Source organism: Ureibacillus chungkukjangi (assembly GCF_003217295.1).
Lineage (GTDB): Bacteria > Bacillota > Bacilli > Bacillales_A > Planococcaceae > Ureibacillus > Ureibacillus chungkukjangi.
This window is the reverse complement of record NZ_QJTJ01000013.1, coordinates 1-97,319: the sequence shown is the minus strand read 5'-3', so window position 1 is coordinate 97,319 and position 97,319 is coordinate 1. Positions and strand designations below refer to the sequence as shown.

95 protein-coding genes, 1 tRNA gene, 1 other RNA gene and 1 other annotated feature are annotated in these 97,319 nt (G+C 37.9%); of the genes, 74 read left to right on the top strand and 23 right to left on the bottom strand.

The features are described 5' to 3' along the window. Window positions 1-320: 320 nt before the first annotated feature. The 3 genes from BJ095_RS11080 (at window position 321) to BJ095_RS11070 (ending at window position 3,382) form a co-directional block, all read left to right on the top strand. Window positions 321-1,730, top strand: coding sequence for a tetratricopeptide repeat-containing diguanylate cyclase (locus BJ095_RS11080; RefSeq protein ID WP_107933773.1), 1,410 nt, complete (start codon window positions 321-323; stop codon window positions 1,728-1,730). 112 nt (window positions 1,731-1,842) lie between these two features. Then, window positions 1,843-3,144 (top strand): MBL fold metallo-hydrolase, encoded by a 1,302-nt coding sequence (locus tag BJ095_RS11075; RefSeq protein ID WP_107933771.1) that lies wholly within the window; start codon window positions 1,843-1,845, stop codon window positions 3,142-3,144. Further along, on the top strand, window positions 3,134-3,382 hold the full coding sequence (locus BJ095_RS11070; protein ID WP_107933769.1) for a DUF3006 domain-containing protein: 249 nt from the start codon (window positions 3,134-3,136) through the stop codon (window positions 3,380-3,382). Before BJ095_RS11075 ends, BJ095_RS11070 begins: the two co-directional genes overlap by 11 nt. Window positions 3,383-3,436: 54 nt before the next feature. Here BJ095_RS11070 and BJ095_RS11065 read toward each other — a convergent pair whose 3' ends face one another. Continuing rightward, on the bottom strand, window positions 3,437-4,051 hold the full coding sequence (locus tag BJ095_RS11065) for a PH domain-containing protein (protein ID WP_107933793.1): 615 nt from the start codon (window positions 4,049-4,051) through the stop codon (window positions 3,437-3,439). 223 nt (window positions 4,052-4,274) lie between these two features. Here BJ095_RS11065 and BJ095_RS11060 point away from each other — a divergent pair, with 223 nt between their 5' ends. Continuing rightward, window positions 4,275-5,066 carry an HAD family hydrolase gene (locus BJ095_RS11060; protein ID WP_107933767.1) on the top strand — a complete coding sequence of 264 codons (792 nt, stop codon included), beginning with the start codon at window positions 4,275-4,277 and terminating at the stop codon, window positions 5,064-5,066. Window positions 5,067-5,370: 304 nt separating this feature from the next. Here BJ095_RS11060 and serA read toward each other — a convergent pair whose 3' ends face one another. Then, window positions 5,371-6,990, bottom strand: a complete 1,620-nt coding sequence (serA, locus tag BJ095_RS11055) for a phosphoglycerate dehydrogenase (protein ID WP_107933765.1) — start codon at window positions 6,988-6,990, stop codon at window positions 5,371-5,373. 121 nt (window positions 6,991-7,111) lie between these two features. Beyond that, window positions 7,112-7,351 (bottom strand) — a binding site (T-box leader). Between the two features lie 388 nt (window positions 7,352-7,739). Here serA and BJ095_RS11050 point away from each other — a divergent pair. Both BJ095_RS11050 and BJ095_RS11045 read left to right on the top strand, forming a co-directional pair. Continuing rightward, entirely contained in the window at window positions 7,740-9,386 is a 1,647-nt protein-coding gene (locus BJ095_RS11050; protein WP_107933763.1) for an FAD-binding dehydrogenase, read from the top strand. Window positions 9,387-9,456: 70 nt separating this feature from the next. Beyond that, a complete protein-coding gene (locus BJ095_RS11045; protein WP_107933761.1) occupies window positions 9,457-10,239 on the top strand; it encodes an enoyl-CoA hydratase in 783 nt (260 codons plus the stop codon). A gap of 51 nt (window positions 10,240-10,290) precedes the next feature. Here the strand turns inward: BJ095_RS11045 and BJ095_RS11040 are convergent, their stop codons facing one another. Next, window positions 10,291-10,476, bottom strand: coding sequence for a YhzD family protein (locus BJ095_RS11040; RefSeq protein WP_107933759.1), 186 nt, complete (start codon window positions 10,474-10,476; stop codon window positions 10,291-10,293). A gap of 216 nt (window positions 10,477-10,692) precedes the next feature. Between BJ095_RS11040 and yhaM the strand changes: the two genes are divergently transcribed. After that, window positions 10,693-11,631, top strand: coding sequence for a 3'-5' exoribonuclease YhaM (yhaM, locus tag BJ095_RS11035; protein ID WP_107933757.1), 939 nt, complete (start codon window positions 10,693-10,695; stop codon window positions 11,629-11,631). A gap of 127 nt (window positions 11,632-11,758) precedes the next feature. Here the strand turns inward: yhaM and BJ095_RS11030 are convergent, their stop codons facing one another. Then, the gene (locus tag BJ095_RS11030; RefSeq protein ID WP_107933755.1) at window positions 11,759-12,343 is read right to left on the bottom strand and encodes an SCO family protein; all 585 of its coding nucleotides are present in this window, start codon (window positions 12,341-12,343) and stop codon (window positions 11,759-11,761) included. A gap of 161 nt (window positions 12,344-12,504) precedes the next feature. Here BJ095_RS11030 and BJ095_RS11025 point away from each other — a divergent pair, with 161 nt between their 5' ends. Continuing rightward, window positions 12,505-12,840, top strand: a complete 336-nt coding sequence (locus BJ095_RS11025; protein WP_107933753.1) for a zinc ribbon domain-containing protein YjdM — start codon at window positions 12,505-12,507, stop codon at window positions 12,838-12,840. Window positions 12,841-12,950: 110 nt separating this feature from the next. On the opposite strand, the gene BJ095_RS11020 is transcribed toward BJ095_RS11025, so the two are convergent. Continuing rightward, on the bottom strand, window positions 12,951-13,853 hold the full coding sequence (locus BJ095_RS11020) for a peptidylprolyl isomerase (protein ID WP_107933751.1): 903 nt from the start codon (window positions 13,851-13,853) through the stop codon (window positions 12,951-12,953). 140 nt (window positions 13,854-13,993) lie between these two features. Here BJ095_RS11020 and BJ095_RS11015 point away from each other — a divergent pair, with 140 nt between their 5' ends. Next, window positions 13,994-14,092, top strand: a complete 99-nt coding sequence (locus BJ095_RS11015; protein WP_107933750.1) for a YjcZ family sporulation protein — start codon at window positions 13,994-13,996, stop codon at window positions 14,090-14,092. Window positions 14,093-14,277: 185 nt separating this feature from the next. On the opposite strand, the gene BJ095_RS11010 is transcribed toward BJ095_RS11015, so the two are convergent. From BJ095_RS11010 to BJ095_RS10985, 6 genes are all read right to left on the bottom strand, one after another. Then, complete coding sequence (locus tag BJ095_RS11010; RefSeq protein WP_107933748.1) at window positions 14,278-14,463, bottom strand: hypothetical protein; 186 nt, start codon at window positions 14,461-14,463, stop codon at window positions 14,278-14,280. A gap of 90 nt (window positions 14,464-14,553) precedes the next feature. After that, window positions 14,554-15,096 (bottom strand): DUF3267 domain-containing protein, encoded by a 543-nt coding sequence (locus BJ095_RS11005; RefSeq protein WP_107933746.1) that lies wholly within the window; start codon window positions 15,094-15,096, stop codon window positions 14,554-14,556. Window positions 15,097-15,341: 245 nt separating this feature from the next. Continuing rightward, a complete protein-coding gene (locus BJ095_RS11000) occupies window positions 15,342-15,899 on the bottom strand; it encodes an HTH-type transcriptional regulator Hpr (protein ID WP_107933744.1) in 558 nt (185 codons plus the stop codon). Window positions 15,900-16,065: 166 nt separating this feature from the next. Beyond that, window positions 16,066-16,455 carry a YtxH domain-containing protein gene (locus tag BJ095_RS10995; protein WP_107933742.1) on the bottom strand — a complete coding sequence of 130 codons (390 nt, stop codon included), beginning with the start codon at window positions 16,453-16,455 and terminating at the stop codon, window positions 16,066-16,068. A 164-nt stretch (window positions 16,456-16,619) separates the two neighbouring features. Further along, window positions 16,620-17,153 (bottom strand): tryptophan transporter, encoded by a 534-nt coding sequence (locus BJ095_RS10990; RefSeq protein WP_107933740.1) that lies wholly within the window; start codon window positions 17,151-17,153, stop codon window positions 16,620-16,622. A gap of 145 nt (window positions 17,154-17,298) precedes the next feature. Further along, a complete protein-coding gene (locus BJ095_RS10985; RefSeq protein ID WP_107933739.1) occupies window positions 17,299-17,724 on the bottom strand; it encodes an HIT family protein in 426 nt (141 codons plus the stop codon). Between the two features lie 117 nt (window positions 17,725-17,841). On the opposite strand from BJ095_RS10985, the gene BJ095_RS10980 reads away from it, so the two are divergent. Together BJ095_RS10980 and BJ095_RS10975 are read left to right on the top strand one after the other, a co-directional pair. Next, the gene (locus tag BJ095_RS10980; RefSeq protein WP_107933737.1) at window positions 17,842-18,582 is read left to right on the top strand and encodes an ABC transporter ATP-binding protein; all 741 of its coding nucleotides are present in this window, start codon (window positions 17,842-17,844) and stop codon (window positions 18,580-18,582) included. Then, window positions 18,575-19,774, top strand: coding sequence for an ABC transporter permease (locus BJ095_RS10975; protein ID WP_107933735.1), 1,200 nt, complete (start codon window positions 18,575-18,577; stop codon window positions 19,772-19,774). Before BJ095_RS10980 ends, BJ095_RS10975 begins: the two co-directional genes overlap by 8 nt. A gap of 50 nt (window positions 19,775-19,824) precedes the next feature. Here BJ095_RS10975 and BJ095_RS10970 read toward each other — a convergent pair whose 3' ends face one another. Then, window positions 19,825-20,325, bottom strand: a complete 501-nt coding sequence (locus BJ095_RS10970; RefSeq protein ID WP_107933733.1) for a helix-turn-helix domain-containing protein — start codon at window positions 20,323-20,325, stop codon at window positions 19,825-19,827. 204 nt (window positions 20,326-20,529) lie between these two features. Here BJ095_RS10970 and BJ095_RS10965 point away from each other — a divergent pair, with 204 nt between their 5' ends. Both BJ095_RS10965 and BJ095_RS10960 read left to right on the top strand, forming a co-directional pair. Next, window positions 20,530-21,876, top strand: a complete 1,347-nt coding sequence (locus BJ095_RS10965) for an MFS transporter (protein ID WP_107933731.1) — start codon at window positions 20,530-20,532, stop codon at window positions 21,874-21,876. Window positions 21,877-21,908: 32 nt separating this feature from the next. Then, the gene (locus tag BJ095_RS10960) at window positions 21,909-22,892 is read left to right on the top strand and encodes an ornithine cyclodeaminase family protein (RefSeq protein WP_107933730.1); all 984 of its coding nucleotides are present in this window, start codon (window positions 21,909-21,911) and stop codon (window positions 22,890-22,892) included. Between the two features lie 147 nt (window positions 22,893-23,039). On the opposite strand, the gene BJ095_RS10955 is transcribed toward BJ095_RS10960, so the two are convergent. After that, window positions 23,040-23,555 (bottom strand): antibiotic biosynthesis monooxygenase family protein, encoded by a 516-nt coding sequence (locus BJ095_RS10955; protein WP_107933728.1) that lies wholly within the window; start codon window positions 23,553-23,555, stop codon window positions 23,040-23,042. A gap of 434 nt (window positions 23,556-23,989) precedes the next feature. On the opposite strand from BJ095_RS10955, the gene hemE reads away from it, so the two are divergent. The 4 genes from hemE to BJ095_RS10935 all read left to right on the top strand — a co-directional run bounded on the left by hemE (window position 23,990) and on the right by BJ095_RS10935 (window position 28,278). After that, window positions 23,990-25,039, top strand: a complete 1,050-nt coding sequence (gene hemE / locus BJ095_RS10950) for a uroporphyrinogen decarboxylase (protein WP_107933726.1) — start codon at window positions 23,990-23,992, stop codon at window positions 25,037-25,039. A 99-nt stretch (window positions 25,040-25,138) separates the two neighbouring features. Next, entirely contained in the window at window positions 25,139-26,071 is a 933-nt protein-coding gene (gene hemH / locus BJ095_RS10945; RefSeq protein WP_107933724.1) for a ferrochelatase, read from the top strand. A 1-nt stretch (window position 26,072) separates the two neighbouring features. Next, window positions 26,073-27,509 (top strand): protoporphyrinogen oxidase, encoded by a 1,437-nt coding sequence (gene hemY / locus BJ095_RS10940; protein WP_235867642.1) that lies wholly within the window; start codon window positions 26,073-26,075, stop codon window positions 27,507-27,509. A gap of 220 nt (window positions 27,510-27,729) precedes the next feature. Beyond that, window positions 27,730-28,278, top strand: coding sequence for a FixH family protein (locus tag BJ095_RS10935; protein WP_107933722.1), 549 nt, complete (start codon window positions 27,730-27,732; stop codon window positions 28,276-28,278). Between the two features lie 477 nt (window positions 28,279-28,755). Here the strand turns inward: BJ095_RS10935 and yhfH are convergent, their stop codons facing one another. Then, window positions 28,756-28,881 carry a protein YhfH gene (gene yhfH / locus BJ095_RS10930; protein WP_107933720.1) on the bottom strand — a complete coding sequence of 42 codons (126 nt, stop codon included), beginning with the start codon at window positions 28,879-28,881 and terminating at the stop codon, window positions 28,756-28,758. 249 nt (window positions 28,882-29,130) lie between these two features. Between yhfH and BJ095_RS10925 the strand changes: the two genes are divergently transcribed. The 38 genes from BJ095_RS10925 to BJ095_RS10740 all read left to right on the top strand — a co-directional run bounded on the left by BJ095_RS10925 (window position 29,131) and on the right by BJ095_RS10740 (window position 67,620). Next, window positions 29,131-30,123, top strand: coding sequence for a lipoate--protein ligase (locus BJ095_RS10925; RefSeq protein WP_107933719.1), 993 nt, complete (start codon window positions 29,131-29,133; stop codon window positions 30,121-30,123). A gap of 213 nt (window positions 30,124-30,336) precedes the next feature. Further along, window positions 30,337-31,041 carry a response regulator transcription factor gene (locus BJ095_RS10920; RefSeq protein WP_107933717.1) on the top strand — a complete coding sequence of 235 codons (705 nt, stop codon included), beginning with the start codon at window positions 30,337-30,339 and terminating at the stop codon, window positions 31,039-31,041. Continuing rightward, entirely contained in the window at window positions 31,041-32,021 is a 981-nt protein-coding gene (locus BJ095_RS10915) for a sensor histidine kinase (protein WP_107933715.1), read from the top strand. Before BJ095_RS10920 ends, BJ095_RS10915 begins: the two co-directional genes overlap by 1 nt. A gap of 50 nt (window positions 32,022-32,071) precedes the next feature. Next, complete coding sequence (locus tag BJ095_RS10910) at window positions 32,072-32,848, top strand: ABC transporter ATP-binding protein (protein WP_107933714.1); 777 nt, start codon at window positions 32,072-32,074, stop codon at window positions 32,846-32,848. Continuing rightward, a complete protein-coding gene (locus tag BJ095_RS10905) occupies window positions 32,820-34,751 on the top strand; it encodes an ABC transporter permease (protein WP_110561296.1) in 1,932 nt (643 codons plus the stop codon). Before BJ095_RS10910 ends, BJ095_RS10905 begins: the two co-directional genes overlap by 29 nt. A gap of 185 nt (window positions 34,752-34,936) precedes the next feature. Further along, on the top strand, window positions 34,937-36,487 hold the full coding sequence (locus tag BJ095_RS10900; protein WP_107933710.1) for a fatty acid--CoA ligase family protein: 1,551 nt from the start codon (window positions 34,937-34,939) through the stop codon (window positions 36,485-36,487). A gap of 222 nt (window positions 36,488-36,709) precedes the next feature. After that, window positions 36,710-38,716 (top strand): S9 family peptidase, encoded by a 2,007-nt coding sequence (locus BJ095_RS10895; RefSeq protein ID WP_235867641.1) that lies wholly within the window; start codon window positions 36,710-36,712, stop codon window positions 38,714-38,716. Window positions 38,717-38,834: 118 nt separating this feature from the next. Beyond that, window positions 38,835-39,302: an S-ribosylhomocysteine lyase gene (locus BJ095_RS10890; RefSeq protein WP_107933706.1), complete on the top strand. Its 468-nt coding sequence runs from the start codon at window positions 38,835-38,837 to the stop codon at window positions 39,300-39,302. 175 nt (window positions 39,303-39,477) lie between these two features. Continuing rightward, entirely contained in the window at window positions 39,478-40,344 is an 867-nt protein-coding gene (locus tag BJ095_RS10885) for a YitT family protein (protein ID WP_107933704.1), read from the top strand. Window positions 40,345-40,405: 61 nt separating this feature from the next. Continuing rightward, window positions 40,406-40,777: a cytochrome c551 gene (cccB, locus tag BJ095_RS10880; protein WP_107933702.1), complete on the top strand. Its 372-nt coding sequence runs from the start codon at window positions 40,406-40,408 to the stop codon at window positions 40,775-40,777. Between the two features lie 265 nt (window positions 40,778-41,042). Next, the gene (locus tag BJ095_RS10875) at window positions 41,043-41,750 is read left to right on the top strand and encodes a CoA transferase subunit A (protein WP_107933700.1); all 708 of its coding nucleotides are present in this window, start codon (window positions 41,043-41,045) and stop codon (window positions 41,748-41,750) included. Continuing rightward, window positions 41,747-42,400 carry a CoA transferase subunit B gene (locus BJ095_RS10870; protein WP_107933698.1) on the top strand — a complete coding sequence of 218 codons (654 nt, stop codon included), beginning with the start codon at window positions 41,747-41,749 and terminating at the stop codon, window positions 42,398-42,400. Before BJ095_RS10875 ends, BJ095_RS10870 begins: the two co-directional genes overlap by 4 nt. 168 nt (window positions 42,401-42,568) lie before the next feature. After that, window positions 42,569-43,186 carry a TetR/AcrR family transcriptional regulator gene (locus tag BJ095_RS10865; RefSeq protein WP_107933695.1) on the top strand — a complete coding sequence of 206 codons (618 nt, stop codon included), beginning with the start codon at window positions 42,569-42,571 and terminating at the stop codon, window positions 43,184-43,186. 106 nt (window positions 43,187-43,292) lie between these two features. Further along, window positions 43,293-44,435, top strand: coding sequence for an acyl-CoA dehydrogenase family protein (locus BJ095_RS10860; protein ID WP_107933693.1), 1,143 nt, complete (start codon window positions 43,293-43,295; stop codon window positions 44,433-44,435). A 124-nt stretch (window positions 44,436-44,559) separates the two neighbouring features. Further along, window positions 44,560-46,203, top strand: coding sequence for an AMP-binding protein (locus BJ095_RS10855; RefSeq protein WP_181418047.1), 1,644 nt, complete (start codon window positions 44,560-44,562; stop codon window positions 46,201-46,203). Between the two features lie 12 nt (window positions 46,204-46,215). Next, on the top strand, window positions 46,216-47,577 hold the full coding sequence (locus BJ095_RS10850) for an acetyl-CoA carboxylase biotin carboxylase subunit (protein WP_107933691.1): 1,362 nt from the start codon (window positions 46,216-46,218) through the stop codon (window positions 47,575-47,577). Between the two features lie 93 nt (window positions 47,578-47,670). After that, window positions 47,671-47,883: an acetyl-CoA carboxylase biotin carboxyl carrier protein subunit gene (locus BJ095_RS10845; RefSeq protein WP_107933689.1), complete on the top strand. Its 213-nt coding sequence runs from the start codon at window positions 47,671-47,673 to the stop codon at window positions 47,881-47,883. Window positions 47,884-47,896: 13 nt separating this feature from the next. Next, a complete protein-coding gene (locus BJ095_RS10840) occupies window positions 47,897-48,805 on the top strand; it encodes a hydroxymethylglutaryl-CoA lyase (protein WP_107933688.1) in 909 nt (302 codons plus the stop codon). Beyond that, entirely contained in the window at window positions 48,802-49,581 is a 780-nt protein-coding gene (locus BJ095_RS10835; protein WP_107933686.1) for an enoyl-CoA hydratase, read from the top strand. Before BJ095_RS10840 ends, BJ095_RS10835 begins: the two co-directional genes overlap by 4 nt. 16 nt (window positions 49,582-49,597) lie before the next feature. Continuing rightward, window positions 49,598-51,136, top strand: coding sequence for an acyl-CoA carboxylase subunit beta (locus BJ095_RS10830; RefSeq protein ID WP_408056961.1), 1,539 nt, complete (start codon window positions 49,598-49,600; stop codon window positions 51,134-51,136). 221 nt (window positions 51,137-51,357) lie between these two features. Then, a complete protein-coding gene (hprK, locus tag BJ095_RS10825) occupies window positions 51,358-52,299 on the top strand; it encodes an HPr(Ser) kinase/phosphatase (RefSeq protein WP_107933682.1) in 942 nt (313 codons plus the stop codon). A gap of 44 nt (window positions 52,300-52,343) precedes the next feature. Continuing rightward, window positions 52,344-53,234: a prolipoprotein diacylglyceryl transferase gene (gene lgt, locus BJ095_RS10820; protein ID WP_107933681.1), complete on the top strand. Its 891-nt coding sequence runs from the start codon at window positions 52,344-52,346 to the stop codon at window positions 53,232-53,234. A gap of 41 nt (window positions 53,235-53,275) precedes the next feature. After that, window positions 53,276-53,917, top strand: coding sequence for a pyrophosphatase PpaX (gene ppaX, locus BJ095_RS10815; protein WP_107933787.1), 642 nt, complete (start codon window positions 53,276-53,278; stop codon window positions 53,915-53,917). Between the two features lie 4 nt (window positions 53,918-53,921). After that, complete coding sequence (locus tag BJ095_RS10810; RefSeq protein ID WP_107933679.1) at window positions 53,922-54,431, top strand: acyltransferase; 510 nt, start codon at window positions 53,922-53,924, stop codon at window positions 54,429-54,431. 537 nt (window positions 54,432-54,968) lie between these two features. Next, window positions 54,969-56,138, top strand: coding sequence for an ATP phosphoribosyltransferase regulatory subunit (locus tag BJ095_RS10805; RefSeq protein ID WP_107933678.1), 1,170 nt, complete (start codon window positions 54,969-54,971; stop codon window positions 56,136-56,138). Continuing rightward, complete coding sequence (gene hisG, locus BJ095_RS10800) at window positions 56,135-56,758, top strand: ATP phosphoribosyltransferase (RefSeq protein ID WP_107933676.1); 624 nt, start codon at window positions 56,135-56,137, stop codon at window positions 56,756-56,758. The genes BJ095_RS10805 and hisG overlap by 4 nt, the downstream gene beginning before the upstream one ends. A 15-nt stretch (window positions 56,759-56,773) precedes the next feature. Continuing rightward, complete coding sequence (gene hisD, locus BJ095_RS10795; RefSeq protein ID WP_107933674.1) at window positions 56,774-58,054, top strand: histidinol dehydrogenase; 1,281 nt, start codon at window positions 56,774-56,776, stop codon at window positions 58,052-58,054. Window position 58,055: 1 nt separating this feature from the next. Beyond that, window positions 58,056-58,661: an imidazoleglycerol-phosphate dehydratase HisB gene (gene hisB, locus BJ095_RS10790; RefSeq protein ID WP_107933672.1), complete on the top strand. Its 606-nt coding sequence runs from the start codon at window positions 58,056-58,058 to the stop codon at window positions 58,659-58,661. Further along, the gene (hisH, locus tag BJ095_RS10785; protein ID WP_107933670.1) at window positions 58,658-59,305 is read left to right on the top strand and encodes an imidazole glycerol phosphate synthase subunit HisH; all 648 of its coding nucleotides are present in this window, start codon (window positions 58,658-58,660) and stop codon (window positions 59,303-59,305) included. Before hisB ends, hisH begins: the two co-directional genes overlap by 4 nt. Continuing rightward, complete coding sequence (hisF, locus tag BJ095_RS10780) at window positions 59,299-60,057, top strand: imidazole glycerol phosphate synthase subunit HisF (protein ID WP_107933668.1); 759 nt, start codon at window positions 59,299-59,301, stop codon at window positions 60,055-60,057. Before hisH ends, hisF begins: the two co-directional genes overlap by 7 nt. After that, a complete protein-coding gene (gene hisIE, locus BJ095_RS10775) occupies window positions 60,054-60,695 on the top strand; it encodes a bifunctional phosphoribosyl-AMP cyclohydrolase/phosphoribosyl-ATP diphosphatase HisIE (protein WP_107933666.1) in 642 nt (213 codons plus the stop codon). Before hisF ends, hisIE begins: the two co-directional genes overlap by 4 nt. Before the next feature lie 210 nt (window positions 60,696-60,905). Further along, the gene (locus BJ095_RS10770; RefSeq protein ID WP_107933664.1) at window positions 60,906-62,429 is read left to right on the top strand and encodes a tetratricopeptide repeat protein; all 1,524 of its coding nucleotides are present in this window, start codon (window positions 60,906-60,908) and stop codon (window positions 62,427-62,429) included. A 134-nt stretch (window positions 62,430-62,563) separates the two neighbouring features. After that, window positions 62,564-63,511 (top strand): thioredoxin-disulfide reductase, encoded by a 948-nt coding sequence (gene trxB / locus BJ095_RS10765; protein ID WP_107933663.1) that lies wholly within the window; start codon window positions 62,564-62,566, stop codon window positions 63,509-63,511. Window positions 63,512-63,864: 353 nt separating this feature from the next. Beyond that, the gene (locus tag BJ095_RS10760) at window positions 63,865-64,332 is read left to right on the top strand and encodes an 8-oxo-dGTP diphosphatase (protein WP_107933661.1); all 468 of its coding nucleotides are present in this window, start codon (window positions 63,865-63,867) and stop codon (window positions 64,330-64,332) included. Between the two features lie 18 nt (window positions 64,333-64,350). After that, complete coding sequence (gene rapZ, locus BJ095_RS10755) at window positions 64,351-65,235, top strand: RNase adapter RapZ (RefSeq protein ID WP_107933659.1); 885 nt, start codon at window positions 64,351-64,353, stop codon at window positions 65,233-65,235. Window positions 65,236-65,239: 4 nt separating this feature from the next. Continuing rightward, window positions 65,240-66,202 carry a gluconeogenesis factor YvcK family protein gene (locus tag BJ095_RS10750; protein WP_107933657.1) on the top strand — a complete coding sequence of 321 codons (963 nt, stop codon included), beginning with the start codon at window positions 65,240-65,242 and terminating at the stop codon, window positions 66,200-66,202. Window positions 66,203-66,274: 72 nt separating this feature from the next. Then, on the top strand, window positions 66,275-67,219 hold the full coding sequence (gene whiA, locus BJ095_RS10745; protein ID WP_107933655.1) for a DNA-binding protein WhiA: 945 nt from the start codon (window positions 66,275-66,277) through the stop codon (window positions 67,217-67,219). A 143-nt stretch (window positions 67,220-67,362) separates the two neighbouring features. Continuing rightward, a complete protein-coding gene (locus BJ095_RS10740; RefSeq protein WP_107933653.1) occupies window positions 67,363-67,620 on the top strand; it encodes an HPr family phosphocarrier protein in 258 nt (85 codons plus the stop codon). A 477-nt stretch (window positions 67,621-68,097) separates the two neighbouring features. Here BJ095_RS10740 and clpP read toward each other — a convergent pair whose 3' ends face one another. Then, the gene (clpP, locus tag BJ095_RS10735) at window positions 68,098-68,688 is read right to left on the bottom strand and encodes an ATP-dependent Clp endopeptidase proteolytic subunit ClpP (protein ID WP_107933651.1); all 591 of its coding nucleotides are present in this window, start codon (window positions 68,686-68,688) and stop codon (window positions 68,098-68,100) included. Between the two features lie 420 nt (window positions 68,689-69,108). Between clpP and BJ095_RS10730 the strand changes: the two genes are divergently transcribed. The 4 genes from BJ095_RS10730 (at window position 69,109) to BJ095_RS10715 (ending at window position 71,931) form a co-directional block, all read left to right on the top strand. Beyond that, window positions 69,109-69,183 (top strand) — tRNA-Arg (locus BJ095_RS10730). Between the two features lie 508 nt (window positions 69,184-69,691). Then, entirely contained in the window at window positions 69,692-70,486 is a 795-nt protein-coding gene (locus BJ095_RS10725) for a basic amino acid ABC transporter substrate-binding protein (protein ID WP_107933785.1), read from the top strand. A gap of 18 nt (window positions 70,487-70,504) precedes the next feature. Further along, the gene (locus BJ095_RS10720; RefSeq protein ID WP_107933649.1) at window positions 70,505-71,212 is read left to right on the top strand and encodes an amino acid ABC transporter permease; all 708 of its coding nucleotides are present in this window, start codon (window positions 70,505-70,507) and stop codon (window positions 71,210-71,212) included. Then, window positions 71,209-71,931 (top strand): amino acid ABC transporter ATP-binding protein, encoded by a 723-nt coding sequence (locus tag BJ095_RS10715; protein WP_107933647.1) that lies wholly within the window; start codon window positions 71,209-71,211, stop codon window positions 71,929-71,931. The genes BJ095_RS10720 and BJ095_RS10715 overlap by 4 nt, the downstream gene beginning before the upstream one ends. A gap of 62 nt (window positions 71,932-71,993) precedes the next feature. Here BJ095_RS10715 and BJ095_RS10710 read toward each other — a convergent pair whose 3' ends face one another. Continuing rightward, window positions 71,994-72,614, bottom strand: a complete 621-nt coding sequence (locus BJ095_RS10710) for a spore coat protein (RefSeq protein ID WP_181418046.1) — start codon at window positions 72,612-72,614, stop codon at window positions 71,994-71,996. A gap of 127 nt (window positions 72,615-72,741) precedes the next feature. Between BJ095_RS10710 and BJ095_RS10705 the strand changes: the two genes are divergently transcribed. The 9 genes from BJ095_RS10705 (at window position 72,742) to BJ095_RS10665 (ending at window position 82,721) form a co-directional block, all read left to right on the top strand. Continuing rightward, window positions 72,742-72,975 carry a glutaredoxin family protein gene (locus BJ095_RS10705; protein ID WP_107933645.1) on the top strand — a complete coding sequence of 78 codons (234 nt, stop codon included), beginning with the start codon at window positions 72,742-72,744 and terminating at the stop codon, window positions 72,973-72,975. Window positions 72,976-73,126: 151 nt separating this feature from the next. Next, window positions 73,127-74,158, top strand: a complete 1,032-nt coding sequence (locus tag BJ095_RS10700) for a sugar-binding transcriptional regulator (RefSeq protein ID WP_235867640.1) — start codon at window positions 73,127-73,129, stop codon at window positions 74,156-74,158. Window positions 74,159-74,277: 119 nt separating this feature from the next. Continuing rightward, window positions 74,278-75,282, top strand: coding sequence for a type I glyceraldehyde-3-phosphate dehydrogenase (gene gap / locus BJ095_RS10695; RefSeq protein ID WP_107933644.1), 1,005 nt, complete (start codon window positions 74,278-74,280; stop codon window positions 75,280-75,282). Between the two features lie 294 nt (window positions 75,283-75,576). Continuing rightward, on the top strand, window positions 75,577-76,761 hold the full coding sequence (locus BJ095_RS10690) for a phosphoglycerate kinase (protein WP_107933642.1): 1,185 nt from the start codon (window positions 75,577-75,579) through the stop codon (window positions 76,759-76,761). Between the two features lie 14 nt (window positions 76,762-76,775). Further along, the gene (gene tpiA, locus BJ095_RS10685) at window positions 76,776-77,531 is read left to right on the top strand and encodes a triose-phosphate isomerase (RefSeq protein ID WP_107933640.1); all 756 of its coding nucleotides are present in this window, start codon (window positions 76,776-76,778) and stop codon (window positions 77,529-77,531) included. Window positions 77,532-77,600: 69 nt separating this feature from the next. Further along, window positions 77,601-79,133, top strand: coding sequence for a 2,3-bisphosphoglycerate-independent phosphoglycerate mutase (gpmI, locus tag BJ095_RS10680; RefSeq protein ID WP_107933638.1), 1,533 nt, complete (start codon window positions 77,601-77,603; stop codon window positions 79,131-79,133). 91 nt (window positions 79,134-79,224) lie between these two features. Further along, window positions 79,225-80,517 (top strand): phosphopyruvate hydratase, encoded by a 1,293-nt coding sequence (gene eno, locus BJ095_RS10675; protein ID WP_107933636.1) that lies wholly within the window; start codon window positions 79,225-79,227, stop codon window positions 80,515-80,517. Between the two features lie 580 nt (window positions 80,518-81,097). Further along, window positions 81,098-81,733 carry a LysE family translocator gene (locus tag BJ095_RS10670; protein WP_107933634.1) on the top strand — a complete coding sequence of 212 codons (636 nt, stop codon included), beginning with the start codon at window positions 81,098-81,100 and terminating at the stop codon, window positions 81,731-81,733. Between the two features lie 67 nt (window positions 81,734-81,800). Next, window positions 81,801-82,721, top strand: coding sequence for a DMT family transporter (locus BJ095_RS10665; protein ID WP_235867644.1), 921 nt, complete (start codon window positions 81,801-81,803; stop codon window positions 82,719-82,721). A 57-nt stretch (window positions 82,722-82,778) separates the two neighbouring features. Here BJ095_RS10665 and BJ095_RS10660 read toward each other — a convergent pair whose 3' ends face one another. Both BJ095_RS10660 and BJ095_RS10655 read right to left on the bottom strand, forming a co-directional pair. Continuing rightward, on the bottom strand, window positions 82,779-84,425 hold the full coding sequence (locus tag BJ095_RS10660; protein WP_107933630.1) for an alkaline phosphatase: 1,647 nt from the start codon (window positions 84,423-84,425) through the stop codon (window positions 82,779-82,781). Between the two features lie 189 nt (window positions 84,426-84,614). Continuing rightward, the gene (locus tag BJ095_RS10655) at window positions 84,615-85,592 is read right to left on the bottom strand and encodes a bile acid:sodium symporter family protein (RefSeq protein ID WP_107933628.1); all 978 of its coding nucleotides are present in this window, start codon (window positions 85,590-85,592) and stop codon (window positions 84,615-84,617) included. Window positions 85,593-86,045: 453 nt separating this feature from the next. On the opposite strand from BJ095_RS10655, the gene secG reads away from it, so the two are divergent. The 5 genes from secG (at window position 86,046) to ssrA (ending at window position 91,521) form a co-directional block, all read left to right on the top strand. Beyond that, a complete protein-coding gene (gene secG, locus BJ095_RS10650) occupies window positions 86,046-86,273 on the top strand; it encodes a preprotein translocase subunit SecG (protein WP_107933626.1) in 228 nt (75 codons plus the stop codon). Window positions 86,274-86,846: 573 nt separating this feature from the next. Next, complete coding sequence (locus tag BJ095_RS10645) at window positions 86,847-87,596, top strand: alpha/beta hydrolase (protein ID WP_107933624.1); 750 nt, start codon at window positions 86,847-86,849, stop codon at window positions 87,594-87,596. Between the two features lie 44 nt (window positions 87,597-87,640). After that, window positions 87,641-90,085, top strand: coding sequence for a ribonuclease R (gene rnr, locus BJ095_RS10640; protein ID WP_107933622.1), 2,445 nt, complete (start codon window positions 87,641-87,643; stop codon window positions 90,083-90,085). 306 nt (window positions 90,086-90,391) lie between these two features. Next, window positions 90,392-90,859, top strand: coding sequence for an SsrA-binding protein SmpB (smpB, locus tag BJ095_RS10635; RefSeq protein ID WP_107933620.1), 468 nt, complete (start codon window positions 90,392-90,394; stop codon window positions 90,857-90,859). 306 nt (window positions 90,860-91,165) lie between these two features. After that, window positions 91,166-91,521, top strand: a transfer-messenger RNA (tmRNA) gene (gene ssrA / locus BJ095_RS10630). A 146-nt stretch (window positions 91,522-91,667) separates the two neighbouring features. Here the strand turns inward: ssrA and BJ095_RS10625 are convergent. From BJ095_RS10625 to BJ095_RS19060, 4 genes are all read right to left on the bottom strand, one after another. Continuing rightward, the gene (locus tag BJ095_RS10625) at window positions 91,668-92,834 is read right to left on the bottom strand and encodes a site-specific integrase (protein ID WP_107933618.1); all 1,167 of its coding nucleotides are present in this window, start codon (window positions 92,832-92,834) and stop codon (window positions 91,668-91,670) included. A gap of 194 nt (window positions 92,835-93,028) precedes the next feature. After that, complete coding sequence (locus tag BJ095_RS10620) at window positions 93,029-94,207, bottom strand: tyrosine-type recombinase/integrase (RefSeq protein WP_107933616.1); 1,179 nt, start codon at window positions 94,205-94,207, stop codon at window positions 93,029-93,031. A gap of 24 nt (window positions 94,208-94,231) precedes the next feature. Further along, the gene (locus BJ095_RS10615; RefSeq protein WP_107933614.1) at window positions 94,232-94,444 is read right to left on the bottom strand and encodes a MerR family transcriptional regulator; all 213 of its coding nucleotides are present in this window, start codon (window positions 94,442-94,444) and stop codon (window positions 94,232-94,234) included. 832 nt (window positions 94,445-95,276) lie between these two features. Beyond that, window positions 95,277-95,441: a hypothetical protein gene (locus BJ095_RS19060; RefSeq protein WP_181418044.1), complete on the bottom strand. Its 165-nt coding sequence runs from the start codon at window positions 95,439-95,441 to the stop codon at window positions 95,277-95,279. 430 nt (window positions 95,442-95,871) lie between these two features. On the opposite strand from BJ095_RS19060, the gene BJ095_RS10610 reads away from it, so the two are divergent. Next, window positions 95,872-96,276, top strand: a complete 405-nt coding sequence (locus BJ095_RS10610; protein WP_146223215.1) for a hypothetical protein — start codon at window positions 95,872-95,874, stop codon at window positions 96,274-96,276. 275 nt (window positions 96,277-96,551) lie between these two features. On the opposite strand, the gene BJ095_RS10605 is transcribed toward BJ095_RS10610, so the two are convergent. After that, entirely contained in the window at window positions 96,552-97,133 is a 582-nt protein-coding gene (locus BJ095_RS10605) for a hypothetical protein (RefSeq protein WP_107933610.1), read from the bottom strand. Between the last annotated feature and the right edge of the window lie 186 nt (window positions 97,134-97,319).

Genomic DNA, 97,319 nt, shown 5'->3' with positions numbered 1-97,319 from the left:
CTAATTCCGCTCCAACATCTTTTTTCTCATTATAAACAAAAGTACCCTACAAGAAGGACTTTTTTTAAAGTGTCCATCTTATAGGGTACATTTTAATTTTTGGGGGCCTTTTTATAATGGCTTAAAGGTGTATTTTATAGTAATTAACTCATTTTGTTATTTCAAAAAAAAAGTTGAAATGATATAGTGTTTAAAAAGACTGAATTTTCATTTTTGCAAGATTTTTAGATTACATTTATTGTAAATGATTCGTAAATCATGTATAAATAGATTATGATTATTATGAGAAAAGTAATGGGGATTGGTTAGGGAGTGATGAGTTGCAAGAACTAGAAGAATTGAAAATTACCATGGAAGCTCTAGTTAGAGAAGACCGCTTTAACGAATTTTTAAACTTATTTGAACCAACAGCAAGTCTTGCATTACAAGAAAAAAACTATAATTTATTAATAGATTTATATATAAAAAGAAGCAAAATATATTTTATTCTTGGGGATATCCAGAGCTGTATTGGTGATTTAAAGAAGGTTACAGAGTGGATTGACGAGCATGGGGCAGATGGACAAAAAACAATTTATTTAAATATGTATGCTACAGTCTGTGGTGAGCTTGGAAATCAGAAGAAGAATTTCGAATATTTAAATAAGGCGAAAGCTCTTGCAACGAAATTAGATGATATTCTCACTCTATGTAAGATATACAATAATTTAGGTGTTTACTACTTAGTTGAAGAAGAACCAGCAAACGCAGTAGAGCATCTTCAAAAAGGTCTTGATTTATCAAAGAAGCTGGATGATTCAAATGAAGAAGAGCTGATAGTGCTGCTGAAGCTAAATTTAGCCAAGGCTTATACAAACCTAGGAGAATTCATAAAAGCAGAAGAGCTTTTTGATTTTTTATTTGACTATATAGATGGTAAGCAATGGATGAAAACGTCTATTTACGTCTTGCAATATAAGGGGCTGTGGTTTAAAGCACAACAACGTTTTGAAGAAGCAAATGAGATTTTAGTGAAAGCCAAGGACTTTGCTTCGAAAAATAATGATTTAATTTTATTAGAAGAGATTAATAATATTTTGTTAGAGGTGGTCACGGAGTTGAACGATAAGGATCTTCTGATCGCCATACAAAGGGACTATATTAATATCCTTTTGAAGATAAAAGAGATTAATATAAATCAGAATTTACTACAAATCGAAATGACTCAAAATGAAAAACAATTTGAATCGATTTCAACTAAGGATCCCCTAACAACCTGCTACAATCGCCGTTACTTTGAAAAAAATATTAAAAAGTGGTTAAAAGAAGCGAATATGACTGCACAATTAATCGGCTTCTTTATCCTTGATGTCGATTATTTTAAACAAATAAATGATCAATTTGGCCATCTTGTAGGGGATGATGTATTAAAATCTGTTGCCAATATGGCAGCGGAGTATTTATCGGCATATGATAGTATTTTTGCACGCTATGGTGGGGATGAATTTGTTGCAATGGTTAAAGTTTCATCTAAGGATGAGCTGATAGAAATTGTTGATAATCTTTATAATCACATATCAGACACAATTATTGAACTCGATGAAGAAAAGATATCGATTAGTATAAGTTTAGGTGTTAGTACTAATGTGAATGGGATGCTAACGGATTATAAGGAAATCTTTAAATTAGCAGATGATGCTCTTTACGAGTCAAAACGTAATGGACGTAATCAATATACAGTGAATACTTAAAAGGAATAGCGAATAATGCTATTCCTTTTATTTTGCGAAAAAAAGGGTATCTAAAGATTAAATGCATTTACACTATGTATAATGTAAATTGTGAAGGAAAGGAAAAGACATTATGCGAAAAATTTTAGTTATAGTTAGCTGTATATTATTTCTAGTTGGTTGCTCGAGCAATACGGATAGTACGTCGAGTAATCCAGCAACCAAAAATCAAAATGAACAGATTGAAGATGAGGCTGCCGATTCAACGATGGTAGTCAATGATTTATTGAGAGTGCATTTTATAGATGTGGGTCAGGGCGATTCCATTTTGATTGAGTCTCCAAACAAGCACAATATGCTTATCGATGCAGGAACAAAAGGGGCAGGTCAGGAGGTTGTTAACTATTTGAGCAGTCTTGGTATTGAAAAATTAGACTATGTTGTTGCAACCCACCCCGATGCAGATCATATTGGCGGCTTAATTGAAGTGATAAATACACTTAAAATTGATAACTTTATTGATTCGGGCAAAGTACATACATCGGCAACTTATGAAGAAGTATTATCGCTTATTGAAACTAACAATATTCCATTTCAGGTGGCAAGTATAAATGAGGATGTATTACTTGATGATAAACTCCAAATTTCAGTTTTAAGTGCAGATCATGATGCAAAGGATAACAATGACGCATCAATTGTTTTAAAGCTAGTCTATGACGAGATTTCGTTTTTATTAACAGGTGATGCGGGAATTGAGTTAGAAGAAGAAATGATGGCTAAGTTTGATATGCGTGCAACGATTTTAAAGGCAGGCCATCATGGTTCAAATACAAGCAGTTCTTTACAGTTTATAGAAGCAGTCCATCCAGAAACGACAATATTGAGCTATGGACAAGATAATTCTTATGGACATCCCCATTATGAGGTTATTCAAAATCTCCAGCAGGTTGGAAGTAAAATTTACGGTACAGCTGAAGCGGGAACTATCGTAGTTGAAACAGATGGAGAAGAGTATGACGTTCTAGCTGATGAATGGACAGGAATCGGGGCAACAAGCTCAATAGCGCCATCGAGTAACGGTGAAGGCGAGAGCGACCCAAACACTAATAGTAATAAGGATAAGAAGAACATTCAAACAACTGGAGATATAGTGATTGATAACTTAGATTTAGAAGGCGAAGTTGTAGCGATTAAAAATAATGGTACAGAAGATGTAAACCTAGCTGATTGGCAGCTCTATTCAGTAGAAGGCAATCAAATGTTTACTTTCCCAAAGCTTACATTATCCTCGGGACAAATAATTTTTGTTACTAGTGGTCCTGATGCAAAGGATGGGGATGGTTATATAAAATGGACAGGTCGTCAAGTGTGGTTAAATAGTGGTGATACTGCCCAACTACTAAATCCGAAAGGGGAAATTGTTAGTGAACAATAACGCTTATACATTAGATCGTTTCGAAGGGGATTATGCGATATTCCTAAAACGACCTGACGAAACGGATCAATTATTAATCCATCGTGCAAAGATTGATGTTCCAGTAAATGAAGGGGATATAGTGCAAATCCTCGATGATGGAGAAAATTATCAAATTACAGTTTTGCAAGAGCAAACGGAGGCGCAAAAAGAAAAAGTTCAAAATTTATTGGACCGATTGAAAAATCAGAAAAACTAGCATTATGATGAATAAACCCGTACTCGTAGTAGGAAGAGTACGGGTTTTTATCATTTAATTTCTTATAAACAGATCAAATACATCACTATAATCTTCTTTTGTGTAGTTTCGGCTACTTTCCTGTAACCATTGATTTGTAAATTCAGCGATGGATTTAAAGGATTCAGAAGGAGAAGCTTGGCCATGTCCTGAAGAAGCAAGGCTCCTCGTGGCATATTCTAAGCTATCGAACATATAGTTTCGATGCTTTTCATTTTCACGCATGATTCGCTCCATTGTGACTAAGCATTTATACAGGTCTTTTGCTTTCTCAGAAAATTTTTTATGAATCTCAATGTTAAAAGCAGTTTCACCAATCGTGAATTTTATTTCATTATCTAAATCCATTGTTCCGATTGTTTCGAAGGATACTTGACGTAATGTATTAAATTTATAGTCATACCGTTTTAATGTACGTTTTTTACTAACAGCTGAATCACCGTACACATGAATTAATGCTAAATTAGTAAAGCAATATTCATCTGTCTTGGTTTTAACAAGAAAGTAAATATGCTCTCCCATTTCGTAAAGAAGATAATCATCCGATTCCGTTTTATCATAATCAAAGGGTTCAAACATTTTCCCAATATCCGATAGTCCTAGAGCGTCAGATGCAAACTTTTTAATCATCATCTCTCTCCCTCTTCTGGTAGCTAATTGGTGTTTAAATGAACATATGCTGTTGCCAGAGCTTGTATAACTTCAATTAGGTGACCAGATTTTATTTGGTAAAAGGACAAATAAGCTGGAAATCTATTATCCTAATAATTCTGAAAATATGATAAAATTATTAGTGAAAACATAGTTGTTACGCCGAATAGATAGCAAATCGAATGATATGGGAGATAGGGACATGCCAATAAAAACAATTATTTTTGATTTAGACGATACCTTACTGTGGGATAAGCATAGTGTGAAAACTGCTTTTGAAAAAACCTGTGAGTATGCACAGCAAATATGCTATATTGATGCAGCTGAGCTTGAAGAAGCTGTAAAAATCGAAGCCCGAAAGTTGTATGAAGCCTACGAAACTTACGATTATACTGTTCTAATTGGCATTAATCCCTTTGAGGGACTATGGGGAACATTTGACGATCCAACAGAATCCTTTCAAAAAATGAAAGAGATTATTCCGGCATATCGCAAAGAAGCCTGGACAAAAGGCTTAATGACTCTTGGCATTGACGATGCGACACTTGGTGCTGAATTAGGGGAGCGTTTTGTTGAGGAACGTAAAAAATCCCCATTTGTATATGAGGATACATATGCAGTGTTAGATGAGTTAAAGGATAAATATCAGCTGGTATTACTAACAAATGGAGCACCAAGTTTACAAAACCTAAAGCTTGAAATCACTCCAGAGATTCGCCCTTATTTTGATCTAGTTATCATTTCAGGTGAATTTGGAAAAGGTAAGCCAAAAGTAGAGCTATTTGAATTTATGATGGATAAAGCAGGGATTACAGCAAGTGAAGGAATTATGGTTGGCGACAACTTAAACACAGACATTAAAGGCTCTGCAGGCGTAGGCATGAAAAACGTATGGATCAATCGTGAAGGCAAAGTAAACGATACAGAAGTAGAACCAACCTATGAAGTAGCATCTCTGACAGAGTTTCTGGAGCTGCTCAAAACGATAGAGTAACTAGAAACAGGTGAGGGAAATGATAGAGTTTCCTTCATCTGTTTTTTGTTTGTGGGTGGGGATGCGTTTCATAAGGGGGGAATGCGGCAAGTAAAAGTAAGCCCGTGATGCACTTCATAACCAAAATGAACCTTATTCCCAAAGCCAACCTCAGTCCAAACCGTATCAGACACCGCATCACACACCAAAATTACACCTCACTCCTCCTGTTGAACTCGATCTAACTACATCCACAATCCACAGGCTTCATATAAAACACATAAAAATGCCTCACCACAAAATCGTCGTGAGGCATTCCAGCTTATTAAAGTGTGATAGCTTTTACTTCATCGATATTTTCAAGCTGTTCTACGTAGTTTAAGTCTTCAGATGTTACTTCGTTATCGATAGTTAGCATCATAATTGCTGTTCCGCCTATTTGATCGCGGCCAACCTGCATAGTTGCGATGTTAATATCTTTTTCTGCAAGCTTTGTAGCTACACGGCCGATAGCTCCTGGTTTATCAGTATTTTTAATGTAAAGTAGGTGACCCTGTGGAATCACGTCTACTACATAGTTTTCTACTTTCACGATACGTGCACCTAAACCATTAAGCAGTGTACCAGCTACAGTGTGAACTTCGTTTTCAGTCTTCACTTCAACTGTTATTAAGTTTGTGAACCCTTTAGCAGTTGTTGTTTTATGTTCATTAATTTTAATACCGATACGTTCAGATAAGTAGCGTGCATTCACATCGTTTACATGCTCTCCGTGATTTTTCTTCAATAAGCCTTTCAAGTTATTTGAAGTTAAGGGACGCACATCATAGTTTGCCACTTCGCCCGCATATGAAATGTTGATTTCTTTAATCGGCTCAGTTGTAACTTGAGATAGGAATGTTCCTAATTTCTCTGCTAGTTCAAAGAATGGCTCTACCTGTGCCAATAATTCTTTTGGTATGGATGGCATGTTCACTGGGTTTGTAACCGTGCCTGTTTTAAAGAATTTGATAATATCGTTAGAAACGTCAACAGCTACTGATTCTTGTGCCTCGATTGTTGATGCACCTAAGTGGGGTGTAGCAATTACTTGAGGTAAAGTTAGTAATTTATGATTTGTTGCTGGCTCTTCAACGAAAACGTCAAGTGCAGCGCCTGCTACTTTACCCTCAACGATAGCATTATATAAATCCTCCTCATCAATAATACCACCACGTGCACAGTTTATAATGCGTACGTCGTTTTTCATGATTGCGAATTTATCTTTATTTATCAAGTTGCGTGTCTCTGGTAATAATGGCGTATGTACCGTGATAAAGTCAGCAGCTTGAACCACCTCATCAACAGTCCCTTTTGTAATGCCAAGCTCTTTTGCACGTTCTTCAGTTAGGAATGGGTCATATGCAATAACATTCATTCGTTGACCTTTTGCGCGGAAAGCTACTTCTGTTCCGATACGGCCAAAACCAACAACACCTAAAGTTTTGTTTTTGAGCTCTACACCTACATAAGATTTACGATCCCAAACCCCATTTTTTAAGGCGTTATAAGCCTGAGGGATGTGACGAGCAAGTGATGTCATCATTGCAATCGTATGCTCTGCAGCAGAGTTTGTATTACCATCCGGTGCATTGACAACAATTACCCCATGTTCAGTAGCAGCGGCTAGGTCAATATTGTCAACGCCAACACCAGCACGCCCAATTAACTTTAAGTTTTTTGCAGCAGCAATAATTTCACGCGTCACTTTAGTTTGGCTACGTACTAAAAGCACATGAACATCTTCAATTCTAGCGATTAATTGTTCCGGTGTAAGGCCTGTTTCGATTACAACGTTTAGGTTTAATTCTGTTTCTTGGCGAAGAGGGAAAATCCCATCCTCACTTAGTGGATCAGCGATAAAGACATTAATAAAGTTAGTTGCAGTTACAGTTTTTGTTACCATAAATAATCTCTCCCCTTAAATGAATTTACGAATTATTTTGACAATTAAGTTGACACCTGATGTTAGAAGTGAATTAAAAAATGAAAAAAATAAAAGCCTCCCACACCCTACATATTTTTATGTAAGGGGCGAAAGGCAAAATTAACAAACTTACGCGGTACCACCCTTATTCGCTGCCAAAAATAATTTTGGTCAGCCTCTAAGCAAATGCGTAACGTGCATGACACGGACAAGCATACTTTAAGTTTTCAGCTTATCTATTCAGGAGTGGAACTACAATCGTAGAAATCACTGATTTTCACCAACCATCAGCTCTCTAAGGATTTCAATCGAACGAGCATGTCTCCATCGTTATATTTTTCGTTGATTTAATTGTTAACATCATAATCCCTATTGTTCAGTTCTGTCAACAGAATATCTAAAATAATTTGAAAAACATTATGAAAAGGCTTACTTTTCACATTAAAATACGAACTATATTTACGTTTCATTTAAATAATGTTCGCTAATTGGATAACGTATTTTCGGAAGGAATTTCCTCGTAATAAATAAAATAAGCTTAAAAGTCAGAATATTATTGCATTTATTGCTAACAGGGATGTTAGAAAACGATAAAAGTAATTTACACAATTAACGCGATAAAGCGAATATTGTCAGTCAAATGAAAAAATAAAAAATAAAGTTTAAAGGGAAACAAAAAATGCATCAAGAAATCTATATATAGGCTAATAGTCAAAAGGGGTGGAAATGTGAAATATGATGTTGTGATTGTTGGTGCAGGTCTTGCAGGTCTAACAGCTGCCTGTGAATTAATCGACTCAGGGAAAAAAGTATTACTAGTTGACCAAGAACCTGCAAATTCAATTGGGGGGCAAGCATTTTGGTCGTTCGGTGGCTTATTTTTAGTGGATTCTCCAGAGCAAAGAAGGCTTGGCATTAAGGATTCTAAGGAATTAGCATGGCAAGATTGGATGGGGACTGCTGGGTTTGATAGATTAGAAGACGAGGATGAATGGGGATATCAGTGGGCAAAAGCCTATGTGGAGTTTGCAGCAGGAGAAAAATATGAATGGTTACAGTCTCTGGGCGTAAAATTTTTTCCGGTTGTCGGTTGGGCAGAAAGAGGAGGCTCATTAGCTGGCGGACATGGAAATTCAGTACCTCGTTTTCATATTGTTTGGGGAACCGGTCCGGGAATTGTTGAGCCTTTTGCCAAAAAGGTCGAGCAAGCTTCACTAGAAGGCAAAATAGATTATAAACCTCGCCATAAGGTAGATGAGCTTCTTTCTTCAAATGGAGTAGTTGTAGGAATAAAAGGGAAGGTCCTTGAAGAAAGTTCAATTGAGCGAGGGCAGGAAAGCTCGAGAATAGAGGTAGGGGAGTTTGAATATTATGGCGATGCAGTTATTGTGGCTAGTGGAGGAATTGGAGCAAACCTAGAGCTTGTGCGAGAAAATTGGCCAGGCAGACTTGGGGAGCCACCGCAAAGTATGGTGACAGGGGTTCCTGCTCATGTGGATGGACGAATGCTGAAAATCTCAGAGAATGCTGGCGCAAGAATTGTGAACAGAGACAGAATGTGGCATTACACTGAGGGGCTGAAAAACTGGAATCCAATCTGGCATAATCATGGAATAAGAATATTACCAGGACCATCTTCTTTATGGTTTGACGCATTAGGAAATCGTTTTGGTGCTCCAAATTTCCCCGGCTTTGATACTCTAAGTACCTTAGAGGCTATTTCAAAAACTGGGTACGATTATTCTTGGTTTATATTAACTGAAAAAATGATTGAAAAAGAATTTGCTTTATCGGGATCTGAACAAAATCCAGACATTACAAACAAAAGCATTCAACAAATACTAAAGCGAGTTTTACCAGGTCCACCAGCTCCAGTAAAGGCCTTCATGGATAATGGCGAGGACTTTATCATTGCAGATAGCTTGAAGGATTTAGTAGAAGGCATGAACAAGCTGGCTGGCAACGAATTGCTCGATTTTATAAAAATAAAAGATCAAATTCTAGCTAGGGATCGTGAGCTGGATAATAAGTTTACAAAGGATATGCAGGTAATGGCAATTCAAAGTGCCAGACAATATTTGGGCGATAAATTAATAAGAGTAGCTAAACCACATAAGCTTCTAGATTCAAAAAATGGGCGGCTGATTGCAGTTAGGCTAAACATTTTGTCGAGAAAAACTTTAGGTGGCCTGCAAACAAATTTAAATGGACAAGTACTTGGTGAAAGCGGGGAGCCGATTCCAGGACTGTACGCAGCTGGTGAAGTGAGTGGCTTTGGTGGAGGTGGCGTTCATGGCTATCGATCGTTGGAGGGGACATTTGTTGGAGGATGTCTGTTTACTGGAAGAAAAGTTGGTGAATATTTAAGTAAATAAAGGGAAAATGTAGAGAAAAGTTGAATATATATACTGAATGGATATTCATTTTAAACTTGGGGGTAATAGAATGGCTTATGAAACAATCAAGATAGAGATTGCTGATCGACGTGCAACCTTATCCTTTAACAGACCGAACGTTGCAAATTCTATGAATCTATTAATGATGCAGGAGCTTGCTGATTGCTTAGAATTCTTAAAGGATAATCCAGAGGTTCAAATTTTAGTCATTAAAGGGGAAGGGAATATTTTCTCAGCTGGTGGTGACATTAAAATGATGGTAACCTCAGGTGAGCCTAAGGACTTCGAAAACATTATGAGCTACATAACGCGTATGGTATTAGCTCTTTACCAATTACCGATGATTACGATTGCAGAAATTCGTGGTGCAGCGGCAGGTCTTGGCTTTAGTTTGGCACTTGGGTGTGACGTTATCGTGGCAGAGGAGAATAGTAAGCTTGCGATGAATTTTATAGGAATTGGATTAATTCCAGACGGTGCTGGTCATTTCTTTATGAAAGAGCGAGTGGGCACACCAAAAGCAAAACATTTAATTTGGGCTGGCGATGTCATGAATCCAAAAGAAGCGCATGACTTAGGGCTGATCGATTACCATGTTGAAGAAGGGGAAGCGGGTAGCTTTGTAGACCAACTTGTTGGGAAGTTTTTATCCTCTCCAATCTTAGCAATGCTTGAAACGAAAGAAATTTTGCATTCAGAAAAATTGCCTGAACTTACTAGCATTTTGAAAAAGGAATCAAGCGGGCAAGTGAAAATGCGTAAAACAGAGGATCATTTAGAGGGCATTAAAGCATTTATAGAAAAAAGAGCACAACAATTTAAAGGTAAATAAAACAAAGGCGTCTCGAGATATTCATCGAGACGTCTTTTATGCTGCTAAAAGTTAAATATGGAATAAAACAAGCTTACCAGAAGAGTTCACTAGGCGATGAGTTTTTTCTTCTACGCCTTTTTCTTCTATTTGCTTTTGACCTTCCACTTTGGCAATCTCTTCACTTTCAAATGTCCAAACTTCATCAAATAAAATTTCCCCTGTTTTTTCAAACGCTGTAAATCGAAAATTTTCCATATCATCCCTACCCCTTTTTATAGAAGATATAGTACATTATACAAGATATATTGAGATAATTCATCGTAAATAAAGAAAATTCAATTAATCGAAGGAGTTATTTTCTATTAGGTAAAAGAAGTAGTTCTTTAGAATTTCAATCGTATCAGTCGAGATTGCATGTTACAATAGTAGTATCGAAAAATGAACTAGTATATAAAAAGGAGTGTTTTCTATATGAAAGGAATCACACAACTCCAAGCGGGTGAACAAGTAAACCAATTTTTATTGATCAAGCAAGCTACTAAAGGTGTTACAACCGTAGGAAAACCTTTCATGACACTCATCCTACAAGATAAGAGTGGAGATATTGAGGCGAAGCTATGGGATACAAATGAAGACCATGAAAACATGTATCGTCCTGAGGTAATTGTACAGGTCGGCGGAGAAATTCACGATTATCGAGGGAAAAATCAACTGCGAATTAAGCAAATCAGAGTTGTAAAGCCAGAAGAGGGAATCCAGATAAATGACCTTCTACCGTCAGCTACAACGCCAAAGGAAGAATTGTATGAAGAACTAACACAATATTTCTTTGAAATTAAAAATCCAAGTATTTCTCGAATTACAAGATACATTCTGAAAAAGTATCAACCAGAAATTACTGTTTTTCCAGCAGCTTCAAAAAACCATCATGACTATGCGTCAGGTTTAATAGACCATGTTGTTTCAATGCTGCGTCTTGGAAAATCTATTTGTGATTTATATCCATCCTTAAACCGAGATTTAATTTATGCTGGTGTGATTTTACATGATATCGGAAAAGTAAAGGAACTTACAGGACCGATTGCAACTTCCTATACGGTTGAAGGGAATTTACTTGGCCATATTTCAATTATGGTAGACGAAATTGGACAAGCAGCAAAAGAATTAAATATCGATGGAGAAGAAGTCGTTATTCTTAAGCATATTGTTCTTTCCCACCATGGAAAAGAAGAGTGGGGAAGTCCGAAGAAGCCTATGATCCAAGAGGCAGAAATTCTCCATTACATCGATAATATCGATGCGAAGATGAATATGCTTACAAGAGCCTTAGCTAGAACCAAACCAGGCGAATTCACAGAAAGACTATTCCCACTAGATAACCGCTCGTTCTACAAACCAACATTTGAATAAGTAAATAAAACAGGGCACTTCAAAAATATTGGAGGCCCTATTTTAATTTTAGAATAAATTAGACGAGGTTCTCAGCCTTATCTAACGCTAATCTTCACAGCAGGTATCCCGAAAGCTTTTCGGCTCCTCACTGAGCCAACTTCTTCAAATCACTAACAATATCCTGAGTAGGCACGTTGCTGTAACCATCATAGGATTTAACGACTGTTCCGTTCGAATCTACAAGAAAATACTTTATATCATGGATTACGTCATCACTGCCTGTTAACTTTTTGGCAACGGTATTAAAGGACTGGAGAGCGAATTGAGATATTTCTGTTTGCTCATAGCCTGTTAAAAGCTCCCATTTCGACTCATTTTCTACTGGATAGTAGGATAAATAGTTATCTAATACCTCAGGTGTGTCATAAGCAGGATCAACTGAAAAGCCGACAATTTTATAATTTTGAATGCCTTCATTTTCAATAGCAGCATGAACGTCCATCATATTGGAGGTCATGGGTGGGCAGACTGTATCACAGCGAGTATAGATAAACATGGCAAGCCATGGAATCCCTTTTAAGCTTGTTAAGGACACTTGCTCGTTTTTTTGATTGGTGTAGTCAAAATCCATTACCTTAAAATCATGTTCAGCTTCAAATTTAGCAGTGGAGCATCCTGAGAGTAAAAATAGTAAAACTAAAGCTGTCCCAGTAATTAAAATTTGTTTCATAATAAGCTCACTTTCATATTTTTAAATATTAGTTTGTACAAAAAAGAGAAATATTTGTCCTTTAAATCGTATTCAATCCAGGATATTTAGAAAGTATGGTGGAAAGGAAGAGATTTCTATATACTTAAGACTTGATCTAAGAAGATTGGAGGAGAATTGAATTGAGTTTACCGAATTGCCCAAAATGTAATTCAGAATATACATACCAAGATGGAGAGTTATTTGTGTGTCCTGAGTGTGCCCATGAGTGGACAGCAGGAGAAGAACAAGCTGAAGATGATGTGCTTGTTGCAAAGGATGCAAATGGCAATATTTTAGCTGATGGGGATACAGTAACAGTTATTAAAGATTTAAAGGTAAAGGGAAGTTCGTCTACCTTGAAAATTGGCACGAAGGTGAAAAATATCCGACTTGTAGAAGGAGACCATAATATCGATTGCAAAATTGATGGGTTTGGTGCCATGAAGCTAAAGTCTGAGTTCGTTAAAAAAATCTAGCTAGTTTCGGTAGACTATGACTCGATTAGTATCTGTGCTTTCATGTGCAATCTATAAATTTAAAACCAAAAAAACGCGTAAACTTTTGAGGGTTTACGCGTTTTGTATTATTATTTTTCAGCTGGTTCTTCAGTTTCTGAATTTGCTTCAGCATCAGCATCAGCGTCTGTTGTTAAATAAGTATCTAAAGCAGCTTTTAAATCTTCGTCTTTAATATCAACTTTTGCATCTTTTAATAAATCAGTAATCTTAGCTGTTAAGTCACCTTTTGTTGCAGCAATTGATTCTTTAATTTCTTCTTTTTTCTCTTCTAAAGTACCGTAGTTCTCAACTTCACGCTTGTCCGTTACTTCGATAATGTGGTAACCAAATTCAGATTGAACTGGTTCACTCACTTGGTTTAACTCAAGAGCGTAAGCAGCATCATTGAATTCTGGAACCATTGTACCTACTGTAAACCATCCAAGTTCTCCGCCGTTTGAAGCAGAGCTATCTGAAGAGTATTCTTTTGCTAAAGCAGCGAAATCGCCACCAGCTTTTAATTTTTCAACAACTGTATATGCAGTTTCTTCGTCAGCAACTAGGATGTGACGTGCATTTAGTTCGTATTTAGCTTGGTTATAATAGTTTTCGATTTCTTCGTCTGTTACTTCAACATCTTTTGTAGCTTTTTCTTGTAAAAGCTGGAAGCGTACATTTTCTTTAAATGTTTCTTCAGTTAAACCATTTTGAGCTAAGATAGCTTCAAAAGATTCTCCGTATTGTTCTTTTACAGAGTTAAATTGTTCTGTAATTTCTTCATCAGACACTTTGTAGTTGTTTTCTAAAACCTGTTCAACTACAACTTGCTCAAGTAATGCTTTACCTGCAAGTGTTTTGATTTCTTCATAGAATTGATCTTTCGTAATATCACCATAAGTTGTGGATACTACTACATCATCGCCAGAGTTACTACAAGCTGCTAAAGCAAAAACAGAAGTAGCTAGTGTTAGTGCTAAAAATGGTTTTTTCATGTGTGTTTACTCTCCTAACTTCGATTGAAATCAATAGTAACTATATCATAAACGTTTCAAAAACAAAATGGGTTGCATGTTCGTTTGCCTAAGCACAGTTTGCACGCAAGCATAGTATATTTTTGAAAGGGGGTGTCGTAATGGGAAATAGCTACGGTGGCGGATATGGAAGTGGTTTCGCGCTTTTAGTTGTATTGTTCATCCTATTAATTATTGTAGGTGCAGCTTTCATCTACTAATTACAAAACAATATAACCAAACAAAATGGGGAGCTAGAGGCAATAAATGCCTTTAGCTCTTTTTGTGGATAAAAAAGTAAAAAACTTTCTTTGCACATTATAATTTTTCTAAAACCATTATTGTTCTTTTCCAATACCTTATTAAGTTCCCGTACCCAAAAGGGAACATATAGCTAGCCTCTTTTTTATAACGCTACATAAACCTCTACGTAGAATGACACTAATAAAATTGTGATTAATATATTTATAGTCCGGAATATTTTTTCGTGTTTTTCCTCGGGTATTTCTTTTTGTGTGACAAGTGCATATGTCATTCGATTTATTTGGAATAAATAAAATACTGAGAATAGCACTACAATCATAAGTAGCAAATCTATTCCTCCCCTCTTTCACTTCCTTTAAGGATAACAAAAAATGCCAATGTAACACAAGTAAATGTAATGTAAAACCTAAACTTGCAGTTAAATAAGTGAAGGAACTAAAATTTCGCAGCCTTTAGGTGTTTCTTCTATAACAGAATCCTTAGGTGCACCGATTAAATCCTTAATATATAAAAAGTCGATAAAGCAAATACTGCAATGATATCCCAATAGTATGGAAGTAAAATGCGCGTATTCCTCATAGGAAACTGCAGCAAATATAAGCAGCCCGTTTATAATGATGAATGGTGTTAATAGGGTAATGATATATCGGTTCTTAGGAATAATCGATTTAATGCGCATTCTAATAATAGGAATAAATTTATAATCGATTTTAAAACGTAATTTTACGGATTTTCGATATTCGAATAAAGAAAAATAATGCATAAGCTTGTGTATTGGATAAAGAAATACAAAGCAAAGCATAAATAGCCAGAAGTAATCATCTCGATAAAATGTAGGATGTACTCGGCCGAATAGTATAAATGATAAAGAAAAAACAATTACAAATAACGAAATAGCCATAATTGTTAGCCATGTAGAGCCATATTCTCTTTTTATGTTAACTGTTTTCCAACAATGCAAGTAGGACGACCCCTTTTTTCGATTTTAGTAAAAAATTAATGTTTATAAAATAGAATATTTTTATTTTGAACGAATCATTGTATTTTTACTACATTTTGTGAGTGAAGATATTGTAAATGAAAAAAAAGGGAATTGCTACTCCATTTAGGAAAAAAATGAAAAGAAAAAGAGTGTATCGCTACACTCATAGTAATCCTTGACATTCAATTTTGTATTCATACAAGGAAGCGTAAATTGTGTGAATTTTATCTTTTCAAAATAAGTTGTTGATCTTCGTCTTCAACAAGTGAGTCTTTAAAGTTTTTAAATGAGCGTTCAAATATTTCGATAAAATCTTCGCCATAGATATTACGAATTACAGCCATGACATCTAAGAACTCTGGGAATCTACCATATAATTCTTTTAATGCTAGAGATCCTTCAAGGATTGAATGATGTGTATCGTAATAATGTTCGTACATTTCCAAGATTAAGTCTGAGCCTTTTCCTGTAAGCTCAACATACGTATTACGTTTGTCGTCATCACGTTTAGAAAACTCTAATAAGCCTCGTTCTTCAAGCTTCTTTGAGAAGTTGAAAGCAGTGGAAACGTGCATAACTCCAAATCTAGCAACATCTGAAATTGATGCTCCTTTTAAGTGGAATGCTATCCATAAAATATGGTGCTCATTAATATTTAAATCGTAAGGCTTAATCCATTGCTGCCAATCTTTTTCTACTGCCTTCCATAATGCTTTTGACAATTGTGCAATTCGTTGGCTATAAAGCATTGCTTCTTTCATAGTGTATGAATCTTCTGACAAAGCAAACACCTTCTTTCATTTACATTATGAAAATATTATAGCAGTAAAAGAAAAAAGTTTAAAGTTAGAAAAATTAAATAATTGAATTATGGCGAAAAAATGTTATAAATTAGTAAATTAAAACGGAAAAATACTCACATAATAACCAGTATTTAGGGATAAAGGATTACTCTGTTTTATCATCTTTCTTCTGTTTATTATTTAAATCTGATAAATTATTCTCGATTTCTATAATAGATTTCTGTAAACCATCTATTTCTTCTTTAAGCTTGGCTGTATCTGGCTCGATATCCTGGTTGAATTTGGAAATAGACTCTTTAAGTTGATTCATTATTTCTGGGATATTATTTTTCACTTCGTTTTTTAATGTAAGAATCGAGTCTTTCACACTGCTTGAATGGTGTTTAATTTCCTCAAGATTTGTTTTCGCAATTTTAGTATTTTGTACGATGCTCGATCTTATTTGTTTACCAGATTGGGGTGATGTGAAAATGATTGTTGTAAGTCCTCCAACTACTCCAGCAGATAGTCCGATTAAAAATGGTTTTGCGCGCATTTAAATCACTCCTTAAAAGTATGTATACCTTTTATATAAATTTTCCTATTCTTACCCATATTAAACCATGAATTCGACTTTTTAAAAAGATTGTAAGGAGAGAAGTATTGTGGGGAAATAAAAAAGTGCAGACAAAGTTATATGAACCTTGTCTGCACTGATAATTAAGCATGGGAAATAGATGTATTGAAATTTGCTCGTTTTAATAGGTTTGTAATGATTGGATAGATGATAACAAAGGCGATTGTATTTAACACAGCTCCAGGTAGTACAACTGCTATAAATAGTGCACTAAATGCAGCACCTCCAGGTAAGCCTACCAATAATAATGCCATAGACAGGAATACACTTCCTGAAATAACGGTACATATAGCAACTAAAACAGCCCCTGTTGCCACCTTTTGAATTAAGTGTCCAAGTACCATAACAATTGCTAAGAAAACAAACCCTGTAATCAATTTATCAATGATATTTGGGAAGAATCCACCAGGGAATGTTGAAAATAGCCCTGAAAGTACTCCCGTTGTGACTGCTAATAAAAATGTTTCTTTAAAGGTAGGGAATAACAAGATTCCTATAAACATCATTGTTAGCATAAAATCGGGCTTCATGCCTTCTCCATAGCCTGGAATAACCAGATACAGTACTGCACCTACACCAACTAAAAGTGCCATTAAAACTAGGTTTTTCGTTTTCATTTCTAAACTCTCCTCTACAATTCTTTTCTCTTAGATTCCTAACGTGCACTCATTGCCGTTAGCGAAACTTACATTGATTTTAAAGGTAATATAAATATTTTGCAACCTCATGTAATAGAATACTATATAAGCTTCATTCTATTAATTAGTTATCTAAATTCTCTTTAATTTGTGCTGCAACAGTTTGAAGTACGTCAGAAGTAAATTCATCTTGCTTTGTTTCCCACTTTAACTTTAGGCCGTCTGTCTCGTCGTATCGTGGGATAAAGTGTAAGTGATAGTGAAATACTGTTTGCCCTGCAAATGACCCATTATTATTAACCGTATTTAGCCCTTGTGGCTGGAAGGCTGCTTTTATGGCATTTGCGATTTTAGGTGCAGCAGCGTAAAGGTTTTTTGCAACGTCCTCTGGCATCTCAAATAAGTCTTGGACATGCTGCTTTGGAATTAGTAATGTGTGACCCTTTGTAAGAGGAAAAACATCCATGAATGCATAAACATTTTCATCCTCATACACCTTAGTACTTGGAATTGATCCATCAATAATTTTACAGAAAATGCAATCGCTCATTAGTATCATCCTTTCGAGAACTCGTTAAAAACATTTTATACACATTTTAACATATCAGAACTGATTCTATTCGCATTTTTTGGTAAACTGGAAAAAGAATAGGAGTGACAAAAAATTATGACAGTGTTACAACTAACAGACGTTACAGGTGGCTATACAAGAAAGCCAGTAATTAAAGAATTATCTTTTACAATCGGTGAAGGGGAACTGGTCGGTTTAATCGGTTTAAACGGTGCGGGGAAAAGTACGACGATTAAGCATATAATCGGGACGCTGATGCCTCAAAAAGGGGAAATTCGTTTAAATGGTGTCACTTTAAATGAAGATCTTGATAAATATCGGTCTTCGTTTTCTTATATTCCGGAAACACCTGTTTTATATGATGAGCTTACATTAAAAGAGCATTTAGAGTTAACAGCAATGGCCTATGGTATTGATGAACATACATTAGCTTCACGCTCACAAAGCCTACTTAAGGAATTCCGAATGGAAAAACGCTTAAATTGGTTTCCTTCTCATTTCTCAAAGGGAATGCGTCAAAAGGTTATGATTATGTGTGCATTTTTAGTAAATCCACAGCTTTATATCATTGATGAGCCCTTTGTGGGACTAGATCCACTAGGAATTCAATCGTTGCTAGACCAGATGGATGAGAAGAAAAGGGATGGTGCTTCAATCCTCATGTCTACTCATATTTTATCGACAGCAGAAAAGCATTGTGATCGCATTATTTTATTACATGAGGGACAAGTACGAGCTCAAGGGACGATGAATGATCTAAGACGCGCCTTCCAAATGCCTAATGCTACTTTAGACGACCTATATATCGCCATGACAAAGGAGCAAGACAATGAATAGTTTGCAGGAGGTATGGTCTAAACGATTTAATCACTATATGCTAGAGGTACAAAAATATATGCGCTTTGTTTTTACAGGACATATCGCCTTAGTGCTTGTCTTTGTAATAGGTGCAGTTGGCTATCAATATAGCGAGTGGTTAAAGGTAGTAGCTAATACATTTCCAGCAGAGTGGCTTGTAGCAATTATCGTGGGCTTTTTATTAGCTCTTAGTCGTCCAGTTACTTTGCTTAGAGATCCCGACCAGGTGTATTTACTACCATTAGAGTCCAAAATGCCTGCCTACTTTAGAAGTGCACTTAGATGGACGTTTTGGTCTCAGATTGGACTAGTCGCTATTATTTATATAGTAGGAATTCCGTTATTGAAGGCTGTAACCGAGCTAACTCCACAACAAATTTGGTTAAGCCTGGCAATTATCATTATTTTGAAATATTTAAATGTGCATATTGAATTCAATTATCGTTATGCAAATCGCGGAGCTAGTTTAATAATCGACAGGATAACAAGAGGGCTGCTTTCCATTTTAACGGTACAATCAGCTCTTACAGAAGGCTATTCCTATGTAGTTATTTTCATCATTTTATTATTTGTGTATAATCGTACATTAGCTAAAAGAGTAAAGGTTCAACCGATACCTTATGAGCATTTTGTAAAGGTAGAGCAAAATCGAATGATGGCCTTTTATCGATTTGCTAACTATTTTACGGATGTACCACATCTACATGGTTCAATCCGCAGAAGAGGCTGGTTGAATTTTATCTATTCGATTGTGCCATACAGTCAAAAAAGCGCACAAAGCTACTTAGTGTATCGTACATTCATTCGAACGGATGATCATTTCTATTTATGGGTTCGTTTAACGGTCATCTCTGGTTTGATTGCACTATTTGTTAATATGCCGGTGGTAACATGGGTTGTAGCTGCTGCATTGGCATTTGCTACTACAATTCAGTTAAAGTATGCGCTTTTGTCATCAGGGGATTTCCGTATGGATCGACTTTACCCTGTGGAACCAGCCCAAAGAAAAAATGCTGTAAGAAAAGTATTGCGTCTGTTTGTGGTCATCCAAGCAATAATTGTTATGCTGTGTGACATTGGACAACCAATGTTTTTTGTAACAGGCATTATCATTATTGTCATAGGTGAATTCACCTTCCAGATGACAAAGGATCCCTCAATTGAATACTAATAAAAAGGAGAACTAAAGCTGATGGATGAGCTTTTAGTTCTCCTTTTCTTTTATATAGTAGAAACTAGCAGAAATTGAACTTCTTCCTCACTATTATTCCACCAATAATGATTGCGAGTAGAATCCAACATGATGGAATCGTTTACATTAAGCTCTGAGATTTTTCCTTCAATTGAAAATGTAAGTGTCCCTTTTAAGATATAGATGAATTCATGGCCATAATGGGAAAATTCATTTCCAACATTTTCTTTAGGCTTAAGAGTAACAAGAATCGGGTGAAAGGAAGCCTGGGTTACCTTGTTCGAAAGATCTTCATAATAGAACGGAAAAATTTTTTCTCCAGGGCTTTCATTATTAGTCTCAGAAAAAAATATACTTGGATTAACCTGTAGGGCATCACTAATTTTCCTTAGGGATTCAAGTGTGACATTACATTTATCTCGTTCCACCTGAGATAAAAAACTGATGGAAACACCTGTCTTCTCAGAGAGAGTTTTTAGTGTCAGCTTCTTTGTTTTTCTTGTTCTTCGCAGGATTTCACCGATTGTCATGTGCAACACGTCCTCATACTAAGCTACCAAAATTATACTCTAGAAAAAGAAGATGCTCAAAGAAATAAACGTATTGACTGAAAATTCTAAAGTGTGTAATAATTTATTTATAAAATTTAAGTGTCACTTAAATTAGCATCTGGGCGTTTATTTTTTTACTTATAAATTTAAGTGGGGCTTTAATAATGAGAAGGAGGAAAATTTATGAGTAAAAAACAAATGAGGAAAGTTTGGCTTGCTAGTTTAGTAGGTAGTTCAATCGAATGGTTTGATTATTTTCTCTATGGAACAGTAGCTGCATTAGTATTCAATCAGGTTTTCTTTGTTACGGAAGATCCAACTGTAGGCTTATTGTTAGCTTATGCCTCTTTAGCTTTAGCCTTCTTCATTCGCCCTTTAGGTGGAATCATCTTTAGTCATATTGGAGACCGTATAGGACGGAAGAAAACCTTAGTTATGACATTAACAATCATGGGTGTTGCCACTGTTCTGATGGGCTTACTTCCAACCTACCAGGCAATAGGTGTAGCGGCTCCTATTTTGTTAATCTCGTTACGTTTAATTCAAGGAATCGGTATCGGTGGTGAATGGGGTGGGGCGCTCTTATTGGCAGTGGAATATGCTCCAAAAGAAAAGCGTGGCTTATTTGGAGCTTTCCCACAAATGGGTGTAACAATCGGGATGTTTTTGGGATCTGGTGCACTAACGTTCATTACTTCAGTTGTTTCTCAAGAAGCTTTCATTTCGTGGGGATGGCGAATTCCTTTTATTGCAAGTAGTTTGCTGGTTATTTTTGGCTTATGGATTCGTAAAGGACTTGATGAGACACCGTCATTTAAAAAGGTTCAAGAGGCTGGAGAAATACCTAAATTACCGATTGTCGACATTTTCAAATACCACTGGAAGGAAGTTTTAATTGCCATCGGTGGAAAGGTTGTAGAAACTGCGCCGTTCTATATTTTTGCTACATTTATCGTGTCATATGGAACAAATAATCTAGGCTTTTCAAGTACTCAAGTTCTTGTAGCTGTAATGATTGGTACCATTGTTACGACAATCTTGATGCCAGTAATGGGAAGTCTATCAGATAGGGTAGGACGTAAAAAGGTTTATATATATGGAACGGTTGCGATGATGGCTTATGCCTTCCCATATTTCTGGTTACTGGAGCAACGTACATTTACCACACTTTTAATTGCTACGATTATTGGGTTAGGGATAGTTTGGGCTCCTATAACAGCTGTACTAGGGACGATGTTCTCCGAAATTTTCGATGCGAAGGTACGTTACACAGGGGTTTCCCTTGGCTATCAAATTGGTGCAGCTGTTGCGGGTGGGACAGCGCCACTGGTTGCAACGGCATTGTTAGTTCAGTTTGATAATTCTTATATTCCTGTAGCAATTTATATTATGTTAACAGCGGTGATTTCCTTAATTGCGGTTTCGGCTGTAAAAGAGAAGAGCAACAAAGAGCTCGATGAATTCACTACAGGAAAACTAGATAGCCAGGAAGATAGTGTAGCTAGCAAAGAACAAGTAGTACACCAGTAGAAGACTATAATTTAAGCATCGGAGTGTTACAAATGATTATATTAAATGAAAAAGAGATTAGTAGTTTTTATACAATAGATGATGCAATTCAAGATATAAAGAAAACACTAACTGCGAAAGAGCAAGGTAAAGTACAGGCACCTCATCGGACGGTACTAGAATTCTCAGATATCAATAGTACTTCTATTTATATGCCGAGTGCAGATTTAGACAATAAAGTAGCGGCGGTAAAGGTTGTAACTATTTTTCCGAGTAACCCTGAAAAAGGATTGCCAACAACGCAAGGGATTATCCTTTTGACGAGTACCGAAAATGGTGAACACCTTTCGATGATGAATGCCTCTTACTTAACTCGTCTTCGAACAGGAGCAATGACAGCTATTGCAACGGATTATCTTTCTAAGGAATCAGCTGAAATTCTAACTGTCATTGGCACAGGAGCTATGGCCTTTGAGCAAGTTTTAGGAGTGCTAGCAGTTCGTAATATTAAAGAGGTTGTATTATATAATCGAACGAAAGAGCGTGCTGCTGCCTTCAGTCAAAGGTTAAAGGAAAACGGTGTGGATGCTACTATTTATATTGCAGAGGACGTAAATAGTGCAGTTAGCCGAGCAGATATTATTTGCTGTGCGACTAAATCAACTGAACCAGTTTTTGACGGTACTTTTATAAAGCCTGGGACACATGTAAATGGGGTTGGCTCTTATTTGCCGCATATGCATGAAATTGATAGTACGACGATTGTAACAGCCTCTAAAATCGTAGTGGATGATTTACACGGCGCGACAGAGGAAGCAGGGGAGTTAATGGATGCGAGTGAAAAAGGGATTTGGTCCTTCCACCAAGTTTATGGGGAGCTACAAGATTTAGTAAGCGGTAAGGTTTCGGGTAGGGAGAATGAGGAGGAGATCACCTTCTATAAATCAGTTGGTGCTTCTTACTATGACCTTGCTGTAGCAAAAGGGGTTTATCAGCAATCCTTGAATCTAGGAAAAGGCTTGTCTTTAGAAGTATAATAGAAGAAAAGCTGACTCAAAAGGTTGTGTTTAACAAACCTTCTATGTCAGCTCTTTTTTATTTGGCGGATAGGAAACTATAGGTTTTATCAGTGTTCCGTCATAGATGCGACACACCTCGACCAATGCAGATCGAGGTGTGTTTTTCTAATCCTCGGCTAATTTTCCTGAGTAGGTCGTTACATAGCTTGCGGCATTGAAGATATTTTGTTGCTGTACGCCTGGTGTTGTATGGTCAGGCTTACTATGTGCCTCTTTGAAGCTTCTTGAATTTTTCCAGGCTTCAAACGAGCTAGGTCCAGTCCATTGTGTAAGTACAACATACGTGTCAGAGCCAATTGGACGTAATAATCGATAGGCTATGAAACCAGGTTCCTTTTCAATTGTCCCCGAGCGACTTAAAAAACGTTTTTCAAAAACAGGTCGCCCTTCATCTGCAACAGGAATATTATTAAAAACGAAATAGCCTGATTGTTCGATGGCATTAACACTATCGATTACCTCATATTTGCGTGGTGTTGCAAATAGTGTTTTACCCTCTGTTTCATGAAGAAGGACAGAATTCCCAGAGCCATGAAGCACAATCATTTGCTCTTTAGGTACATATTTTTTTAGTAGCTTTTCCATATAATCAGCAGTTCCGGATGTTAAGTAAATAAACATAGAATCATTCTCCTCTTACTTTAAATAACTTTTAGCCAACAAAAAAAGTGTCAGTATAAATCGATTGCCCTTAAGTGACCAAACTAAACCTAATCTAAAATCTACTATGTCTTTTATTAAAGAAGAACAAAATAAGATTTCTTTGTCAAAACTTATGATAGAAAAACCATAATGGATTGCACAAATTTATGACATTTGGTCGATAAAACTATACAATATCTTGCTAAAAGTATATATTTGAAAACGGATATCAATGACACATTTACAATCTTTGTTCAGTCAAATAGCTATTTAAATCAAAATTTCTATCTTGTTGAATAAAGTATCGCTTTCGTATCAAATTGGCATACATTTATGAAATTTCACCTTTTAGATTTTGCCACAATTTGTACTTAAGCGTAATCGATTAAATTTTTGAGGGGAAGGTATTAATAATGAAAGCATTTAATGATACATTACTGCGCGCGGCTAAGGGTGAACGTACGGAATACACTCCTGTATGGTATATGCGTCAGGCTGGACGTTCTCAGCCAGAATACCGTGCTATTAAAGAAAAGTATTCACTAGAGGAAATTACGCATCAGCCTGAGCTATGTGCTTATGTAACAAGACTACCGGTAGAAAACTATGATGTGGACGCAGCCATTCTTTATAAAGATATTGTAACGCCATTACCAGGAATCGGTGTCGACGTGAAAATTAAAGCTGGCGTAGGTCCTGTAATTTCAAATCCTATTCGTACAGTTGCGGATGTTGAAAAGCTTGGAGAATTTAATGCCAAAGAGCATACACCTTTTGTATTAGAAACAATTAAATTGCTAACACAAGAACAGCTAAATGTTCCTTTAATAGGCTTTGCAGGTGCTCCATTTACTCTAGCTAGTTACATGATCGAAGGAGGTCCTTCTCGTAACTATAACAAGACTAAATCATTTATGGTATCAGAACCTAAGGCTTGGTTTGCTTTAATGGACAAGCTTGGCGATATGATCATTGCAGATATCACTGCGCAAATTGAAGCTGGTGCTAAAGCGATTCAAATTTTCGACTCTTGGGTAGGTGCTTTAAATGTAGAGGATTACCGAGTGTTCATTAAACCGGTAATGACACGTATTTTTGGTGAGCTACGCAAAGAAAATGTACCGTTAATTCAGTTTGGTGTAGGGGCAAGTCACCTAATCAACGAATGGAATGACCTTCCACTGGATGTTGTTGGCTTAGATTGGCGTATGCCAATTCGTAAAGCACGTGAGTTAGGAATTAAGAAGCCTGTACAGGGTAACCTTGATCCATCATTGCTACTTGCAGATTGGTCTGTTATTGAGCAACGAACTAAGGATATTATCGATCAAGGACTTGAAGTACCTGGCCACATCTTCAATCTAGGTCATGGCGTATTCCCGGAAGTAAATCCGGATGTGTTAAAACGTCTTACAGCATTCATTCATGAATATAGTCGTGAACGCGTAAATCACTTAGGCTAAATATGGTACGATTAAACTATATTATTATAGTTTTAAATAAAGAAATCAGGGTTACTAATTATTTCGAGTAACAAATCATAATATTATGAGGTGAAAAAATTGAAACCAGTACGTGGATTATTAGTTATGGCATATGGAACTCCATATAAAGAAGAGGATATTGAAAGATATTATACACATATTCGTCACGGGCGTAAGCCTTCAGAAGAGCATTTAGAGGACTTAAAGGCTCGATATAAAGCAATCGGTGGAATCTCACCACTTGCTGAAATGACAAAAAAACAAGCTCAAGCGCTAGAAGCTCGTTTAAACGAAGTGCAAGATGAAGTGGAATATAAATTATATATCGGTTTGAAGCATATCGATCCTTTCGTTGAAGATGCAGTTGAAGCAATGGTAAACGACGGTATCGAAGAAGCGGTTTCAATCGTTCTAGCACCACACTTCTCAACTTTCTCTATCAAATCTTACAATGGTCGTGCACAAGAGGCAATTGAAAAGCTAGGAAGCAATATGACGTTAACTTCAGTTGAGTCTTGGTATTACGAGCCAAAATTCATCGAGTATTGGAAAGAGGCAGTAAATGCTGCATTTGCTGATATGTCTAATGAAGAACGTGAGAAAGCTTGCCTTATCGTTTCAAACCACTCTTTACCAGAGAAAATTAAAGAAGCTGGCGATCCATACGAAGAGCAGCTAATCGAAACAGCACGCTTAATTCAAGAGGCAACAGGTGTTGAAAATGTAGTGGTTGGCTGGCAATCGGCTGGTCAAACGCCAGAGCCATGGTTAGGACCTGATGTTCAAGATTTAACTCGTGAGCTATATGAGCAAAAAGGTTTCCGTTCATTTGTATATGTACCAGTAGGGTTTGTTACTGAGCATTTAGAAGTTTTATATGATAATGACTATGAATGTAAAGTGGTATGTGATGAGCTTGGAGCGAACTATCGTCGTCCGCCTATGCCAAATACTCATCCACTATTCATAGATGCAATGGTAGATGCTATTTACAATAAATTAGCGAAGTAAAATGAATGTAGGAAGTGTGATGAGGGTGACTCAGGAGAGACGAAAAGTTGCTGTAATAGGTGGTGGAGTCACTGGATTAACAGCAGCATACTATTTACAAAGAATAGCACAGCAGAACAATCTGCCAGTGGATGTTGTTTTAATCGAAGCATCCTTACGTTTAGGAGGTAAAATCCAAACTTTACGCAAAGATGGATTTATCGTGGAAAGAGGTCCAGAATCCTTTTTAGACTATAAAAATAGTGTCCGCGATCTAGCGCAGGATCTTGGTATCGAACAACAGCTGGTTCCGAATAACGATGGGCGCACCTTTGTAGCGGTAGGTAGTAATTTGCACCCTATTCCAAATCTATTAGCATTTGGTGGGGCTCTTGATGTCTCTTCATTCATTACTTCTGGTTTATTTTCTTTAAGTGGTAAGCTTCGTGCTGCAGGAGATTTACTGTTACCGAAAACAAAAGAAGATGAAGATGAGCCAATTGGTGACTTCTTCAGACGTCGTTTTGGTAAAGAGGTTGTAGAAAACTTAGTTGAACCGTTACTTGCAGGGACGTTTGCGGGAGATATTGACCATTTGAGCATTAAGTCAATGTTTCCTCAGTTTTATCAACTTGAGAAACAACATCGGAGTTTAATCCTTGGTTTAAAGAAATCAGGGGAAGCATTAAGAAATGATCATATTGAAACATATCAAACGTTCCAAAATGGTTTAGAAACACTTATTGAAACCCTGGCATCACATTTATCTCCAAATTCAATATTAAAGGGTGTAAAGGTAGAATCCATTGATCGATTGAATGATGGGTCTGTTCAAATTTATACGAACAATATTGCACCTATTAAATGTGATGCAGTTATTATGACAACGCCGTTTAATGCAGCCAAAGAGGTACTCGATCATTCCGGCTTATTAGATGAGTTGCCGAAAATGCAATATGCAACAATTGCAACGGTTACGCTGGCGTTTAAACAGGGAGAAGCCAAAAAGTATAAGGACGCCATGAACTTTTTTGTTTCAAGAAATAGTGACTTTGCTATAACAACGTGTACATGGTGTAATCATAAATGGAATGATGTTGCACCAGCTGGCTACGATTTGCTACGTGTATACATCGGTCGTGTTGGAGATGAAGCCATTGTGGAGCTTTCAGATAGCGATATTGAAAAAACAGTATTGCAGGATCTCGAAAAAGCAATTGGCTTAGAAACAGCTCCTGTATTTACAGTTGTTTCACGCTGGAAGGAATCAATGCCACAATACACTGTTGGCCATGACGAACGTATGGAAGTAATGAAGCAGCAGTTACATACTGATTTCCCTAATGTTAAGCTAGTAGGTAGCTCTTATGATGGAATAAGCGTTCCAGACTGTGTTACCCAAGGAAAGAGTATTGCTGACGAGTTATTAAAGGAAATGTTTGAATTACAATATGCTTGATGAGAAGGAGCTCCTTATGAATAATAGGGTAGCTCCTTTTTGTATTGCGAGTGGGAGCCTAGGTAGTTGAAAATAGTTAGGCAGAATTAGTTCACAATTTTATCGATATTATTTTTACATGAGTACGGTATACTAAGATGGTTCAAACATTCCCATTTTGACTAAGATAATGAGGGGAAAACCAAAGATTAGCATTACATAAGCGATGGAGGAAATATATATGAAAAAATGGTTACTAAGTATTGTAGCAGTGCCAGTATTATTAATGGGTTGTGCTTCCAATGACCATGAAGTAGATACAAATGAAGAACCAGTAGATGTAGCTGCATTGGAGGTCATCGTGCATATTCTAACACCAGAGGAGGTAGTTGTTAACGAACCAGTAGAACTAGCAGCTCATGTTTCTCAAAATAAAGAGGATGTAAATGACGCAGAAGCTGTAGAATTCGAGGTTTGGGAATCAGGCTACCGAGAAGAAGCACAAAAAATAGAGGGCAAGCTAGATGCAGATGGTGTCTATAAAGCCGAAACAACCTTCGATCATGATGGCGTGTACTACATGTATGCCCACACAACAGCACGCGGGCTCCACATCATGCCAAAACAACAAATCATCGTTGGCAACCCAGACATGAGCCAAGTCAAAGAGGACAATAGCGATGAGTCAATGGACATGAACATGGAAGGTCACGGAGATTCTTCAGAAGGTGAAGAACATTCCGAGCACGGAGAGCATGACGAGCAAAATGACAGTGAGCACGAGCATTAATAAAAAGTAGGGTAGTGCCTATGTAAGCAGGTGAGGAAAACGAGTCGTTTTCTTCACCTGTTTTTAAATTCGGTTGTTTTAAAAATTACGCAGAGCGAAGAAACGTCAGAAGATGAGTTTCATAAGGAGGATAAAACGCGTTACGGGAGGTAATCGAGCTCGGAGTGAGTTTCATAGGAGGAGCACAAAGTGAGTTTCATAGTAGAGATGAAGCGCGTAACGGGATGCAATCGAGTTCAAAGTGAGTTTCATAGAATGGATGAAACTCATTACGAGAAGTAATCGTCCCAAAAGTGAGTTTCATAAGGGGATAAAACCCGTTTCAATCAAGTAGTAGTCGCATTTCACATACAGACAACGAAAAACCCCTCAAAACTTGAGCGAGCTTTGAGGGGTTAGCTTGTAAGCGGTTTACTTATAGGTTCAACTATTCTTAGTTGAGGTTCCAAAAATCAATAATAAAACGACTGACGACGACTATAGAGCGTTACATTTTTCGCAATTGCTGCTGTAGCATTCGCTTTGTTCTTCAATCTTATCTCCACATTGTACACATACTTTGTCAGGTAAATTCTTGAAAAACTCAACAACGTTTTCTAACATGCGTTCGCCCCTCCTTTTGGATATCTGTTATATTACTGATTTAATTATTTTCATTGTATTATAACAGTTTGCGTTCGTCAACCCTTTTTCCAATAAAAAATAAATATTTCAGAAAACGGTATCAATGCCTATAAAGCTAGAGAAAAGCGTTTTCACACAAAGCGAAAATCCCATATAATCACTTCCTTGCATAAAGCGTGATTTTCTACTATTTTCGTGTAAAATAGAGCCTATAGAGGAGTGAAGAAAGTGTATTTTATTGATAACAAGGGGATTACTGACCCACGCATAAATTTAGCAATTGAAGAATTCATACTTAGAAATATGGATATTGAAAAGGACGATTTTTTACTGTTCTATATCAATCAGCCATCGATTATCATCGGAAAAAATCAAAACACAATCGAAGAAATTAATACAGATTATGTTGAAGACAATGGGATCATTGTTGTAAGACGCCTATCAGGTGGGGGAGCTGTATACCACGATCTGAATAATTTGAATTTCAGCTTTTTAACAAAGGATGACGGAAACAGCTTCCACAATTATAAGAAGTTCACGCAGCCTGTTGTAGATGCATTGGGGAAATTAGGTGTTAATGCAGAGCTTTCAGGGCGTAATGATATTTTAGCAGAGGGTAAAAAAGTTTCTGGGAATGCACAATACTCTACTCGTGGACGCATGTTCAGTCATGGTACACTAATGTTCAAAACAGATGTAGATGCAGTTGTTTCTTCTTTAAAAGTGAAAAAGGACAAGATAGAATCGAAGGGCATTAAATCTGTTCGATCACGTGTAGGGAATATTTCGGACTACCTGAAGGAACCGATGTCGATTGAAGAATTCCGGATGGAAATTTTAAAATCGATTTTTGGTGGGGAAGACAAGATTCAATACTACGAGTTAACGGATGAGGACTGGAAAAAAATACACGAGATTTCAGAGGACCGTTATCAAAAATGGGAATGGAACTTTGGGAAGTCCCCACGCTTCAACATTCAAAAAACAAATCGATTCCCTTCTGGTGGCATCGATATTCGCCTAGAGGTTAATAAAGGGATTATTGAGGAAATTAAAATCTTTGGTGATTTCTTTGGTGTTGGGGATGTTAGTGATATTGAGAAACTATTAATTGGTGTGAAATATGATCGTACAAGTATTGGACAAGCAATCGAAGTGATTGATACAACACATTATTTTGGTGCTGTTACGAAAGAAGATTTCCTGAAATTAATTTATTAAAAACTACTCAGTTTTAAGCTCTTATAAACTTTAAAATCAACTCGGATATTTAGCTCGAGTTGATTTTTTTTATTTCTCGGGTCTGTTGTTTAAGGTGTACCTCTTTTTTGATACACTGTTATAGTAGTGTGAAATGTTGCAGTATCAAATATTAACAGATGCCAATCTGAAAAAAATATAACAGCATTCCAAAAGAAGAATGGGGGAATGAAAATGGAAACTACTCGGATTTTTATTGTTGAGGACGATCAAAAAATCGCCTCTCTTTTAGCAGATACATTAAGAAAATATCAATATGAGGTTGAAATAGTTAAAAACTTTGAGGGGATTGTGGAGGAGATTATTGCCTTTGCACCTCATCTCATACTGTTAGATATAAATTTACCTTCTTATGATGGGTACTATTGGTGCAGACAGTTAAGACAGCATACGAAATGCCCGATCATCTTTATATCAGCTCGCTCAGGCGAAATGGATCAAATTTTTGCCTTAGAAAATGGTGGGGATGATTTTATAACAAAGCCGTTCAACTATGAAATTGTCTTAGCCAAAATTCGTAGTCACCTTAGAAGAACATACGGAGAATACTCCTCAAGACAAGAGGAAAGAACGATTGCCCTGGGGCAGCTAACACTCTATCTTGAACGTATGGAATTGCATAAAAAAGATATTGAGATTCCGCTGCAAAAGAAGGAATGTATCATTTTAGATTTACTTATGGGACAAGCTCCAAAAGTCGTTTCTCGTGAGAAATTATTAGAAGAGCTATGGGACGACCAAGCATTTGTAGATGAAAATACATTGAATGTGAACATGACAAGAGTACGGAAAAAGCTGGCGGATTACGGGGTTCATTCTGTTATTGAAACCGTTCGCGGAGCAGGCTATCGCTTTGTGCTCAACTCGGAGGAACAGTGATGGGCTTAAAGTTATTTATAAAGGAGCATATCGCTTTCGTAATTTTTGAAGTGATTGTTGTGCTATTTATTATGTCGCTATATTGGCTAGATGGCTTCCGAAATATAAATACAGCAATTTACACAATGATTATAAGCTTAATTCTCATTGTTTCGTTTTTAGGATTTCGCTATATTAGACGACAAAGCTATCTTAAAAAAATCACTCAGCTGCCAAATACAATGGAGGATGCCTTACAAAAAAATGCAAAGTCCTCTGAGCATATTCAAACTGAAAGCTATTTCCACGAGCTGTACCGAGTTTATCAGCATGAGGTACAGGTACTTTACGCCTCGCAGAACCGACAAGAGAAATTTCTAAATCAATGGATCCACCAAATGAAAACGCCTGTTTCAGTTTTGGAATTATTATTGCAGGAGGAGGCGCCTCTTGATAAGAAAAGTGTACAGGAAGAGGTGGATCGCATAAAAAGAGGTCTTGATATGGTTTTGATGAATGCGCGACTTGAAAAGTTTGAGGATGATATGCAGATTGAGCAGGTGTATCTAAAGCAAATTGTAAATGCAACTATCAACGAAAATAAGCGTTTATTTATTACAAATCGTGTTTTCCCTGAGATGCATATTGACGAGGATTTAGTCGTTGCCAGCGATTCAAAATGGTTAACCTTTATACTAGGACAATTTATAACGAATGCTGTTAAGTACACATTTGAGCAGAATAAACGGATTTTTGTGACAGCAACGAAAATCGATTCAGAGGTAAAGTTAACGATTCGAGACGAAGGAATTGGAATACCTAAATCGGATTTAACGCGAGTAACAAAGGCGTTCTTCACTGGAGAAAATGGGCGTAAAACCGGCGAATCTACAGGAATGGGCTTATACCTGGCTAGCGAAATTTGTGAAAAGCTAGGGCATAAATTTGAAATTGAATCAGAGGTAGGCCTAGGAACGACTATTATTCTTACATTTCATTGATCATAAGCCTCCTTATAAGAGCAGACTAAAAGTTGAAGAGGGATGAAGCGATGTCTATTTTAAAAGTTCAAGATGTGACAAAGGTATATGAAGGAAAAGTGACAAATCGCGCCTTAAATCAGCTTTCCTTTGAGGTTGATAAGGGTGAATTTTTAGCTATAATGGGCCCTTCTGGAAGTGGGAAATCAACCCTATTAAATCTTATAACGACGATTGACCGTCCTACGTCAGGCGAGATTATTTTCAATGATATTAAGCCTCAAAATTTAAATCGTACAGAGCTTGCTTATTTTAGAAGACGAGAGCTTGGCTTTGTATTTCAGGATTTTAATTTATTGCCAATGCTGACAGTGGAAGAAAATATAGTTCTCCCTTTAACGTTAGACCAAAAGCCGGTAAAGGTGATGGAGGAGCGATTATCGGTGTTAGCTGAAAGACTTGATTTAACAACAATTTTACATAAAAGACCAAACGAAATTTCAGGTGGGCAGGCACAAAGAGTAGCAATTGCAAGAGCACTTATTCATGAACCGGCAATTATTCTAGCTGATGAACCAACCGGAAATTTAGATTCAAACAACTCCCGAGAAGTGCTCGAGCTGTTAAGCAAAATAAATAAAGAAAAGCAGGCAACCATCATTATGGTAACCCATGATCCAATCGCTGCAAGCTTTTGTGATCGAGTGCTGTTTATAAAAGATGGCGAGTTTTTCAATGAGATTCATCGAGACGACAGACGCCAAACGTTTTTCCAACGAATACTAAATGTGCTTAGTTTATTAGGAGGAGGACAAGTAGGTGACCTTTCATCAATTCGCTTACCGTAACGTCATTCGAAATATCCGGATTTACGCGGCATTTTTTATGGCAAGCTTCTTTTCAGTATTAGTATTTTTTATATACTCCATGTTAATGTTTCACCCTGAAATCGAAAATGGATTTTTAGGAAATGTGCCGATTATATGGATGGTAGTAGCCGAAATCACCTTAGTAGTCTTTTCGTGGTTCTTTATTTTTTATTCGATGAAGGCGTTTTTAGAGGCAAGAGCAAAGGAATTTGCCATTTTAATTCATCTAGGGATGGAAAGAAAACAGCTTACGAGAATGGTCTTTTTAGAAACGATTATTATTGGTTTTATATCGATTGTACTCGGTATTATTTTCGGGTACGCTTTCTCGAAATTCTTCTTTATGATTGTCCGTGAAATTTTGATGCTGGAGGATTTACCTCTATATCTTTCATGGGAGCCGTTTTTATTAACGACAGCAGTCTATTTTAGTGCCTTTATTCTTATTTCGTTATTTAGCGTCCATTTATCGCCTGAGAAAAAGGTTATTGATTTGCTAAATGGCTACAAAAATATTCAAATAGATGTGGATTTTACGAAAAGAAAAGCGATTCTTGGCATTGTCTTTATTCTTAGTGGTTATGGACTGGCATTGTTAACTACGAGATCTAATATGATTATCTTTTCCGTGTTTATCCCCCTGTTAATAGCTGTTGGCACGTATTTGTTCTTTACCGATACGACTCAGTATGTTGTCGATAAAATAAAAAATAAAAGATTCTTATATTGGAAAAAATCTAGAATGCTTCCAACGGCAGAGCAAACCTTTATCTTGAAAAATAATGGGAAAATGTTTTTTGTTATGACCATTGTCACAACACTGGCATTCTTATCTATTGGATTACTTGCTACGTTATCTTCCTATACCTCTCAATATGATAAGTTAAATCCTTTAGGGTTAATTTACAAAGGGCATATTGATAATCCAATGGAACATGAGCATATTTCTTCGCTTATTACGGAGCTGGAGGAGAAGGGGTTATCCTATCATTTAACTCGATTTACGGTATTGAAACAGACATCCTCCTTTACTAACTTTGAAGTAGAGGTGTTTAAAGAGTCCGATATTAATAATTTACTGTTTTCTTATGGCTATCCGATGGTTCGTTTGTCTAGAGGGGAATCAATGTTTATTCCCTATTCAAAGGATTCTATTAAAGAGCTAGCAAAGAAAAAGGTAGAGACTGTTTTGCTTGAAAATAACGTAAGGATTACGATTGATCAAGTATATCCAGAGCTAATTTTCCCTTCTTCTATTGTTAGCTTGAATTCAATAATTGTTAGCGATGTTGACTTTAGAAGATTAGTAAGACCGTATAGAAATTCTCCACAGTATGAGCCTGGCTATCATTTGTTTACTTTTGATATCCCACAGTGGATAGAAGCAGAGGATGTGGGCGTCCCCATTCAACAAGAGGTAGCTGAAGAGTATGTAAAAGAAAAGTACACATTGCCTTATTATTTTGAAAATGCGGGATTAAATTATTCTTATATATTATCAACCTATTCCTTATTTACACTGGTTGGGCTTTTAGTAGCAGCTGTCTTTTTACTGGCAGCAGGTAGCTTTATTTACTTTAGATTGCACACGAACTTAGAGGCAGAGAAGAAGAAATTTGATGTATTAAAACGGATGGGGATTTCCAATTCAGAGTTAAAATCCTTAGTAACCAAGCTTTTATTTCCTCAATTCTTTTTGCCGTGGGGAGTTGCGCTCTGCCACAGTCTATTTGCGTTTTTCGCCTTACAAAATATCATGAAAAACTTCGTAAATGTGTCCATTGTAAAAGAGGTTGTATTTGCCTTTGTCTTCTTAGTTATTATTGAAATTATTTATTTTAATTTGATAAGATGGCGTTATATCGCTTATGTGAGAGAATAACAGAAAAAATGTTATAAATAGAATAATATTTAATTTTCGACAAGAAATACAACGTGAAATACAAATCCCTATTGTTTTATTAGAATATTTAATTTATAATATCTGGTAAATGAATATAAATTCATTTCTACCTCGTTTTCAATTAAATTTGCAAGCGAGGTTAAATGCAAAGGGGGATGGGTGTTTTGAATTTAGTTGAACGTGTTCGACAAACCGCATTAGAACAACCCGAAAAACATGCATATCATTTTTTAGGGAGAGACACTACATACGGTGAATTTGAGCAAACAGTTAGTCGATTTGCAGCAGGTCTTCAACAGCTAGGGGTAGAAAAAGGGGATCATGTGGCGTTTTTACTTGGAAATACACCACATTTTTTAATTTCGTTATATGCAACTATGCGAATCGGTGCAACTGCAATTCCTGTAAATCCGATGTACACGCAAGATGAAATTGCTTATATCATTAAAAATGGTGATGTAAAAGCAGTAATTGCACTTGATATGCTACTGCCTTTAGTGGAGGTAGGGGTAAAGGTTTTACCACAGGTAGAGAGCTATATCATTTGTGAAACAGGTCAGGATATAGGCGAAAAAATGAATGCGCTATCAAATGATGCAAAAGAGAAAACAAAATTGTTCTCTCAAATTCTAGCTTCTACTCAAAATACAGTTGAACCTGTATCAGTGGAAGAGGATGATGTAGCTATTATTCTATATACATCAGGAACAACTGGTTATCCAAAGGGTGCTATGTTAACACATCGCAACCTTTACTCAAATGCTAGAGATGTCGGTGAATATTTAAGCATGACTACTGAAGATCGTGTTATCGCGACATTACCGGTATTCCATGTATTTGCTTTAACGGTTGTTGTAAATGCACCACTACTTCAAGGGGCTACAGTTCTATTAGCACCTCGATTTAGTCCAGGTGAAATTTATGATCTTGCTGGAAGCCAAAAAGCTACTGTTTTTGCAGGAGTTCCGACAATGTATAATTTCCTTCATCGCTTTGAAGGGGATACAGAAAAATTCTCTACTTTACGTTTAGCCGTATCTGGTGGGGCACCGTTACCGGTTCAGGTACTTCATGATTTTGAAGAGAAGTTCAAGGTGAAGGTGTCAGAAGGCTATGGTCTTTCAGAGGCTTCACCAGTAACATGCTTTAACCCTCTTGATCGTGAACGTAAGGCTGGATCTATCGGTATGTCAATTTCAAATGTAGAAAACAAAGTAGTCGACGAATATGGAATTGAAGTTCCGGTAGGTGAAGTGGGCGAGTTAATCGTTCGTGGACCAAATGTTATGAAGGGCTATTATAAAATGCCTGAAGAAACAGCAAATGCGATTAGAGGCGAATGGTTGTACACAGGAGACTTGGCGAAAAAGGATGAGGATGGCTACTTCTATATTGTAGATCGTAAAAAAGATATGATCATCGTTGGAGGATTTAATGTCTATCCACGTGAAGTAGAGGAAGTATTATTTACACATCCAAATGTAGTCGAAGCTGCAGTAATTGGTACGCCGGACGTAAACCTAGGAGAAGCAGTGCAGGCTTATGTCGTGTTAAAAGACAACAGCACTTCAATCGAAGAGCTGCAAGAATTCTGTGCAAAGCGTCTAGTAAAATACAAAGTTCCGACAGTAATTGAGCTATTAGATGAATTACCTAAAAATTCAACGGGCAAAATACTACGTCGTTCACTAAAAGAAATCGAAAAAGTAAAATAAAACCCAAAATGATGCCTCCAATAGGAGGCATCATTTTTTTTGAGTGTGAATTGTGTGTGTACCAGGTACACACACAATTCGAGAACTATTTAGAATTTTCTTAATTGTCTGCGTACCTGGTACGCAAACAATTCTAAACATTTTAAAAATTATTTGACATAGAGGGGAGGAGTGATAAACTTTATATTACGGAAATCGAAATAATGGTTTGAAAGGGTGGAAATGATGGTTGCAAAAAGATTACTAGATAAAGAGGATTTATTTAAAATTCAATCTGTTACAAATCCGCAGTTAGCGCCTAATAACAAAGAGGCTGTTTTTATTAAAACGCATATTGATGAAAAGGAGAATCAATATTTCTCTAGTATTTTTCATTTAAATGTAGATACAAAGGAAGTAACGCAGTGGACTTTTGGAAATGAACGTGTTTCCTCTCCTAAGTGGTCTCCAAATGGTGAGCAGGTTGCCTTCATTTCAAATCGAGACGAAAAAAGCCAAGTGTATATTATTAATAAAAACGGTGGAGAAGCTAAAAAAATCACTAATCTTGAATCAGGTGTAAGTTCCTTTTTATGGTCTCCATGTGGGGAGAAAATTTGGATTACAAGCAGCTTGAAGGAAGATACAACATTTACAGACACAGCTAAAAAAGAAAAAGAAAAAGAAGATAAAGAAAAACCGAAAGCCTATGTAGTTGATAAAATGCGCTACAAAATGGATGGATTAAAAGGGCATGGGTTAACGAAGCAACAGGTGTATTCTCAAATTGCCATCCTTACATTGAAGGATGAGTCAATCGAACAATTCACTGAAGGCAAGCATTCGCACTCATTATACGATATTTCACCAGACGGAAAAAAGGTGATTATTGGGGTAAATCGCGAAGAACAGAAGGACTATGATTTTAGACAGCCACTTTATTTAGTTGATGTGGAAACGAAAAACGAGACAGTTCTGGTAGATCATGAGGGCTACTATGGTGGAGCTAAATTTTCGAATGACGGAAAATTTATAGCCTATGCAGGAAGTAATGCAGAGTTTAAAAATGCTACACATTCAAATATATATATCTATGAAATTGAAAACGGTATAACTCAAAATCTAACAGAAGGTATCGATTCCCCAGTGGGTGACTATGCGGTTGCAGATACGCAACAAGGCGTTAATGCACCAAGTATTGTTTGGACAGAAACAAATGATTTATATTTCCAGCTCTCGAATTTAGGAGATGTTCAACTCTATTATGCTAGTTTAGAGGGTGCCATTTATCCAGCATCGCAAGAGGGAGAGCATGTCTATGATTATACAGTTTCTACAGATGGCCAATTTGCAATTATAGCTGTATCGAATCCAACCTTCCCTGGGGAGTTATTCTACTATGAAATTGCGAAAGGTGAAAGAACACAAATAACTCATTTCAATGATGCGTGGCTTAATGAGGTGAACTTATCAAAACCAGAACCGATTGTCTATACAAGTACAAATGATCTACAGGTTCATGGATGGTTAATGAAGCCAACAAATTATGAGGAAAATAAAAAGTATCCATTGGTCGTTGAAATTCATGGTGGTCCACATACAATGTACGCAAATTCATTCTTCCATGAGCTACAATTGTTAGCTGCTCAAGGATATGGGGTTTTATATGTAAATCCACGTGGAAGCCACGGCTACAGCCAAGAATTTGTGAATGGCGTGCGCGGTGATTATGGTGGTGGAGATTACGAAGATATTATGGCAGGCCTTGACTACGTTATCGGTGAAGAAGCATGGATTGATGTAGAACGATTAGGTGTAACAGGTGGAAGCTATGGTGGCTTCATGACAAACTGGATCGTCGGTCAAACAAATCGTTTTAAAGCAGCGGTTACACAGCGCAGTATTTCAAACTGGATCAGCTTCTTTGGGGTATCCGATATCGGCTACTACTTCACTCCATGGCAAATTGGTACAGATATGCTTGACCCAGAAAAGCTATGGGAGCATTCACCGTTGAAGTATGCTAAAAATATCGAAACACCTTTATTAATCTTGCATAGTGAGCTAGATTTCCGTTGCCCAATTGAACAAGCAGAGCAGTTATATATCACGTTGAAATCTATGGGGAAAGAAACTAGCTTTGTTCGCTTTCCAGACAATAATCATAATCTATCTCGTACAGGGACGCCGAACTTACGCATTGAACGTTTAGATCAAATGGTAACTTGGTTCGAAAAATATTTAGTATAATCATCAGTGCAAAAAATAGCTTTCTCTTGTAAAATAAAGAGAGTGAGTAATTTGATTAATCAAACTATTTGAAGTTTGGTTTTATAATCATAGATTCTGGAAATGAGGTTTGAAAAAAATGCCTAAAATGAATGTTGAAAGCTTTAACTTAGACCATACAAAAGTAGCTGCACCGTATGTACGACTTGCTGGAACAAAAGAAGGTCAAAATGGTGATGTTGTTCGAAAGTATGATGTGCGTTTCAAACAACCGAATATCGCGTTTATGAAAATGGATGCACTTCACTCAATCGAGCACTTAATGGCAGAAAATATTCGCAATCATACAGACTACGTTGTGGATATGAGTCCAATGGGATGCCAAACCGGCTTTTATTTAACAATGATCAATCATGATAATTATGATGAAGTATTAACTATTTTAGAAAATACTTTACAGGATGTTGTTAACGCAACAGAGGTGCCAGCATGTAACGAAGTACAATGTGGCTGGGCAGCAAACCATAGCCTGGAAGGTGCAAAAGAATTAGCAGCAGAAATGCTGGAAAAACGAAATGAATGGTCAACTATTTATAAAGAAGACTAAATTTAAAATTCTGGGGGACAGTCCTTTTTAAGGGCTGTCTTTTATTTTTTAATCATAGCTAAAATTGAAAAACACTGTCCCTTCATCTTACTAAAGTTCTCTTTTTCAAGGTTGTTTGTTATAATCATGCAGGAGAAAAATAGAAGCTGAGAATTTGATGTGAGTGAGGAAATATATGAGTAAAATAAACAAGAATAATGTATCCAATTCTACAAAAGATATAATACAGGAATACATTTATGTACTTCTTGGTGCTGCTGTAATAGCATTTGGATTTAATGCATTTCTATTCCCCAATCAAGTAGCCTCCGGAGGCGTTAGTGGGATAAGTACCATTTTAAATGGTCTTTTTGGATGGAATGCAGGAATTGTTCAATATGCTTTTAATATTCCGCTATTTATCTCAGGTGTATTCATCTTAGGTAAAAATTTTGGAATAAAATCGTTTGTCGGCACTTTAGCCCTGCCATTCTTTGTTATTCTCTTTGCCCAAATGGGTGCTTTAACAGATAATGCATTATTGGCTGCCCTTTTTGGTGGAATCATGGTGGGTCTTGGTATCGGTTTAGTATTTAAAGGGAATGCTTCTACTGGCGGTACAGATTTATTAGCTCAAATTATTACAAAATATACTGGGCTAACGTTAGGTACAAGTGTTCTTTTGATTGATGGTATTATTGCTATTAGTGCAGCATTAGTATTCGATTTTGAAAAAGGGTTATATGCCTTAATTGGTCTCTTTGTTACGACGAAGACAATTGACATCGTTCAGTTAGGTTTTAGCCAATCAAAAATGGTGTATATTATCTCTAATAGTCAAGATCAAATTCGAGATGCAATTTATTTGGAAATTGATCGAGGCGTGACGAAGGTTCCTGCTTTTGGGGGATATACTGGCGAAGAACGTGTAATGCTAATGGTGGTTGTTTATCAATCAGAATTCACAAAGCTGAAACAAATCATTAAAACCGTTGACCCTGCTGCATTTGTCATCGTTTCAGATGCTTATGAGGTACTGGGTGAAGGTTTCAAACGAGTGTAACTTTGGTATACTTACCAATGTAAACCGTATTTTATTTTATATTTTTTGGAGGGGTTCAAAAATGAAAAAAGCATGGTTAGCATTAGTATTCGGTTCAGCATTATTCCTAGCTGCATGTGGTGGCGGCGACGACGAAGCAACTGACACTAACACAGGTACGGAAGATACAGTAACTGAAGAAACTGGAGATACTGCAACAGGTGGCGCAGATGCGGCAGCTGGTGAAGAACTGGTTCAATCTTCTTGTACGTCTTGTCATGGAGGAAACTTACAAGGGATGGGTAATACACCTGCACTTTCAGATGTAGGTAGCCGTCTTTCAGAAGAAGAAATTCATGATGTTATCGTAAACGGTCGTGGCGGAATGCCTAAGGGCTTACTACAAGGTGAAGATGCTGAAGCAGCTGCAGCTTGGTTAGCTCAACAACAATAAAATTAAAATTATCTAAGACAAAGCCATTTCAATTCGGCTTTGTCTTTTTTTGTCTTTCAGCAAACAAATAAAAGATGGTACATAATATGCAGAATTTCACATATAAAGTATTAGAGATATTTTTATATAGTCTTGAAGGACTATTAAAGATTACTCGTCAAAAAATACTATTATTTAAAAAATATAAATATTTAGAATCTATTAGTTTACTATTTAAAAATCATATGATTATAATATATGTAAATTTGTTTTAAGGAGGTATTTTGTGCGCAAAGTAGAAAAAACGATACATGAAATAGTGAGTGATATAAAAAGTGGAGCTACTATTCTAGTGGGTGGCTTTGGGCTTTGTGGTATTCCAGAGATAGCAATTGATGCTATTCGTCAAAAAGGCACAAAGAATTTGACAGTGGTTAGTAATAACTGCGGTATTGATGACCGTGGCTTAGGATTATTACTGGCGAACAAGCAAATTAAAAAAATGATTGCTTCCTACGTAGGAGAAAATAAAATTTTTGAGCAACAATATTTAAATGGAGAGCTTGAGGTAGAGCTGACACCGCAAGGGACGCTGGCAGAACGAATTCGAGCAGGTGGTGCAGGAATCCCTGCGTTTTATACAGCAACAGGGGTAGGAACACCGATTGCTGAAGGAAAGCCAGTGAAAGAATTTGACGGTAAGGAATATATCGAAGAACGTGCGATTGTAGGTGATTATGCTTTTGTAAAGGCTTGGAAGGCAGACAAACTCGGGAACCTCGTTTACCGAAAAACGGCTCGTAATTTCAATCCGATTATGGCTACAGCAGGAAAAATTACCATTGCTGAAGTAGAAGAAATTGTAGAGGTGGGAGAATTGGATCCTGATGAGATTCATACACCAGCAATATTCGTCCAACATGTAATTTTAGGTGAGAACTACGAAAAGACAATCGAAAAACGAACTATAAGAGCAGAGGAGGCGATAGGATGACGACCGTAAAGATGCGAATCGTCAAGCGCGCTGTACAAGAAATTGAAAATGGCATGAATGTTAACCTTGGGATTGGTATGCCCACTCTAGTTGCAAATGAAATTCCAAGTGATTATAAGGTACTGCTGCAATCGGAAAATGGACTATTAGGTATTGGCCCCTATCCTTATGAAACCCAGGTAGACCCAGACTTAATCAATGCAGGAAAAGAGACAGTTACAGCTGTACCAGGTGCATCATTCTTTGACAGCGCAGAAAGCTTTGCAATGATTCGAGGGGGCCATATCGATGTAGCAATTCTAGGAGGAATGGAAGTATCTCAGGAAGGGGATTTGGCGAACTGGATGATTCCTGGCAAGGTTGTTAAAGGAATGGGTGGAGCGATGGATCTTGTACAAGGAGCAAAGAGAGTTATCGTTATTATGGAACACGTTTCGAAATACGGAGAATCCAAGATTAAAAAAGAGTGTACATTGCCGTTAACAGGGAAAAGCGTCGTCCACCGTCTTATTACAGATTTAGCTGTATTTGATTTTACGGACACAGGAATGGTGCTTATTGAAACAGCATCAGGTGTCTCAGTAGAGGAAATCAGAGAAAAAACAGAAGCTGATTTTGTTATCAGTGAAAATCTGAAAGAGTATGTATAAAGCGGAGAAAAAAGGGGATTTCGACGTTATTTATAGTGGTTTGCTAGAAATGAAGATAGATAGATTTAATATTATAAATAATGATAATCGACAAAAAATGGGAAATAAAATGACCTTTGCTACGAAAAAAACCTGAAATACAGGGGGTGATTGATAGGGGGGAAAGCGATGGCAGTACAATCGTTGAAGGAAAGAATCATTGAAACGGCACTGGATCTTTTTCGGCATAAGGGCTATCACGGGGTGTCGGTAGACGAAATTGTAGAAACAGCAGGAACATCCAAGGGTGGATTTTATCATAAGTTCAAATCCAAGGATGCACTGTTATATGAAATACATGATGTATTCATTTCTCAAGTGTTAAAAGAAACCAAAAAAGCATATGACCAAAATGAAACTCCAATCGATAAAGTATGTTCCATGTTGTATTCGTTTACAAACGTATTTGACGTGTATCAACGTCATATTACCGTATTCTATGATGAAAGCGCCTATTTACCACCAGAATATAAAAATGTCATCAAAGAAAAGCGGACAGAATACCGCCAAATGATAGAACAAGTAATCGAGGATGGAAAGAAAAGCGGTCATTTTAGACCCGAGATTTCTACCACAATTACGACAATGGCTATCATAGGGCTAGTGAACTGGACATATAAATGGTATCGACAGAATGGCAGTCTAACGATGGAGCAAATTACACTTCATTTTAACGATTTGATTTTAAGAGGAATTATGACAGATCAAGGCAGTCAAGAAGCGAAACATAAAAAATACCTAATCTAAATATTAGTGGATATCCAGTCAGTGAGGTCTGGTTTTTTTAACATAATGTACAAACCGACTAGTCGGTACCGATTGGACAGTCGGCAAACTAAAGGGGGAATAAGGGATGAATTTTGAACTAACAAAAGAACAGCAAATGATTCGTGATATGGTCAAGGAGTTTGCTCGAGAAGAAATTGCTCCTTATGCTCGAGAGCTGGATGAGAAGCATGAATTTAGGAAAGAAAGCTTCGATAAAATGGCCGAACTTGGTCTTTTCGGTATTCCGTTTCCTGAGGAATATGGCGGTTCAGGAGGAGATACAATTTCCTATGCATTAGCGGTAGAAGAAATTGGACGTGCATGCGGAGGTACTGGTTTGAGCTATGCCGCTGCTGTCAGCTTGGGAGCAACGCCTTTCTATAACTTTGGAACAGAAGAGCAGAAACAGGAATTTCTTGTTCCGATGGCGCAGGGGAAAACACTTGGTTCATTCGGACTGACAGAGCCCAATGCCGGTTCAGATGCAGGAGGAACAAGAACGAAAGCTTACATCGAGGGTGATGAATGGGTTATTAATGGTGAGAAATGCTGGATTACAAATGCTAGCTATGCCCGCCAGGTAGTTGTGACAGCTGTTACAGGTAAGAATGATCGAGGTAAAAACATCATCACGGCCATCATTGTTCCAACTGACACACCGGGTGTGACAATTCGTTCGGAGTATCAAAAAATGGGTGTTCGTGCCTCCAACACTTGTGAAATCATTTTGGAAAACGTTCGTGTACCACGCGAAAACGTACTTGGAGATGAAAAGAAAGGATTTGGTCAGTTCTTAAATACGTTGGACGGCGGGCGTATTTCTATTGCTGCACTATCTGTAGGGATTGCACAGTCTGCTTACGAGAAAGCTCTGCAATATTCTAAGGAACGCGTACAATTTGGGAACTCTATCTCTAAATTACAGGCAATCCAGTTCAAATTGGCGGACATGGCAATGGAAATCGAATTAGCTCGCAATATGGTAATGAAGGCAGCATGGTTGAAGGATCAAGGCAAGCCGTTTAAAAAAGAAGCAGCATTCGCAAAGCTTTTTGCTTCTGAGATGGGTTTCCGTACTTGTAACCAGGCTATCCAAATCCATGGTGGGTATGGCTATATGGCAGAATACGATGTTGAACGACATTTACGGGATATCAAACTGATGGAAATTGGGGAAGGAACATCCGAAATCCAGCGTGTTGTCATTTCACGTATATTGGGCTGTTAGTTCTTTGGTAAATAAGAAAGTATAAAACTTTCATATCACATAAGTGCAACTAAGTCTGCCCACAAAAATGCTTGGCAATCAGTCAATCTTTCTAAACAAATAAATGATATAGGGAGGAATGCGTATGGCAGAGTTGGTTTATCAAACGCTTGGCGAGCTACTAGAAGAAAAGTCTGCACAATATCCAGATAGAGAGGCATTAGTTTATGCAGACCGGAATTTCCGTATGTCATATGCCCAGTTGAATAAACAAAGTGATTTAGTTGCGAAAGCGTTGATGGCAATCGGACTTGAAAAAGGGCATCATTTCTCGGTATGGACGACGAACGTACCTGAATGGCCGGTACTGCAGTTTGGGTCTGGCAAGATGGGAGCACCACTTGTAACGGTGAATACTAATTACCGTACAAGTGAACTAGAATTTTTACTCAAGCAATCTGATACAAGAGCCATTATATTAATAGACCAATATCGTGACCATTCATTTATTGATACATTATATGAAATTTGTCCAGAATTGAACGACTCTAAGCCAGGTCAGTTGCAAAGTGCCCGCCTGCCACTTTTGAAAAACGTTGTTGTTATTAGCGACAAGAAATATCCAGGGACGTTCAACTACGAGGAATTTTTAGCAAAAGGTATTGAAGTGTCAGATGAACAGCTAGAGCAGCGCAAAAATTCCATAAGATTTGATGATGTCATTAATATTCAATATACATCAGGGACCACTGGTTTCCCGAAAGGTGTTATGCTCACGTCTTCCAATCTGATCAATAATGCGATTAATATTGCAGAATGTATGAAGCTGACGCACGAAGACCGTCTATGTATCCCAGTACCGTTTTTCCATTGCTTCGGGTGTGTTATTGGTACATTGGCTATCGTTTCAGTGGGAGGCACAATGGTACCTGTGCAGGAATTCCATCCAGAGGAAGTACTTCGAACAGTTGAAAAAGAAAAATGTACTGCACTTCATGGGGTGCCGACAATGTTTATCAGTGAGCTGAATTTGCCTAATATCAAGGAGTTTGACTTATCAACGTTACGAACTGGCGTAATGGCTGGTTCCAATTGTCCAATCGAAGTGATGAGGGACGTTATTAATACACTTGGAATGGTAGATGTGACAATTTGCTATGGTCAAACTGAGACGTCACCCGTGCTTACACAGACACGTACTGATGACCCATTGGATCTTAAAGTAGAAACAGTTGGACGCGCTTTGCCGAATGTGGAAGTGAAAATTGTGAAGCCTGGTACAAACGAAGAGGTTCCTAGAGGTGAGCAAGGAGAAATTTGCGCACGAGGCTATGTGGTTATGAAGGGGTATTACAATAATCCAGAGGCGACTCAAGAAGCAATTGACTCAGATAGTTGGCTCCATACTGGCGATCTTGGCACGATGGATGAAAATGGGTACGTTCGTGTTACAGGACGTTTGAAGGAGATGATTATTCGCGGCGGAGAAAATGTTTATCCACGTGAAATAGAAGAATTCCTTTATCAACACCCAAAAGTGCTGGATGTTCAGGTAACCGGTGTACCGGATGAGAAATACGGCGAGGAAGCAGCAGCATGGATTATCTTAAAAGAAGGGCAGATAGCAACGGAAGAGGAGATTAAGGAATTTTGCACTGGGAAAATATCGAGGCATAAAATTCCACGACATATCATTTTCATTGACAGCTATCCTATGACGGCGTCTGGAAAAATACAGAAGTTCAAACTTCGTGAACAGTTTTCAGGTTTCGTCAAAACACTGAAGTAAGGAGGTTAGAATATGTTCAAAAAGGTTCTCATAGCGAATCGAGGAGAAATCGCACGACGCATTATTCGTACTTGTAATAGATTAGGCATCGAAACGGTAGCCATCTATTCAGAGGCTGATGCTAACAGTCTTCATGTTAAAGAGGCAACGGAAAGCTTCTGTATCGGTAAACCGCCAGTAGCGCAAAGTTATTTGAATATAGACGCCATTTTGGATGTAGCAAAACAAACCGGTGCCGATGCTGTACATCCAGGCTATGGATTGTTATCAGAAAATGCAGCCTTTGCAAAACGGGTGGAGGAAGTAGGAATAACATTCATTGGCCCAAAATCACAGGTCATTCAAGCAATGGGCAGTAAGCTTGAGGCTCGCAAAACAATGCAGCAGGCAGGAGTGCCAATTGTGCAAGGAGTAAATGAACCAATTGAGGACACGGACGAAGCTGCAAAAATTGCAGAAGAGATTGGTTTTCCAGTGATGCTAAAGGCTTCTGCAGGCGGTGGTGGAATTGGTATGCAGCTAGTTAACAATGAAGAGGAGCTGCGTAAGGCGTTTGAGGGCAATCAAAAACGTGCACAGAGCTTCTTCGGAGATGGCACAATGTTTATCGAAAAATTCATTGCCGAGCCTCATCATGTAGAAGTGCAGGTGCTGGCTGATGAACATGGAAACGTGGTACCGGTATATGAGCGCGAATGCTCTATCCAGCGACGCAATCAGAAAGTCGTGGAGGAAGCACCTTCTCCATTCATATCAGAAGAAACGCGTAAAAAAATGCTGGATGCGGCAGTGGATGCTGCTAAGCATATTGGATATACAAATGCGGGAACGATAGAGTTCTTGGTAGACCGTAACCAAAACTTCTACTTCCTTGAGATGAACACAAGACTTCAGGTGGAGCATCCGGTAACTGAAGAGATTACGGGACTTGATCTCGTTGAGCAGCAGCTAAAGGTGGCAAATGGTGAGAAACTTGCCTTCAAAAGAGAAGACATCCAGAAAAAAGGGCATGCAATTGAGGTGCGCATTTATGCAGAACACCCAGTTACTTTCTTCCCTTCACCAGGAAAAATTACGAAACTTGTATTACCAGAGGGAGAAGGAATCCGACACGAGGTAGCAGTAGAAACAGGGAGCGATGTTACACCTTTCTACGACCCAATGATTGGAAAGCTCGTGGTATATGGAGCGACAAGGAATGAAGCATGTGTACGGTTGGCGGATGCTTTAAGTAACTATGTAATCGAGGGTATTAAAACAAATATTCCGATGCTATTAGAAACGGTGACACATGAGCAATTTTTAAAAGGCATCACAACAACGAAATTTGTAGAGGAATACTATTTACCAAACGCAACATCAGTCGGTAAATAAGACGAGAAGAGGCGCGGAAGATTGAACTTTGGCGAGTCAACATCTACTACGAGCCCCTTCTGTCCCATTCTATTTTACGCGGAGGGATAGTATATGACAATAGTAAAAGCGAGTATGGCAGGAACAGTATGGAAAATTTTAGTAACAGAAGGTGAACAAGTAGCAGCTGATCAGGAGGTTGTTATTTTAGAATCCATGAAAATGGAGATTCCAATTGTTACAGAAGAAGCAGGAATAGTAAAAAGGATTATTGTTGCGGAAGGCGATTTTATCAATGTAGACGACGATCTTCTTGAAATTGAATAAGGGAGTATAACCCATGCAGCTACCGAAGCGAGTACAAATCAAAGAAGTAGGACCACGCGATGGATTGCAAAATGAAATAATGTTTATTCCTACTGATGCGAAAATCAAGCTTATTAATCAGTTAAGTGACACGGGACTAAATTATATTGAAGTGACGAGCTTCGTGCATCCGAAATGGATTCCGCAGCTGGCAGACGCAGCAGAGGTTCTCAAGGAGATTAAGAGAAACACAGATATTACTTACGCTGCACTGGTGCCTAACAGCAAGGGACTTGAACGGGCGCTTGATGCTCATGTAGATGAAGTGAGCGTCTTCATGTCGGCGAGTGAAGGTCATAACAAATCGAATATCAACAAATCTATTGACGAAACGTTTCCTGTTTTAAAGGAAGTCGTTGATGGCGCTCTGGCAGCAGGTAAGAGGGTTCGAGGATATATCTCTACCGTCATTTCCTGTCCTTACGACGGCTATACAAAACCTGAGCAAGTAGTATACGTGGCAGAAAGGTTATTTGATATGGGCATCACTGAAATATCGCTTGGAGATACCATCGGCGTGGGTGTCCCAACCCAGGTGGATGCTCTGCTACAGGAAATGTTGCATCATTTTAAGGCAGAGCAGCTGGCGATGCATTTCCACGATACACGTGGCACGGCATTAGCAAATGTTATGACAAGTCTGGCAAATGGCATTACAAAATTTGATAGTGCCTTTGGTGGACTTGGCGGCTGCCCGTATGCAAAGGGGGCATCGGGTAATGTGGCAACAGAGGATCTATTATATTTATTGCATGAGATGGGTATTGAAACAGGGGTAAACCTTAAAAAAATCCAGCAAACAGCTCTTTCAATAGAAAGAATTATCGGCAAAAACCTATCATCCAAGCTGGCGGCTATTGCACGAGGGGAGGAAGAATCATGACAAAATTCGTAAAAGTCGAAGTGCAAGATGGTGTAGCACTTATCATGTTTACCCGGGCTGAGGCAGCAAATAGCTTGTCCATCCAACTGTTACATGAAATCAATGAGACACTTGAAGCGATCCATTATGATCGTTCCATACGTGCTGTTATCGTCACTGGCGACGGAGATAAGGCCTTTTGTGCAGGAGCAGACCTAAAGGAACGTAAAGGGATGAATGAAGAAGAGACTCGTAAAACCATCGCACTTATTGGCAGGACGGTGAACCACTTCGAAGCGATTGCCCAGCCGGTTATTGCGGCAATCAACGGTGTAGCATTTGGCGGTGGTCTAGAGCTTGCACTTGCATGTGATATTCGTATGGCTAGCAGTACGGCAAAACTCGGATTGACCGAAACAGCTCTAGGTATCATTCCAGGTGCAGGAGGGACACAGCGTCTTCCTCGTCTTATTGGTATCGGTAAGGCAAAGGAGTTAATTTATACAGCTCGCCGCCTGTCAGCAGAGGAAGCTTATCGATACGGAATCATTGAATACATTGTGGAGCCACAGGACTTGCTTAAACAGGCAAAGGAACTGGCACTTGAGATAGGTAAAAATGCGCCTCTTTCACTCGTTCAAGCTAAGACAGCAATTAATCAAGGAATGCAGACGGATATTTCTACTGGACTGCAGATCGAATCATTAGCTTATAGTCGATTACTTCATACTGAAGACCGGCTGGAAGGGTTGAAAGCTTTTCAAGAAAAACGTTCGCCAGTCTATCGTGGCAAATAAAAGGGGGATGGGAGAAATGGCAGAATATACAGCTGAAAGCAAGCATCAAGAAATGCTGGATACAGTGTTAAAGGGTGGTCATGAAAAATATCACGAAAAGAATAATGAACAGGGAAAGTTATTTGTTCGAGAGCGTTTAGAGCTATTATTTGATGAAGGGCTTCAAGCAGAGGATGGAACGTTTGCCAATGTACTTGCAGGCGATTTACCTGCGGATGGCGTCGTCACGGGTATTGGAAAAATTCACGGACGTACTGTGTGTGTAATGGCAAATGATTCAACAGTCAAGGCAGGATCATGGGGAAAACGAACAGTTGAAAAAATTATACGCATTCAAGAAACAGCTGAAAAACTAGGCGTTCCCCTATTTTATCTGGTCGACTCGGCTGGTGCCCGTATTACGGATCAGCTAGAGATGTTCCCTGGTCGCAGAGGTGCAGGCCGAATCTTTTATAACCAGGTGAAATTGTCCGGTCGCATTCCGCAAATTTGTTTGTTATTTGGTCCATCTGCAGCGGGAGGAGCATATATTCCTGCCTTCTGTGATGTCGTGGTCATGGTAGAAGGAAATGCATCAATGTATTTAGGATCGCCTCGAATGGCCGAGATGGTTATCGGTGAAAAAGTAGATCTTGAAACGATGGGCGGGGCAAAGATGCACTGTTCTATTTCCGGCTGTGGCGATGTTCTAGCAAAAAGCGAGGAAGAAGCCATTAGTTATGCAAGAAGATATATCAGCTATTTTCCGGATAATTTCAAAAATAAGCCGAATGTGGAAGAACCAAAGCTTCCTTCAAGTTTTGAAAAGTCGATTGACGAAATCATCCCTAAAAACCAAAATGCCTCCTTCAATATGTATGATTTAATCGACCGGATTATTGATGAAGATTCATTTTGTGAAGTGAAAAAACTGTTTGCTGCTGAGATTATCACTGGTTTTGCACGAATCAACGGTCAGTCTGTCGGCATCATTGCAAATCAGCCACGAGTTAAAGGTGGGGTATTGTTCCATGATTCAGCAGATAAGGCTGCGAAATTTATAAGTCTGTGTGATGCCTTCCATATACCGCTGATTTTCCTTGCAGATGTACCAGGCTTTATGATTGGTACACAGGTAGAGAAAATGGGCATTATCCGCCACGGGGCAAAAATGATCTTTGCCATGAGCGAAGCGACAGTACCGAAAATTACAGTTATTGTTCGCAAGGCATATGGAGCAGGTCTTTACGCAATGGCTGGACCGGCATTTGAACCGGACGTATGTATCGCATTAACAGGTGCTCAAATTGCAGTAATGGGACCAGAGGCAGCAGTTAATGCGGTTTATGCCAACAAGATTGCGGCCCTGCCAAAAGAGGAGCAGGCAGCATTTATTGAAAAGCAGCGGGATGAGTACAGAAAAGAAATTGATGTATATCGACTCGCCTCTGAACTAATTATCGATGATGTAATTCAACCCAATGACTTACGCAAGACGTTGGAGCTACGATTAGACGCTTACAAGTCTAAGAAGCTAGCATTTACAGAACGCAAGCATGGTGTCAGTCCAGTTTAACGTTTTGGAGGATTTGACGTAGCCTGATTGGTTAGATGTTAAGAATTATAGCCTGTATGTTGAAGGAATTTCTATCAGCATATAGGCTTTTTTGTGTGGATACGAGGGTAATTATGGATTTCTTATGGAATGGAAAAGGATTAATTTAAATACAATCCATCTGTTACATGCTAAAATAGGTACTATATGTCAATAGTATGAATAGAAATTGGTAGGGGGTAATGACCATTCAAGTCTCGACAAAAGAAGTCACAGAAAAATTTAATTTAACGTTAGTAAGTGGGCATGAAGGAATTGGCCGTTCTATTACGACAAGCGATATTTCAAGACCTGGACTTGAAATGGCGGGCTATTTCACGCACTATCCTGCAAATCGTGTTCAATTAATCGGAAAAACTGAATTATCATTTTTTGAAATGCTCCCAACTGAATTGAAAAAGGAACGTATGCTAAAGCTTTGTTCTCACGAAACGCCAGCAATCATTGTTTCAAGAGGCTTAGAGATACCGCAGGAGTTAATTACTGCTTCTGATGAAAATGATGTTCCGGTATTAAGTACAACTATGAAAACATCAAGCTTCTCAAGTAGACTAACAAATTACCTGGAAAGTAAATTAGCACCTACTGCTGCAGTACATGGTGTTCTTGTCGATGTTTATGGAATTGGCGTATTAATTATCGGGAAAAGTGGCGTGGGGAAAAGTGAAACTGCACTGGAGCTTATTAAAAAAGGCCATCGACTAGTAGCTGATGACTGTGTAGAAATTCGCCAAGAAGCAGAGAATCTAATTATCGGAAGTCCACCACCTCTATTAGAGCATTTACTAGAAATTCGTGGAATCGGTATCATTGATATTATGACGTTATTTGGAGCCAGTGCCATTCGTCCAACAAAGCGAATTACATTGATTATTGAGCTGGAAAACTGGGATCCAGAAAAAACATATGATCGATTGGGTCTAGATGAAGAGAAAATGAAAATTATTGATACAGATATCACTAAATTAACGATTCCTGTTCAGCCAGGGCGTAACGTATCTGTAATTATAGAGGTTGCTGCAATGAATTACCGTTTGAAAAAAATGGGTGTAAACGCAGCGCAAGAATTTTCTAGAAGATTAGACGAAGTAATTGCCATCCAAGATGAGATGGACGATTACTAAGGGGTTCACTAGAAAATTGCTTTAAAATGAAAGGGGTATTTTGAATGGAACAAGTATTACTTGCGATAAACCCTGTAGCTTTTTCAATAGGTACCATTGAAGTAAGATGGTACGGAATTTTAATTGCTTTAGGTATTGTACTAGCATATTTCGTAGCACAAAAAGAGGCAGTAAAAAGAGGTTTGCCAGAGGATTTCCTAACAGATATGTTAATTTGGGCAATTCCAATCTCTATAATAAGTGCCCGCATCTACTATGTTGCGATGAAGTGGGAATATTACGGAGCGAATCCAGAGAAGATTATTCAAATCTGGAATGGCGGTATCGCGATTCATGGCGCTTTAATTGGTGCTGTTATCACTGCTTATATTTTCAGTAAGAATAGAGGCATTAGTTTTTTAAAGGTTGCAGATATCGTAGCACCGAGTCTATTAATAGGACAAATTATTGGTCGCTGGGGCAACTTCATGAACCAAGAGGCTTATGGTGGACCAGTGTCGCGTGAGTTCTTAGAAAACCTAATGATCCCAAATTGGATTATTGAACAGATGTATGTTCAAGACCTTGGTACATATGTACATCCGACATTTTTATACGAATCAATGTGGAATGTAATTGGACTAATTATTCTACTTACTTTACGCAAAGTAAACTTACATCGCGGGGAAATTTTCTTTGGCTACATGATTTGGTATTCAATTGGACGTTTCTATATCGAGGGTATGAGAACAGACAGTTTGTACCTAATCGGTGAATTGCGTTCTGCACAAGTTGTATCTATTTTAGCGATTGTTTTGGGTATTATTTTCATTGTTTACAGAAGAATGAGGGTACGCCCTGTTGTTCGTTATCTTGATGAAGAAAAGGCTCCGAACAATAATAAGAAAACTAATACTAAGAACAATAACGTTAAGAACAAGGCGAAGAAAAAGTAAGCAATTAATTGGAGCTCGCACCAGAGATAAGGAGTTGCAACATTCATATGAAGGCTTTGCTATTTGATTTTGATGGAACTTTATTAAATACAAATGATCTAATTATCCAAACTTTTATGCATGTATTAGAGGAACGATTTCCTGGGCAATATTCGCCAAAAGATTGCATGAATTTCATCGGTCCGTCATTAAGAGAGACGTTTGAGCAATTAACTCCGAATGAAATCGATGAAATGATTGAGAAATATCGACAATGGAATTACGCGAATCACGACAATTTAGTGACAGAATACGACGGTGTAGTCGATACATTAGAAAAGCTCAAGCAAAAAGGCATCCGTTTAGCTATTGTTTCAACCAAAAGACGAGATACCATTGAAAAAGGGTTAGAACTAATGGGAGCAAAACATTTATTTGAGTTTTGGGTTGGTGTAGACAGTGTGAAAAATGTAAAGCCAGATCCTGAGCCAGTTCTATTAGCTATTGAGAAGTTAGGCGTTTCTAAAGAAGATGTCTTAATGATTGGCGATAATTATCATGATATCTTAGCTGGTAAAAATGCAGGTGTAAAATCGGCTGGTGTGGCATGGTCTATCAAGGGTGAAGAGTATTTAAAGCAATTTGATCCAGATTATATGTTGCAGCATATGTCTGATCTATTAACGATTGTGGAGGAGTCTTAGTCTGATGAGAAGAACGGAACGATACCCTGTTCAAGGTGCAAACTCATTATGGAAGGTCTATCAAACGGTGTCATTTTGGAAAGTGATGAAATGCTTTATCTTTATTCAAATTGGACGAATCACGCCGTTTATGAGAATAAAAAATTGGATTTATCGTACGTTTTTACATATGAAAATTGGCGAAAAGACTTCTCTAGCGCTGATGGTAATGCCCGATTCAATGTTTCCTGAAAGAATAACAATCGGAAATAACACTATTATCGGCTATAACACAACCATATTAGCCCACGAATATTTAATCGAAGAATATCGTTTAGGTGATGTGAAGATTGGCAGCGAAGTAATGATCGGAGCAAATTCTACAATCCTACCAGGGGTTGAGATTGGTGATGGCGCCATCGTTTCTGCAGCTACACTCGTGCATAAGGACGTCCCTGCCGGAAGCATGGTCGGAGGAAACCCAATGCGCATCATCTACACTGCCGAGCAAATGGCTGAACGAAAAAATAAATAGTTTTGATGAGAAGAATCTAAAAGTATGATGAATGCTTTTAGATTCTTTTTTTGTTAGGTAAGGACTTAATGAAGAGTGATGGATAGAGGGAAAAAGTGTGCGGAAAAGGGAGAGAAGTCGCAAGTAAACTGGAGAAACTCGCAAATAAAGAGTGAAAAGTCGCAAGTAAATTAGTAAAAGCCGCAAGTAAAAGAGAGAGTCACAAGTAAGTTAATGAATCTCGCAAATAAAGAGTGAGAGTCGCACGTAAACGGTGAAAAGTCGTACGCAATGCAAGGAAACGCGCACGTAATACAATCAAACTCCCAAGTACCCGCACCAAACTCGCAAGCCCCCACCCCCTCCACATCCCAAGGTTTTTCTATCAACCAATAAAAGGTATAATAGAATTATTCATAATTTTTATAATATTTACGGAAAATAGTATTTTCCAAATCAATGCATTGACGAACTGATGGATGTTCGGTAAAATTACTTTAACATATCAGTTCTCTAATTCTCTAGCGTACTAAAGTATAAATGGTAGGAAGTGTTATTATGTCATCGATAAAAATGTTTGAAAAACCATTAGGAATGCGTGATACATTCCCAATCACTTATGAAAAAACGGAGGAAGTTCGTCAAATCGGACGTGAATTTTTACGGGCTCGCGGGTTTGATTTTATTCAAACACCAAGTCTTGAGTACTTTGATACTGTGGGGAAAGCATCGGCAATCTATGATGCTTCACTATTTAAATTAGTAGATAGTCAGGGGAATACGTTAGTGCTTCGACCTGATATGACTACACCAATCGCGCGTGTAGCTACATCGAAACTATTAAAAGAGAAAATACCTTTACGTTTAGCATATTTTGCAAATGTTTTTCGTGCCCAGCAAACTGAAGGCGGGCGTCCTGCTGAGTTTGGCCAGATGGGTATTGAAATTATTGGAGATGGATCAGTTTTTGCAGACGCTGAAGTGATTATGACAGTTATTCATTTAATCCAAGCCTTTGGAATCGATTCCTTCAAAATTACAATTGGCCATGCGGGTGTCTTAAATTGTATTTTAAAGGATTACACAGAAAGTATGGAACAAGCTGTTGCTCTCCGAACTTTATTAGTCGAACGAAATTACGTTGGCTTTGAACAAGCAGTTGAAAGCTTCAATCTACCTAAAACTAAATCAGATGCTTTACTGCAATTCATAAGTGAAGCGACAAATTTTGTAACGATTCAGGATATCGAAAAGTATGTGCGAAAAAACGATGCACTTGAATACATGCAGCAGCTAGTGGAGCTTATTGATGCTGCGAATCTATCAGAATATGTTGCTTTAGACTTTACATTATCAAGTCATATGAATTATTACACTGGGATGCTGTTCGAAGTATTTGCTGAAGGAAGTGGCTTTGCATTAGGAAATGGGGGCCGCTATGACGGGTTATTGCACCATTTCGGCACTAAAGTGGGAGCGACTGGCTTTGGAATTCGAGTAGACCGTCTTCTGGAGGTTATCCCTTCCAAACCAACGACTAGTGAATCAATTGGTGTCATCTTTGAAGAAGAAGCCCTATTTATCAAAGCATTAGAAATGGCTAACTCTTTTAGAGAGGAAGGCAAACGAGTTACATTACAGTCGCGTAAAGGGTTAGTGGATGAAAATGCATTTGCTAAACACTTCGATCAAATCTTGTATGTCAGCCAGGAGGATTTAGTAGAATGAGTCATTTAACGATTGCCATGCCTAAGGGACGGATTTTTGAAGAAGCCTATCAAATGCTGATAGAAGCAGGGTTTAACTTACCTGAGGAAGTTGAAATGTCACGTAAGCTGATGATTGAAATTCCGGAAGAGCAAATTCGATTTATTTTAGCAAAACCGACGGATGTACCTGTTTATGTAGAGCATGGTGTTGCAGATCTTGGAATTGCCGGGAAGGACACTTTGCTGGAATTACGTAGAAATGTACATGAGCTATTAGATTTGAAAATAAGTCAATGCTACATCGCTTCGGCAGGTTTACCGAATACAACGATGAATGAAATAGCGCCACGAATTGCAACGAAGTATCCGAATATTGCCATGAATTACTATAAGGAAATCGGTGAGCAGGTAGAAATTATTGAATTAAATGGGTCGATTGAGCTCGCACCGATGATTGGCTTAGCGGATCGCATTGTCGATATCGTTTCTACTGGAAGAACCTTAAAAGAGAACGGGCTAGTGGAATACGAGCATATTACAGATGTTTCGTCTCGACTCATTGCCAATCCAGTAAGCTATCGAATGAAAAGCTCACGTATTCAAGAATTAGTATCACGAATGAAGAAAATTGTTATTTAGGAAGAAGGGCTATTTGTGAAAATTACAAGCTTAACGGACACAATATCTTTAAAGAGACAGCTTGAAGGAGGTAATGAAGAACAATTAAAAACAGTTCGAGGTGTGCTTCAGGATGTTCGTGAAAACGGTGATGCAGCCCTTCGCAAATACAGTGAAATGTGGGATGGCATATTACTAGATGATTTCCGTGTTACGCAAAATGAGATTGATAATGCCGTGCTAAACTTCGATCCGCAGCTTAAACAAGATTTAGAAGAGGCAGCAGCCAATATCCGCTACTATCACGAGGCGCAAAAACGTGATGGGTACAAGCTTCCAATCGATAATGGCTCTTGGCTGGGACAAAGAATTATCCCATTAGATGCAGTTGGATTATATGTGCCTGGTGGGTTAGCGGCGTATCCATCCTCTGTGCTAATGAATGTTATTCCTGCCCAGGTTACGGGGGTTGAGCGAATTGTTATCACTTCTCCAGCAGGAAAGAATGGAAAACTTCCTGATGCCGTGCTTGTTGCAGCTTCTATATTAGGGGTAAGGGAGATTTATAAGGTTGGTGGAGCACAAGCCATTGCAGCCTTAGCCTATGGAACAGAAACAATCGCTCCGGTTGATAAAATTACTGGTCCTGGTAATATCTTCGTCGCATTAGCAAAACGTGAAGTATTCGGTGAAGTGGCGATCGATATGATTGCTGGACCTAGTGAAATTGCAGTATTAGCAGATGAAACGGCTTATGCAGATGAAATTGCTGCTGATCTACTCTCTCAAGCTGAGCATGATGAATTAGCTTGTGCCGTTCTTATCACAACAAGCGAGCGATTAGCTCAAGATGTGGCGCTAGAGGTTGAACGACAATTAAGCACATTACCAAAAGAAGCGATTGCACGTAAATCGATTGAAAACTTTGGTCAAATCTATGTTGCAAAGGATTTGGAGCAGGCAATACAGGCGGTTAATTCATTAGCGCCAGAGCATTTGGAGGTTGTAACAGCAAATGCAGAAGAGGATTCATTAAAAATTCGTCATGCAGGGGCAATATTTATCGGGCGCTATAGCTCAGAGCCAGTTGGCGATTATTTCGCCGGGACAAACCATGTACTGCCAACAAATAGTACAGCCCGTTTTGCAAGCGGTTTAAATGTAGATGACTTTATTAAAAGGACAAATGTTGTTTATTATACTGAAAAAACGTGGGAGGAAAGTGCACCGAAAATTGCACGACTTGCAAGGATGGAAGGTCTGGAAGGGCATGCCCGTGCAGTAGAATCTCGAGGTTGGACTAAAGGAGATAAATAATATGACAGAACAAAATATACGATTTGCTCGAATTGAACGCAATACAAATGAAACAAAAATTGCTGTTGAATTAAATTTAGACGGAGATGGCCAAGCAGAAGTACATACAGGTGTTCCATTTATGGACCATATGCTGGATTTATTTATAAAACACGGTTTGTTTGATGGCAAGATTATTGCTGATGGGGACACACATATCGATGATCACCATACAACAGAGGATATCGGCATTGTATTAGGGCAAGTGATTCGTGAAGCACTTGGCGATAAAAAAGGCATCAAACGCTATGGAAATGCCTTTGTACCAATGGATGATGCACTAGCTCAAGTGGTCATTGATTGCTCGAACAGACCGCATTTAGAGTATCGTGTAGAGCCGGAGCTAAAAGAGAAGGTTGGCACGTTTGATACAGAGCTAGTCCATGAATTTTTATGGAAATTTGCTCTAGAAGCACGCATGAATGTTCATGTAATCGTTCCTTATGGTCATAACACACATCATATTATTGAAGCTATTTTTAAAGCGCTGGCTAGAGCAATAGATGATGCGGTACAAATCGACCCACGAGTGAAGGGTGTACCGTCAACAAAGGGGTTGCTGACATGAAAATTGGGGTAATCGATTATGGAATGGGCAATTTGTTTAGCGTAGAACAAGCATTAAAAAGACTTGAATGTGAGGTTGTAGTTTCAGCTGATCCTCAAGAATTGGCGGCAACAGATGCTCTTATTTTACCTGGTGTTGGTGCTTTTCCTGATGCCATGAAGCGCTTATCTGAAACGGGCTTAGATCGTTTCGTTCGTGAACAAGTCGATGCCAATAAGCCGCTTTTAGGAATTTGCTTAGGAATGCAATTGCTTTTTGAAGAAAGTGAAGAGGTAACTCCTACGAAAGGCTTTGGGTTCTTTAATGGGAAGGTTACACGATTCACAGGTGAAACCCCTACTGGTGAAAAATATCGCGTTCCTCACATGGGATGGAATACATTAGAATTTAAATCCTTGCCTAAATGGCTAGAAGACCAAGCTTTTCCAGAAAGTAAATATGTTTATTTTGTTCATTCGTTTTATGCAGTCAATATAAATCGCGAGCAGCTTGTAGCCAGTGCCGATTATTTTGATACAGAGGTGCCAGGTGTTGTGCAAGCTGAAAATGTGTGTGGAATGCAGTTCCATCCTGAAAAGTCAGGGGAGTTCGGTGTTTTCTTACTTGAACAATGGTTAAAAGGTGTGGGGGTGCTGGCATGCTAACAAAACGTATTATCCCTTGCCTTGATGTAAAAGAAGGTCGTGTTGTAAAAGGGATTCAATTTGTAGAATTGCGTGATGCCGGAGATCCGGTTGAACTAGCGAAATTTTATGATGAGCAGGGTGCTGATGAGCTTGTTTTCTTAGATATCTCTGCCTCCCATGAAGGTCGCCAAACAATGGTTGATGTGGTGCGTCAAACAGCGTCAAGCCTAGCGATACCTTTTACTGTTGGAGGGGGTATCCGTACTTTAGACGATATGAAACGAATTCTTCGTGCAGGTGCAGACAAAGTATCAGTGAATACCTCAGCGCTTGAACGCCCAGAGCTGATAAAAGAAGGCTCTGATTTCTTTGGAGCACAATGTATCGTGGTAGCAATCGATGCGAGATATTCTGAGGAAGATGGCACTTGGATGGTCTATACTCACGGGGGGCGCAACAAAACAGATTGGCAAGCAGTTGAATGGGCAAAAGAAGCGGTACGTCTTGGTGCAGGCGAGATCTTACTAACAAGCATGAATCAGGATGGCGAAAAAACAGGCTTTGATTTAGCTTTAACAAGGGCAGTTCGTGATGCTGTAACGGTACCAGTGATTGCAAGTGGTGGAGCTGGAAACGCAGAGCATTTTGTTGAGGTATTACAAGAGGTTGATGCAGATGCAGCACTTGCAGCATCAATTTTTCACTATAAAGAAACAAGTGTAGCTGAAGTGAAATCAGTGTTACGCGAAAAAGGGGTTTGTATCAGATGATAGAAGGCTTAAAGTTCGACGACAAAGGTTTAATAACAGCAGTTGTTCAGGATGCACAGTCAAAAGAAGTGTTAACTGTTGCTTATATGAATGAAGAATCACTACAAAAAACAATCGAAACAGGGGAAACTTGGTTTTACTCTCGTTCAAGACAAGAGCTTTGGCATAAAGGGGAAACAAGTGGAAATGTTCAAAAGGTAGTGTCTATAAAATCAGATTGTGATCAGGATGCGTTAGTAGTAGAGGTAATACCGGCCGGGCCAGCATGTCATAATGGAACGACTACTTGCTTCACAAATTCAATTGTTCAAAACGACGTCGTAGGGTCAGTAGATATTATTCCTGAGCTAGTAAATATCATTCGCCAGCGTGAAATCGATATGCCAGAGGGTGCTTATACTACATATCTATTTGAAAAGGGTATCGACAAGATATGTAAAAAAGTCGGTGAAGAAGCAACAGAAGTAGTAATTGGGGCAAAAAATCGTGATGCCCAGGAAGTGAAGTGGGAGACTGCTGATTTAATTTACCACTTATTAGTGCTTCTACAGGAACAAAAAATCGATGTCTATGAAGTTCTAGAAGTTTTAAAATCAAGACATGACGAAAAGAGAGCAAGTACAAAAAATAATCAATAAAATGAACCTGATTTCTTACAGTTAAAGCGAGGATTATTTAGGGATAAAGCAATACTTAAATAATGACGTATTACGTAATTATGTTATAATAAGTTTAATTGTCTAAGGAACGTACTATGCGTTCCTTTTGCTTTGTTTTAGCGATGTTTTACTATGACAAAGCAACGTAATTACGCCAAGGTGTAATGAATTTAGGTCGGAGGATGTACTTTGGAAAATCAACGTCAAAAAGAAAAACTTAATAATGTTGTATCGTTTATTCCAAACGGTGAGTATTATTTTAATAAAGCGCTCAAAGCCATGGATAAAGACCAAATGGATAAAGCGTATAAATATATGAAGAGAGCAGCCGAACTAAGTCCAGATGATGCTCATGTGTTGATGCAGTTGGGGATTTTGGAAATGGAGGCTCAAAATTTTGAGAAGGCGTATGAATTGATTCATACTGCTTATAGCATAGAGCCAAGTGAACCAGAGCACGTCTTTTTTTTGGCGGAGGTTTCAGGCTGTATCGGGATGATTCGTGATGCTCAAAAGTATGCAGAAATGTATCTTGAGATGGAGCCGGACGGAATGTATGTTGATGAGGCCGAGGAAATTATTGAATTTGTTCAATATGAAGACGATGAGGAAGAGCCATTAAATGAGGAAGACTCTGAAAAATTAGTCGCTCAGGAAAAAGCGCGTCGCTTGATGGAAAACGGTCAATTTAACCAGGCAATTGAAGTGCTTGAGCAGTTAATTGAACGCTTCCCTGACTTATGGCCAGCCTACAATAATTTAGCCTTAGCTTATTTTTATATAGAAGAAGCAGAGCAAGCAAAAGCTTTGCTACACCAGGTTCTTCGTGAGAATTTAGGAAACTTACATGCAATTTGTAATTTAACAGTCATTGCATATTATGAGAAGGATGATCAGGAATTATCACAGCTCATTGACATGCTAAAGAAAATCAATCCCTATGACTGGGAAAACCGCTATAAGCTAGGGGCGACATTAGCTTTAATCGGTGAGTACGAAATGGCTTATAAATGGCTTCAAAGCATGAAGAAAAAAGGCTTTGCCGGAGACACTGGCTTTTACTTTTGGTTAGCACAAGCTGCATATTTTAGTGGTCATGTTGAAGAAGGTAAGCAAGCATGGAAAATCCTTGTCGATCTTGACCCATCAAAGGACGGGTTTGAGCCGTGGATAGATGTGGAAAAGGAAACAGACGAGGAATCCTTAGAAAATAACCGTGAATTTATCATCGAAAAGATTGTAAGTAAATATAGTACTCACCGCATGTTTGGATTTTTCCTATTAAGTAAGTCAGCTTATAAGCAAGAGATTATTGCACATCCTAAGCTTATCGATCTTACAAAATATAGTGGGGTTGAAAAACTATGCTTAGCCTATGCACTTGGACATGAATTTGATGAAGTAAATGAAATGGAAAAGCATTTTGTCCGTTCCATGGAAGTGGCAGAGGAGCTTTATAAAAGCACAGCCACAATCACGTTAGAAGTCCAATATCTATTCCAAATGTGGTTTGTGTTAAGTGAACGTGCATTAAAGGCTGAATACCAATTTAAAAATATCAAAGCATTGGCAGCGGCGGTAGAGTATATGTTCTTTTCAACTATTAATAGTAAAAAGGTGACAAAAAAGCACTATGCACTTAAGTTCGGTATATCAACTGCAACCTTAACGAAGTATGTTGAAGAGTTAATCGAATATCTTCCATTTGATTAGTAAGCAATAAAGTTGAAGTTACGAACAGATTGTCCTAGGATTAAAAAGATAAAATATACTTAAGCGCGTTTTAGTATATTCAAGATAAATAGAAGCGAATATACAAACGCTTTTTCTATGGGGAGGCTTTTTAAATGGCTGAAGAAAAAATTTATGACGTAATAATAATCGGTGCAGGTCCTGCTGGAATGACGGCAGCTGTGTATGCTTCACGTGCGAATCTAGCTACTTTAATGATAGAGCGAGGAATTCCTGGTGGGCAAATGGCCAACACAGAAGAAGTTGAGAACTATCCTGGATTTGAAACAATTTTAGGCCCTGAGCTTTCAACTAAAATGTTCGAGCACGCCAAAAAATTCGGTGCAGAGTATGCTTATGGTGATGTAGCCGAAATTATTGACGGTGAAGAATATAAAGTGATCAAAGCTGGTTCGAAGGAATATAAAACACGTTCAATTATCCTAACAACAGGTGCAGAGTATAAAAAAATGGGTATTCCAGGCGAAAAAGAGCTTGGTGGACGCGGCGTAAGCTATTGTGCAGTTTGTGATGGCGCATTCTTCAAGCAAAAACACCTTGTTGTTGTAGGTGGAGGAGACTCGGCAGTTGAAGAAGGCGTATATTTAACTCGCTTTGCTGACAAAGTAACGATTGTACACCGTCGCGACAAGCTTCGTGCACAAAAAATTCTACAAGACCGTGCATTTGCAAATGAGAAAATCGATTTCATTTGGAATCACACAGTGAAAGAAATTAACGAAAAAGATGGCAAAGTTGGAAGTGTAACACTTGTTTCAACTGTTGATGATAGTGAGCAGGAATTCAAAACAGACGGAGTATTTGTCTATATCGGAATGGTACCATTAACAGCACCATTTAAAAACCTAGGTATTTTAAATGATAATGGCTATATCGTAACGAACGATAAAATGGAAACGTCAGTAAAAGGCATATTTGCTGCTGGTGATGTTCGCGATAAAATGCTTCGCCAAATTGTTACAGCAACAGGCGACGGTAGTATCGCAGCTCAAACTGCACAGCACTATGTAGAGGAACTTATTGAGAAAATTAACCAGAAGTAATATGGTTTTAACTTTTTTGTAACCTCCTTGCAATAAACATTAGCTATAATAGGGACATAAGCTTTAACCCCCCTTTTTTTAGTTTTTAGTTGCTTCCATCAATTTGGGAAGCAACTTTTTTTGTGGAAAAATTTAGCGGACGATGATTGATTTATCGGAAAATAACTTCTAAACTTTTCGGCTTTATGTCATAGCTTAGAAGATAGCCTGTGTGTTCTTAAGGTATACCAACTATCTTGAAACTTATGCTAAGTTCAATATCAAGATTAATCTAGGCTTTCCTATTACGCGAATGACTATTTGATAAGGTATAATACATATATAGGAGTAACAAAAGATTTGAGGTGGTTGTTATGCAACGAATAGCAAACTTATTAGCAATTCAAGATGGGAAGGTTCTACTTCTCCAAAAACCAAGAAGAGGTTGGTATGTTGCTCCAGGAGGTAAGATGGAAAGCGGCGAATCTATCTTTGAAGCGGCACAAAGAGAATTTAAAGAAGAGACAAACTTAACGCCAGAGAGTCCACATTTAAAAGGCGTCTATACAATGATTATCAAGGACGGCGAAGAAGTCGTTGATGAATGGATGCTCTATACATTTGTTACATATGGCGTTGAGGGAGAACCTTTTAAAGAAACGCGAGAAGGCGTCCTAGAATGGCACCCGATCGAAGCTCTTCACAAGCTGCCAATGGCTGAAGGCGATCGTAGAAACTTGTTATTTTCTGCCTTAGACAAAGGCATTCAATATGGTACATTTACTTATACAACAGAATTTGATTTAATAGATCAAAGGTTTCAAACGTCGAGCGAGACTTAAAAAAGGGGAGATGGTCACATGGGTAATGTTCAAGATTTTACACATGAGATAGTCATTATTACAGGAATGTCTGGAGCTGGAAAAACAGTTGCTGTTCAAAGCTTTGAGGATTTAGGATATTACTGCATTGATAATTTACCACCTGCATTATTAACAACATTTTTAGCGTTGATGAAGGAATCAGAACGTAATATTACTCAAATTGCAGCTGTAATGGATATGCGTGGAGGAGAATTTTTTGACTCCCTTATTGATGCCCTAGACATATTAGAAAAAGAAGCATATGTTAATACACGTGTGCTATTTTTAGATGCAGAAAATGAGGCACTTGTTCAACGCTATAAAGAAACGCGTAGATCCCATCCACTCGCACCACAGGGAGCCCCACTTGAAGGCATCAAAAAAGAAAGAGAAATGCTGAGTGAGCTAAAGGGTAGAGCCAAATTTGTTTACAACACATCTCAATTGAAACCAAGACAGCTAAGAGAACGTATTGGTAAAGAGTTTTCGATTTCTAGTAGCCCGAAATTCTCTATAAATGTGATGTCCTTTGGTTACAAAAATGGTGTGCCAATCGATGCAGACCTTGTTTTTGATGTTCGGTTTATAACAAATCCGTACTACGTGGAAGAGCTGCGTCCAAAAACGGGCCTACAAGAAGAGGTATCTTCTTATGTATTAGCACAGGAAGAAGCCCAAGAGTTAATCGTAAAGCTAACTGACTTGTTTAAATTTATGATTCCACAATATATTAATGAGGGAAAATCCCAGCTGGTAATTGCTTTTGGTTGTACAGGTGGGCAGCATCGTTCCGTAACGTTAGCTGAATACTATGGAAAGCTATTTAGTGATAGCTATCAAACGGCAATTACTCACCGAGATATCAATCGCAGAAAGGATTGACAGCATGAAGAAACAAAAAACGAATATTGTAGTTATAGGAGGGGGGACTGGTCTTTCTACGATGTTGCGCGGATTGAAAAACTATCCATTCGACATTACTGCAATTGTTACAGTTGCAGATGATGGAGGATCCTCAGGTCGCCTTCGTGATGACTACGATATTCCGCCACCTGGTGATATTCGGAATGTAATTGCCGCATTATCTGATACAGAGCCATTAGTTGAGCAAATGTTTCAGTATCGATTTTCCGAGTCAGATGACTTAGGTGGTCATTCTTTAGGAAATTTAATGCTAACTGCTTTAACTGATATTACAGGTGATTTTAGCCATGCAATCGCAGAAATGAGTAAAGTATTAAAGGTACATGGAAAAGTAATCCCGGCAGCAAATAAGAAAATCGCTTTGCACGCGGAATTATTAGATGGCTCTATTATTGAAGGGGAGTCGAAAATTCCTAATTCTAAAAAGCCGATCAAACGTGTCTTTTTAGTTCCAGGTGATGTGAAACCGCTTCCCGAAGCAATTCGTGCAATTGAAAAGGCTGATTTAATTCTAGTGGGGCCAGGAAGCTTATATACTAGTATTATTCCTAATTTAATAGTAAAACAAATTGGTAGAGCACTAGTTAGAGCAAAAGCGAAAAGAATTTACATTTGCAATCTCATGACACAGCAAGGTGAGACCTTGAACTATAGAGCTACAGATCATGTTCAGGCAATTTATGATCATGTAGGAAAACCATGCCTTGATGCTATCTTGGTCAATGATATAGAATTGCCATCACCTATTAAAGAAAACTATAAAGAAGAGAATGCTGAGCCAGTGCTGTTTGATATCGAAAAGCTAGAAAATATGGGTCTTGAAGTCATAAAAAAAGAAATCGCCACGATACAATCTGGCGTCGTTCGCCATGAGTCAAATAAAATTGCTAAGTGGCTTAGTGAATATACACTGACGAGAATGTAAAAAACATACAAGGTTCTACGGTTTGAATGTGTGGTATGATAGTTTTCATACATAGTGAAAGGGGGGAAAAAGATGTCATTTGCTTCCGAAACGAAAAAGGAATTAACGCAACTAGAAACAGACGATAATTGTTTAAGAGCAGAGGTATCTGCACTTATTCGTATGAATGGAACATTATCCTTTACAAATAGACAGCTCAGTCTAGATGTACAGACTGAAAATGCTGCAATTGCAAGAAGGCTTTATACAATTGTAAAAAAACTATATCCATATAATGTGGAATTACTAGTTCGAAAAAAAATGCGCTTAAAGAAAAATAATGTTTACATTTGCCGTGTTCGTGACGGTGCTCGTGAAATATTAGCAGATTTAGATATTTTATCTGAGGATTTTCAGCTAAATCATTCTCTCTCTACTTCATTGCTTTCAAATAGAGATCAGAAGAGAGCTTATTTACGTGGTGCGTTTTTAGCAGGTGGCTCTGTAAACAACCCTGAAACTTCAGCGTATCATCTAGAGATTTATTCACTATATAAAGAGCATGGTGAAGCATTAGCGGATTTGATGAACAAATTCAACTTAAATGCCAAAACCATTGAACGTAAAAAAGGGTTTGTAACTTATTTAAAAGAAGCTGAAAAAATTTCGGATTTTATGGGGATAGTTGGGGCTGTACAAGCTATGCTAAAATTCGAGGACGTTCGAATTTTGCGTGACATGCGAAACAGTGTAAACCGTATCGTAAACTGTGAAACCGCCAATTTAAACAAAACAATCGGTGCAGCTATTCGTCAGGTCGAGAATATTCGCTTTATAGAAAACTCGATTGGTCTTGACCAGCTACCGGAAAAGCTAAGAGAAATTGCTCGGCTTCGAGTTGAATATCAGGATGTTACACTAAAAGAGCTTGGTGAAATGGTATCTACAGGTGCAGTAAGTAAGTCAGGAGTCAACCATCGATTACGTAAAATCGATGAAATTGCAGACAGTCTAAGACGTGGAGAAACCATTAAATAACACTCGGAAATTAGTGAATATTCATGAAAAATCCAAATTTTACTGAAGTTTTCAAAAATTGTAGGATTCTATCATTGTTCTTTTCATACAATTTAGATAAGATAAATGTATATAGATGAACGGTTTGAAAGGGAGTATCAAAAATGGTTGAAACCAATGTGGAAGTGAAATTAAAATCTGGTTTGCAGGCGAGACAAGCAGCATTGTTTGTTCAAGAGGCCAATCGCTTCAAATCAGAAGTGTACTTACAAAAGGATGAGAAAAAAGTAAACGCAAAGTCTATTATGGGTATTATGAGTTTAGCCATAGCAAGAGGAACAACGATTACTCTAATCGCTGATGGTAAAGACGAACAAGAAGCTGTAGAAGGACTAGTTTCACTTATTCAAAGAGAAGAATAAGCTATCATCATTTGTAAACGCTCGCAAACTTTTGGGATCTCACAACAATGAGATTCCTTTTTTTCTAAGCTCTGTTTTGATACATGGTGATTTTAAGCGCTGATGAGAGGGGATTCTAGGTGAAAGTAGGAGAACCTTTTAGATGTGGTATAAGAGGAAAAGTTCCTGTTAATTATTCTGATAGCCTTTTAGGTGGGGATATAAGAGGAAAATTTTCCGCTAATTAGTATGAAAGCCTTTTAAAAGCAGATATAAGAGGAAAAAGTTCGATTATCTGCTAAAAACTAGAGGAAATCTAATGATTTAACCACTATAAGCGGAAAAACTCCCGCTATTTAAAAGAAAATACGAGTAATTACCAATTTAAGAGGAATTTTTCCCTTTATTTCTCATACAAAGAAAAATCAACATTCAGTTTTAGCAAACAGAGCAAAAAAATAGTGAGGAGGAAATGAATCCTCTTCACCATTAATGTTTTTATTTATCTTCAACACGATTAATAATTTGGTCGATTAAACCGTATTCTTTTGCATTTTCAGCAGTCATGAAATTATCACGATCAGTATCTTTAGAAATGCGGTCGATTGGTTGACCAGTACGATCAGATAAGATTTGGTTTAATTTATCACGTAAGAATAAAATGCGTTTTGCAGCAATTTCAATTTCAGTAGCTTGACCTTGAGCTCCACCAAGTGGTTGGTGAATCATTACTTCTGCATTTGGTAAAGCAAAACGTTTACCTGGTTCACCAGCAGCAAGTAAGAAAGCACCCATTGATGCAGCCATACCGATACAAATTGTTGAAACTTGTGGTTTAATAAATTGCATTGTATCGTAAATTGCCATACCAGCTGTAATTGATCCACCTGGTGAGTTGATGTATAAAGAAATATCTTTATCTGGATCTTCTGCTGCTAGGAATAATAATTGGGCAACAATAGAGTTTGCCACATTATCATCGATAGCACTACCTAGTAAAATGATGCGGTCTTTTAGAAGACGAGAATAAATGTCATATGCACGTTCTCCGCGGCTTGTTTGTTCAATAACTGTAGGAATTAAATTCATTGTAAATCCTCCTTAAAAAGATTTATTCGTTAACTTGGTGCTAAAAGAATTCCTTTTAGCTGTACACATATCATACACAGAATAGTCAAGGAAGGTCAAATATAAAACACTGTCCTTTACTAAAATATTGCAGTATGTATCCGCTATTATTCTATGACTTAATTATTAAATAAGAAGTAAAGCATAGAAGTTAATATTTCTACCCTATTTATCGAAAAAATCTGATGAAAAACTGCACAAAACAGACACAATATAATCAAATATATCTTCAATTTAATAGTTGAATTACGTTGTATACATTTGTATAATAGAAAAGTCGTATTTTACAATCGGCGTTATGTCCTAAAGCATTATCAGTTATGTAAATGAAGAACAATTTCTATTTTCAAAAGCGTTACGAGTAAGTTTCTATTATAAGATGTCCTCGTGGTGTAATGGATAACACAGAAGATTCCGGTTCTTCCGCTGGGGGTTCGATTCCCTCCGAGGGCGCCATTTTACTGCTTCAACTATGATTTTAATAAGGTAGACCTTCCATGGATCTATTAGCTTAGCAGCCTGATAGAATCCAGAGGGAATGAAAAATACGGGATAAAATGCAATTACTGTACCAATTCATTTTATCCCAAATTCATTCTCTTTAAACTAATATTACCAATCTTTTCATATAAAATTTTTATGAGTTATGATCAAGTGTTTTAGTTTAAGGTTTGAAAACATAAAGAAAAAGAACAACCCGAAAAAGTGTAACTAAACTTTTCGGGTTGTTTTTTTGTGTGGAGAAGGAAAACCTAGCTTCGAAATTGGCTTCAGTTATATTCACTAATCCCCATATCCTCCATAACTCACATATCTATGTAACATTCTGTAATTTTATTAGAAAATTTTATGTTGTTTAAATATTGCGAAGTTTATATAATTGTAAATATATTTTCTGATTTTATGAATAATCTGAATTATAGAATTAGAAAGATAAATAGAGTACGGGGGGGAATTATCAGTGTTGAAAAAGAAAAAATTATTTTCATTAATTACACCCATTGCTGCGGCTTCCATTATTTTAGCTGCATGTGGAGCATCAGAAACAGGGACAAATGGTTCAGCAAGTGAGGATGGAGAAGGAACTACTACACTAAAAGTTGGGACAGATGCTGCCTATGCACCATTTGAATCCTTTGATGACAAAGGAAATATCGTTGGTATTGATGTGGATGTTGTGAATGCCATCGGTGAAGAATTGGGCGTTGAATTTGAAATCAACAATGTAGGTTGGGATCCTTTATTCCAACAATTGATCAACAGCGAAGTGGATTTAGGTATTTCTGCCATTACAATTACTGAAGAACGTCAGGAAACTTATGATTTCACAGAGCCTTATTACGAAGCTACACAATTAATCGTAACAAAGGAAGAATCTGATATTGAATCTCTACAAGATATAGCTGATAAAAAGATCGGTGTTCAAATGAATACTACAGGACATTTTGCAGCTCAAGACTTACAAGGGAAAACTAGTGCAAATATTAAACCTTACGAAACTACACCGGTTGCTATTCAAGAGCTTATCAACGGTACTGTTGATGCTGTAATCGGCGATAACGCAGTAATTATTGAATATATAAAAAATAATCCAGAATCGAAACTAAAATCTATTGAAGATGATAGCTTTGAAAAAGAATACTATGGACTAATGGTTAAAAAAGGGAATAAAGAAGTGCTGGATATTTTAAATGAAGGAATCCAAAAGCTGAAGGAAAGCGGAAAGTTAGCTGAAATTACAGGGCAAGAAATCGAATAATTAGATGGAGGGTTTCAGATGGACTTCTTAGATATGCGTTGGGATTTGATCTGGGACTACCGTGAGTTTTTTATCAATGGTATTTGGGTGACGATCGTATTAACAATTTGCGGTTATATTGGTGGAATCATTTTTGGGGTATTTCTCGGTTTAGGAAAGACATCAAAGAGAAAGTGGCTCTATTGGCCATGTAAGCTCTATGTTGATCTATTCCGTGGTACCCCAATGCTTGTTCAGATTTTAATCATCCATTTGGCATTAATACCCACGGTTTTCGGTCAATCATTTGGCTTTATGGTTTCGGGGATTACGGCCCTTATTTTAAATAGTGCGGCCTATAATGCGGAAATTATCCGTGCAGGGATTGAATCGATTGATAAGGGACAAATGGAGGCTGCACGTTCCCTTGGTCTAACACATGGGCAAGCGATGCGAAGAGTCATTTTGCCACAAGCAATTCGTCGAATGATTCCACCGTTAGGAAACGAATTTATCGCGTTATTGAAGGATTCTTCTTTAGTAACAGTTATTGCAGCAAATGATATTTTATATGCAGCAAAAATAGTCTCAGGTGCACATTTCCGTTTCTGGGAGCCATACTTAGTAGCTGCAGTTCTATACTTACTATTAACCTTTATTATTACGAAACTAGTAGCATTCATTGAAAGACGCTTTAGCATCGATTACAATCCGCGAAAAAAGCGAGAAGGGCGGGTTGATGTATGATTAAAGTAGAGAACCTACATAAATCCTTTGGGAAATTAGATGTTTTAAAAGGGATTAACTATGAAGTTCGTGAAAAAGAAGTAGTTTGCGTGATTGGTCCTTCGGGTTCTGGTAAGAGTACGTTTTTACGATGTATAAATTTACTAGAGGAAATTACAGATGGAGCGATCTATATCGAAGGTGTTCAAGTCAATGATTCTAAAACAGACATCAACTTAATACGCACTGAGGTTGGAATGGTGTTCCAGCAGTTTAATTTGTTTCCGCATATGACGGTCATTGAAAATATTACAATGGCTCCGATGTTTATTCGAAAGCTTTCAAAAAGTGAAGCAGAAAACTTAGCTTTAGAATTGTTGGATAAGGTAGGACTTCGGGAAAAGGCGTATAACTATCCACAGCAGCTTTCAGGTGGGCAGCAGCAACGTGTAGCAATTGCTCGTGCCCTTGCTATGAAGCCGAAAGTGATGCTATTTGACGAACCAACATCTGCATTAGATCCTGAAATGGTTAAAGAAGTGTTGGATGTTATGAAGCAATTAGCGCATGAGGGAATGACGATGGTAGTTGTAACTCATGAAATGGGATTTGCTCGCGAGGTAGCAGATCGAGTAGTGTTTATGGATGGTGGCTATATTGTAGAGCAAGGCCAACCAGAAAAACTTTTCGATGCTCCGCAAAACGAGCGAACGAAAGCATTTTTAGGGAAAATATTGTAAAATCGAAAAGGATCCATTTGATGCAAGATTACATCAAATGGATCCTTTTGTTTTTATCTAACTTAGTTAGGCATATCCTTAGCTTTTTCAGCTTGTCCATACATATTTAACATTGTTTGCATGTCAGCTGGTGAAAGCTGTGGTACTTGGTAGTAGCCTTTTTTGTTTTGGTAAAGAGATAACTCGTATGCCATTTCAATACAGTTTTGAATGGAGTCCTGTAAAACACGACGAACAACTGGGTTTGTCGATTCAAGTGCTGCAGTTGTTTTACCTGTAGCTCCCATTTTGTGAGCGTTCATCAAGAAACCTGAAATAATACCGTCATTAATTTCGTTAGCTGACGTCATTGGTTTTTTAGGCTGGCTCGGTGTTAAACCATAGTTTGTATCATTGCCCATTTGCATTTTGTAAGAGCGAGTAGGGTGACTTGGATCTTGTCCAGTTTTGAAGCATTCAGCCGTAATATTATACTCGTCTAGCATGAATGCATATTGTCTGTCCAAAATATTTAGAAGCTCTTGGTCCTGTACATGAGGACGGAAGAAGATAAATGTATTCATTCCACCGATTGCAGCACTTAGTACCTCATGAACGTCCATTACTTCATGTGCACCATGATTCATTGAAAGAGGCATATTTCCTTGAGTTGCTTGAGGTTCATTCATGAATTGATTGTCCATTGTAGTATTCCTCCCAGATTTTAGTGTACAAAAACGTACGAAATTAGTTTGTGTAGTTGTAAGTTGATTATTCGGTAGAATTTTGCGATTCTAAGGAGGAAGAATTTAGTCGGAGGAATTATTTATTATGAGGGTAAATTATTATTCAAGACCAGGCTGTTCATTATGTGAAGAGGGATTACTGACTTTAAAGCTTCTTCAAAGCGATTTTCCCTTTGAAATTGACGTCATAAATATAGAAGAAAATGAAGCTTTACATGAGAAATACATGTTAATGATTCCTGTTGTTGAAAAAAATGGGGCAATAATTCAGTATGGGAACCTTGACTACGTCACTCTTTATGAAGCATTCCAACCTTAGAATTGGGATGCTTTAAAAAAATAATCAAAATATTTGTAGAATATCGCGTAAAATTGTATACTCTAAGAGTAGAATATTTTTTTAAGTTAAGTGGGACAATAAATATATAATGGGACAAAATTGAACCCGCTGAAAGTTGTAGGTGTGTTTCTTGAATAATGAAAGTCAAAAGGAAGCTGTTCACTTGCTTGTGCCTGAGCTATCGTCAATCATCCAGCAACGTTATCGAATTCTACAAACAATTGCTGTAGCTGGTCCGATTGGTCGAAGGATGATTTTAGATACATTGAATATTTCAGAACGTACAGTTCGCAATGAAATAACGATTTTAAATGATCAACAACTAATTGAAACGTCACAAAAAGGTATGATTTGTACCAATAAAGGGTATGAAATACTTGAAGAACTAAAAGAAACCTTCCAGGAAGCTTCAGGACTTAGTTTAAAGGAAAAGAAGCTAGCCCAAATTTTAGATATTAAGAAGGTAATAATAGTTCCTGGTGATGTAAATATTGAAAGTAGTACTACACAGCTATTAGGTAAAGAAGCCAGCGAATACTTAACCGCTGTTGCTAAAAAAGACAACACAGTCGCAATTACAGGTGGCAGCACTGTCGCTGCATTAACAAGCTTTTTGTCTCCTACAAAATCGCTTAGTGCACTCACATTTATTGCAGCACGTGGAAGTCTGGGGAATGAAATGAACCTACAAGCAAACACGCTTGTATCACAATTTGCGTCAAAATGTGGTGCTGAGTTTCGTACCTTATACTTGCCAGAAAACCTAAGTGAAAATGCCTTCGCTACAATGGTTAAAGAGCCGATGGTAAAGGAAGTACTCGACTTCTATGACGATATTGATATTGTCATTCATGGCATAGGGTCAGCTAACGAAATGGCACATAGGAGAAACTCCAATGAAGCCATCATCAATATGTTAAATGAAAAAAATGCAGTAGGAGAAGCATTTGGTTATTATTTTGACGAAACAGGCGAAATAATATACCGAATCAATACCATTGGGATTCAGCTCGAGCAGGTCAAGCAAAGCCCGCACATAGTAGCTGTTGCTGGTGGATCACTTAAGGCAAAAGCAATTCAAGCCTATTTCAAGATTGATGGTACAAAGCAAACAGTCCTTATTACTGATGAAGGGGCAGCTAATGCCATTTTAGAAAAATAGATTAATGCTTAGAAAAAGTGAATTTATTTTATGGATAATTAATTTTCTTGTAGGCAAAACTGTAAGCGGCTTGAATGAAATTTTAAATAGAAAAATTTATTTATTTGGAGGAAATTGACATGGCAATTAAAATTGCAATTAACGGATTTGGACGTATTGGACGATTAGTTTTTCGTGAGGCAATTAAAAATAGTGAGTTTGAAGTGGTAGCAGTTAATGACTTATCAGATGCTCATCAGCTTGCGCATCTTTTAAAATATGATTCTGTTCATGGAGTTTATGATGCAGATGTACAATCAGAGGACGATGCATTTATCGTTGATGGTGTTAGAGTTCAAGTATTCTCTGAAAAAGACCCAGCAAAATTACCATGGGGCGAGCTTGATATTGATGTAGCGATTGAATCGACAGGTCGTTTCCGTTCAATGGAAGAGGTATCAAAGCATGTTGAGGCTGGTGCGAAAAAAGCGATTCTTTCAGCTCCTGCACAAGGTGAAATGCCGACTTATGTAATGGGTGTTAACCATACACAATACCAGGCATCAGAAAATGTGATTTCAAATGCGTCTTGTACAACAAACTGTTTATCACCAGTTGCTAAGGTTTTAGATGAGAAATTCGGTATTAAACGTGGGTTGATGACAACAATTCATTCATATACAAATGACCAACGTATTCTAGACTTCCCACATAGCGATCCAAGACGTGCCCGTGCTGGTGCTGTATCGATGATTCCTACAACTACAGGTGCTGCAGTTGCGGTTTCAAAAGTACTTCCTCAGTTAAAAGGGAAATTAGATGGCTTCTCTATGCGTGTTCCAACACCGAACGTATCATGTGTTGACCTTGTTGTAGAGCTAAACGCTTCTTCTGTTACTGTAGAAGATATCAATAGTGTATTAAAAGAAGCAGCAGCAGGAGAGCTTAAAGGCATTCTTGACTACAATGAATTACCTTTAGTTTCTATCGACTATAACGGAAACCCTCATTCATCAACTGTAGATGGTTTATCGACAATGGTATTAGATAATAATATGGTGAAGGTACTTGCTTGGTATGATAACGAAGTTGGCTATTCAAACCGTTTAATGGACTTAGCTTCTTACATTACAAATAAGCAATAATTAGACTGTAAATGAATGTGTCATACTGTTTCTCATTAAGTAACACAATGTGGTTATTTGTTATGACATATTTAGCTTTATGTAAGTAAAAAGTATAGCCTTTATAATGGGTAACCTTTATAATAATGGAGGGTAAAGGAAGCGATGGATAAAACTACCCATCGCTTTTTTTACGATATGGTATATATAAGATAGTAGTAAGAAGAGGAGACGCTTTTTCTTACTGCAAGCTAAAAATAGTATATAGTTAACAAAAAAGTGAAATAGTCACTATTTGAAGGAGGGTTTTCTTCAATGTTTTTAAAGAAGACGATGAATGATGTTGAAGTAAAAGGAAAGCGAGTATTTGTACGAGTGGATTTCAATGTACCGATGGAAAACGGTGAAATCACAGATGACACACGAATTCGTGCAGCGGTACCAACGATTAAACAACTGGTAGAGTCAGGAGCTAAGGTAATCTTAGCCTCACATTTAGGTCGTCCAAAAGGCGAAGTAAATGAAGAGATGCGCTTAACTCAAGTGGGTCAACATCTATCAAAGCTAATTGGTAAAGAAGTGAACAAATTAGACGAATCCATTGGTACAAATGTAGAAAATGCGGTTGCAGCTATGCAGGAAGGCGACATTGTCTTATTAGAAAATGTTCGATTCCATAAAGGTGAAGAGAAAAACGACGAAGAGTTATCGAAATCTTTCGCGAAATTAGCAGATCTTTATGTGAATGATGCATTTGGGGCAGCACATCGCGCACATGCTTCAACTGAAGGAATCGCAAAACATATCCCAGCAGTTTCGGGCTTATTAATAGAAAAGGAATTAGATGTATTAGGAAAAGCATTATCTAATCCTGAAAGACCATTTACGGCAATTATTGGTGGTGCAAAGGTTAAGGACAAAATCGGTGTAATCGATAACCTTTTAGACAAAGTAGATCACTTAATCATCGGTGGCGGCCTTTCATTTACATTCATCAAAGCTCAAGGACATGCAATTGGTAAGTCATTGCTTGAAGAAGATAAGATTGAGCTTGCACAAAGTTTTATCGAAAAAGCAAAGGAAAAAGGCGTACAGCTGCATATGCCAATTGATGCTGTAGTTGCAAACGAATTTTCAAAGGATGCTGAAACAAAGGTTGTTGCTATCGAAGAAATCCCTGAAGACTGGATGGGTCTAGATATTGGTCCAAAAACAGCCGAGCATTATGCTTCAATCATTAAAGACTCGAAGCTAATCATCTGGAATGGTCCAATGGGTGTATTTGAAATGGACAAATTCGCTAATGGTACGAAAACAGTAGCACAAGCTATGGCAGAAACGGATGGCTATACAATCATTGGTGGCGGAGATTCAGCAGCAGCTGTAGAGAAATTCGAGGTTGCAAGCCGTATGGATCACATCTCAACAGGTGGAGGAGCTTCACTTGAACTAATGGAGGGTAAAGAACTTCCAGGAATTGTAGCACTTAACGATAAATAAGGAGGCGTTTTTACATGCGTAAACCTATCATCGCTGGAAACTGGAAAATGTTTAAAACATTTGACGAGGCAATAGAATTTGCAGAAATCGTACGCGAAAAAGTCCCATCAGAAGAAAAAGTGGATGCAGTAATCTGTGCCCCTGCTTTATACCTACCAACTTTAGTAGATATTGCGTTGGAGACGGATTTAGCCATTGGAGCCCAAAATATGCACTATGAAAATGAAGGTGCCTTTACTGGAGAAATCAGCCCTTCACAGCTTGCTTCTATCAATGTGGACTATGTTATTTTAGGCCATTCTGAGCGTCGTGAATATTTCAATGAAACAGACGAAGCAGTAAATAAAAAAGTGAGAGCGGCACTGATCAACGGAATTGTTCCGATTATCTGCTGTGGCGAAACACTCGAAGAACGCGAAGCTGGTAAAACAGAGGAGAGGGTTGCGTCTCAAGTAACGGCTGCACTTGAAGGTTTTACACCAGAAGAAGTGAATCATATGGTCATTGCCTATGAGCCAATTTGGGCAATCGGCACTGGAAAAACTGCAACTGCAGATGATGCGAATGCCGTGTGCGGTAAAATTCGTGAGGTTGTTGAAGGACTTTACGGAAGCGAAACAGCTGAAAGTATTCGTATTCAATATGGCGGCAGTGTGAAGCCAGAAAACATTGAAGAATTACTTTCAAAAGACCATATTGATGGTGCCCTAGTAGGTGGAGCAAGCTTGAATATCGATTCTTATTTAGCATTATTAGATAAGGCTCAGTAATAAGTGGGCTTGTGAAGATTTGAGCTTCACGAGTCAAACTGGATTATAACTATTGGAGGCGAGGAACGGATGCCTAAACAACCGGTTGCATTAATAATTTTAGATGGCTTCGCCTTTCGTGATGAAACATTCGGAAACGCGGTAGCACAAAGTAAAAAGCCAAATTTCGATCGTTACTGGGCACAGTTTCCCCATTCTACATTAACTGCTAGTGGAGAAGCTGTAGGTCTTCCAGATGGTCAAATGGGGAACTCTGAGGTTGGACACTTAAACATTGGTGCTGGACGAATTGTGTATCAAAGCTTAACACGTATCCATAAATCGATTCGTGATGGCGAATTTTATAAAAATGAAAAGTTTTTAGCTGCTATAGAGCATGCCAAAGCCAATAACTCGAAGCTTCATTTAATGGGCTTATTATCAGACGGTGGCGTTCATAGTCATTATGAGCACCTATTTGCCTTACTGAAATTAGCAGAGGCCAATGGATTAGAAGAAGTGTATGTACATGGCTTTTTAGATGGAAGAGATGTAGGTCCGACAACAGCTCTTAAATATGTTGAGGAAACTCAAAAACAAATGAAGGAAATTGGTGTCGGGAAGTTTGCCTCCATCCATGGTCGCTATTATGCAATGGACCGCGACAAGCGCTGGGAACGTGTTCAGTTAACGTATAACGCCCTAGTTGACGGTATCGGGCACACAGCAGCATCTGCCAAAATCGGGGTTGAGTCTTCTTATGAAAGAGATGTAAAGGATGAATTTGTCATTCCTTTTGTCATTACTGAGGAAGGGAAGCCCGTTGCAACAGTTGATACAAATGATGCGGTAGTTTTCTTTAATTTCCGACCAGACCGTGCCATCCAGCTTTCAACAGTCTTTACAAATGATCGATTTATCGGCTTTAAGCTTTCTGAAAAGCATCCTACAAATTTAAAATTTGTATCGTTCACACATTATAGTGCAGATGTAAATGCAGAAGTGGCGTTTGAAAATGTTGATTTAGTTAATACTGTCGGTGAAATGATTTCAAGAGAGGGTCTAACGCAGCTTCGCATTGCCGAAACTGAAAAATATCCCCATGTAACCTTCTTTATGAGTGGTGGACGAGAAGAAACGTTCCCAGGTGAAGAACGGATTTTGATTGCGTCACCTAAGGTTGCTACATATGATTTAAAACCTGAGATGAGTGCTTATGAGCTAACAGATGCATTAGTTGCTGAAATCGAGGCCGATAAATTCGATGCCATTATTTTAAACTTTGCTAATCCAGATATGGTTGGTCATAGTGGTATGCTCGAACCAACCATTAAAGCGATTGAAGCGGTAGATGAATGCTTAGGAAGAGTCGTTGATGCACTTCTTGCTAAGGGTGGAGCAGCGATTATTACAGCTGACCACGGAAATTCAGATGAGGTCGTGACTGTAGAGGGAGAGCCGATGACTGCCCATACAACGAATCCAGTGCCTGTTATCGTGACTAAGACTGGTATTACGATAAGAGATGGTGGGATTTTAGCAGATCTAGCTCCAACTATGTTAAAATTACTAAATGTAAAACAACCACAGGAAATGACAGGTAAACCACTCTTTGACAAGTAAGGGAACCTGATTTTAAGCCATTGCGTTAAGTAAAATTAACATGGTGTTTAAAAGAGTTACTAACAAATTTCAAATATAAAGGAGATTTATTATGCCATTCATTACACAAGTTTACGCTCGCGAAGTATTAGATTCACGTGGAAATCCAACAGTTGAGGTAGAAGTATTTACTGAGTCAGGTGCATTTGGCCGTGCAATCGTACCATCTGGTGCATCAACTGGTGAATATGAAGCAGTAGAATTACGTGATGGCGACAAATCTCGCTATCTTGGTAAAGGTGTTTTAACAGCAGTAGAAAACGTAAACACAATTATTGCTGAAGAATTAGAGGGCAACTACTCAGTTTTAGACCAAGTTGTAATCGATAGAGCCTTAATCGAATTAGACGGTACGGAAAACAAAGGGAAATTAGGAGCTAACGCAATTCTTGGTGTTTCTTTAGCTGTTGCTCATGCAGCAGCAGACTACCTGGATATTCCTTTATACCAATACCTTGGTGGAGTTAACGCAAAACAATTACCTGTGCCAATGATGAACATCTTAAACGGTGGTGCTCACGCTGATAACAACGTGGACATTCAAGAATTCATGGTAATGCCTGTTGGAGCTGAGTCTTTCCGCCACGCTCTACGCATCGGTGCTGAAATCTTCCATAGCTTAAAAGCAGTATTAAAGGAAAAAGGCTACAACACTGCAGTAGGTGACGAAGGTGGTTTCGCTCCTAACTTAGGCTCAAACGAGGAAGCAATCACTGTAATTTTAGAAGCAATCGAAAAAGCTGGCTACAAACCAGGTGAAGAAGTGCAGCTTGCAATGGACGTTGCATCTTCTGAGCTATTCAACAAAGAAGATCGCAAATACCACTTAGATGGTGAAGGTGTTGTAAAAACTTCTGAAGAAATGGTTGCTTGGTATGAAGAGTTAACTTCAAAATACCCAATCATCTCAATTGAAGATGGATTAGACGAAAACGACTGGGATGGCCACAAATTACTAACTGAACGCATCGGTAACCGAGTTCAATTAGTAGGTGACGACCTATTCGTAACAAATACAAACAAGCTTTCTCAAGGTATCGAGCAAGGTGTAGGAAACTCAATCCTTATCAAAGTTAACCAAATCGGTACTTTAACAGAAACATTCGATGCCATCGAAATGGCAAAACGCGCGGGCTACACTGCTGTCATCTCTCACCGCTCTGGTGAATCAGAAGACGCAACAATCGCTGACATCGCAGTAGCAACAAACGCTGGTCAAATCAAAACAGGTGCCCCATCACGCACAGACCGCGTTGCAAAATACAACCAGCTTCTTCGCATCGAAGATCAACTAGCTCAAACTAGCCAGTATCTTGGGTTGAAAACTTTCTATAACTTACGTTAATCTGTAATTTTATGACCACCTGATTCTGTAATGGAATCGGGTGGTTTTTATGTTTGGGAAGAGTGTAAGTAGATGGGAAAGTTCGGCAGAAGGATGATGAAGCATTTTGGGAGTGGTATTGGCAAGAGAGGTACATCGTGAGGGGAGGAAATGCATGGTGCAGGAATAGTAGGCTTGAGATGCAGTTCATAAGCGGGATGAACTGCATGGTAGAGAGAAATTATGCTTGAGATGCACTTCATAAGTAGAATGAAGTGCATGGTGGAGCAAAATTAGGCTTGGGATGTAGTTCATAAGTGGGATGAAGTGCATGGTGGAGAGAAATTAGACTTGGGTTGCCCTTCATAAGCGGAATGAACGGCATTCCCGGAGCAAACTAAGCTCAAGATGCCCTTCATAAGCGAGATGAACTACACCCCGAAGCAAAACTAAGCCCCAAGCAGCTACACTACATAAACACATTCATCCACCTCAACGGCATCTAAATTCCCCCCAGTCCCCTATCAATATTCTGTCTTTAATTTCTGTATTGCTTTCTGAATAATCGAATATTAATATGGAAGGTAGGAGGGGATTGTAAATGTTTGGGATTGTAAATTATGAAGTGTTTTTAGTTGCAGCAATACTGCTGATTTTAACTCCCGGTACGGATACGATGTATATAATCAGTCGAAGTATTTCACAAGGTAGGATGGCAGGGATATATTCCGCGTTAGGCATTTCTGCTGGGGTAGTGGTACATACGCTACTGGCGGCATTTGGACTATCCGTCATTTTAATGCAATCTGCCCTTTTGTTTAATGTAGTCAAAATTGCTGGTGCGATCTATCTTGCATATTTAGGCATAAAGCTAATAGTTTCAAAGAATGAGAAAGAAAATGCGCAGGAAATGCCAATTCATAGTAATAAAAAAATATTCCTCCAAGGGATGTTAACAAATGTTATGAATCCAAAGGTGGCTTTGTTTTTCTTAGCCTTTCTTCCACAGTTTATTAATACGAATTCGGGGATTTCGAGCCCCACACCGTTTATTATTTTAGGCGTTACTTATACATTGGTTGGAGGAATTTGGTGCACCATCACGGCTTATTTCTCATCAATGGCTACCAACAAATTACGAAGCAGCACAAAAGCATCCATGATTTTAAACAAAGTAACAGGATTTGTTTTTATCGCAATGGGTATTAAAATTCTACAAACGAAGCCATCAGCTTAAGGTAAACTTCTAGTCATCTAACAAAATGCTTCTGGCTAGGATTAAAGGGGGGATTATCTTGCTGAAAGTGTATGGGATTATGATTTTGACAATGTTTTTGTGGGGAATTAATGTATCCCTTTTGAAGCTTCTTGTGTTTGATATGCCACCTCTTGTAATGCAGGGGACTCGGATTTTCCTTGCGGGTATCACTTTATTTTTAATATTGCTTGTAATGAAAAAGAAGATTATCTATAAAGAAATGCCATGGAAATTTGTTTTCCTTGCAACTTTGTTGGGGGTTGTTGCTCATCACTCATTGCTCGCAACGGGCATAGCCCAAACAACTGCGGTGAAAACCTCATTAATTCTTGGGCTAGCTCCTTTAATTACTGCAATTATTGCCGTTGCTACTAGAGCAACCTCGCTAACAAAGCTTAGATTTACAGGGTTTATCATCGGCTTTTTGGGCATCGTTATAGCAGTAGTAGATGATATTGGTGCTGTAACGGCCTTTGTTTTAGGAGACGTCTATGTTCTAGCCTCAATTGTCGTTCAGGCGTTTAGCTTTTTTATCATCCGACGTATCACAGTTAGCATTCCGCCACTTGTACTAACAGCATATATGCTGACACTCGGGTCGACTGTTATGATTCTGTATAACCTTGTGATGAATCCATCATCATTTTTAGCTTTTAGCAACTTAGACATAAAGCTATGGAGTGTGTTCTTGTTCTCAGCAATGTTTGCAACGGCTATCGGACATAGCTTATTTAACTCGATGATTAAAAGACTCGGTACGGCTGAATCGGCTATCTTCACCAATTTAAGCACAATTTTTGCGTTAACAGGCTCGGTAGTTATTTTAAATGAGCATATGCATCTTTCTCAAATCTTGGGCTGTATGCTGATTATAATAGGTGTTTTAATTGGTACGGGAGGCTTGGAGGACTGGATTCGGAAAAGAAGGGAAATCCATACACCGCCAGTCAGTGAAGGTACAACTTAAACTAAAAATAAAAACTAGCTAGCGCCTCGAAAAGCGACATAGCTAGTTTTCTTATGCTTACTTAGCAAATTTCAGCATTTCTTCCGAGATGAAGAATTTGTCTCCGTTATAGAAGGATACCGTATTGAAATCGCGAGTGAATTTCACTTTTGAATTACCAACTTGGATTGTAGCGGTATTGCGGTTTTCAGGGATAATGATTGTACGATTCTTTTTCGTTGCAACAAGCTCAGGGTTGTTCTCGTTTGTAGTATCGATTTTCACTGTATAACCTTGTTTTTCAAGCTCTGCTTGTGCATCTACAAAGAGATCCTTCGATAGATCTTCTAACTGGAAGCCCATTGCACCCGCCATCGTATGAGCGATATCTGTATTATCGATTAAACCAGTTGGATGAGCTGGTCCATAAGAATATAGGAAAACATCATCACCAGTGTGTCCACCAGTTGTAAAGCCGATATTAGCACGTGCTGATAAAAGCTGAACAAGTGTTGCTCCTAAATTTTTACTAGACTGTAATGCTTTTAGTTCGTTAGCTGACAGATTTTTTAGTCCATAGCTTTCTGCAACCTCTGTTAGGTTAGACTTTTCTTTGTTTAATAAGCTTAAAGCACCTTCAACAGTCATTGTTGCTTCTTTTAATGGATCGATATATGCAGATACTGGTGTTTTATCGTAAGTTGAATTTGTATTTGTATTTCCGATTGTAATACCACTATTGCCGTGATCTGTTACAGCGATTACTAGAGTTTCCTCGTCTTTTTCAGCGAATTTAAGAGCTTCTGCTACTGCATCGTCAAATGCCAGGAAGTCCGTTACCATACCGATTGGGTCGTTTGAGTGGGCTGCCCAGTCAATTTTACTTCCTTCCACCATTAAGAAGAAGCCGTCTTTGTCTTTGCTTAATGTATCGATTGCTTTTTTCGTCATTTCTGCAATTGTAGGCTCTTCAGGCTTTGTTTTCTCACGATCTAAATCATAAGCCATTGAACTTGGTGCAAAGCTACCCCAAATTTTCTTAGACTTCGATTTTAATAATTCGTCACGAGTTGTAACGAAATCATAATTTTTATCTTCGATCACTTCTAAAAGGTTGTCCCCGTCTTTACGTGTCTTGTTTAAAGAATCTGACCCACCACCAAGAACTACATCCATATTTTGATAGACCTGCTGCTCGGCAATATCGTCGTAATTCGAACGACTTGTAGCATGTGAGGAGAATCCAGCTGGTGTAGCATGTTGAATTTCAGAGGTAGAAACAATACCAGTAGCTCGTCCAGTACGTTTTGCTCCCTCTAAAACATTGGCAACTGGTTTATATGCATCTTCCTTTGCCACTGGCTTCACACCAGGTGTTGTAACAAGGGAAGGTAACACCCCAACATACCCACTATTCGATTTGTTTCCTGTAGCAAGTGCAGTTGCAGCAGGGGCAGAGTCTGTAACTGCAGATTCAGCTGAATACGTGCGAACAGCTCCAGTTAAAATATTATCTAAAGCTAAACTTTCACCCTTATACCAACGAGCGATCGTACTAACGTTATCACTACTTCCGTCCATCACTAGCATGATGACATTTTTGGCTTCCTCTGTTTTCTTATCTTTTCCTTTTGCTTGTGCGTTTACTGTAGCAAAACTGATAGATGATAGAGCAAGTGTTCCAACTAAGGCTGCTGATAGCCATTTTTTCTTTAAACCTGGCATGACCAATCCTCCTAATAGAATATTAATTTCAATTCTTATTCTAGTAGAGAGTTATTTAGATAGAGTTTAGGGTGTGTAAATTATTGTTAAGTAATGTAAATTGTGAGAATTATTCTAGAATAATAGTAATCTCTCATAAAAAAGGATTGCCGTGAGAATGTAATCACACTTCTCGGCAATCCTTTTAATTTAAGCTTCTACAACCTCTGGAATATCTGTTTGATTGTTATCCTTGTTTTTACGAGATGCTCTTGAGCTCCAGTATGTTGCAATGATTGGTCCTGAGATGTTGTGCCAGAAGCTAAAGATTGCACTCGGCACGGCTGATACTGGGTCGAAGTGGGCCATAGCAAGATTAGCTCCTAGACCGGAGTTCTGCATGCCCACCTCAATGGAAACAGCTTTTTTATCTGCATACTCAAGCTTGAATAATTTTCCGATTAAGTAACCAAATAAATAACCTAAACCATTGTGTAAAATTACGATAGCAAAGATGACTAAGCCAGTTTCTAAAATTCTGTCACGGCTACCACTTACAACAGCAGCAACGATTAATACGATGGCAATAACAGAAACTGTCGGTAAGATAGCCACACTTTTTTCAACAAGTGGTTTAAAGATTAGCTGCGCTAAAATCCCTAATACGATAGGAACTAAAACTACTTTCACTACAGACAAGAACATTGCTGAAAATGAAACAGGTAACCATTCGCTCGCAAGTAAATAAATTAAAGCAGGCGTCATAATCGGTGCTAGTAGAGTTGTAACAGAAGTAATCGTTACAGATAAGGCCGTATTTCCTTTGGCTAAGTAGGTCATCACGTTTGAAGAAGTTCCTCCTGGACAGCAGCCTACTAAGATAACCCCTACAGCGATTTCAGGCGGCAATGCAAAAAGCTTAGCTAATCCAAAGGCAAGTAGTGGCATCACAACAAATTGTGAAACAACACCAATAGCCACGCCTTTGGGATGCTGAAGAATCAATTTGAAGTCAGTGAGCTTGATCGTCATCCCCATACCGAACATAACGATTCCTAACAGTGGTGTAATATAATTCCCTAACCATGTGAAGTTTTCGGGTAGCCAAATGGCAAAGCCAGCTGCAACTAAAACCCATAGAGCAAAAGTATCTCCGGCAAATTTCCCGACTTTTTGTAAAGTATTCATTCTTATGTAACCCCTTTTCGATTGTTTGGTTATCATTCTATGACAATAGTGTCAGAATTACAATAAAATTCTGAAAAGTTAGTTTAATTTGGCGTGAGAGAGAAAAACTACTATATAACTTAGAAATAAAGTGAATCTATTAAAAAGTATAAGTAGGTAAATTTTAGTAGATTAAGTCTGGAGGTCAGTTATTTTTAATATGCTATATCGGAAATTATTCGGAAATAAAGTTTACATGGTAGAGATAGCTAATAGAAGTAGATAGAGCTTTGTCAATCAATTTGGCGTTAGAATATTGTATTTTCTTACTATTTTTGCTATACTGTAACTTGTTGGCTTATAAAAAGTTTTAAAATTTTTTATAGGTATATGTGCAACGAAGGCTTATCACCTAAAAAGCTTGGCGATAAGTCAAGTTTTTCAATGAAGTTTCTATTTTCAGGAGGTGGAGTTATGCATACTTTGTTATTAACATTACTAGTTATCGTAAGCCTTGGTTTGATCGTAATCGTCTTATTACAATCAGGTAAAAGTGCAGGATTATCAGGCGCCATCTCAGGTGGAGCTGAACAGCTATTCGGTAAACAAAAGGCAAGAGGAATGGATTTAGTTTTACATAGAATAACAATCGTTCTTGCAGTTTTATTCTTTATCTTAACTTTAGCAATCGTAAAATTATAACGGATAGATTGATTCCATAAGAATACAACGCCTAACCGAGCATGGTTAGGCGTTTTATATTACCTTGGAAAATTGCCAAACTTATGTAGTTGAGGGTATTTTTGTAAGTTTGTAGGGAGTCGCACGTAAGTGGTTCGAAGTCGCACGTAATATGGGAAAACTCGCAAGTAAATAATAAAAAGTCGCAAGTAAACAGGTGTCCGCAAGTATTTCAGTAAAAGTCGCAAGTAAGTAGTCGAAACTCGCAAGTAAACAAGCCAAAGTCGCAAGTAAAACGGGTGTCCGCAAGTATTTCAGTAAAAGTCGCAAGTAAGTAGTCGAAACTCGCAAGTAAACAAACTAAAGTTGCAAGTAAGTAAACAAGCCAAAGTCGCAAGTAAAACGGGTACTCGCAAGTATCTCAGCAATACTCGCAACTAAACAATCAACTCGCTTAACTAATACAAACAGCTCAACCTCCACATACTACCCAAATAAAATTTATAAGCTCACATACAGCAAGAAGTATGTGTTTTAATTTATAATAATAAGAGAAAATATTGTATACATAAGAAAATTTTGGAGGGCGACTACATGCGTAATGCGGAAATTAAACCATTTTTCTTTCAAGCAGGGAAACGGGCTGTCCTACTCTTGCATGGGTTCACGGGTAGCTCTTCAGATGTGAGAATGCTTGGCCGCTTTTTAGAAAAGCAGGGATACACATCTCACGCACCTCATTACAAGGGGCATGGAGTTCCACCTGAACAGCTCATCGAAACGTCTCCGGATGAATGGTGGGAGGATGTTGTTAAGGGCTACAACACCTTAAAAGAAGCGGGTTACGATGAAATCGCGGTAGTTGGCTTGTCATTGGGCGGTGTCTTTTCATTAAAGTTAAGTTTAATGGAGCCGGTAAAGGGAATCGTAACGATGTGTTCTCCGATGACGATGAAGACAACTGATTTAATGTTCAAGGGAGTACTTAAGTATGCAAAGGATTTCAAGCGTTTTGAAGGAAAAACAGAGACTGAAATCGAACAAGAAGTTGAGGCTATCAAATCTAAAGGAATGCCGTCATTAGCACAGCTACAGAGCCTTGTGACAGACGTTCGAAAAGAGCTGGATATGGTATATGCGCCGATTCTTGTCATACAATCTAAAAATGATGCGATTATTGACCCTCATTCTGCTCATATTATTTATGAAGAAGTGGAATCCTTAAAGAAGGATATAAAATGGTTCGAGCATTCTGGGCATGTCATTACGCTTGATAAGGAAAAACAATTATTACATGAAACGGTTTATGACTTTCTACAATCGCTGGATTGGGAAAATGAATAACCGATTGGAAGTACATTTAGTATTGCAAAAAGGAGGGAAAATATATGACACAAAAAAATGATTTACAGCTGCGTATATTAGATTTAATGAAACAAGACGACTATAAACCACTTAAGGTGGATGAAATAGAAGAATTGCTCGGGTTAGAAGACGCAGAGGAATTCAGGGAGCTCATCAAAACGCTTGTGCGTATGGAGGACGAAGGATCAGTCGTACGTTCTCGTGCAAATCGTTATGGACTTCCGGAACGCATGAACCTGCTAAAAGGGAAATTTATCGGCCATGCCAAAGGGTTTGGATTCGTGACACCTGAAGAACCGGGAATGGATGATATTTTTATTCCGCCTCATGAGGTGAACGGTGCATTAAATGGTGACATCGTTCTAATTCGTGTATTAAAAGAAACATCAGGTGATCGACGAGAAGGTACTGTATCAAAGGTTATTGAACGTAGTCAAACGACTTTTGTCGGTACATATCAGGCTAACAGAAGCTTTGGATTTGTTGTAACGGATGATAAGAAGCTAAATATGGATATTTTCGTTACAAAGGAAGACTCTCTTGGTGCAGTAGATGGTCATAAGGTAGTTGTAGAAGTAACGAATTGGCCTGATGAAATCAAATCTGCTACTGGGATGATTACAAAAATTCTTGGGCACAAAAACGATCCAGGTGTCGATATTTTATCGATCATCTATAAGCACGGTATTCCACCTGAGTTCCCGCAACAGGTAGTTGATGCTGCTGGGGAAGTGCCAGACGAGATTAAGCCAGCTGACTTAGTTGGTCGCCGTGATTTACGTGACCAAATGATCGTAACAATTGATGGCGCCGATGCAAAAGACTTGGATGACGCCGTTACGGTTACGAAAAATGAAGATGGCACTTACAAACTAGGTGTTCATATTGCCGATGTTAGCTACTATGTTACAGAGGGCTCGATTATCGATGAGGAAGCGTATGATCGCGCGACAAGTGTGTATTTAACAGATCGCGTAATCCCAATGATTCCACATCGCTTATCGAATGGGATTTGTTCGTTAAACCCACAAGTTGACCGTTTAACACTATCCTGTGAAATGGTAATTGACCAAAACGGACGAGTAGTGGAGCACGAAATCTTCCAGAGTGTTATTAAAACAGTGGAACGTATGACGTATACGGATGTTTATAAAATCCTGGAAGAGGAAGACGAGGAACTAATCCAGCGCTACGAAAAGCTTGTGCCAATGTTTAAGGATATGGAAGAATTAGCTGAAATCCTACGATCAAAGCGTATGGAACGCGGTGCTATTGACTTCGACTTCAAGGAATCAAAAGTATTAGTAGATGAAGATGGCTGGCCACAGGATATCATTCTTCGTGAGCGTACAGTAGCCGAACGTCTAATTGAAGAGTTCATGCTAGCTGCCAACGAAACAGTGGCAGAGCATTTCCACTGGATGAACGTACCATTTATCTATCGTATCCATGAAGACCCAAAACCAGAAAAGCTACAACGCTTCTTCGAGTTTGTTACAAACTTCGGCTTAGTGGTCAAGGGTTCAGGAAATTCAGTACATCCAAAAGCGTTACAGGAAATCATAAAAGCAATTGAAGGAATGCCAGAAGAGCCAGTAATTTCAACGATGTTGCTTCGTTCAATGCAACAGGCGAAGTATTACGCTGAATCAATTGGTCACTTTGGTTTATCAACGGATTACTATACGCACTTTACATCGCCAATCCGTCGTTACCCAGACTTAATCGTTCACCGATTAATTCGTACGTATTTAATAGAAGGAGATGTGTCCAAGGAAACAACCTTCAAATGGGCACAGCGAATGGATGAAATTGCCGACCATACGTCAGAGCGTGAACGCCGTGCAGTAGATGCTGAGCGTGATACAGACGCATTGAAGAAAGCGCAATACATGTCCGATAAAATCGGCGAAGAATTCGAAGGTATGGTATCTTCGGTTACTAACTTCGGTATCTTTGTGGAATTGCCAAATACAATTGAAGGACTTGTTCACATCAGCAATATGACAGACGATTACTATCGTTTTGATGATCGTCAAATGATTATGGTGGGTGAGCACACTGGTCGTATCTTCCGTATTGGTGATGAGGTGAAGGTTCGCGTCGCAAATGTTACAATAGAGGAGTCCTCTGTTGACTTTGAAGTTGTCGATATGGTGAAATCATATGGTGGCAGAACACGCAAAAGCGCACCTAAGGTTATTCATGCAGGCTCAGGTAGAAGAGCTGAAGGCGAAGGCCGTGAAGGTGGTCGTGGTGGACGTCGCCGTGTAGAAGGCGATGAAAAAGGTGGCAACGGTCGTACTCGCCGAGGCGAATCTAAGGGACCAGGTGGTAGATCATCAGGTGGGTCAGGTGGTTCTGGTTCTGGCGGATCAGGCACAGGCGGTCGCAAAGTAAAACAAAAGCAAAAGTTTTACGAGGGCGTAGCAAAAAAAGGTAAAAAGAAAAAAACGAAAAAACGATAATGCAAATAGCCCAAGTGTGATTACAGCTCGCACTTGGGGTATTGTTTTGTATCGAGTGATAGGAAACTATGAAACTTTTTTTATCCTCTTTATAAATTGAATAAATGTCTAGCTACACCGCCCAGTCCCTCGAGGTCGCTTCATTCCCTCGGTCGAAAGCAAGCTTTCGATTCGGGACTTCCAAGCAGCTTGGGGCTCAACACGATGTGAGTCATGTCGACGATGCCACAGGACGTGGCGTTTTCGTCGACTCGGGGCTTAACAGGGCGGTTTCGCTTTTCTAATTAAGATTGTGAGGTGTCGCTCGTGGCAAAGGGAGCAGGAAAAGTATTAGCACAAAACAAAAAGGCAAACCATGACTACTTCATCGAAGAAACTATTGAAGCTGGAATGGTCCTACAAGGTACAGAGATCAAAGCAATTCGAGCAGGGAAAGTTCAGCTAAAGGACTCCTTCGTTCAAATCCGTAACAACCAAGCATGGATTTCCAACATGCACATCAGCCCATACGAACAAGGAAACCGTTTCAACCATGACCCATTACGTGTCCGCAAGCTGCTTCTACACAAAAAGCAAATCAGCGAGCTACTAGGCCGTACAAAACAAGAAGGCTACACAATCGTCCCTCTTAAAATGTACATCAAGGACGGCTACGCGAAATTGTTAATCGGTGTAGGTAAAGGTAAGAAGAATTACGATAAACGTGATGATCTGAAGAAGAAGGAAGCTAAAAGAGAAATGGAACGAGTGTTTAAAGCTAAAAACCAATTCTAATAAAAACCTTATTCAGAAGAAGTCTACCTTTGTTTTCTGCGAAGCGAGCCTGTGAGCGGAAGCAAAACGTGAAATGGAACGAGTGTTTAAAGCGAAAAACCAATATTAATGTTTTACGAAGATAATTCCGGGTATATGAATAGTGTAATTCTTTGGTTGGTTAATCTTAGAAAGATAGGTAGAATCAGATGTGTTGCTGATTTTCCGAATTTGTTTTATACTAGGTATACAGTTGCCAGTAGCTAAAGGCTAAAGCTTCACCGCCTTTTATGCCGTATGTGTTTTAAACACATCTCTCTTATATAGGGGGACGTTACGGATTCGACAGGGATGGTTCAAGCTTGAGCTGCGCGTCGGAGGTCTCGGCTCCGTCATCAACGGAAGTTATATAATAACTGGCAAACAACAAAATTTAGCTTTCGCAGCGTAAGCTCGTAAGCGCTCTGCCTATCCATCGCCCATGTGGATAACGTAGGGCCCAACTTTAGTGGGATACGGTTGGTGGTGCCGCTTGAGTCACCAACAAGAGATTTCCAAGCTAGCGTGCAGGACGCCTGTTTGTCGGCATATTGCCACGCGAATCGTAAATAGGCAGACTACACGCGTAGACGCTTAAGTATTGGAGTTTCTGGACGCGGGTTCGACTCCCGCCGTCTCCATACAGTGAAATGTACTGAGTTTCATGGAGTGTCACAAATGTTGATTTATCAACGTTTGTGGCACTTTTTTAATGCCTTTGAGTTGTCCTGAATTGGACTGAAACCTTATTAAAAACCTTATTAACCTTTGTTAATCCTTTGTTAGAAAATTAATCATGATTGGATTCATGAATAAAGTTAGTAAATTTATCGATTGTTTCTGCCTTTGCTTTTTTTGTAACGTGAGCATATACATCTAAGGTTGTTTTCACATCTTTATGTCCAAGTCTGAATTGCACTTCTTTAATTGTTGCACCAGCTTCAAATAGGAGAGAACAGTGAGTATGACGTAATCCATGAGCGGTAATATAATCAAGATTATACTTTTGAAGAAAAGATGAAAGCCATTGGACTGTTTTATTTGGATCTTGTATTACATTTAGTTCATTTGAAAATACTAGCTGTTTTTTATTGTTTGTACTGGATCCTTTAGCTTTATAAATTTCCACTTGTTTACTCTTCCATTGTTTAAAAAGGCTCTTCGTTTTTTCATCAACTTTAATTGTTCGAGATTCACCATTTTTCGTTGGCCCCAGATATAGCCCTGATTCCCCACGTTTTACAGCTTTAGTAATTCGAATTTCTTCCGACTCAAAATCAATGTCTTTCCACTGAAGTGCAAAAGCTTCACTTTTACGCATTCCTGTAAAAGCAAGAAGATGAAATAGGGTAGTTCGTTTTAAATTGTTATCTTGCTCTAGGCAATGTAGGAATTGAATCAATTGCTCACGTGAATAGAAGTTTTCAAACTCTTCATCTTCATCCTCTAAACTGATTTTTGATTTGATAATAGGCATTTCTACAAGATCAAAGGGATTTTTATCAATTAAACCATGTTTGATTGCGTATTTCATTACTAACGCAGCGTAATTTTTAACCATACGGAAACGCTGAAGTTTTTTTGCCCATTGATTCACATGCTTTTGGCAAATTGCTGCATCAATTTTAGCGATCTTATAGTCACCAAACATCGGTAAAATATGATTTTTGAAAATCCGCTTCGTTTTTAACAATGTACTGTCTTCAACTGTATTTTCGTAATGTTCCATCCATAATTCATAAATGTCACGATATATTTCAACTGCCTGTTTCCGAAAACTACCATTACGAATTTCTTGTTGAATTTGAAGAAGAGCTTCTTTAGCTTCTTTTTTAGTTTTAAATCCACTTCGTGTAGTCGTTTGTTCTTTACCAGTTAACGGATCAACACCTACATATACGTGAAATTTGTATCTTGTTTCTTTGTTTTTTAGTTGGTAACTTTTAATATTGGTCATATATTCCTCCAGTCTATTGCTTACGGAGACGAAGAGGTATAGTAATATTTACTACAATTAAAGTGTATGTGATGAAATTAGCTTTGGCAAACAAAAGAGTAAGCAAAAAAATAACCGCTAGGGAGTAATTTTATACTCCGTAGCGGTTTAAATACTCGTCAAATCTATTAAAAATTACGATAGTACATCTTGAATCAGTTGATGCCATGCTCTTTATAATAGGTTAGTAAAGAGTTGAGAGTGTCCCATTTAATTTTATCTGTCACATGTAAGTAGTGTTCGGTTGTAGTGTTTTTGGTTAACAAATGTCCGAGTCGGTTTTGAATTCCAACAAAATCTGCATGAGCTTCACCTAAATGTGTTGCATGTGTATGTCGTAAACCATGCACAGTAATATACTTTAATTTCAGTGCCTCGAGAACCTCTGTAAGTTGCTCGTTTGGATAATATGACTTTAAGTAGCTATTAACAGAGTTATTAAAAATTAATTGTTCAGTTGGCTTATTAATTCGAATTCCAAGCTGAGTTAATCGTAAATTTTGTTCTTGTTGCCACTGTTTTAGAATATTTAGAGTGATATCGTCAAGAAAAATGGTGCGGCTATGTTTTGATTTAGTAGGACCAACATTATTTCTATTATTATACTTGGAATAAGAATAAGCCTCATAAATATTTAGTGTCTTCATTTTAAAATCAACATCTCCCCATTTTAATACTAATAGTTCGCCTTTACGGATTCCTGTAAAAATGAGTAGGCGCAGTAAAGCATGTACTTTTAAATCTAATAATGGTAAATGGGTAGTTAATAGTTTTAAGTTTTCGATATTTAGATAATTCTCATTAATTACATGTATTGATTCTTTCGGAATTTTGATAATATTAAATGGATTTGAGTTAATGTATTTCTTACGTATAGCTCTATCCAAAACATCAGATGCATAGCTAATGATATGATGAAAATACTTTAATTTACTTGAAAGTTTGGAGACGAATTCTTCACAATGATCAGCAGTAATTTTAGAAACTTTCATATGACCAAAAAATGGTAGGATATAATTGTTAAAATAACCTTCCGTTTTAGAATACGTACTCATCACAATTCCAGAATTTTTATAAAGCACATCCCACTCTTCATAAACCTCCGAAAATGTTTTACGCATGTTTTCTGGTTTTTTTCCGTTGTTAAATTCATACTTTAGTCTATCAATCGCTACCTGAGCTGCTTTTTGTGAGGGAAATTTGCTACGAGTTACAGTTGCATCTTTTCCGGTAAATGGATCAACGCCTAAGTAGACAGTGAAACGATAATATTTAGAGCCATTTTTTAATTTATATTCTTTAATTGCTGGATGATATTTTGATTTATTTGTCATACTTATTTACCTCCGATTTTTTTGTTAAATACTATGTTTATACATAAAGTTATCTAATGCAGTCTTAGAAACTCTACGAATTCGTCCGATTTCTACAATCTCTAAACCCATTATTTGAAAAGTTCTTAAAGTTTTATATGAGACATTTAAATAGGCTGCAGCTGTCTTTAAATCCATCCATTCACCAATAAAATTGTTTGGTTCTACTTTTTCTTGTAGTGTGTTTTTAGTTAGCATAAATCTTGCTCCTTTCAGTTCGTGGAAATTTTTAGTGCTTGCAAGCTAGAGACATAATAGCGAGTGATTTCAAATATTCGAATAGGTATTTCAAAAAGTAATATATTTTGTGAATTAACCACTAGCTCAATCATGTGAAAATATAATAGCGAGCGATTTTAGATATTCGAATAGGTTTTTTAAAAAAAATATATTTTTTTGTGAATTAATCACTAGCTCATTCAGGTGAAAATATAATAGCGGGTGTTACTGAATATTCGAATAGGCTTTTTAAAGAAAATAAAATAATATTGGAAAGAATTAAATTACGTTCATAACTAAGTGTGCGAGGATCTACAAAATAATTAAGTGGTTGATATTTTTAATTTTGATAAGTAAATGCATATAAAAAAGCAGAGGGAAAATTCCCACTGCTTTTAGGCTGTCATCTAATAGATTCCAATATTGAATATCTTAAAAAATCATAAAAACTATAATAATCTAATTCACGTATCTCAGTGACTATATAATAAAGTAAATGTTTATTATGGTTTTTATCTAGTTCTTCGTCTAGATACAAGACATCTATTAATTCAAATGTTATTGGTTTCCAAACAGCATAAGTATATCTAGAATCATAAGCCGAATACAATTCTTTTTTCCCTTTTTCAATTTCTCCCTCGTTTTCTAGAAAGATTATATGGCTAACATTAGATTCTGCATCAAAAATTTCTGTTATATGTGCTAATGTACACTTACCCGTAAAGCCAAGCCCTCAGAATGAGTATAACCCTTCTTTTTTCCGTCGAATTTCCACTACAACAACTTCGGCATCTTCATAGTAGTACGCATCTTATTCATAATAATTTTCATTTTTCCACTTATTAATTAAAAACTGCATTGCCAGTACTTTAAGTTCTTCTTCCTTAGATACAACAAACATCCCTTGAATATTTTCTTCATTCACTTCCAACATTTCTTCATATAGCGCTTTGTATTGTGCGATTGTTAAATTCATTTTCCTGAGTTCAATCCTTTCGAATTTTAAATATTATAATAGAAGGATTTTTTAATTCGAAGGGGAGAATAGGAATAAATACTAATGATAATTCAGGATGTGTAGGAGGAAATGCGCTTAACATAAAGAAAAAACACAATTCTTGCTGCGGAGTCGTTCGCGATTGTAGATGTTTACTATTTTTTATTAGTAAGATCATTTTCATAAATAGTTAGTAAATAGTTATCTTAATTCTGCTTCGCTAACTTTCTTATAAGATTTATGTGCGGGTATACATTAGGTAAAACAATAATTTCATCTAGTCATCTAGAAATCCAGTTGAGCCAACTTTTCTTTGTTTCCATCGTACATTACTTCATTTAGGCTTAAAACAATTTTATTGTTATCAAGTCAATTAATTTCATATACATATATTAATAACTAGTTGGGAGTGATTAATATTAGTGAGATTGGTTGTTTAGTGTGTGGGGGAGTACATTTTCGTAAAGGATATTACGAAATAGATGTAAATATTGATATTTATCCAACCGCCTATAATGATGTTAAGGTTAGAACAAGAGGTTATGACGATGTACATATAGATGTTGACGTTGATGTAAATACCTCAATTGATAATGAAATAGTAGAAAAAGGGGATATTTCCTTTAGATTAATATCTGAAGAAAATAAAGAGTTTAGTCGTTATGATAAATCCGTTGATACCTATAAATATATTTGTGAAGATTGTGGATTCATCATGAGCTTTATTAAAGAAAAGAACGTAGAAAGTATATCGGAAGAAAAGAAACGTAAACAAAAAGAAAACACCTATGATTGGACGAATTTTGGAAAATAAGGAATAGCACATAATCCTAATAACAGTGTAAACGAACAAATTATTAGAGCGTGTTATAATCAATACACGCTCTAAATATATTTATAAATAATTCTTATATTAAATTTTTCTAATTTATGTTTTATTTCCTTCATTTTAGCGACGGATAGTTGAAGAACATCAATTTGATTGAACTTTTTTTCAATAAAACGATAAACTCAAATATCCCAATTCATTGAGTAAAGTAACTATAGTCACATTTGTTCCATAAGGAGCTTGCTCAATTTTGCTATAATCTAAGAAGCCAGTTCAAAAATGCGCTTTTGTGTTTCAAGACAACGCTGCAGATTTATAATTGGATTCACAGATTGCGAAGGTGTTTCTTTCTCTAAACTGGTTAGTTCAATCGCATTATCTGCGGCAAGTTTTTTTGTATAATCAAACATTCGATTTAAAAGCACATCCAAATCCTCCATCGAAAGTGCAATATTGATTTTTTCAAAATTAGGTTGCATTTTCAGTTCATCCAAATGTTCCATCACATCTGAAATTATCTCCATTGTAAGCGATCCATTGCGCACAGCATTTAGGTAAACCTGTAGAGCATCTCTAAATTTCACAACAACATCTGGTTCTTGTTTTTTCTTTGATTTATAACTTTTTACACCTGCCATACCTAACTTACCAACCTTAAAAAGTGTATCCCTATACTTCCAGCCATAATATAAAGTAGCCTCCAACTTGCTGACAGGTCTAAGAAGTGTTACAATTTGCCCTTTGTTATTACGAACCTCACCACCAAATATTTTATTTTCTCCCGTGGAAATCTTCGTCATATTTTCATCAGGTATGTAAAAGAATTCTTGGAAAATTGCCATTCTAACAACTCCTTTTATCTATCTCGCCAACACACCTTACTACCCCAAAATTCATATCCTTGTTTCTTGATTCTACATAGAACAATCTTATTGTTTAGTGCAAAATAGAAGTACAGAGTTTTGAAAAGGAAAAGTACATAACGTTGCAACTCAAGTTTCAACAAAAAAAGGCTTGCCAGCCTCACA

Coding starts and splice junctions, on each gene's coding strand:
- BJ095_RS10985 (WP_107933739.1), bottom strand. CDS start 17,724: ATGAGCGATTGCATTTTCTGTAAAATTATTGATGGATCAATTCCAAGT.
- BJ095_RS10970 (WP_107933733.1), bottom strand. CDS start 20,325: ATGACAATCGGTGAAATCCTGCGAAGAACAAGAAAAACAAAGAAGCTG.
- cccB (WP_107933702.1), top strand. CDS start 40,406: ATGAAAAAAGCATGGTTAGCATTAGTATTCGGTTCAGCATTATTCCTA.
- BJ095_RS10605 (WP_107933610.1), bottom strand. CDS start 97,133: ATGGCAATTTTCCAAGAATTCTTTTACATACCTGATGAAAATATGACG.
- BJ095_RS10805 (WP_107933678.1), top strand. CDS start 54,969: ATGTCATCGATAAAAATGTTTGAAAAACCATTAGGAATGCGTGATACA.
- BJ095_RS10845 (WP_107933689.1), top strand. CDS start 47,671: ATGACAATAGTAAAAGCGAGTATGGCAGGAACAGTATGGAAAATTTTA.
- hemE (WP_107933726.1), top strand. CDS start 23,990: ATGAAAGCATTTAATGATACATTACTGCGCGCGGCTAAGGGTGAACGT.
- BJ095_RS10655 (WP_107933628.1), bottom strand. CDS start 85,592: ATGAATACTTTACAAAAAGTCGGGAAATTTGCCGGAGATACTTTTGCT.
- BJ095_RS10870 (WP_107933698.1), top strand. CDS start 41,747: ATGACGACCGTAAAGATGCGAATCGTCAAGCGCGCTGTACAAGAAATT.
- BJ095_RS10645 (WP_107933624.1), top strand. CDS start 86,847: ATGCGTAATGCGGAAATTAAACCATTTTTCTTTCAAGCAGGGAAACGG.
- BJ095_RS10935 (WP_107933722.1), top strand. CDS start 27,730: ATGAAAAAATGGTTACTAAGTATTGTAGCAGTGCCAGTATTATTAATG.
- tpiA (WP_107933640.1), top strand. CDS start 76,776: ATGCGTAAACCTATCATCGCTGGAAACTGGAAAATGTTTAAAACATTT.
- BJ095_RS10990 (WP_107933740.1), bottom strand. CDS start 17,153: ATGAAAACGAAAAACCTAGTTTTAATGGCACTTTTAGTTGGTGTAGGT.
- rapZ (WP_107933659.1), top strand. CDS start 64,351: ATGGGTAATGTTCAAGATTTTACACATGAGATAGTCATTATTACAGGA.
- serA (WP_107933765.1), bottom strand. CDS start 6,990: ATGGTAACAAAAACTGTAACTGCAACTAACTTTATTAATGTCTTTATC.
- hprK (WP_107933682.1), top strand. CDS start 51,358: ATGACCATTCAAGTCTCGACAAAAGAAGTCACAGAAAAATTTAATTTA.
- BJ095_RS10850 (WP_107933691.1), top strand. CDS start 46,216: ATGTTCAAAAAGGTTCTCATAGCGAATCGAGGAGAAATCGCACGACGC.
- BJ095_RS10760 (WP_107933661.1), top strand. CDS start 63,865: ATGCAACGAATAGCAAACTTATTAGCAATTCAAGATGGGAAGGTTCTA.
- BJ095_RS10895 (WP_235867641.1), top strand. CDS start 36,710: ATGATGGTTGCAAAAAGATTACTAGATAAAGAGGATTTATTTAAAATT.
- gpmI (WP_107933638.1), top strand. CDS start 77,601: ATGCCTAAACAACCGGTTGCATTAATAATTTTAGATGGCTTCGCCTTT.
- BJ095_RS10625 (WP_107933618.1), bottom strand. CDS start 92,834: ATGACCAATATTAAAAGTTACCAACTAAAAAACAAAGAAACAAGATAC.
- BJ095_RS11075 (WP_107933771.1), top strand. CDS start 1,843: ATGCGAAAAATTTTAGTTATAGTTAGCTGTATATTATTTCTAGTTGGT.
- BJ095_RS10890 (WP_107933706.1), top strand. CDS start 38,835: ATGCCTAAAATGAATGTTGAAAGCTTTAACTTAGACCATACAAAAGTA.
- BJ095_RS10830 (WP_408056961.1), top strand. CDS start 49,598: ATGGCAGAATATACAGCTGAAAGCAAGCATCAAGAAATGCTGGATACA.
- BJ095_RS10750 (WP_107933657.1), top strand. CDS start 65,240: ATGAAGAAACAAAAAACGAATATTGTAGTTATAGGAGGGGGGACTGGT.
- gap (WP_107933644.1), top strand. CDS start 74,278: ATGGCAATTAAAATTGCAATTAACGGATTTGGACGTATTGGACGATTA.
- BJ095_RS10965 (WP_107933731.1), top strand. CDS start 20,530: ATGAGTAAAAAACAAATGAGGAAAGTTTGGCTTGCTAGTTTAGTAGGT.
- BJ095_RS10690 (WP_107933642.1), top strand. CDS start 75,577: ATGTTTTTAAAGAAGACGATGAATGATGTTGAAGTAAAAGGAAAGCGA.
- BJ095_RS10955 (WP_107933728.1), bottom strand. CDS start 23,555: ATGTTTATTTACTTAACATCCGGAACTGCTGATTATATGGAAAAGCTA.
- BJ095_RS11015 (WP_107933750.1), top strand. CDS start 13,994: ATGGGAAATAGCTACGGTGGCGGATATGGAAGTGGTTTCGCGCTTTTA.
- trxB (WP_107933663.1), top strand. CDS start 62,564: ATGGCTGAAGAAAAAATTTATGACGTAATAATAATCGGTGCAGGTCCT.
- BJ095_RS10910 (WP_107933714.1), top strand. CDS start 32,072: ATGTCTATTTTAAAAGTTCAAGATGTGACAAAGGTATATGAAGGAAAA.
- BJ095_RS11045 (WP_107933761.1), top strand. CDS start 9,457: ATGGCTTATGAAACAATCAAGATAGAGATTGCTGATCGACGTGCAACC.
- BJ095_RS11020 (WP_107933751.1), bottom strand. CDS start 13,853: ATGAAAAAACCATTTTTAGCACTAACACTAGCTACTTCTGTTTTTGCT.
- BJ095_RS10720 (WP_107933649.1), top strand. CDS start 70,505: ATGGACTTCTTAGATATGCGTTGGGATTTGATCTGGGACTACCGTGAG.
- BJ095_RS10975 (WP_107933735.1), top strand. CDS start 18,575: ATGAATAGTTTGCAGGAGGTATGGTCTAAACGATTTAATCACTATATG.
- BJ095_RS10855 (WP_181418047.1), top strand. CDS start 44,560: ATGGCAGAGTTGGTTTATCAAACGCTTGGCGAGCTACTAGAAGAAAAG.
- BJ095_RS10860 (WP_107933693.1), top strand. CDS start 43,293: ATGAATTTTGAACTAACAAAAGAACAGCAAATGATTCGTGATATGGTC.
- BJ095_RS10865 (WP_107933695.1), top strand. CDS start 42,569: ATGGCAGTACAATCGTTGAAGGAAAGAATCATTGAAACGGCACTGGAT.
- rnr (WP_107933622.1), top strand. CDS start 87,641: ATGACACAAAAAAATGATTTACAGCTGCGTATATTAGATTTAATGAAA.
- yhfH (WP_107933720.1), bottom strand. CDS start 28,881: ATGTTAGAAAACGTTGTTGAGTTTTTCAAGAATTTACCTGACAAAGTA.
- BJ095_RS11030 (WP_107933755.1), bottom strand. CDS start 12,343: ATGAAACAAATTTTAATTACTGGGACAGCTTTAGTTTTACTATTTTTA.
- secG (WP_107933626.1), top strand. CDS start 86,046: ATGCATACTTTGTTATTAACATTACTAGTTATCGTAAGCCTTGGTTTG.
- BJ095_RS10885 (WP_107933704.1), top strand. CDS start 39,478: ATGAGTAAAATAAACAAGAATAATGTATCCAATTCTACAAAAGATATA.
- hemY (WP_235867642.1), top strand. CDS start 26,073: ATGAATGTAGGAAGTGTGATGAGGGTGACTCAGGAGAGACGAAAAGTT.
- hisIE (WP_107933666.1), top strand. CDS start 60,054: ATGATAGAAGGCTTAAAGTTCGACGACAAAGGTTTAATAACAGCAGTT.
- lgt (WP_107933681.1), top strand. CDS start 52,344: ATGGAACAAGTATTACTTGCGATAAACCCTGTAGCTTTTTCAATAGGT.
- BJ095_RS10995 (WP_107933742.1), bottom strand. CDS start 16,455: ATGCGCGCAAAACCATTTTTAATCGGACTATCTGCTGGAGTAGTTGGA.
- BJ095_RS10740 (WP_107933653.1), top strand. CDS start 67,363: ATGGTTGAAACCAATGTGGAAGTGAAATTAAAATCTGGTTTGCAGGCG.
- BJ095_RS10835 (WP_107933686.1), top strand. CDS start 48,802: ATGACAAAATTCGTAAAAGTCGAAGTGCAAGATGGTGTAGCACTTATC.
- BJ095_RS10715 (WP_107933647.1), top strand. CDS start 71,209: ATGATTAAAGTAGAGAACCTACATAAATCCTTTGGGAAATTAGATGTT.
- BJ095_RS10920 (WP_107933717.1), top strand. CDS start 30,337: ATGGAAACTACTCGGATTTTTATTGTTGAGGACGATCAAAAAATCGCC.
- BJ095_RS10960 (WP_107933730.1), top strand. CDS start 21,909: ATGATTATATTAAATGAAAAAGAGATTAGTAGTTTTTATACAATAGAT.
- BJ095_RS11040 (WP_107933759.1), bottom strand. CDS start 10,476: ATGGAAAATTTTCGATTTACAGCGTTTGAAAAAACAGGGGAAATTTTA.
- BJ095_RS10660 (WP_107933630.1), bottom strand. CDS start 84,425: ATGCCAGGTTTAAAGAAAAAATGGCTATCAGCAGCCTTAGTTGGAACA.
- BJ095_RS11060 (WP_107933767.1), top strand. CDS start 4,275: ATGCCAATAAAAACAATTATTTTTGATTTAGACGATACCTTACTGTGG.
- BJ095_RS10620 (WP_107933616.1), bottom strand. CDS start 94,207: ATGACAAATAAATCAAAATATCATCCAGCAATTAAAGAATATAAATTA.
- BJ095_RS10710 (WP_181418046.1), bottom strand. CDS start 72,614: ATGGACAATCAATTCATGAATGAACCTCAAGCAACTCAAGGAAATATG.
- hisG (WP_107933676.1), top strand. CDS start 56,135: ATGAGTCATTTAACGATTGCCATGCCTAAGGGACGGATTTTTGAAGAA.
- hisB (WP_107933672.1), top strand. CDS start 58,056: ATGACAGAACAAAATATACGATTTGCTCGAATTGAACGCAATACAAAT.
- clpP (WP_107933651.1), bottom strand. CDS start 68,688: ATGAATTTAATTCCTACAGTTATTGAACAAACAAGCCGCGGAGAACGT.
- eno (WP_107933636.1), top strand. CDS start 79,225: ATGCCATTCATTACACAAGTTTACGCTCGCGAAGTATTAGATTCACGT.
- BJ095_RS10615 (WP_107933614.1), bottom strand. CDS start 94,444: ATGCTAACTAAAAACACACTACAAGAAAAAGTAGAACCAAACAATTTT.
- BJ095_RS10840 (WP_107933688.1), top strand. CDS start 47,897: ATGCAGCTACCGAAGCGAGTACAAATCAAAGAAGTAGGACCACGCGAT.
- hisF (WP_107933668.1), top strand. CDS start 59,299: ATGCTAACAAAACGTATTATCCCTTGCCTTGATGTAAAAGAAGGTCGT.
- BJ095_RS10810 (WP_107933679.1), top strand. CDS start 53,922: ATGAGAAGAACGGAACGATACCCTGTTCAAGGTGCAAACTCATTATGG.
- whiA (WP_107933655.1), top strand. CDS start 66,275: ATGTCATTTGCTTCCGAAACGAAAAAGGAATTAACGCAACTAGAAACA.
- BJ095_RS10670 (WP_107933634.1), top strand. CDS start 81,098: ATGTTTGGGATTGTAAATTATGAAGTGTTTTTAGTTGCAGCAATACTG.
- BJ095_RS10980 (WP_107933737.1), top strand. CDS start 17,842: ATGACAGTGTTACAACTAACAGACGTTACAGGTGGCTATACAAGAAAG.
- BJ095_RS10915 (WP_107933715.1), top strand. CDS start 31,041: ATGGGCTTAAAGTTATTTATAAAGGAGCATATCGCTTTCGTAATTTTT.
- hisH (WP_107933670.1), top strand. CDS start 58,658: ATGAAAATTGGGGTAATCGATTATGGAATGGGCAATTTGTTTAGCGTA.
- BJ095_RS11065 (WP_107933793.1), bottom strand. CDS start 4,051: ATGATTAAAAAGTTTGCATCTGACGCTCTAGGACTATCGGATATTGGG.
- BJ095_RS19060 (WP_181418044.1), bottom strand. CDS start 95,441: ATGAATTTAACAATCGCACAATACAAAGCGCTATATGAAGAAATGTTG.
- yhaM (WP_107933757.1), top strand. CDS start 10,693: ATGAAAGGAATCACACAACTCCAAGCGGGTGAACAAGTAAACCAATTT.
- BJ095_RS10705 (WP_107933645.1), top strand. CDS start 72,742: ATGAGGGTAAATTATTATTCAAGACCAGGCTGTTCATTATGTGAAGAG.